The sequence below is a fragment of the Microvirga sp. P5_D2 genome (assembly GCF_054049475.1).
This window is the reverse complement of sequence record NZ_JBFUMH010000002.1, coordinates 56,776-172,118: the sequence shown is the minus strand read 5'-3', so window position 1 is coordinate 172,118 and position 115,343 is coordinate 56,776. Positions and strand designations below refer to the sequence as shown.

102 protein-coding genes and 1 tRNA gene (2 of these 103 only partly in view) are annotated in these 115,343 nt (G+C 62.5%); 49 read left to right on the top strand and 54 right to left on the bottom strand.

Annotation, left to right across the window (positions count from 1 at the left end):
- From cobS to ACXJKO_RS01665, 7 genes are all read left to right on the top strand, one after another.
- Positions 1-463, top strand: the 3' end of a protein-coding gene (gene cobS, locus ACXJKO_RS01695) for a cobaltochelatase subunit CobS (protein WP_457089339.1). It extends 527 nt beyond the left edge of the window; only the last 463 of its 990 coding nucleotides appear in the window; its start codon lies beyond the left edge, outside the window; the stop codon is at positions 461-463.
- Between the two features lie 101 nt (positions 464-564).
- Positions 565-2,463, top strand: a complete 1,899-nt coding sequence (gene cobT, locus ACXJKO_RS01690) for a cobaltochelatase subunit CobT (RefSeq protein WP_457089338.1) — start codon at positions 565-567, stop codon at positions 2,461-2,463.
- Complete coding sequence (locus ACXJKO_RS01685) at positions 2,460-3,473, top strand: esterase-like activity of phytase family protein (protein WP_457089337.1); 1,014 nt, start codon at positions 2,460-2,462, stop codon at positions 3,471-3,473. The genes cobT and ACXJKO_RS01685 overlap by 4 nt, the downstream gene beginning before the upstream one ends.
- Before the next feature lie 161 nt (positions 3,474-3,634).
- Complete coding sequence (locus tag ACXJKO_RS01680) at positions 3,635-5,080, top strand: circularly permuted type 2 ATP-grasp protein (protein WP_457089336.1); 1,446 nt, start codon at positions 3,635-3,637, stop codon at positions 5,078-5,080.
- 28 nt (positions 5,081-5,108) lie between these two features.
- Positions 5,109-6,053, top strand: coding sequence for an alpha-E domain-containing protein (locus ACXJKO_RS01675; protein ID WP_457089335.1), 945 nt, complete (start codon positions 5,109-5,111; stop codon positions 6,051-6,053).
- A gap of 2 nt (positions 6,054-6,055) precedes the next feature.
- Positions 6,056-6,874 (top strand): transglutaminase family protein, encoded by an 819-nt coding sequence (locus ACXJKO_RS01670; protein ID WP_457089334.1) that lies wholly within the window; start codon positions 6,056-6,058, stop codon positions 6,872-6,874.
- A gap of 50 nt (positions 6,875-6,924) precedes the next feature.
- Positions 6,925-7,674, top strand: coding sequence for a peptidase (locus ACXJKO_RS01665; protein ID WP_457089333.1), 750 nt, complete (start codon positions 6,925-6,927; stop codon positions 7,672-7,674).
- Between the two features lie 21 nt (positions 7,675-7,695).
- On the opposite strand, the gene ACXJKO_RS01660 is transcribed toward ACXJKO_RS01665, so the two are convergent.
- Positions 7,696-8,319, bottom strand: coding sequence for a queuosine precursor transporter (locus ACXJKO_RS01660; protein ID WP_457089332.1), 624 nt, complete (start codon positions 8,317-8,319; stop codon positions 7,696-7,698).
- A 95-nt stretch (positions 8,320-8,414) separates the two neighbouring features.
- A complete protein-coding gene (gene rpmB, locus ACXJKO_RS01655) occupies positions 8,415-8,705 on the bottom strand; it encodes a 50S ribosomal protein L28 (RefSeq protein ID WP_457089331.1) in 291 nt (96 codons plus the stop codon).
- Between the two features lie 232 nt (positions 8,706-8,937).
- Between rpmB and ACXJKO_RS01650 the strand changes: the two genes are divergently transcribed.
- The 6 genes from ACXJKO_RS01650 to ACXJKO_RS01625 all read left to right on the top strand — a co-directional run bounded on the left by ACXJKO_RS01650 (position 8,938) and on the right by ACXJKO_RS01625 (position 15,881).
- Complete coding sequence (locus tag ACXJKO_RS01650; protein ID WP_457089330.1) at positions 8,938-9,801, top strand: DUF3108 domain-containing protein; 864 nt, start codon at positions 8,938-8,940, stop codon at positions 9,799-9,801.
- A 188-nt stretch (positions 9,802-9,989) separates the two neighbouring features.
- Complete coding sequence (locus ACXJKO_RS01645; RefSeq protein ID WP_457089329.1) at positions 9,990-13,115, top strand: helicase-related protein; 3,126 nt, start codon at positions 9,990-9,992, stop codon at positions 13,113-13,115.
- Positions 13,116-13,124: 9 nt separating this feature from the next.
- Positions 13,125-13,427 carry an RNA-binding S4 domain-containing protein gene (locus ACXJKO_RS01640; RefSeq protein WP_457089328.1) on the top strand — a complete coding sequence of 101 codons (303 nt, stop codon included), beginning with the start codon at positions 13,125-13,127 and terminating at the stop codon, positions 13,425-13,427.
- A gap of 52 nt (positions 13,428-13,479) precedes the next feature.
- Positions 13,480-13,818, top strand: coding sequence for a ferredoxin FdxA (fdxA, locus tag ACXJKO_RS01635; RefSeq protein WP_457089327.1), 339 nt, complete (start codon positions 13,480-13,482; stop codon positions 13,816-13,818).
- A gap of 441 nt (positions 13,819-14,259) precedes the next feature.
- Positions 14,260-14,841 carry a CarD family transcriptional regulator gene (locus ACXJKO_RS01630; protein WP_457089326.1) on the top strand — a complete coding sequence of 194 codons (582 nt, stop codon included), beginning with the start codon at positions 14,260-14,262 and terminating at the stop codon, positions 14,839-14,841.
- 167 nt (positions 14,842-15,008) lie between these two features.
- A complete protein-coding gene (locus tag ACXJKO_RS01625) occupies positions 15,009-15,881 on the top strand; it encodes an RNA polymerase factor sigma-32 (RefSeq protein WP_457089325.1) in 873 nt (290 codons plus the stop codon).
- A gap of 432 nt (positions 15,882-16,313) precedes the next feature.
- Here the strand turns inward: ACXJKO_RS01625 and ACXJKO_RS01620 are convergent, their stop codons facing one another.
- The 4 genes from ACXJKO_RS01620 to ACXJKO_RS01605 all read right to left on the bottom strand — a co-directional run bounded on the left by ACXJKO_RS01620 (position 16,314) and on the right by ACXJKO_RS01605 (position 18,928).
- On the bottom strand, positions 16,314-17,732 hold the full coding sequence (locus ACXJKO_RS01620; RefSeq protein WP_457089324.1) for a M48 family metalloprotease: 1,419 nt from the start codon (positions 17,730-17,732) through the stop codon (positions 16,314-16,316).
- A 6-nt stretch (positions 17,733-17,738) separates the two neighbouring features.
- On the bottom strand, positions 17,739-17,978 hold the full coding sequence (locus ACXJKO_RS01615) for a hypothetical protein (protein ID WP_457089323.1): 240 nt from the start codon (positions 17,976-17,978) through the stop codon (positions 17,739-17,741).
- Positions 17,948-18,568: a hypothetical protein gene (locus tag ACXJKO_RS01610; protein WP_457089322.1), complete on the bottom strand. Its 621-nt coding sequence runs from the start codon at positions 18,566-18,568 to the stop codon at positions 17,948-17,950. Before ACXJKO_RS01610 ends, ACXJKO_RS01615 begins: the two co-directional genes overlap by 31 nt.
- Positions 18,569-18,715: 147 nt before the next feature.
- The gene (locus ACXJKO_RS01605; RefSeq protein ID WP_457089321.1) at positions 18,716-18,928 is read right to left on the bottom strand and encodes a sugar phosphorylase; all 213 of its coding nucleotides are present in this window, start codon (positions 18,926-18,928) and stop codon (positions 18,716-18,718) included.
- Between the two features lie 141 nt (positions 18,929-19,069).
- Here ACXJKO_RS01605 and ACXJKO_RS01600 point away from each other — a divergent pair.
- Positions 19,070-19,146 (top strand) — tRNA-Arg (locus tag ACXJKO_RS01600).
- A 57-nt stretch (positions 19,147-19,203) separates the two neighbouring features.
- On the opposite strand, the gene ACXJKO_RS01595 is transcribed toward ACXJKO_RS01600, so the two are convergent.
- From ACXJKO_RS01595 to ACXJKO_RS01575, 5 genes are all read right to left on the bottom strand, one after another.
- Complete coding sequence (locus ACXJKO_RS01595) at positions 19,204-19,626, bottom strand: TIGR02588 family protein (RefSeq protein WP_457089320.1); 423 nt, start codon at positions 19,624-19,626, stop codon at positions 19,204-19,206.
- A gap of 8 nt (positions 19,627-19,634) precedes the next feature.
- Complete coding sequence (locus ACXJKO_RS01590; RefSeq protein WP_457089319.1) at positions 19,635-20,477, bottom strand: TIGR02587 family membrane protein; 843 nt, start codon at positions 20,475-20,477, stop codon at positions 19,635-19,637.
- 110 nt (positions 20,478-20,587) lie between these two features.
- Entirely contained in the window at positions 20,588-21,358 is a 771-nt protein-coding gene (locus tag ACXJKO_RS01585) for an ABC transporter ATP-binding protein (RefSeq protein ID WP_457089318.1), read from the bottom strand.
- A complete protein-coding gene (locus ACXJKO_RS01580; RefSeq protein WP_457089351.1) occupies positions 21,352-22,398 on the bottom strand; it encodes a FecCD family ABC transporter permease in 1,047 nt (348 codons plus the stop codon). Before ACXJKO_RS01580 ends, ACXJKO_RS01585 begins: the two co-directional genes overlap by 7 nt.
- Before the next feature lie 22 nt (positions 22,399-22,420).
- Entirely contained in the window at positions 22,421-23,560 is a 1,140-nt protein-coding gene (locus ACXJKO_RS01575) for an ABC transporter substrate-binding protein (RefSeq protein ID WP_457089317.1), read from the bottom strand.
- 207 nt (positions 23,561-23,767) lie between these two features.
- Here ACXJKO_RS01575 and ACXJKO_RS01570 point away from each other — a divergent pair, with 207 nt between their 5' ends.
- A complete protein-coding gene (locus ACXJKO_RS01570) occupies positions 23,768-24,538 on the top strand; it encodes a class I SAM-dependent methyltransferase (RefSeq protein ID WP_457089316.1) in 771 nt (256 codons plus the stop codon).
- 9 nt (positions 24,539-24,547) lie between these two features.
- Here ACXJKO_RS01570 and ACXJKO_RS01565 read toward each other — a convergent pair whose 3' ends face one another.
- Complete coding sequence (locus tag ACXJKO_RS01565) at positions 24,548-25,636, bottom strand: helix-turn-helix transcriptional regulator (RefSeq protein ID WP_457089315.1); 1,089 nt, start codon at positions 25,634-25,636, stop codon at positions 24,548-24,550.
- Positions 25,637-26,053: 417 nt separating this feature from the next.
- Here ACXJKO_RS01565 and ACXJKO_RS01560 point away from each other — a divergent pair, with 417 nt between their 5' ends.
- Positions 26,054-30,232 (top strand): cadherin domain-containing protein, encoded by a 4,179-nt coding sequence (locus ACXJKO_RS01560; protein ID WP_457089314.1) that lies wholly within the window; start codon positions 26,054-26,056, stop codon positions 30,230-30,232.
- Between the two features lie 133 nt (positions 30,233-30,365).
- On the opposite strand, the gene ACXJKO_RS01555 is transcribed toward ACXJKO_RS01560, so the two are convergent.
- The 4 genes from ACXJKO_RS01555 to bglX form a co-directional block, all read right to left on the bottom strand.
- On the bottom strand, positions 30,366-30,734 hold the full coding sequence (locus ACXJKO_RS01555) for a response regulator (RefSeq protein WP_457089313.1): 369 nt from the start codon (positions 30,732-30,734) through the stop codon (positions 30,366-30,368).
- Between the two features lie 256 nt (positions 30,735-30,990).
- The gene (locus ACXJKO_RS01550) at positions 30,991-31,488 is read right to left on the bottom strand and encodes an opioid growth factor receptor-related protein (protein ID WP_457089312.1); all 498 of its coding nucleotides are present in this window, start codon (positions 31,486-31,488) and stop codon (positions 30,991-30,993) included.
- Positions 31,489-31,594: 106 nt separating this feature from the next.
- The gene (locus tag ACXJKO_RS01545; RefSeq protein WP_457089311.1) at positions 31,595-32,437 is read right to left on the bottom strand and encodes a DUF1206 domain-containing protein; all 843 of its coding nucleotides are present in this window, start codon (positions 32,435-32,437) and stop codon (positions 31,595-31,597) included.
- A gap of 195 nt (positions 32,438-32,632) precedes the next feature.
- Positions 32,633-34,876 (bottom strand): beta-glucosidase BglX, encoded by a 2,244-nt coding sequence (gene bglX / locus ACXJKO_RS01540; protein WP_457089310.1) that lies wholly within the window; start codon positions 34,874-34,876, stop codon positions 32,633-32,635.
- 143 nt (positions 34,877-35,019) lie between these two features.
- On the opposite strand from bglX, the gene ACXJKO_RS01535 reads away from it, so the two are divergent.
- On the top strand, positions 35,020-36,501 hold the full coding sequence (locus tag ACXJKO_RS01535; RefSeq protein WP_457089309.1) for a response regulator: 1,482 nt from the start codon (positions 35,020-35,022) through the stop codon (positions 36,499-36,501).
- A 9-nt stretch (positions 36,502-36,510) separates the two neighbouring features.
- On the opposite strand, the gene ACXJKO_RS01530 is transcribed toward ACXJKO_RS01535, so the two are convergent.
- Positions 36,511-37,227 carry a gamma-glutamyl-gamma-aminobutyrate hydrolase family protein gene (locus ACXJKO_RS01530; protein WP_457089308.1) on the bottom strand — a complete coding sequence of 239 codons (717 nt, stop codon included), beginning with the start codon at positions 37,225-37,227 and terminating at the stop codon, positions 36,511-36,513.
- Entirely contained in the window at positions 37,224-38,201 is a 978-nt protein-coding gene (locus ACXJKO_RS01525) for an amidoligase family protein (RefSeq protein ID WP_457089307.1), read from the bottom strand. The genes ACXJKO_RS01530 and ACXJKO_RS01525 overlap by 4 nt, the downstream gene beginning before the upstream one ends.
- A gap of 138 nt (positions 38,202-38,339) precedes the next feature.
- Between ACXJKO_RS01525 and ACXJKO_RS01520 the strand changes: the two genes are divergently transcribed.
- Positions 38,340-39,761, top strand: coding sequence for an MATE family efflux transporter (locus tag ACXJKO_RS01520; RefSeq protein ID WP_457089306.1), 1,422 nt, complete (start codon positions 38,340-38,342; stop codon positions 39,759-39,761).
- Here the strand turns inward: ACXJKO_RS01520 and ispH are convergent.
- The 7 genes from ispH to crtI all read right to left on the bottom strand — a co-directional run bounded on the left by ispH (position 39,740) and on the right by crtI (position 48,802).
- A complete protein-coding gene (gene ispH, locus ACXJKO_RS01515) occupies positions 39,740-40,708 on the bottom strand; it encodes a 4-hydroxy-3-methylbut-2-enyl diphosphate reductase (protein WP_457089305.1) in 969 nt (322 codons plus the stop codon). The two genes, ACXJKO_RS01520 and ispH, sit on opposite strands and share 22 nt — an antisense overlap.
- Positions 40,705-41,991 carry a hydroxysqualene dehydroxylase gene (locus ACXJKO_RS01510; RefSeq protein ID WP_457089304.1) on the bottom strand — a complete coding sequence of 429 codons (1,287 nt, stop codon included), beginning with the start codon at positions 41,989-41,991 and terminating at the stop codon, positions 40,705-40,707. The genes ispH and ACXJKO_RS01510 overlap by 4 nt, the downstream gene beginning before the upstream one ends.
- Complete coding sequence (locus ACXJKO_RS01505) at positions 41,988-43,643, bottom strand: squalene/phytoene synthase family protein (protein ID WP_457089303.1); 1,656 nt, start codon at positions 43,641-43,643, stop codon at positions 41,988-41,990. Before ACXJKO_RS01505 ends, ACXJKO_RS01510 begins: the two co-directional genes overlap by 4 nt.
- Before the next feature lie 4 nt (positions 43,644-43,647).
- Positions 43,648-44,751: a glycosyltransferase gene (locus tag ACXJKO_RS01500; protein WP_457089302.1), complete on the bottom strand. Its 1,104-nt coding sequence runs from the start codon at positions 44,749-44,751 to the stop codon at positions 43,648-43,650.
- Entirely contained in the window at positions 44,748-45,488 is a 741-nt protein-coding gene (locus ACXJKO_RS01495; RefSeq protein ID WP_457089350.1) for a lysophospholipid acyltransferase family protein, read from the bottom strand. Before ACXJKO_RS01495 ends, ACXJKO_RS01500 begins: the two co-directional genes overlap by 4 nt.
- A gap of 95 nt (positions 45,489-45,583) precedes the next feature.
- Entirely contained in the window at positions 45,584-47,119 is a 1,536-nt protein-coding gene (locus ACXJKO_RS01490; protein WP_457089301.1) for a phytoene desaturase family protein, read from the bottom strand.
- Positions 47,120-47,251: 132 nt separating this feature from the next.
- Positions 47,252-48,802, bottom strand: a complete 1,551-nt coding sequence (crtI, locus tag ACXJKO_RS01485) for a phytoene desaturase family protein (RefSeq protein ID WP_457089300.1) — start codon at positions 48,800-48,802, stop codon at positions 47,252-47,254.
- Between the two features lie 301 nt (positions 48,803-49,103).
- On the opposite strand from crtI, the gene ACXJKO_RS01480 reads away from it, so the two are divergent.
- From ACXJKO_RS01480 to ACXJKO_RS01450, 7 genes are all read left to right on the top strand, one after another.
- Positions 49,104-49,517 (top strand): septal ring lytic transglycosylase RlpA family protein, encoded by a 414-nt coding sequence (locus ACXJKO_RS01480; RefSeq protein WP_457089299.1) that lies wholly within the window; start codon positions 49,104-49,106, stop codon positions 49,515-49,517.
- A 168-nt stretch (positions 49,518-49,685) separates the two neighbouring features.
- Positions 49,686-49,949 carry a hypothetical protein gene (locus tag ACXJKO_RS01475; protein ID WP_457089298.1) on the top strand — a complete coding sequence of 88 codons (264 nt, stop codon included), beginning with the start codon at positions 49,686-49,688 and terminating at the stop codon, positions 49,947-49,949.
- A gap of 75 nt (positions 49,950-50,024) precedes the next feature.
- A complete protein-coding gene (locus tag ACXJKO_RS01470; RefSeq protein WP_457089297.1) occupies positions 50,025-50,330 on the top strand; it encodes a hypothetical protein in 306 nt (101 codons plus the stop codon).
- Between the two features lie 55 nt (positions 50,331-50,385).
- On the top strand, positions 50,386-50,697 hold the full coding sequence (locus tag ACXJKO_RS01465) for a polyhydroxyalkanoic acid system family protein (protein WP_457089296.1): 312 nt from the start codon (positions 50,386-50,388) through the stop codon (positions 50,695-50,697).
- A 193-nt stretch (positions 50,698-50,890) separates the two neighbouring features.
- Entirely contained in the window at positions 50,891-52,108 is a 1,218-nt protein-coding gene (locus tag ACXJKO_RS01460) for a glycosyltransferase family protein (RefSeq protein WP_457089295.1), read from the top strand.
- A gap of 4 nt (positions 52,109-52,112) precedes the next feature.
- Positions 52,113-53,267, top strand: a complete 1,155-nt coding sequence (gene glf, locus ACXJKO_RS01455; RefSeq protein WP_457089294.1) for a UDP-galactopyranose mutase — start codon at positions 52,113-52,115, stop codon at positions 53,265-53,267.
- Positions 53,268-53,340: 73 nt separating this feature from the next.
- Positions 53,341-55,512, top strand: coding sequence for a family 1 glycosylhydrolase (locus tag ACXJKO_RS01450; protein ID WP_457089293.1), 2,172 nt, complete (start codon positions 53,341-53,343; stop codon positions 55,510-55,512).
- A 74-nt stretch (positions 55,513-55,586) separates the two neighbouring features.
- Here the strand turns inward: ACXJKO_RS01450 and ACXJKO_RS01445 are convergent, their stop codons facing one another.
- A complete protein-coding gene (locus ACXJKO_RS01445) occupies positions 55,587-58,337 on the bottom strand; it encodes a glycoside hydrolase family 2 protein (RefSeq protein WP_457089292.1) in 2,751 nt (916 codons plus the stop codon).
- 337 nt (positions 58,338-58,674) lie between these two features.
- Between ACXJKO_RS01445 and ACXJKO_RS01440 the strand changes: the two genes are divergently transcribed.
- From ACXJKO_RS01440 to ACXJKO_RS01415, 6 genes are all read left to right on the top strand, one after another.
- The gene (locus tag ACXJKO_RS01440; protein WP_457089291.1) at positions 58,675-58,965 is read left to right on the top strand and encodes a hypothetical protein; all 291 of its coding nucleotides are present in this window, start codon (positions 58,675-58,677) and stop codon (positions 58,963-58,965) included.
- 156 nt (positions 58,966-59,121) lie between these two features.
- Entirely contained in the window at positions 59,122-61,674 is a 2,553-nt protein-coding gene (locus ACXJKO_RS01435) for a DUF3772 domain-containing protein (protein ID WP_457089290.1), read from the top strand.
- Positions 61,671-62,168 (top strand): CAP domain-containing protein, encoded by a 498-nt coding sequence (locus ACXJKO_RS01430; protein ID WP_457089289.1) that lies wholly within the window; start codon positions 61,671-61,673, stop codon positions 62,166-62,168. The genes ACXJKO_RS01435 and ACXJKO_RS01430 overlap by 4 nt, the downstream gene beginning before the upstream one ends.
- 140 nt (positions 62,169-62,308) lie before the next feature.
- Positions 62,309-64,246, top strand: coding sequence for an ABC transporter ATP-binding protein/permease (locus ACXJKO_RS01425; RefSeq protein ID WP_457089288.1), 1,938 nt, complete (start codon positions 62,309-62,311; stop codon positions 64,244-64,246).
- Between the two features lie 109 nt (positions 64,247-64,355).
- Positions 64,356-66,161: a glucan ABC transporter ATP-binding protein/ permease gene (locus tag ACXJKO_RS01420; RefSeq protein WP_457089287.1), complete on the top strand. Its 1,806-nt coding sequence runs from the start codon at positions 64,356-64,358 to the stop codon at positions 66,159-66,161.
- Between the two features lie 218 nt (positions 66,162-66,379).
- A complete protein-coding gene (locus ACXJKO_RS01415; RefSeq protein WP_457089286.1) occupies positions 66,380-67,273 on the top strand; it encodes an alpha/beta fold hydrolase in 894 nt (297 codons plus the stop codon).
- Positions 67,274-67,277: 4 nt separating this feature from the next.
- On the opposite strand, the gene ACXJKO_RS01410 is transcribed toward ACXJKO_RS01415, so the two are convergent.
- From ACXJKO_RS01410 to ACXJKO_RS01400, 3 genes are read right to left on the bottom strand one after another with little or no spacing between them, the layout of a single operon-like run.
- On the bottom strand, positions 67,278-68,579 hold the full coding sequence (locus tag ACXJKO_RS01410; protein WP_457089285.1) for an HlyC/CorC family transporter: 1,302 nt from the start codon (positions 68,577-68,579) through the stop codon (positions 67,278-67,280).
- Positions 68,576-69,724 (bottom strand): 3-dehydroquinate synthase, encoded by a 1,149-nt coding sequence (aroB, locus tag ACXJKO_RS01405; protein ID WP_457089284.1) that lies wholly within the window; start codon positions 69,722-69,724, stop codon positions 68,576-68,578. The genes ACXJKO_RS01410 and aroB overlap by 4 nt, the downstream gene beginning before the upstream one ends.
- A complete protein-coding gene (locus tag ACXJKO_RS01400; protein WP_457089283.1) occupies positions 69,721-70,350 on the bottom strand; it encodes a shikimate kinase in 630 nt (209 codons plus the stop codon). The genes aroB and ACXJKO_RS01400 overlap by 4 nt, the downstream gene beginning before the upstream one ends.
- 173 nt (positions 70,351-70,523) lie before the next feature.
- On the opposite strand from ACXJKO_RS01400, the gene ACXJKO_RS01395 reads away from it, so the two are divergent.
- Both ACXJKO_RS01395 and xerD read left to right on the top strand, forming a co-directional pair.
- Positions 70,524-70,673 carry a histidine kinase gene (locus ACXJKO_RS01395; RefSeq protein WP_457089282.1) on the top strand — a complete coding sequence of 50 codons (150 nt, stop codon included), beginning with the start codon at positions 70,524-70,526 and terminating at the stop codon, positions 70,671-70,673.
- The gene (xerD, locus tag ACXJKO_RS01390) at positions 70,670-71,599 is read left to right on the top strand and encodes a site-specific tyrosine recombinase XerD (protein WP_457089281.1); all 930 of its coding nucleotides are present in this window, start codon (positions 70,670-70,672) and stop codon (positions 71,597-71,599) included. Before ACXJKO_RS01395 ends, xerD begins: the two co-directional genes overlap by 4 nt.
- A gap of 4 nt (positions 71,600-71,603) precedes the next feature.
- Here xerD and metW read toward each other — a convergent pair whose 3' ends face one another.
- Positions 71,604-72,251 (bottom strand): methionine biosynthesis protein MetW, encoded by a 648-nt coding sequence (gene metW / locus ACXJKO_RS01385; RefSeq protein ID WP_457089280.1) that lies wholly within the window; start codon positions 72,249-72,251, stop codon positions 71,604-71,606.
- On the bottom strand, positions 72,248-73,417 hold the full coding sequence (gene metX, locus ACXJKO_RS01380) for a homoserine O-acetyltransferase MetX (protein WP_457089279.1): 1,170 nt from the start codon (positions 73,415-73,417) through the stop codon (positions 72,248-72,250). Before metX ends, metW begins: the two co-directional genes overlap by 4 nt.
- A gap of 966 nt (positions 73,418-74,383) precedes the next feature.
- On the opposite strand from metX, the gene ACXJKO_RS01375 reads away from it, so the two are divergent.
- From ACXJKO_RS01375 to ACXJKO_RS01360, 4 genes are all read left to right on the top strand, one after another.
- The gene (locus ACXJKO_RS01375) at positions 74,384-75,934 is read left to right on the top strand and encodes a hypothetical protein (protein ID WP_457089278.1); all 1,551 of its coding nucleotides are present in this window, start codon (positions 74,384-74,386) and stop codon (positions 75,932-75,934) included.
- Positions 75,935-76,449: 515 nt separating this feature from the next.
- Entirely contained in the window at positions 76,450-77,289 is an 840-nt protein-coding gene (locus ACXJKO_RS01370) for a chorismate mutase (protein ID WP_457089277.1), read from the top strand.
- Between the two features lie 150 nt (positions 77,290-77,439).
- A complete protein-coding gene (gene hisC / locus ACXJKO_RS01365; protein ID WP_457089276.1) occupies positions 77,440-78,546 on the top strand; it encodes a histidinol-phosphate transaminase in 1,107 nt (368 codons plus the stop codon).
- Positions 78,539-79,486 carry a prephenate/arogenate dehydrogenase family protein gene (locus tag ACXJKO_RS01360; RefSeq protein WP_457089275.1) on the top strand — a complete coding sequence of 316 codons (948 nt, stop codon included), beginning with the start codon at positions 78,539-78,541 and terminating at the stop codon, positions 79,484-79,486. The genes hisC and ACXJKO_RS01360 overlap by 8 nt, the downstream gene beginning before the upstream one ends.
- Before the next feature lie 60 nt (positions 79,487-79,546).
- On the opposite strand, the gene ACXJKO_RS01355 is transcribed toward ACXJKO_RS01360, so the two are convergent.
- Positions 79,547-80,593: a DUF2125 domain-containing protein gene (locus ACXJKO_RS01355; protein ID WP_457089274.1), complete on the bottom strand. Its 1,047-nt coding sequence runs from the start codon at positions 80,591-80,593 to the stop codon at positions 79,547-79,549.
- Between the two features lie 74 nt (positions 80,594-80,667).
- Between ACXJKO_RS01355 and ACXJKO_RS01350 the strand changes: the two genes are divergently transcribed.
- Positions 80,668-81,216 carry a gamma-glutamylcyclotransferase gene (locus tag ACXJKO_RS01350; protein ID WP_457089273.1) on the top strand — a complete coding sequence of 183 codons (549 nt, stop codon included), beginning with the start codon at positions 80,668-80,670 and terminating at the stop codon, positions 81,214-81,216.
- Here ACXJKO_RS01350 and ACXJKO_RS01345 read toward each other — a convergent pair.
- From ACXJKO_RS01345 to ACXJKO_RS01325, 5 genes are all read right to left on the bottom strand, one after another.
- On the bottom strand, positions 81,204-81,614 hold the full coding sequence (locus tag ACXJKO_RS01345; RefSeq protein ID WP_457089272.1) for a hypothetical protein: 411 nt from the start codon (positions 81,612-81,614) through the stop codon (positions 81,204-81,206). The two genes, ACXJKO_RS01350 and ACXJKO_RS01345, sit on opposite strands and share 13 nt — an antisense overlap.
- Positions 81,615-81,710: 96 nt before the next feature.
- The gene (locus ACXJKO_RS01340; protein WP_457089271.1) at positions 81,711-82,478 is read right to left on the bottom strand and encodes a lysophospholipid acyltransferase family protein; all 768 of its coding nucleotides are present in this window, start codon (positions 82,476-82,478) and stop codon (positions 81,711-81,713) included.
- A gap of 75 nt (positions 82,479-82,553) precedes the next feature.
- Entirely contained in the window at positions 82,554-83,255 is a 702-nt protein-coding gene (locus tag ACXJKO_RS01335; RefSeq protein ID WP_457089270.1) for a YdcF family protein, read from the bottom strand.
- A 144-nt stretch (positions 83,256-83,399) separates the two neighbouring features.
- Positions 83,400-84,383, bottom strand: coding sequence for a cell division protein FtsX (locus ACXJKO_RS01330; protein WP_457089269.1), 984 nt, complete (start codon positions 84,381-84,383; stop codon positions 83,400-83,402).
- A complete protein-coding gene (locus ACXJKO_RS01325; RefSeq protein ID WP_457089349.1) occupies positions 84,380-85,003 on the bottom strand; it encodes a cell division ATP-binding protein FtsE in 624 nt (207 codons plus the stop codon). The genes ACXJKO_RS01330 and ACXJKO_RS01325 overlap by 4 nt, the downstream gene beginning before the upstream one ends.
- Before the next feature lie 578 nt (positions 85,004-85,581).
- Between ACXJKO_RS01325 and hpt the strand changes: the two genes are divergently transcribed.
- Positions 85,582-86,151 (top strand): hypoxanthine phosphoribosyltransferase, encoded by a 570-nt coding sequence (gene hpt, locus ACXJKO_RS01320; RefSeq protein WP_457089268.1) that lies wholly within the window; start codon positions 85,582-85,584, stop codon positions 86,149-86,151.
- Here the strand turns inward: hpt and ACXJKO_RS01315 are convergent, their stop codons facing one another.
- Positions 86,152-86,661, bottom strand: coding sequence for a TspO/MBR family protein (locus tag ACXJKO_RS01315; RefSeq protein ID WP_457089267.1), 510 nt, complete (start codon positions 86,659-86,661; stop codon positions 86,152-86,154).
- Positions 86,662-86,784: 123 nt separating this feature from the next.
- Here ACXJKO_RS01315 and ACXJKO_RS01310 point away from each other — a divergent pair, with 123 nt between their 5' ends.
- From ACXJKO_RS01310 to ACXJKO_RS01300, 3 genes are all read left to right on the top strand, one after another.
- Positions 86,785-87,939, top strand: coding sequence for a trans-sulfuration enzyme family protein (locus ACXJKO_RS01310; RefSeq protein ID WP_457089266.1), 1,155 nt, complete (start codon positions 86,785-86,787; stop codon positions 87,937-87,939).
- 79 nt (positions 87,940-88,018) lie between these two features.
- On the top strand, positions 88,019-89,965 hold the full coding sequence (locus ACXJKO_RS01305) for a bifunctional 2',3'-cyclic-nucleotide 2'-phosphodiesterase/3'-nucleotidase (RefSeq protein WP_457089265.1): 1,947 nt from the start codon (positions 88,019-88,021) through the stop codon (positions 89,963-89,965).
- A gap of 376 nt (positions 89,966-90,341) precedes the next feature.
- Positions 90,342-90,968: a hypothetical protein gene (locus ACXJKO_RS01300; protein WP_457089264.1), complete on the top strand. Its 627-nt coding sequence runs from the start codon at positions 90,342-90,344 to the stop codon at positions 90,966-90,968.
- A gap of 8 nt (positions 90,969-90,976) precedes the next feature.
- On the opposite strand, the gene ACXJKO_RS01295 is transcribed toward ACXJKO_RS01300, so the two are convergent.
- A complete protein-coding gene (locus ACXJKO_RS01295; RefSeq protein ID WP_457089263.1) occupies positions 90,977-91,867 on the bottom strand; it encodes a YihY/virulence factor BrkB family protein in 891 nt (296 codons plus the stop codon).
- A gap of 163 nt (positions 91,868-92,030) precedes the next feature.
- Positions 92,031-93,902 (bottom strand): calcium-binding protein, encoded by a 1,872-nt coding sequence (locus tag ACXJKO_RS01290; protein WP_457089262.1) that lies wholly within the window; start codon positions 93,900-93,902, stop codon positions 92,031-92,033.
- A gap of 310 nt (positions 93,903-94,212) precedes the next feature.
- Between ACXJKO_RS01290 and ACXJKO_RS01285 the strand changes: the two genes are divergently transcribed.
- Entirely contained in the window at positions 94,213-95,079 is an 867-nt protein-coding gene (locus ACXJKO_RS01285) for a DMT family transporter (RefSeq protein WP_457089261.1), read from the top strand.
- Positions 95,080-95,136: 57 nt separating this feature from the next.
- On the opposite strand, the gene ACXJKO_RS01280 is transcribed toward ACXJKO_RS01285, so the two are convergent.
- The 4 genes from ACXJKO_RS01280 to ACXJKO_RS01265 form a co-directional block, all read right to left on the bottom strand.
- On the bottom strand, positions 95,137-95,298 hold the full coding sequence (locus ACXJKO_RS01280; protein WP_457089260.1) for a hypothetical protein: 162 nt from the start codon (positions 95,296-95,298) through the stop codon (positions 95,137-95,139).
- A gap of 157 nt (positions 95,299-95,455) precedes the next feature.
- Positions 95,456-96,544 (bottom strand): TRAP transporter substrate-binding protein, encoded by a 1,089-nt coding sequence (locus ACXJKO_RS01275; protein ID WP_457089259.1) that lies wholly within the window; start codon positions 96,542-96,544, stop codon positions 95,456-95,458.
- A 204-nt stretch (positions 96,545-96,748) separates the two neighbouring features.
- Positions 96,749-97,273, bottom strand: coding sequence for a hypothetical protein (locus ACXJKO_RS01270; RefSeq protein ID WP_457089258.1), 525 nt, complete (start codon positions 97,271-97,273; stop codon positions 96,749-96,751).
- A 120-nt stretch (positions 97,274-97,393) separates the two neighbouring features.
- Positions 97,394-98,119: a DUF4142 domain-containing protein gene (locus ACXJKO_RS01265; protein WP_457089257.1), complete on the bottom strand. Its 726-nt coding sequence runs from the start codon at positions 98,117-98,119 to the stop codon at positions 97,394-97,396.
- Positions 98,120-98,334: 215 nt separating this feature from the next.
- Between ACXJKO_RS01265 and hpf the strand changes: the two genes are divergently transcribed.
- On the top strand, positions 98,335-98,736 hold the full coding sequence (gene hpf / locus ACXJKO_RS01260) for a ribosome hibernation-promoting factor, HPF/YfiA family (RefSeq protein WP_457089256.1): 402 nt from the start codon (positions 98,335-98,337) through the stop codon (positions 98,734-98,736).
- Positions 98,737-98,805: 69 nt separating this feature from the next.
- Here the strand turns inward: hpf and clpB are convergent, their stop codons facing one another.
- The gene (clpB, locus tag ACXJKO_RS01255; protein ID WP_457089255.1) at positions 98,806-101,427 is read right to left on the bottom strand and encodes an ATP-dependent chaperone ClpB; all 2,622 of its coding nucleotides are present in this window, start codon (positions 101,425-101,427) and stop codon (positions 98,806-98,808) included.
- A 190-nt stretch (positions 101,428-101,617) separates the two neighbouring features.
- Between clpB and ACXJKO_RS01250 the strand changes: the two genes are divergently transcribed.
- The 3 genes from ACXJKO_RS01250 to ACXJKO_RS01240 all read left to right on the top strand — a co-directional run bounded on the left by ACXJKO_RS01250 (position 101,618) and on the right by ACXJKO_RS01240 (position 103,222).
- Complete coding sequence (locus ACXJKO_RS01250; RefSeq protein ID WP_457089254.1) at positions 101,618-101,944, top strand: hypothetical protein; 327 nt, start codon at positions 101,618-101,620, stop codon at positions 101,942-101,944.
- A gap of 6 nt (positions 101,945-101,950) precedes the next feature.
- Positions 101,951-102,214, top strand: a complete 264-nt coding sequence (locus tag ACXJKO_RS01245) for a hypothetical protein (RefSeq protein ID WP_457089253.1) — start codon at positions 101,951-101,953, stop codon at positions 102,212-102,214.
- Between the two features lie 225 nt (positions 102,215-102,439).
- Complete coding sequence (locus ACXJKO_RS01240) at positions 102,440-103,222, top strand: MOSC domain-containing protein (RefSeq protein WP_457089252.1); 783 nt, start codon at positions 102,440-102,442, stop codon at positions 103,220-103,222.
- Positions 103,223-103,306: 84 nt separating this feature from the next.
- Here ACXJKO_RS01240 and ACXJKO_RS01235 read toward each other — a convergent pair whose 3' ends face one another.
- From ACXJKO_RS01235 to ACXJKO_RS01210, 6 genes are all read right to left on the bottom strand, one after another.
- Positions 103,307-104,284: a DUF4167 domain-containing protein gene (locus ACXJKO_RS01235; protein WP_457089251.1), complete on the bottom strand. Its 978-nt coding sequence runs from the start codon at positions 104,282-104,284 to the stop codon at positions 103,307-103,309.
- Positions 104,285-104,664: 380 nt separating this feature from the next.
- On the bottom strand, positions 104,665-105,513 hold the full coding sequence (gene prmC, locus ACXJKO_RS01230; RefSeq protein WP_457089250.1) for a peptide chain release factor N(5)-glutamine methyltransferase: 849 nt from the start codon (positions 105,511-105,513) through the stop codon (positions 104,665-104,667).
- Positions 105,510-105,923 (bottom strand): FosX/FosE/FosI family fosfomycin resistance hydrolase, encoded by a 414-nt coding sequence (gene fosX / locus ACXJKO_RS01225; RefSeq protein ID WP_457089249.1) that lies wholly within the window; start codon positions 105,921-105,923, stop codon positions 105,510-105,512. The genes prmC and fosX overlap by 4 nt, the downstream gene beginning before the upstream one ends.
- On the bottom strand, positions 105,920-107,008 hold the full coding sequence (gene prfA / locus ACXJKO_RS01220; protein ID WP_457089248.1) for a peptide chain release factor 1: 1,089 nt from the start codon (positions 107,006-107,008) through the stop codon (positions 105,920-105,922). The genes fosX and prfA overlap by 4 nt, the downstream gene beginning before the upstream one ends.
- Entirely contained in the window at positions 107,008-109,275 is a 2,268-nt protein-coding gene (gene ptsP / locus ACXJKO_RS01215) for a phosphoenolpyruvate--protein phosphotransferase (RefSeq protein ID WP_457089247.1), read from the bottom strand. The genes prfA and ptsP overlap by 1 nt, the downstream gene beginning before the upstream one ends.
- Positions 109,276-109,363: 88 nt before the next feature.
- Positions 109,364-110,602: an aspartate kinase gene (locus ACXJKO_RS01210; RefSeq protein ID WP_457089246.1), complete on the bottom strand. Its 1,239-nt coding sequence runs from the start codon at positions 110,600-110,602 to the stop codon at positions 109,364-109,366.
- Positions 110,603-110,735: 133 nt separating this feature from the next.
- Here ACXJKO_RS01210 and ubiG point away from each other — a divergent pair, with 133 nt between their 5' ends.
- Positions 110,736-111,479: a bifunctional 2-polyprenyl-6-hydroxyphenol methylase/3-demethylubiquinol 3-O-methyltransferase UbiG gene (gene ubiG, locus ACXJKO_RS01205; protein WP_457089245.1), complete on the top strand. Its 744-nt coding sequence runs from the start codon at positions 110,736-110,738 to the stop codon at positions 111,477-111,479.
- On the opposite strand, the gene nhaA is transcribed toward ubiG, so the two are convergent.
- Both nhaA and ACXJKO_RS01195 read right to left on the bottom strand, forming a co-directional pair.
- Positions 111,452-112,618 carry a Na+/H+ antiporter NhaA gene (nhaA, locus tag ACXJKO_RS01200; RefSeq protein WP_457089348.1) on the bottom strand — a complete coding sequence of 389 codons (1,167 nt, stop codon included), beginning with the start codon at positions 112,616-112,618 and terminating at the stop codon, positions 111,452-111,454. The two genes, ubiG and nhaA, sit on opposite strands and share 28 nt — an antisense overlap.
- Before the next feature lie 157 nt (positions 112,619-112,775).
- Positions 112,776-113,681, bottom strand: coding sequence for a LysR family transcriptional regulator (locus ACXJKO_RS01195; RefSeq protein ID WP_457089244.1), 906 nt, complete (start codon positions 113,679-113,681; stop codon positions 112,776-112,778).
- Between the two features lie 107 nt (positions 113,682-113,788).
- On the opposite strand from ACXJKO_RS01195, the gene ACXJKO_RS01190 reads away from it, so the two are divergent.
- Positions 113,789-114,979 (top strand): MFS transporter, encoded by a 1,191-nt coding sequence (locus ACXJKO_RS01190; protein WP_457089243.1) that lies wholly within the window; start codon positions 113,789-113,791, stop codon positions 114,977-114,979.
- Positions 114,980-114,984: 5 nt separating this feature from the next.
- Here ACXJKO_RS01190 and ACXJKO_RS01185 read toward each other — a convergent pair whose 3' ends face one another.
- A protein-coding gene (locus tag ACXJKO_RS01185) for a metallophosphoesterase family protein (protein WP_457089242.1) crosses the window boundary here: on the bottom strand, positions 114,985-115,343 show its 3' portion. It continues 157 nt past the right edge of the window; 359 of the gene's 516 nt are visible here — the last part of the coding sequence; its start codon lies beyond the right edge, outside the window; the stop codon is at positions 114,985-114,987.

Below are 115,343 nucleotides of genomic sequence, written 5' to 3'. Positions count from 1 at the left end.
CCCCGCCTTCCGCCTCTTCGCCACCGCCAACACGGTGGGCCTCGGCGATACGTCGGGCCTCTATCATGGCACGCAGCAGATCAACCAGGGCCAGATGGACCGCTGGTCCATCGTCACCACCCTCAACTACCTGCCGCACGACAAGGAAGTGGACATCGTCCTCTCCAAGGCGAAGCACTATCAGGAAAATTCCGAGGGCCGCGACATCGTCAACAAGATGGTGCGCGTCGCCGATCTCACTCGCTCAGCCTTCATGAACGGCGATCTTTCTACCGTCATGAGCCCGCGCACGGTGATCACCTGGGCCGAGAATGCCGAGATCTTCGGCGACACGGGCTTCGCCTTCCGCGTGACGTTCCTGAACAAGTGCGACGAGCTGGAGCGCACCCTCGTCGCCGAGTTCTACCAGCGCTCCTTCGGCAAGGAATTGCCGGAGAGCGCCGTGAACATGGTGCTCTCATAAGGCGTCGTCCCGGACGCGCTCTGCGTGATCCGGGATCGTCGGGGAGCTTTGCTGGTGTTGGCGATCCCGGCTTTCGCCGGGATGACGGATGAAGGAATGAGATGTCCATCTCGAACCGCAAGCCGGGTGAGAAGAAGGAAGCGCCGGCGGAGCCGCTGAAGCGCTCCATCGCCGGCGCTATGAAGGCCATCGCCCGTAAGCCCGATCTCGAAGTGGCCTTCGCCTCGGACCGTCCGGTACTCATGGGCCAGGACAAGGCCCGCCTGCCGGAGCCGCCCCGGCGGCTCACCGCGCAGGACGTGGCGATCCTGCGTGGCAACGCGGATTCCATGGCGTTGCGCCTCGCCTGCCATGACACGACCGTTCATCGCCGCCTCGCGCCGGAAGGGCAGGCGGCCCGCGCGGTGTACGATGCGGTCGAGCAGGCGCGCGTGGAATCCATCGGTTCGCGCCGCATGTCGGGCATTTCCTCCAACATCTCGGCCATGCTGGAAGACCGCTATCATCGCGGCGGCAAATACGAAGAGATCACCGACCGCGCCGACGCACCCCTCGAAGACGCCCTGGCGCTGATGGTGCGCGAGCGCCTGACCGGCGCGAAGCCGCCGCCATCCGCCGCCAAGATCGTCGATCTCTGGCGCGACTTCATCGAGGATCGCGTGGGCCACGATCTCGACGGCCTGCTCAAGAACATCGACAACCAACGCGATTTCGCCCGCGGCATCCGCGAGATGCTCTCCACCCTCGACATGGCCGATGATGCGGCCCTGGACCAGGAGGACGAGGAGAACGAGGACGAGAACGAATCCGACCAGCAGGAGCAGCAGGGCGAGGGCGAGTCCGAACAGGAATCGCAAGGCGACCGTGCCGAGATCGAGACCAGCGAGGATTCGAGCGACGATATGGAGGACGGCGCGACGGAAGAGGCGGACGGCCCCTCCGGCGAGTTGCCGGAAGAGGCCGAAGAGGCCGATTCCGACGAGGCCGGTGAATCCTGGCGTCCGCCGTCCCGCGCCAACGAGGCGCGCGGTCCCGACTACAAGGCCTTTACCCCAAAGTTCGACGAGGTCATCCAGGCCGAAGACCTGTGCGATGCCGACGAGCTGACGCGCCTTCGCGCCTATCTCGACAAGCAGCTCGCGCATTTGCAGGGCGTGGTGGGCCGTCTCGCCAACCGCCTGCAGCGCCGCCTGATGGCGCAGCAGAACCGCTCGTGGGAGTTCGACCTCGAAGAGGGCACGCTCGATCCCGTGCGCCTGCCGCGCATCATCATGGACCCGTTCCAGCCCTTAAGCTTCAAGCAGGAGCAGGACACCAATTTCCGCGACACGGTGGTGACGCTGCTGCTCGACAATTCGGGCTCCATGCGCGGTCGCCCGATCACGGTGGCCGCTACCTGCGCCGATATTCTCGCGCGCACGCTGGAGCGCTGCGGCGTGAAGGTCGAGATCCTCGGCTTCACCACCCGCGCGTGGAAGGGCGGACAGGCTCGCGAGATGTGGCTTCAGAACGGCAAGCCCGCCAATCCGGGCCGCCTCAATGACCTGCGGCACATCATCTACAAGTCGGCCGATGCTCCCTGGCGCCGCGCGCGCAAGAATCTCGGCCTCATGATGCGCGAGGGTCTGCTCAAGGAGAACATCGACGGCGAGGCGCTCGACTGGGCGCATAAGCGCCTGCTCGGCCGCCCCGAGCAGCGCCGCATCCTCATGGTGATCTCGGACGGTGCGCCGGTGGACGACTCGACGCTCTCGGTCAATCCCGGCAACTACCTCGAACGGCATCTGCGCTACATCATCGAGGAAATCGAGACCCGCTCGCCGGTCGAGCTCATCGCCATCGGCATCGGCCACGATGTGACGCGCTATTACCGCCGCGCGGTGACTATCGTCGATGCGGAGGAACTCGGCGGCGTGATGACCGAAAAGCTCGCGGAGCTGTTCGAGGAGAACGCGCAGCCTTCACGCGGCGCTGCGCCCCGTCGCCGAGCGCACGCGTGAGGCTTTTCAGCCGGCGAAACCTGCTTATCGGCGGTGGTGTTGCCACCGCCGCCGCACTTCTCGGCAACAAGATCGCGTTCGCGCAGCGCCCGCAGGCGTTCCGTGATGCCACGCCCATCGTAGTGCGGGCCGAGCCCATTAGCCGCCTGTCCAACACCGATCCGGACCGCAGCCGCTTCGACTCGCTGCTTTTCCGCTCAGGGTTGGATCTGAGGTCGGAAACGCCCGCCTTCGGCGGCTTTTCGGGCCTATGGCGCTCGGCAAAAGGGCAGGATCTGATCGCGCTTGCCGACAATGCGCAGTTTCTCAGAGCCCGCATCGAGACAGCGGATGGCCGCTTGTCCGGCCTCTCGGATGCCGTCATGGCGCCGCTGCTCTTCAACAATGGCAAGGCCCTGCGCCGGTCGCGCTCTTACGACACGGAGAGCCTGGCCGTATCGGGCTCCGCGATCTTCGTCGGCGTCGAGCGCAACCACGCGGTTGTTCGGTTCGGGCGCAACAAGGCGGGGGCTCCGATCGAGGGCATTCCGATCCCGGTGCCCAAGGAGATGAAGGACCTACCCTCCAATGGCGGGCTTGAGGCCATCGGCGTTGCGCCGCCACGCTCGCCTCTGTCGGGCGCACTCGTGGGGATTGCGGAGGGCGGACAGGGCTTCGTCTTTACCGGCTCGCGGCAGGGTACGTTCGAGGTTGCGCGCTCTGGCGGCTACGACGTGACCGATCTCGCCTTCATGGATACGGGCGACATGCTCCTCCTGGAGCGGCGCTTTACCCTGCTCGGCGGCTTCGGTTGCCGCCTGCGCCGCGTGGCGGGATCAACGGTCAAGGTTGGGGCGCGGCTGGAGGGCGAGGTGATCTACGAAAGCGAGCCCTCGCATCAGGTCGACAACATGGAAGGCCTGGCCGTTCACCGGGAAGGCACTGAGACCGTGATATCGCTGATCTCGGACAACAACTTCAACACCCGACTGCAACGCACTTTGCTGTTGGAATTTGCCCTTGCGGCATGAAGCGTGAGCGTGAATTGCCTCTGCCTAGAGAACGGGCAGTTGCGCCTTTTCTCATCATTACCTGCCTTTCCTCATCTCTAAGTATCCCTTGCGGTCCTTCGTTTTAGGCAACTAAGCTTCTCCTTCATGGAAGTGGCGCAAATCTTTGCACTTTTTCGTCCATGCGGGAGGCAGAAGACCTAGTGACGGCGCGAGCGATCTTCGATGAGATGAGCGGCCATGGCGGCGAAAGCCGCGAGGCCTACCGCGTGCTGCAGGAATGGCTGGCCTCGGCCCCGTCGCAGCTTCTCGAACATCGCCGTGAGGAAGCGGAGCTGTTCTTCCGCCGGGTCGGCATCACCTTCGCCGTTTACGGAGCGACGGAAGCCGAGGAACGGCTGATCCCGTTCGATATCATTCCCCGCATTCTTTCCGGCAACGAATGGAGCCGGCTGTCGCGCGGGCTTGAGCAGCGCGTGCGTGCGCTCAACATGTTCCTGAAGGATATCTATGGGCCGCGCGAGATCCTGCGCGCCGGGATCATCCCGCCGGAACTCGTCTTTCACAATCCCTATTACCGGCCGCAGATGCACGGCCTCTCGATCAGCGGCGACATCTACGTGCAGGTGGCCGGCGTCGATATCGTCCGCGTGGACGACGAGGATTTCTACGTTCTCGAGGACAATCTGCGCACGCCGTCCGGTGTCTCCTATATGCTGGAGAACCGTGAGGTCATGATGAGCCTGTTCCCGGAGCTCATGGCGATGCAGCGCATCCGCCCCATCGAGAACTACGTCAACGAGCTTCTGGGCACGCTCAAATCCGTCGCACCCGCGAGCAGCCCATGGGAGCCGACGGTGGTTCTGCTCACGCCGGGCCCGCTCAACTCCGCCTATTACGAGCACAGCTTCCTTGCCGACCGGATGGGCGTGGAATTGGTGGAAGGGCGCGATCTCTTCGTGCGCGACGAGGTCGTCTACACGCGCACAACGGAAGGCCCGAAGCGCGTGGATGTGATCTACAGCCGCATCGACGACGACTTCCTCGATCCGCTCGTGTTCCGTCCCGATTCCGCATTGGGCGTCCCGGGGCTGATCGCTGCCTATCGCGCGGGCAACGTCGCCATCGCCAACGCGCCTGGTACGGGCGTGGCGGACGACAAGGCCATGTACTCTTACGTGCCCGAGATGGTGCGCTTCTACATGGGCGAGGAGCCGATCCTCAAGAACGTGCCCACCTGGTGCTGCCGCGAGAAGGAAGCGTTGTCCTATGTGGTCGACCATCTTCACGAGCTTGTCGTGAAAGAGGTCAACGGCTCGGGCGGCTATGGCATGCTGGTCGGTCCGCACGCAACGAAAGAAGCCCGCGAACATTTCCGCGCCCGCATCCTTGCCGCGCCCGACAATTACATCGCGCAGCCGACGCTTGCCTTGTCCACGAGCCCGATCTTCACCGAGAAGGGGCTGGCGCCCCGCCACGTGGACCTGCGCCCCTTCGTGTTGAGCGGACGCGACGGCGTGACCCTGGTGCCGGGCGGCCTGACCCGCGTCGCGCTGACGGAAGGATCGCTGGTGGTGAATTCCAGCCAGGGCGGCGGGACGAAAGACACCTGGGTGCTCAGCGAATGATGGTGCGTATGAGCGTGGAGTTTCTGCCGTGTTGAGCCGTGATGCAGACAGCCTCTACTGGCTTTCCCGCTACGTGGAGCGGGCGGAGAACACCGCGCGCATTCTCGATGTCGCCTATCGCATGGCCTCGATGCCGATCTCGTATAGCGACGAGGCTACGAACGAGTGGGAATCGGCGCTGCTCACTGCCGGCGGTATCGAGCAGTTCCGCGTGCTGCATGGTGAATCGACCCCTGAGAACGTCATCGAGTTCCTGGCCTTCTCGGAAGCCAATTCATCGAGCATCCAGAGCTGCTTCAACACGGCACGGCAGAACGCGCGCTCGGTGCGCTCGGCGCTCACCTCCGAGATGTGGGAAGCCATCAACTCCGCATGGCTCGATCTTCGCCGCTACAAGGCCAAGTCGATCAAGGTGGAAGAGCTGCCGCGCTTCCTCAACCTCGTGAAGGAGGCATCCCTTCGCTACGACGGCTCGGCCATGCGCACTATGCTGCGCAACGATGCCTATTGGTTCTCGCGCCTGGGACTCTACATCGAGCGCGCCGACAACACGGCGCGGGTGCTCGACGTGAAATACCATGTGCTGCTGCCGAAGGATGCGGAGGTGGGCGGCGGCATCGATTATTATCAATGGGCGGCCATTCTCCGCTCCGTTTCGGCGCTGGTGAGCTATCAGTGGGTCTATCACCAGAACCTGCGCCCGTGGCTCGTGGCGGATCTTCTGATTCTGCGCGAGGAAATGCCGCGCTCGCTCGCCGCCTGCTACGGCGCCCTTTCCCGTCACCTCGATGACATCGCGCACCGCTATGGCACATCGGGCGCGGCGCAGCGTCAGGCCCGCTCCATTCATGCCCGTCTGGTGAACCGGAGCATCGACGATATCTTCCAGCATGGGCTGCACGAGTTCCTGCAGGAGTTCATCGCCGAGAACAACCGGCTTGGTCTCGCCATCTCGCAGCAGTACCTGGGCTGATCATGCGCATCCGCATCACACATGAGACCGTCTACACCTACGACGAGCCCGCGAAGTCGGCGATCCAGCTGCTGCGCCTGACGCCGCGCGGGCACGAGGGGCAGACAGTCCTGTCCTGGACACTCGACGTGGACCACGAAGCCAAGCTCCTGCGGCGGGAGGATTGGTACGGCAACATCGCCCACAGCCTCTTCGTGCCAGGACCCGTCAATCAGATCACCTTAAGGGTCGCGGGCGAGATCGAAACCACGGAAACCGCCGGCGTGGTCCAAGGCGGGGTCGAGCGCTTCCCCGAGATGTTCTATCTCAGGCAGACGCCCTTGAGCCGGGAAAGCACCGCCATCGGCGAGTTCGCCAAAGCGGCGACACAAGGCGCTTCCAATCCGCTCGAACAAGCTCATGCCCTGAACAATGCGATTCATGCGCATCTGCGATTCGATACGGATGCGACACATTCCGGCACCACGGCAACCGAGGCTTTCGCCGCGGGGCATGGGGTCTGCCAGGATTTTTCACATGTCTTTCTGGCGGCGGCGCGGTCCCTGAACGTCCCCGCCCGCTACGTGTCCGGCTATCTTCATAAGCCCGGAGAGGCCGTGCAAGAGGCGGGCCACGCCTGGGTGGAGGCTTTCATCCCGGATCTCGGCTGGGTCAGCTTCGATCCGACCAATGGTGTTTCCGCAACGGAACACTATGTGCGCCTAGCCATCGGCCTCGATTATCTTGATGCGGCCCCCGTGCGAGGCAGCTATTACGGTATCTCCCGTGAGGCGCTCGACGTTCGTTTGAGGATCGAGAGCGCCCGTCAGTCGCAGGCGTGAGAATGGCCGTAAAGCTGCAGCTCGATCAGAAGGCCCCAGGGGGAGCACCTATGACTTATTGTGTCGGTATCCTCGTGCAGGATGGCCTTGTGATGATCGCGGATACGCGCACCAATGCAGGCGTCGACAACATCGCGACCTTCCGCAAGCTGCATGTGTTCGAAAAGCCGGGCGAAAGGCTCATTACGCTGGCGACGGCGGGCAACCTCTCGGCCAGCCAATCCGTTCTGTCTCTTCTGGCCGACGGTGTCGAGAACCCGGAGACGGGCGAGATCGAGACGCTGATGAACGTGCCCAGCATGTTCAAGGCCGCCCAGCTCGTCGGCCGCGTCATCCGCCAAGTCTATGCCATCGACGGCGCAGAATTGGAAAAKCGCAGCATGACCTTCGACGTCACCATGCTGCTCGCCGGCCAGATCGGGCAGGGGCAGATGCGGCTGTATCAGGTCTATTCTGCTGGCAACGCCATCGAATCCACCGTGGACACGCCCTTCCTGCAGATCGGCGAGCCGAAATACGGCAAGCCGATTCTCGACCGCGCGATTTCTTATCAAACGGAATTGGTGGAGGCCCTCAAGCTCGGGCTCATCTCCATGGACTCGACCCTCAAGTCCAATCTCGGCGTGGGCCTTCCCATCGATATCGTGGTGGCCAAGCGCGATGCCCTGAAGGCCCAGGTGACCTACCGCATCCAGGAGGACGAGCCTTATTTCCGGGATCTGCGCGAGCGCTGGTCCGCCGCGCTGCGCGCAGCCCATCAGGCCATTCCCCACCCGCCTTACGCGGAAGAGGTTCTCTGATTGTGAAGGGTAGGGCCGCCGTTAGGCGGCCCGCTGGATCCTCGGACGCATGATAGCGAGGATCGCGCCATAGGGCGCAATCGCGATGGCGGCGAGCGCCAGCTTCACGAGATAATCGGCAACGGCCAAGTTCACCCACGGCAAGGCGATGCACTGGTCCGCGATGCCGGCTTGCATGAGCACGTCGCTGATCGTCAGGCCGAGGCCGGGAATCGCGCCGCAATAGAAGGCGAACGAGAAGAAGATCACTGTGTCGAGGCCCGACGAGATCACCGAGGACACGAAGGGCGGCATCCACCACGCCTTGTTGCGCAGGCGCGAGAAGATCTGGATGTCGAGAAGCTGCGCCAGCAGGAAGGCCGCACCCGAGGCGATGGCGATGCGCGGGGTCGCGAGAACGACCGAGAGCGCCACGGCGAGAACGAAGCCCACATAGACGACCCGGCGCGCGCCCTTCGGACCGAAGCGGCGGTTCGACAGATCCGTCACGAGGAACGAGAAGGGATAGGTGAAGGCGCCCCAGGTCAGGTAGTCGCCCAGTCCCAGATGCGTGAAGGGATGCTGGACCAGGATATTCGACGCGAGAACGACCAGGGTCATCGCGGTCAGGGCGATCAGGAAATCGCGGTGGTCGATCTTGGTCACGGGCGGCCCTCCTTGGAGCGGCTTGGCTATAGAAGCAACGCAAAACGGGCGGCTGTGAGGCCGCCCGCTGCGCAAAATTTCAGTCGAAACCGAGATCAGCTCGCAGCAGCGAGCTTCTTCTCGATCTCGCGCTTCACGGTGAGGGCGGTGTTCGACAGCTCGTCAGCCGAAGCCTTCGCCAGGAAGGCATCGAGGCCACCGCGATGCTCGACGGAACGCAGAGCATGGGCAGACACGCGCAGGCGCACGGAGCGCTGCAGGGCGTCAGACTGGAGCGTGACGTTGCAGAGGTTCGGCAGGAACTTCCGCTTCGTCTTGCGGTTAGAGTGGCTCACCAGGTGGCCACTCAGCACGGCCTTGCCGGTCAATTCGCAACGGCGCGACATGGGTTCAATCCTATCGTCATTAGGGTCGCGGCCTCGATTTCGCGGGTTTGCCTCAACGCAGATCCCACGCGGCCGGACACCAGAAGTCCTTGGAAGGTGCAGGGCTATAGGCTGAAAACCCCCACCCCGTCAAGAATAGTGCGATGTCGCATCTCGTTTTTTTGCGACATCATGGTCATCATTTATTCCGATTCACCTGCGATGCAACAGAATAGACTATCGGGATAGCCCTATGCGCCTCATCGCCTCCGCCTTCGTGACCATGATCCTTGCCGGAATCGGCACGCAGGCTCACGCCCAGAAGCTCAAGGTCAACTACGACCTTTCCCTGGCAGGCCTGCCGATCGGGAAAGTCGACCTGTCCTCTACCTTCATCGGTCCGAAATATGAGGTTGAGGGCAATGTGAAGATGACGGGCCTCGTGCGGGCCTTCACCGGCGGCAAGGGCTTCGGCAATGCCTCGGGCACGATTTCCGGCGCCCAGCTCCAGCCGCAGGGCTTCTCGGTGACGTCGAAATCCTCCGGCGAGCAGCGGACTGTGCGCATGGGGCTCGTCTCCGGCAACGTGGCGGAGGTGGAGATCAACCCGCCCGTCGAGCCCAAATCCGACCGGGTCCCCGTCAAGGATGCCGACAAGAAGGGGGTCATTGATCCCATAAGCGCGCTCATCATGCCGGCGGTCGCGGCGAAGAGCCTCACCGACGAGGCCAATTGCAACCGCACGCTCCCGGTCTTCGATGGGGCGACCCGCCAGAACGTGATCCTCTCCTATGCGGAGACGAAGAATATCGAGGTGCCGGGCTATTCCGGCCCCGTTCTCGTCTGCAACGCCCGCTGGGTGCCGATCTCCGGCCACAGAAGCGAGCGGCCTTCCACCAAGTTCATGCAGGAGAACAAAGACATGAACGTGTGGCTGGCGCCGGTGGAAGGGCAGCGGGTGCTGTTCCCTATCAAGGTCGCCGTACGCACCATGATCGGCATGGGCGAGCTCGAGGCCGCCAGCTGGTCGGTGGAAGGTGAAGCCAAGGTCACGCCGACCTCGACCAAGCCTCGCGCCAGGGCGACCCAGCCCATCAAAGCGGATGCTGCTCAGTAAGCCCTGAAAATCGCTTGCAAACCTCTGCCAAAACGCGTGCGAGCGGGTAGCGGAACGCAGCTGCGGCCCCATATAAGGGGTTAAGCCTGCCGGATGAGCGGCCAGGCTCGTTTGCAAGAAGACTGCCTGCACATGGTGCTGGACTTCTTGCCCCTCTCACTCGGGATAAGATCCTCATTACCCGTTTCATGGCCCGCCGTTCCCTTCCTCCGCAAGTGCGCGCGCGCGGCGTGACAGCCGTGCTCGGGCCGACGAATACCGGCAAGACCCATCTCGCCATCGAGCGCATGCTCGGCCATGAAAGCGGGATGATCGGCCTGCCGCTGCGCCTGCTCGCCCGCGAGGTCTATAACCGGGTCGTGGAGAAGGCGGGCCATCACAACGTGGCTCTCATCACAGGTGAGGAAAAGATCAAGCCGGACCGGCCGCGCTACTGGATCTCCACCGTCGAGGCCATGCCCCGGGACGTCGATGTGGCTTTCGTCGCCATCGACGAGGTGCAGTTAGCCGCCGACCTCGATCGCGGCCATGTGTTCACCGACCGGCTCCTGAATCAGCGCGGGCGTGAGGAGACGCTCCTCATTGGCTCCATGACCATGCGCCCGCTGATCGAGGCGCTGATCCCCGGCGTCCATGTGGTCACGCGCCCGCGCCTGTCGCAGCTCACATTCTCCGGCGAGAAAAAGGTTTCCCGCCTTCCCCGCCGCTCGGCCATCGTCGCCTTCTCGGCGGAGGAGGTCTACAGCATCGCGGAGCTGATCCGGCGCCAGAGCGGTGGTGCTGCGGTAGTCCTCGGCGCGCTTTCGCCCCGCACCCGCAACGCGCAGGTCGAGCTCTACCAGAATGGGGACGTGGATTACCTGATCGCCACCGACGCCATCGGCATGGGCCTCAACCTCGATGTCGATCACGTGGCCTTCGCCTCCGACAAGAAGTTCGACGGCTTTCGCTTCCGCAAGCTCTACAACGCCGAACTCGCCCAGATCGCGGGGCGAGCGGGCCGCTACATGCGCGACGGCACCTTCGGCTCCACGGGCCGCTGCCCGCCTTTCGATGCGGAAACGGTGGAAGCGCTCGAGAATCACACCTTCGATCCGGTGCGCATTCTGCAATGGCGCAACCCGGATTTGGATTTTTCTTCGCTCAGTCGCCTGCGCGATTCACTGGGCCACCAGCCCCGCGAGCATGGCCTCGTGCGCGCGCCCATGGGCGAGGACTTGGCAGCCCTCGAACTGCTTGCCCGGGACGACGATATCCAGGCCTTCGCGCGCACGCCCTATGCGGTGGAGCGGCTCTGGCAGATCTGCCAAGTGCCTGATTACAGGAAGGTTTCACCCCAGACCCATTCGGATCTGATCGGCCAGCTCTACCGCTTTCTCATGAAGGATGGAGCCGTTCCGGCGGATTGGTTCTCGCGCCATCTTCTGGCCATGGACCGTACGGATGGGGACATCGACACCCTCTCCAATCGCATCGCCCAGGTGCGAACCTGGTCCTTCGTTGCTAACCGTCCCGACTGGTTGAAGGACCCGGAGCATTGGCAGGGTGTTGCGCGTCAGGTAGAGGACAAGCTATCGGATGCGCTTCATGAACGTCTGGCCCAACGGTTCATCGACCGAAGGACAAGCGTTCTCATGCGGCGCTTGAGAGAGAACACGATGCTCGAAGCGGAAATTACGACCACCGGCGACGTTACCGTCGAGGGACAGCATATCGGCCACCTGCACGGATTCCACTTCGTGCCCGACCCCCAGGCCGATACGACGGAAGCCAAGACCCTGCGCAACGCTGCCAGCAAGGCGCTGGCCGGCGAGATCGAGGCGCGGGCGGACCGGTTTGCCGAGACCCCTGACACCACGCTGGTGCTATCCAACGACGGCACCATCCGCTGGATGGGCGACCCGGTGGCCAAGCTGGAGACCGGCGACAAGCTGTTCGAGCCGCGCGTGCGCATTCTCTCGGACGAGCATCTGACCGGCCCGGCCCGCGACAAGGTCGAGAACCGCCTGCGCGCCTGGCTCAAGGCTTATGTGGTGCGCCTGCTTGGCTCCGTCATGGAACTGGAGACCAACGCGGAGCTCGCGGGCCTTGCCCGTGGCATCGCCTTCCAGATCGGCGAGTCCCTCGGCGTTTTGGAGCGCGCGAAGGTTCTCAACGACGTCCGCAGCCTCGACCAGGACGCCCGCGCGGCGCTCCGCAAGGCGGGCGTGCGCTTCGGCGCCTACCATCTTTATTTGCCGGCCCTGCTGAAGCCCGCTCCGCGCGTTCTCGCGACGCAGCTTTGGGCGCTGCAGAACGGCGGCCTCGACCAGAAGGGCATCGATGAGATCGCCCATCTCGCCCAATCCGGCCGCACCTCGATCCCGGTCGATACGGAGATCGCAGCGGGCCTCTACCGCGCCGCCGGCTTCCGCGTCTGCGGCGGACGGGCTGTGCGTGTGGATATTCTGGAGCGATTGGCCGACTTGATCCGTCCCGCCATCTCCTATCGCCCGGGCATTACGCCCGGTGAGCCGCCGGCAGGTGCCGCCGATGGCGAGAGCTTCGTGCCGACCGTTGCCATGACGTCTCTCGTCGGCTGCGCCGGCGAGGATTTCGCCACCATCCTGAAGTCCCTCGGCTATGTCGCGGAGCGCCGCGCAGGCCCCGCGATCACCGTTCCGCTGGCGGCCGCGCCGCAGGCTGTGGAAGTTGAGGCGGCTCCCGCGGAGGCTTCCACGGAGGCAGCGACTGAGACCCAGGCTGTCGCCGAGGAAACCGGCGCTGTCGCGGTTGAGGCTCCCGATGCTTCCGTGTCGGTCGAGACGGTCGCGGAGAGCGCCGCTGAGGCCGTGGCATCCCCAGAGGGTCAAATGCTGGCCCCGGCGGAAGGTGCAGCGGAAGCAGCTCCCGAGGCTGCAGGCGAGGCATCCGCAGAACCCGAACTGATCGAGGTCTGGCGTCAGCATCGCCGTCATCACGAGGGCGGTCACGCCCGCCAAGGCCGTGAGGCCCGTGGCGGACGCCATGAACGCGGTGGCGAACGCTCCGAGCGCGGTGAGCGCCCCGAGCGTGGCGATCGGCGTCCCCGCCATGGCGACGGCCAGGCTGAGCGCCCCCGCCGCGATGGGCAGGGGCAAGGGGAGGGCGGGCGTCCGCAGAACCGGCCGCCGCGTGGTCCCCGTCAGGACGATCGCCGTGGTCCGCGTCCCGACAAGCGCGCCGATCACCGTCGCGATGGCGGACAGGAGCGGCGCGAGAAGCAGCCGGRCCCGAATTCGCCCTTCGCCAAGCTGATGGCCCTCAAGGCCCAGCTGGAAGACAGCAAGAAGTGAGCCTTCGCGATGCGTGAGGACCGGCAGCGACTTGATAAGTGGCTCTGGTTCGCACGCTTCGCCAAAACCCGGACGCTCGCCGCCAAGCTCGTCGTAAGCGGCTTCGTGCGTGTCAACGGCCAGCGCACCGACAATGCCGCAAAGGCGGTCGCCATCGGTGACGTGGTCACTCTCGCCCTCGCCCGCACGACCTTAGTGGTAAGGGTCGAAGACCTTGGGCTACGCCGAGGCCCTGCGCCGGAAGCAAGGCAGCTCTACATCGATCTCAATGCAAGCGATGGAGTGCTTGTCAGCGAAGGCGACAAGAGCTAGAGCGGCAGCATCTCAAGCTTTTACTCTGGAACAGACCCTCGAAGGACCGTTCATGACCTACGTCGTCACTGAAAATTGCATCAAGTGCAAATACATGGACTGCGTGGAAGTATGCCCGGTGGACTGTTTCTACGAGGGCGAGAACATGCTCGTCATCCACCCGGACGAGTGCATCGATTGCGGCGTCTGCGAGCCTGAATGCCCGGCCGAGGCCATCAAGCCGGATGCGGAGCCCGGGCTCGAGCAATGGCTGAAGCTCAATGCCGACATGGCCAAGAGCTGGCCCAACCTCACGCAGAAGAAGGACCCGCCGGCCGACGCCAAGGAATTCGACGGCGTGGCAGGTAAGTTCGAGGCCCATTTCTCTGCGAATCCCGGCGAGGGCGATTAAAGCGCCCCGCAAGTACCCTTTGGGGTGACCCAAAGACCTCCGTCGCTAGAGAATCAGGGCGCGTTTTCCGCCTGATGTACCCAATCCGGAGCTCGGCCATAAACCGAGCTTCTTTACGCTATGCTTTGAAATATTTTTGCTTTTTCGGCTGGTCTGTGATAGGGTCCACAGATGCCGTCGCTTGCGCTCAAGCCGTGCACCGTCTCGCAAGGTCGTCGGTTCACACACTGAAGCAATGATGCACAAACTCTGACCTAAGGGAGTTTCCACTACCTTCAGGTCGGGGCGAGAGCATTTGTAGTTGCTGCTTACATCAGGGAGTCGAGCGAACCTGTCAAGGTCCGTAAACACTCATCTCATTCTCGTTCCCCTGGGGCCCTGCCCAGTGGAACCATTGCTCCCCCGCCTGAGCGGGGGACCATGCAAGGAGGCCTCTCTCGCATGACAACCGCTAAGAAGTCCACCCAGCGCCTGGGTTACAAGTCCGGCGAAGCCATTGTTTATCCCGCTCACGGCGTCGGCCGCATCACGGCCATCGAGGAGCAGGAAATCGCCGGCTTCAAGCTGGAGCTCTACGTGGTCTCCTTCGACAAGGACAAGATGGTTCTTCGTGTCCCGACCGCGAAAGCTGCCAGCGTCGGCATGCGCAAGCTTGCCGAACCGGCTCTGGTTCAAAAGGCCTTGGACGTTCTGACGGGGCGTGCCCGCGTGAAGCGCACCATGTGGTCGCGCCGGGCMCAGGAATAYGAAGCGAAGATCAATTCGGGCGATCTGATCGCCGTGACGGAAGTCGTACGCGACCTCTACCGCTCCGAGGCTCAGCCCGAGCAGTCGTACAGCGAGCGCCAGCTTTACGAATCCGCCCTCGACCGCGTCGTGCGCGAGATTTCGGCCGTCAACAAGATCACGGATACGGAAGCCTTGAAGCTCATCGAGCAGAGCCTCGCCAAGTCCCCGCGCCGTGCCAAGGGCGCCGAGGCGGACGAAGCCGATGGCGAGGACGTGCAGGAAGAAGCGGCGTAAGCCCTCTTCCATATTGCATTGCACTCAAAAAGCCCGGCTCGATGCCGGGCTTTTTCTTGACCAAACACCTTGTTTTCAGGGGTTTGGAATCTATTTTGCAAAACTTGGCTGTTTGGCGTGAACTTTTTCCCGCCTTACCCGTTGTGTCTGTGCCAAGGGAGGACACAATGGGAGAAATCTCAGGCGTTCGTCGTCGTTTCGTTCGCGCCGCCATGAATGCCCCTTTTCTCGAAAGAGAAGAGGAGCATCTGCTTGCCGTGCGCTGGAAGGAACAGCGCGACGAAGTTGCTCTTCACCAATTGACCGCAGCGCATATGCGCCTCGTCATCGCGCTTGCTGCCCGCTTCCGCCATTACGGTCTTCCGATGGCTGATCTGGTTCAGGAAGGGCATGTGGGCCTCCTCGAGGCCGCCGCCCGCTTCGAGCCTGAGCGCGAAGTTCGCTTCTCAACTTATGCGACTTGGTGGATCCGTGCCTCCGTACAGGATTACATCCTTCGTAACTGGTCAATCGTCCGTGGTGGAACAAGTTCCGCACAGAAGGCTCTTTTCTTCAACCTGCGCCGGTTGCGGGCTCGCCTGACTCGTGGTGGCGAGGAGCGCATCTCCTCGGAAGTTCACGCGAAGATCGCTGAGGCCATCGGCGTCTCCAAGGCCGACGTGGCCCTGATGGACGCGCGCCTCTCGGCACCCGATACGTCTCTCAATGCGCCTGTTCTCGATGCCGACTCCTCCAATTCGGCGGAGCGTGTGGAGTTCCTCGTGGACAACAGCCCGCTTCCGGACGAGAGCGTCACCGAAGTGATCGATACCGAGCGCCGCGTGCGCTGGCTCAGGCAGGCTCTCGAAGTGCTCAACGAACGCGAGCTGCGCATCCTGCGGGCCCGCCGTCTCGATGACGAACAGGTGACCCTCGAGTTCCTCGGCGACCGCCTTGGCATCTCGAAGGAACGCGTGCGCCAGATCGAGAACCGCGCCCTGGAAAAACTGAAGCGCGCCCTGATCGAGCGATACCCCCAGGCCTCCGGCGCATTCGTCTAACACGCTCAACACGCAACGCATTACACATCAGGCGAGCCAGGAATGGCTCGCCTGATTGCGTTTGAGATATGGTTCAGTGGCCGAAGCAATATCCTTATCGTGAGAAGCTCACTGGAAAAGGATAGGGCGCGTGTTTCCCACGCCTTGAGGGGTGGAGGTGGTGCGACCGGGTGAATGATTGAACCAATCAATCGCAGTGTCATCACCGGCCTCGTGCCGGTGATCCCGATATGAGGAGCGCAGCGCTTTTCTACTCGTCACGCCCGGGACAAGCCCGGCCATGACGAGGTAGGGCTATCGTGCTTACTGGATACAGCGCAGCACTCTGACTTTGCGACCCCACTCAATCCCTCTCCGCAAAGGCGAGGAAAGACGCGCCATGGCCTTTGAAGGTCAGACGCTCAGAGTTAAATTACGAAAACCCGACCGCCGCTATTCGACAACGATCTTGTAGCGCTCGCCGGCCTTGATCTGCGAATTGCGCTCAAGGCCGTTGAGCAGCAGGAAGCGCTCCAACGACCGATCCACGGGCATGCGCGCGGCCAGAGTCTGAGGTGTGTCGCCTCGCTGGGCGGTAGCGATCTGCAGCTTCAGGGGTCGGATGCGCCGCGCCTCGTCGGCCTGCACCTGCCGCACGCTGTTCAAGGTGCGGTTGAACATGTTCTCCAGGTCACTGCCGCCGGTGCGCGCCGCCATGATGAGGCGGTACGTGGTGTTGCCGATGCGGATGGCGGAGAGGCGGAACGTCCATTCCTTGCCGTTGGACAGGGCCATGACCACAGGCAGGTCGTTGATCGTCGCGGTCACGAGGCTGCCAGGCTCGATCGTGTCCGTCCATGTAGAGCGGAGCACGTCTTCGAGGCTCTGGCCGTTGGGCGTATCGGCGGCATCGAACAGCAGGCGCCGCTCACCGTCGTTCGACGCGCCGAGAACCGCCTGGGAGGTGTTCTCCAGAGTGAAGCCTTCAGGGGCCTCGAAGGCGACCCCGAGACGCGCATGGATAAAGCGGCGGCCCTTGACCACCCCATCGCCCGGATCGTCGCCATAGGCGAGGCTGTCGAGCGCTGCCAGATAATCGGCCCGTCCCGTCTCGCCCATGCCAGGCGGGCCGGCGCGGCGCGCTGCCTGCAAGGCGCGAGAAATGCGCTCGGTCGTGCTGGGATGCGAGGTCACTCGCTCGCCGCTGGTATTGGAACTGGCCGCCGAGCGGCCAAGCGCGGTGAGGAAGCGAGGAGCGCCGTAAGGATCGAAACCAGCGCGCGCGAGCACGGCGACGCCGGTCTTGTCCGCTTCGAGCTCCTGGGACCGGGAGAAGCTTGCCAGCGTCGAGCGGGCTTGGTCCTGCACCACGGCTGCTTCCTGGGAATCGTTGAGCACGTTTTCCGCGACCCGTTCGATCAGGTCGGAGCGCGCCTGCAATTCATTGCGCTGCGAAGCGTGGCGCAGCGTGACGTGGGCGATTTCATGCGACAGCACGGCCGCGACCTCGGACGTGTCGTTGGCGAGCGCCAGCAAACCGCGGGTCACGTAGAGACGGCCATTCGGCAGGGCGAAGGCATTGACCACGGGCGAATTGAGAATGGTGACCTGATAGGCCTCGTCCGGCCTGTCGGTCGCCATGACCAGGCGGTTCACCGCATCCGACAGAAGCTTCTGGAGCTGGGGCGCCCGACCTTCGCCGCCGAAGGCCGCGACGAGGCGCACATGGTCCCTATCCCGGTCCGGGCCGAGTACCCGGGGCGTATTGGCGGGCAGGGAGGTGCCGCCAAAGCTCGAGCAGGCCGAAACGAGGGCCGAGATCATAAGGATGCCGGCGATCCGGATCTTACCTGTCTGACGTGTGTCGCTCATGCGTGCTCATCGGGGCAAGCGATTGCCTTCAAGACGCTCAATCATCTCCGGCATTTCAATGGTCAAAGCCGTACCTTGCCAAGTCTGCAAAATGCCTCGGGCCCGGATCCTCCGGCCCTTCAGCGAAGCAGCGTCAAGGCCGCGTTCCGCCATCAGGGTCCAGACTTTCCGAGGGATGACGATCGTGAAGTCTTCTGCCCAGTGCCCCCCGAAGTTCAAATAGGTTGTCTGCTTGCGCTCGCCCACGCTCCGCACCCGTCCTTCGACGATGACGAAGCTGCCGACACGCTCCCGCAAAAGCTCGTTTTGCTCGGCAGGAATGGGGTTATAGCGGGCATCGGCCCAAACACCAAGGCGCTGTTCACGGGCCGTTCCTCAAAAGCCAGTAATTCCGGCTGGCAGAAGACCCGCTCAGGCCCCGGATCGACGATGGCAAGTCCGGCCTCGACGAGGATGTGGCTTAAATCGCTGCCGGTTTCAGCGCTGGAAAGCCTGATCCTGACAGGCAGGCGGCCCCATCTGTCCTTTTCGCCAAGGCTCTCGACGATAACGGATTTTTCCCTTTGGACTCGCAGAAGCTCCACGGCCTGCCGGCGGTGCAAATCTGTCTCCGGTAGCCGGAGGCCGGACAGCTTGGCCGGTTGTCCATCGGATAAAGCAAAATCCCCCTCGGCGCCGATGGTGGTGAGCTTGTTCTCAACGAGAGTGCCGCCGCAACGGCGTGCGTCCTGCCCCGTCCTTTTCGGATCGGCATTCCCCTGCGCCGCTACAGGCGAAAAGCCAATGGCTGAAGCAAGGCCAAGGGCGGCGATAATCCATAAGAACGGTCCCGTCATCGACCAGGATCATACAGTGCCCTTGACGAAGGGCCAGCATCGTCCTGTTACTTCATTGCGATGATTCAGTGCTTTTCTTGATCCGGCTTTCCTGTCGGGCTGCGCGGTCCTGCGGGTCGATCATTACAGGTAAATGGCTGAAGGCGATCACCAGCGGATCACGACGACCATCTGCTTGCCGTTGCCGAGCTCGACGGCTTCCGTGCCCTCCGCCTTCCGGTTCTGCTCCTTGGCGTCCGGAATGATTTCGACTTCGGCCACATGCGCCGCAAAGGCTTCGTCCACCTCGGCCACGCAGAGCAGCGTGTCGGGCGGAAGATTCTCCACTTGGGTCAGGAACTCGCGCAGGGTCTGAGCCATGGCATGCCTCCGGTTCCTCCTTCAAACCGATCCGGGGAGGGTGAGTTCCGTGGTCCCTCAGATGAAACAGGCCGACGAGACCCAGCCCGTAACCCCTCTGGAATGCTCCCCTCGACCGTGCTACATCCCCTTTCCTCACGCGGTCCCGTAGCTCAGCAGGACAGAGCAGCGGTTTCCTAAACCGAAGGTCGGAAGTTCGAGTCTTCCCGGGATCGCCAGTTTACCTTTCCGCGATCTGTGCCGTTCTCTGGTTTCATGCTCAGAGTGAACGGCTTTCAGGGTTTGGCGAATCCCGATGCGCGCAAAGCCAGATTTCCTGTTCGGGGATCCTGCGTGAAGAACAATCCGCCTTCGCGCGCAGAGTGTCCAGGAATGTAGTCGAGGATCACGCTGCTGGTTTCAGGTCCCTGATTGCCGGTCGATACGACACCGTCGATCCGCACTTGGGCCGCCGCTGCGCCGCCTGCATTCCGTGCTTGGAAGATCACGCGGTAGCCGCCTGGAACAGAGCTCACATCGGAGGCTTCGACGGTAATCGCGGGCGGAGATCTCGGATCGTCGAGCGCCTGCCATCCAATGAAGCCGAGCATGCAGACAACCAGCAGCAGGCCGATCCCCGAAGCGATCCATTCGAGCAAGGGCGTATGCTGGGCGATCTCTGACGAACGCTCATCCTTATGCGTGCTGTCGCTTTTCATTGCCGCTTTCATATCACAAGCCTTGCCGTTGCAGCGCCCAAGGAGGCTGGAAAGCCGAGCACGACGGCCATGTTCGCAATTTCGGCCGGTGCGACACCTTCCGTTCGGCCGAAGGTCCAGAGCACGTACAGGCTGACCAGAAGGGCGATGCCGTAGCCTGCCAGGGTGAAGTGAAGGAAGGTCGAGACGAAGGTGCCGTTTTCAGGCCGGCTTTCCTGGCCCGAGAAGCCGACGGCATAAACGAAGACGTGGAGGAGAACTATGGAAATGCCGCCGAGGGCGAGTGTATGCCAGGGCGACATCTGGAAGGCGATCAGGATCATTTCTTCCGTCGGCGCCACGTTGAACGCCAGGAAAAGCGCGCCCGCCAACATCAGGAACAGTTCCCCGCTATAGCCTGCCTGCCGCTTGCGCTCGTCTTCCGCCTCGATGTCCTGCTCGGCCCCCAACTGCTTGCTTCCCAGCATGGCGCCGATGCTGGCGGGAACGCTTTGCAAGGCAATCTTTCCGACGATCTCGTTCCAAGTCATGTCGAAGGTGATCGCGGCGAGGATAAACAGCATGAGCGCGGATGTGAGAACGCCGACCCCGAAAGCGGCGAAGGCATCCAGCACATCCTCTTTCCAGCTGAACGTCTTCTCGAAGCCCGCGAAATAGGACATCCCGATCAGAATCGCAAAGTTGCAGGCCACGAACAGCAGCAGCCGGCCCCGGCCCATGGAGAAGCCGAGCGACCACATCTCCATGGTCATGAGGAGCGGGATGGCGAAAAGCACCGCGCCGCCGAAGGCGCGCCCGAGGCCTATGGCATAGTCCTTGTTCGTCTCCGGAAGGCTGGTCTCACGCGCCATTACTCAACCCGCAGCCGTTGCTCTCTCCAAGCGTGGCTATGAGAGAAGAACCCGCGGGTTCCGGTCGGGTTCCAGATCTGGCGCCCGCCGGTATGCCGTCCGGTATTGGCTCAGGCGTGATGGACGATGGGGCCGTCGATGATGACCTGGCTGCACAACCGGGAGCATCGCTCGATCCTGCCTTCGACCTTGTAGATGTCCCGCAGCAATTCCGGCGTGATCACCGCCTCGGACGGGCCGCATTTCACCATGGTTCCCGCATCGATCACCATGACCCGGTCTGCGACCCGCAGAACCTGGTTGAGATCGTGGATGGCGATCACCACACACATCTGTCGCTTGCGCGCGAGAGTCTGGATCAGCGCCAGCACTTCGACCTGTCGGTTCAGATCGAGCGCGCTCGTTGGCTCGTCCAAAAGCAGGATCTCCGGGTTCCGCACCAGAGTTTGAGCCAGCGAAACCAGTTGCCGTTGCCCGCCGCTGAGTTCCGACAAACCCTTGAACGCGATGCTTTCGATTCGCAGGGCGCCGAGGATCTCGTCCACGGCTTCGAGATCCGCATCGCTGACGCGCGGATCCGTGCCCTGCTTGCGCRCGAGAAGAACCGATTCATAAACCGTAAGCACGGTGTTCACGGAAGTGTCCTGCGGCATGTAGCAGATGGCCGAGGATGCGGATTTGTTGAGGCCGCTTGCGACGATTTTTCCAGGGCCGCTCAAAAGTCCCGCGATGCGCCGGAAGAGGCTCGACTTGCCGGCGGCATTCGGGCCGATCACCGCCGTGACCTCACCGCCCTTGAGCGTGGGGGTGGTGATGCCGGAAAGTACCTCCCGCTTGCCGTAGCGGACTCCGACTTCGTCGAGTTGAAGCGTGGCTACCATGCCCGTCTCCGATTGGTCATGATCAGGCTGAAGAGAAATGGCACGCCCACCAATGCGGTGATGATGCCGATGGGAATGATGCTGCCCGGAATGAGCGACTTGCTGATCACGGATGTCAGCGACAGCATCGCGGCGCCCGAGAGAGCGGAGGCCGGCAGGAAGAAGCGCTGATCCTCGCCGATCAGCATGCGTGCGATATGCGGGCCGACGAGGCCGACGAAACCGATCGTGCCGACGAAGGCCACGGGCACCGCTGCGAGCACGCTGACGATCAGCATCGTCTCGAGCCTGAGCCAGCGAACGTTCACGCCGAAACTCGCAGCCTTGTCTTCGCCGAGGCGAAGCGCTGTCAGCGCCCACGCGCGGCGAAAGAACAGCGGCAAAGCCACGACGACGATGACGGTCGTGATCGCGAGCTTGGGCCATGTGGCGCGGGTGAGGCTGCCCATGGTCCAGAACACGACCGCCGCGAGCGCCTGCTCGGAGGCGAGAAACTGCACGAGCGCCAAGAGCGCGTTGAAGGTGAAAACGAGCGTGATGCCGAGCAGAACGATGGTCTCGACCGTGACGCCGCGCTTCTGGCTCATCAGGTGAATGAAGAGAGCCGCCACCATGGCCATGACCAGGGCGTTGATCGAGACCACGTACTCGATGGCGAAAGGCAGAATGCCGATGCCGAACACGAGCGCAATCGAAGCGCCGAAGCTGGCGGCCGCCGAGATGCCGAGCGTGAACGGACTCGCGAGCGGATTGTTCAGGATGGTCTGCATCTGCGCGCCCGCTGCCGACAAAGCCGCGCCGACAACCACCGCCATCAAGGCGACTGGCATACGGATATCCCAGATCACTACGGAGACCTGGTTGGAAATATCCGGCGACCCCATCAGCGCGAGCACGACCTCCCGCATGGTGTAGCGGGCTGGCCCCAGGCCGAGATCGGCGACGATGGAGAGAATCAGGATGATGCCGAGCGCGAGAAGAACGAGCTTCTTGCGCTGCACGAGGGCGCGGTATGCACCGCGCCCCGTATGGGCGGCCATGGATGCCGTTTGGGCCAAAAGACTATTCCTTGTCGCTCAGCGAAACCCAGTAGCCCGGCTTGTAAGCGACCGGCAGGAAGCGCTCATAGAGCGTCTTCATCGTCTGCTCGGGATCGAGATCCTTGAACAGATCAGGATGCTGCCACTTGGCGATCTGTTGAATGGCGACGAACTGGTAGGGGCTGTTGTAGAACTGATGCCAGATGGCGTGGACCTGATTGTTCTGCACCGCCTTGATGCCGGTGAAGGCGGGGCGCTTCATCAGGGCGGAGAGCTTGCGCCGGGCCTCGGCCTTGTTGGCGCCGGAGCCCACGCCCACCCATGCGCCGCCGGGCACGAACAATTCCCAGTTCGAACCGGTGGCGATCACATGATCGGGATTGGAGGCGATGATCTGCTCCGGGTTCACGACGCCGAAGGTGCCGGGAATGATCTTGGCGGCCATGTTGATGCCGCCGGCGATCTCGACCATCTTGCCGAAGTTCTCGTTGCCGAAGGACATGCAGCAATCGTCCGTGTAGCCGGCTGCGCGCTCCACCATCACCAGGGGCTTGGGCGGGTTGGCCTTGGCAAGACGCTCTGTCACGCGCTCGATCTGCTCCTTGCGGAACGCGATGAACTCGTCCGCACGGGCTTCCYTGCCAAACAGCTTGCCGATCAACTTCATGCTCGGCTCGGTGTTCTCGAAAGGCTTCTCGCGGAAATCCACGAACACGACCGGGATGCCGACCTTGCCGAGCTTCTCGATGAGCTTCGCATCGTCCGTCGCGGTCTTGGCTTCCAGGTTCATGATCATCACGTCGGGCGCGAGCGCAATCGCCTGCTCGATCTCGAACGTGCCTTCCTTCGTGCCGCCGAATTTCGGGAGCTTCGCGATGTTCGGGTACTTGGCGAGGTAGTCCTTGTAGCCGTCGAGATCCGCCTTCTCGAAATCGTCGCGCCAGCCGACGACGCGCTTAAAGGGGTTGTCGCTGTCAAGCGCCGCAACGAAATAGATCTGGCGTCCTTCGCCCAGGATCACCTTGTCGACCGGCGTCTTCACCTCGACCTGACGACCGGTAATGTCGGTGACGGTGATCTTCGAGTCGGCCGCCTTGGCGGGCATTGGCAGAAGAGAGATCAATGCCAGGGCCGCGCAGAGCGCTAATTTGGGCAGTTGCATGGGAAGCCTCGTACCTGAAGGGAATGGCCTCCTCCTATGCTTATGCGCAAAGTATCTCAAGAAGTATAATTTGGAAATGTTTCAAAGTATGTCGTTTGTTTGCTTAGTTTGGAATCATTAAATTCTTTGTTTAGAATGTTTATAATTTGACGATACTGAAATTGCCCGATAAGTGACCATTGATTGCCAATCATATGAGCCTGTCTGATGACGTCGAACTACACGCTTCGTGATGAAATCCGTGACTATTGGTCAGCCCGCGCTGCGACTTTCGATGAGCAGGCAGGGCACGAGATTTTCTCGGAGGCGGAGCGGCAGGCATGGCGTCAGCTCTTCCTGCGCCATCTCGGGGCGGGGGAGGGGCGGGCGGCGCTCGATCTCGCCAGCGGCACAGGGGTGATCTCCCATCTTCTCGACGGGATGGGTTTTGGTGTGACGGGGCTCGATTGGTCGGAACAGATGCTCGCCCGTGCTCGCGCAAAAGCGGAATCGCGCGGAACGCAGATCCGGTTCGTCATGGGTGATGCCGAGCGCACGCTGGAACAGCGTGAGAGCTACGACGTGATCGTGACACGCCATCTCGTCTGGACGCTCGTCGACCCGAAAGCGGCCTTCAAGGAGTGGCACTCGCTGTTGAAGCCCGGCGGGAAGGTGCTCATCGTCGATGGCGACTTTGTCTCGGATACGATCGTCAAGCGCGTGATCCGCGTTTTCGAGCGCCTCATCGGGAGACAGGTTTCCGCAAACCCGAATGCGATGCGCGAGGCTCATGAGCGGATTCTGCGGCAGGTCTATTTCTCCAAGGGAGCGCGCTCCTCCGAAGTCGTCACTATGCTCCGAGAGGCCGGCTTTAAGGACATCTTCGTGGACTATGACCTGAAGCGCATCCACCGAGAGCAGGCGAAGCATATGCCGTTACTCAAGAGCCTGGAGCGCACGACCCAACACCGCTATGCCATTGCGGCGACGAAGCGGTGAGCGAAAATTCTAGACCGTCTCGCTGTAGCGGGTCAGCAGGCTGACGAGCTGTGCCTGCTGGTTGGTGTCCGTTTTCGCGAACATCGATTTCAGGTGAAAGCGGATCGCTTCCTTGCTGACATCGAGTTCTGCAGCAACCTCTTCCGTATTCAGGCCGGCAAGCAAGTGTGACGCAACGCGGTGTTCTGTCGGCGTGAACCGGAACGCATCCTTCAGAACCCGTTGCGATATCGTGCGCTTCTCTTCCGGGTCTTTGATGAGCAGGATCGCGCGGGCGCCCTGGAAGACATCGGAAGCCTGGAGAACGATGGGGTACGATGTCAGGGTGAAGGGGCGCTTGTCCGGTCGATGAACGACGAGAGGCGCTACAGGCTTGCCGATGCCGCTGAAGAGCGGTTGAACACTCGCCGTCACGAAATCCTGGAGACTTTTGTTCGCCGCCTTGTCACTCAGATGCAGGCGCGACATCACCAGCTGAAGGGATGTTTCCAGATAGCCTTCGGCCTTCTTGTTAACGCGGATCACACGTCCCAACCAGTCGATGAGAAACGCGCCGGTGCCCAGCTGCTCCAGATTTGCAATAACGCCGTTCGCGGCGGCCAGGCGATTGAATGACGCGAGTTCGCAGGCCTTGCGAAGCTGCGGCAGCTGGCTGCGGATCTGGGCCAGGTCGTTTTCGGCGAAAGCTCCGTTCTCACGACGCCGACCGATCAAGAGGCTCATGACGATGCCATCGATCTCACAGAGAAGCCCAGCGGCAAATCCTCCGAATCCAGACTTGTGAAGGAAGTCTGCAAAGAACGGCAGGCGCTGGATCTCTTCAGGCTGGAACAGATCGGACTCGGTGACGATGTCCCGCCCCTTGCGAAGAGCCCGGATGGCACGCTCGGCCCCCACATCCGCCTTGTACCAGCCTTCCAGAACATATCGGGCCGCGAGATCCTCTGCGCCACGGGACGCGACCAGCCCAGAACAGACGTTGGAGAAACGCCCTATGCTGACAGAATCTGTATTCCAGATCTCCCGCGCTGTGCTGACAGCCTTACCCCAGAGCTCTGGGATGACGGCTGCTTCGTAGAATGATTCTTTGATCGGCACTGGGAGAGATAACCTTGCAGACAGAAGCGCGTGGGAGCGCGAAGGGAGTAATATTTAAGAGGATTACTCTTGGGAATGCCGCCTTTTGGCGCAATATGAAACGTGATTACGTTTGAATATTTATTTAATGATTACTCCCCGTATGGGTAGCAGTTCTCGATAAAACTGCTCGCGCCAAGCATAAGATCCTGGGTTTATCGTGATCATCAGTAGAGGGATAGGATTTTTTCTTTCAGCCTACCCATTTAGGGGGCGGGCCTACCTCGAAGGTATGGTTTCTTTCCGCCGGAAAACCACATTTTCGCCCATCGCCGCGTGGTTGGCAGCGGCCGGGTATCCAAGAAACAGCACAAGCCGTGCGTCGGCACGTGTCGAGAATTAGACAAATAGACCTTATGCAGGTCCGGGGGCTTCAAGATGTCAGATTTATCCATCACTTTCAGAGTTGATTCTTGGTATTACGGCGAGGATAAGATCCCGGCCGGCACGACATCGGTTACAATCGAGGGCCAGACCTATCGTCTCGTGGGTAAGGACGCGTCCGACGGTTTCACCACGATTCAGGCTGCGGTTGAGGCTTCGGTGGATGCGGCAGGTGACGGCGACATCATCATGGTCGCACCTGGCATCTACGAGGAGCAGGTCGCGATCAGCGGCGTCACCGGCCTGACGATCCAGGCGGCTGGCGAAGGGGTGACGATCAAGGCTCCCGCCGACCTGACCCAAACAGACGCCGCCTATTGGGACTATGACATCACGGCCGTCATAGCGGTCAGCAACTCCACTGACGTGACGATCTCGGGCGTGACAGTGGACGGCGCCGACAGGGCTAGTGACAAGCCGGCCGGCACTGAGTTCGCCGGTGTGCTCTTCAGCAACTCCTCAGGCTCGCTCGAAAAATCGACCGTTACGGGAATTCGTCCGGAGACCTTGGGTGTCGATGTTTCCAGGGCCGTCGCAGTCGTTAACGACACAGACCACAAGGACAATCTTTTCACGGCCACGGGCAACACCTTCACGAATTTCGAGAAGTCGGCCATCGTCGTCCGCCAGGCAAAGGTGGACATCACCGACAACACGATCACCGGCGAGCACAACGGTGTTATTGCCCAGAATGGCCTTGACCTCGGCGAAAATGTTACCGGAACGGTGTCCGGGAACACGATTACCGGAATTGGTTTCCATCCTGCGTCAGAAAACCCGGACTACTCCTCCGGCATTCTCGCCTGGGGCGCTGGTACCGCGCTTGATATCCACTCCAACACGATCACAGGCGTCGACGTCAATGACAACTTCGGCGGTATCCTGATCCAGATCGAGGGTCCGAGCGCCGGAAGCTCGGTTTACGGCAACATCATCAGCACAGCGCAGCTCGGCGTCTACGAGTATGCGAGTGCAAATGTTGGCTCTGTCGATACAGACGGGCCGACGAACGATGCACCGAACCAGGTGACGGGCGTCACGAACGGCTATGTTCTGTATACCGATCCGGCCACCGAAATAGGGTTGGATCGCACGGGCACGAATGGCAATGACATCATGACGGGCGGGGCCGGCGCTGATCATATCGAGGCTGGAGCCGGCGCTGATCATATCGAGGCTGGAGCCGGCGTTGACACGGTGGCTTATGGTGAAGGCGCGGAGATTGCCTTTGTCGACGGCGTGTGGACGGTGAAGGTCGGCGATGTGGTCGACACCCTTAAGGGCGTCGAGCGCGTCACGATCGGCGACAAGACCTTTGTTCTGGTCTCCGAGGCGGCTGACGGCGGATACTGCGACCTGAACGCCGCCATCGCGGGCGCTGCGGACGGCGACACGATCCTGGTTGCAGCCGGCACGTACCAAGAGACGGTTGTGGTCAACAAGGACGTGACCATCCTCGGCGCCAATGCCGGTGTCGGCGGATATGATCGCTTGAACCCTTCCGCAGGCGAGGAGACCGTCATTGCAGGCGGCATCCAGATTGTGGCCGAAGGCGTCACGCTCGACGGTCTGAATATTCGTCCCGGCCTGTTCGTCGGCGAACAAGCGGGCGTGTTCGTCCAGGCTGCCAACGTGACCATCACCAACAGCTTCCTGGCGGGCGAGTACGATGCCGGCTCGCGCGGCATCGTGACCGATGCCTCGGCCACGGGTCTCACCGTCTCCGGTAACGTGTTCTCCGGCTGGGCCACGGGCGCCTACTTCAATTCCGGCACAACCGGCTCGGTGACAGGTAACGTTTTCGCGACCAACTACGTTGGCATCTCGATGGACGACCCCGCGGGACTGTCTGTCACCGGTAACGTCCTGTTTGGGAATGAGTTCGAGAACATCGGCGTGGGAGTCACCACCGACTCGGCAAACATCGGCCAGGTCATCGGCGCAAACACGATCCTGTCGACTGCTCCTGGCGGCGATGTCAGCATCTACGGCTTGGGAACTGGACACAATGTCCAGGGCACGGTGTACGCGGACACCTTCTACGGAAGCAATGAAGCGGATACCTTCGCGGGCGGTGCCGGCAACGATGTCATCAACGGCGGCGACGGCGACGACACCGCTTCGTTCAGCGGCAATCGTTCCGACTATACAGTTGCGTACGACGCCGAAACCGAGACCGTTACGATCACCGATCTTCGCGAAAACGGAACCGGTACCGATACCGTGTCGGGCGTCGAAACCTTCAGCTTCGCCAACGGCAGCGTGAGCGTTGAGAAACTCAACGTGAACGAGGCTCCGACGGAGGTGACCCTGAATAACCAGGTGATCACGACGGCGGAGAACGGCGCGGCCTTCAAGGTAGCGGACATCACCATCACCGACGACCTTCTCGGCAGCGAGACGCTGTCCCTGGTCGGCGCTGACGCTGCTGCCTTCGAGCTCCGCGGCTCCGCGCTGTGGTTCTTGGGCGGTGCCAACTTCGAGGCCAAGGCTTCCTACTCGATCGCCGTGAAGGCGACCGACGCTGAGGCTGGCTCTGCTACCTCCGACCCGATCACCGTCTCGGTCACGGACGTGAACGAGGCACCGACCGCCATCAGCCTGAACAAGGAGCTTGCTTCGCTCACGACGGCTGAGAACGGCGATGCCATGAAGGTGACCGACATCACCGTCACGGACGATGCTCTCGGCAACAACACGCTGTCGCTGGTCGGTGACGACGCGGACATGTTCGAGATCCGTGGCAATGCGCTGTGGTTCAAGGGCGGAGCCAACTTCGAAGCCACGTCGTCTTACTCGGTTGCCGTGAAGGTCACGGAAGAGGACGGTGGTTCCATCACGTCCGACGCGATCACCGTCACTGTGACGGACGAGAACGACAATGATCCGGAAGTGAACGTCACGGTGTACGATCTCGACGAGAACGCCACCAACGTCGTCGTCGCGGATCTGACCTCGCTCGATCCGGACACAATCGGCCTGAATCCGGCGCAGTTCTCCATCTCCGGTGAACTCGCTGGCGTGTTCGAGATCAACGAGGACAACCAGCTCGTCTACGTGGGCGACCCGCTCGACTTCGAAGCGATCGACGAGAAGGAGGGTGAGATCCAGGTGTCGGCCTTCGACGGCGTCAACACGACGACGACGACGGTCAAGATCCGGATCCGGGACGTGAACGAGGCTCCGACGGCAGTCGCCCTGTCTGCCAAGACGGTGGCCGAGAACGCAGCCAGCGCGGTGATCGGCACCCTGTCCACCACGGACCAGGATGCTGATGAAACCTTCGCCTATACGGTGAGCGACAGCCGCTTCGAGGTGGTCGATGGCCAGCTCAAGCTCAAGGCAGGCGTCAGCCTGAACTACGAGACTGAGTCGAAGGTCGACCTGACGGTGACATCGAAGGATGCGGGTGGCCTGAGCCATCAGCAGGAATTCACGGTCGACGTCATGAATGTGAACGAGGCTCCGTCGAAGGTCGCTCTCAGCGGCGGATCGGTGCTCGAAAACTYCGCCAACGGCACCACCGTTGGAACGCTTTCGGCTCTCGATCCGGATGCAGGCGACACGTTCACCTACTCCCTCGTCAACAATGCGGATGGTCGGTTCACCATCAGCGGCGACCAGATCCTCGTGTCCGACGCGCTCAGGCTCGATTATGAGCAGGCCACGAGTCATCAGGTCATCGTGCGGGCAACCGATCGAAGCGGTGCCAGCCACGATGAGGTCCTGACGATATCGCTGGCCGATGTCCTGGTGGAGAACGTCCTGGGTACTGCTTCCATCGACCGGATCGTTGGCAGCCAGGGCAACGATGTCATCATCGGTGGCGCGGGCCGTGACACGATGACGGGCGGCGCAGGCAAGGACGTGTTCATCTTCAACGACAAGGACACGGGCAGCAACAGAAAGTCGGCCGATTACATCACCGACTTCTCCGGCAGGGCGGGCGATAAGATCGACTTGAGGGCGATGGATGCCAATACGACCAAGAAGGGCAACCAGAACTTCAGCTTCATCGGCACCGATGCTTTCACCAATGCTGGTCAGGTGMGCTACGAGAAGGCGGGCAACTACACGTACGTCTATCTCAACACCGACAATGACAAAGCCGCCGAAGGCGTGATCAAGCTCAAGGGCGTACTCGACCTGCAGAAGAGCTGGTTCGTTCTTTAAGGCCACAAACCAGACCCTCGCCGTGACTTTGTCATGGCGAGGGGGTTGACTAAAAACTTAAGGCCCCTGCCGCGCTCGCGGCAGGGGCCTTTTTCATGGGCCGATCATCATGGTTTCAGTGATCGCGCAGAGATCAGGGCGAGTTGGTCAAGGTCTCTCCCAGCGCATCACTCAGGGCTTGGGCCGAGAATGGCTTTGGAAGCGTCGGGCTTCCCTCGAAGCGTTGGGGCAGCGGGCGGAAATCATCTCCCACTGAGAAGAAGAACGGAATGCCCCGAAAGCGCAGCACGTCCGCAACCGGATAGATGACAGAACCGTCGACATTGATGACGAGAATGGCAACATCGATGTCCGATTGCAGGGCTAGCGTCAAAGCATGATCCAGCCTGGCAGCCGGGCCGACGAGATGGCATCCCAATTCACGAACCATGTCTTCGATGCTCGCGGAGAGCAGAGGTTCGTCTTCGATGACGAGAATACGGCACACTTTATCGCTATCCATGGATGCCTCCCGGCAATAATCCCGCTTAAATAATTCTATCTTGGCCAACCGGCAAAAACAGGCGGCGTGAACCCCATTACGAGCCCTGCCGCCTCGCGCGAGATTACGTCGAGATCATATGCAAGAGCAATCGATGCGGGAGCGTTACAAAGTTCGCCGTGCCTGAGAATGGATGGGTCTTTCGCGTTAAGCGTATATGGGAGCGGATACTAGAGCACTCCGATCGCTTCCGGTGGAAACACAATTCCCATCCGCTTCAGTCTTCCGCCGCATGCTTCCAATATTGAAGGCTGCGGCTGTTGACCGGTGATCCCGCAGCAATCTGCAACTTGAGAACAGTCTCGTGGAACTCACGCGCGGCTTCGTGGGACACGAGAAGCCGCAGGCTTTGGATGATGCGGGTAATGCGCAGATGATTGTGGTCGTAAGCCGTCAGCCAATCATCCGTATCGCGGTAGAACTGCACCATCCTTTCCGTTGCGCGGCGCAGGGTGGACAGGGCACGGGCATCGGACGAGATCGCCTCGATTTCGGATGCGGTGAGGACCGGGGCGCTCGGCTGGGCAGCGCTGCGGGTCGGGAGGGGAAATATCCACTGGATGTAGTCGTGTATCTCCTCGATCTGACGGTTCGAATAGGCGAGGATATCTTGAACGTGCCGACCGCGACTGTCCTGACCCGTTTCCGCGAGATAAGCATGCAGAGGACCTGCGGGCGACGGAGCCTCTCTGCCTGTGCGATCTGATGTATCCATATCGGCCTCGTCAGCAGAAAGTCGACTGCGCTTGCTTGTCCCGGCGCTGAACCTGTTCGGGCCTCGTGATCAATCCTCCCAAGAGGGCGATGACCGATATTGCCGTTCAGAAGCGTCCCATCTGCACCACCGCGGCCTTTGCATCATCGATGCCCGGAGCATCGATATGTCGATAGCGAGCCTGCACGAGACCGAAGACGCCGAATGCGAACAAGCCGATGGCCGTAAGCGCCAGCAGCACCCAGCCGTAAGGCTGCTGTTGCAGGGCTTGCAGCGCTCCACCAAGGCCATGCACCTCGGATGAGGAACTGTGGATCGCAGCGAGGATGAGAAAGCCGCCGATCAGAACGAAAACCACGCCGCGAGCCGCAAACCCCATGCGTCCCAGAGAAATGATCCATTGCCGTTTATCGGAGGGCAGGCTGAGCCGCTCCGCCACGTTGCCCTTCCATGCCTTCCATGCGAAGCCGAGCCCGGTGCCTGCAATGGCAAGGCCCACGAGACCTACAAGCCATCGTCCGAAAGGCTGGCTCATGAGCCAAGCCGTCCACCCTTGCGCGGCCTGATCCTCACCGCCGCCCGATCCCTGGCCGAGCGCCAGACCGATTGCCGAGATGGCAAGGCCCGCATAGATGGCGCCGCTGATGAGATGGGCGCCTCTGACCGCCCAGCCTTTCATGTCCGAACCGCGGTGGTCGGCATCGGTCAGCGCCTCCAGGAAGCGCCAGGCGCAGAAGCCGAACAGGCCAATGGCGATCAGAACCAGCCAGAACTTGCCGAAAGGCTGCGCGAGAAGCGTTTGAAGAGCACTTCGGCTGCCGCCTGTCTGCCCACCCGAGCCGATGGCTGCGAGAAGCGCAAGCGCTCCGACAAGACCGTAGACCACACCGCGCGCACCATAGCCGAGACGAGCCAGGGTTTCGATGGGATTACGGGTAACGCTGGGCATGGACGAGGGCTCCGCTTTGTTACGGGTGAACCGTCAAGCGGGGCGGATGTTCCTCGAAATCAAATGGAGCGGCAGAGGCTTATGCGAGTCTGCGAGGTAGAAACGTCGAGGCCAATACCGGGATGAAAGAGCGGATCACCCCTTTGCTCATAAGAACTGCGCCGACCGAAGCTTCGTTCGGCGCACTTTATGCGTTTATTGCATGATGCCGGTTGCGCTGGATGCGCGACGCTCGTTGGGCGGAATGCGGATCGTGTTCATGATCTCGGCCTCGCCAGCCTGTTCGGCAAGCGAGTTGCCGCCGACGAAGACCTGGACGGCGCCGGCTTCGACCGTGTAGCTGCCGTCCTCCGCGTGAAAGCCGAGGGACTCCACCGGCACTTTCAACGTGACCTTCCGCGTCTCGCCCGCGTTCAGACTGATCTTCTCGAAGGCCTTCAACTCGCGCAAGGGGCGGCTGCGGCTTGCAATCGGATCGCGGGTGTAAAGCTGCACCACTTCCTGGCCGGCGCGCGCGCCCTTGTTGGCGACAGTGACGGAGACTTCGAGCATCTGCCCGGCATCGAGTTGCTTGGAAAGAACAGCCGCATCCGAATAGGCGAACTGCGTGTAGCTGAGGCCCCAGCCGAACGGATAGAGCGGGGTGATCGCCTCGTCGATATAGTTCAGGGTGAAGCGGTTATTCGGAATCGTCGGGCGGCTGCTCGGCAGGCGGTTGTAGTAGAACGGCAGCTGGCCCGTGGCGCGCGGCCATGTGACCGGCAGCTTGCCGCTCGGGCTGACATCGCCGAACAGCACGTCGGCCAGCGCGTTGCCGCCCTCGGTGCCGGGATACCAGGCCATGAGGATCGAGGGGATGCGATCCGCGATCGTGCCCAGCACCTGCGGGCGTCCGCCCATGATCACGAGAGCAATCGGCTTGCCGGTATCGGCGAGCGCCTGCAGCACTTCATTCTGCTTGCCGCTGAGTTCGAGATGCGCGCGCGATGCCGCCTCTCCCGAAAATTCCTGCGCTTCGCCGAAAACGGCGATGACGATGTCTGCCTGCTTCGCGGCCTCGATGGCGGCGGGCAGCTGCTCCGTCGAACGGCAGAACAGGTCGCACGCCGGCGCATGCCGCACATCGATTCCGGCGGTCTGCGCGCGTTGGCGAATGCCCTGCAAGAAGGAGACGCCATCGGACGTATGACCACGGGCCGCGTGCGGGCCCATCTGGTCATGCGGCGCGTCGGCGAGCGGGCCGATCACCGCAATCGAGCGCGTGTCGGGCTTCACGGGAAGCACGTCGCCTCTGTTCTGCAACAGCACGAGGGTTTCGCGGGCGACCTCGCGCGCAACCTTGCGCGATTCCGGCGACGGGAAGACCGCATCCGTGCGCGAAGGATCGATGGCGGGCTGGTCAAAAAGGCCGAGACGGAATTTCGTGCGTAAGATACGGCGAACCGCTTCATCGACCACGCTTTCCGGCACCCGGCCCGCGCGCACTTCGTTCGGCAGGTGGTTGATGTAGAGCTGACCCATCATGTCCATGTCGACGCCGGCGAGGATCGCCTTGCGGGCCGCCTCAGCACCGTCGGCGGCAACGCCGTGATTGATCAGCTCACCGATGCCGACCCAATCGGATGTGACGAAGCCGTCGAAGCCCCACTGCTTGCGCAAAACATCCGTCAGCAGCCACGCATTCGCCGTGGAGGGTTCTCCGTTCAACGCGTTGAAGGCCGCCATGAAGCTTGCGGTTCCGGCCTCCACCGCTGCGCGGAACGGCGGCAGGTAGGTGTCGTACATCTCGGTACGCGGAATGTAGGTGGTGTCGTAGTCGCGGCCGCCCTGCGGCGCGCCATAGCCCGCGAAGTGCTTGGCGGCTGCGGCGAGGCCTCCCTTGCGGAAGCCCTCGACACGGGCGGCGGTGAGCACGGAGCCGAGATAGGGATCCTCGCCGAAGCCCTCGACGATGCGGCCCCAGCGGCTGTCTCGGGAGAGATCGGCCATAGGGGCGAAGGTCCAGTTCACGCCCACATAAGCCGCCTCCTTGGCAGACCATTCGGAGGCGAGAAGCGAAACGCGCGGGCTGAAGGCAGCGGCCTGACCTAACGGAAGGGGAAACTGGGTACGGAAGCCGTGCAGCACGTCCAAGCCGAAGAGCAGCGGGATCTTGAGGCGCGATTGGCGCACGAGCTCCTGCGCCCGGGCGACGTCCGGTGCGCTATTGAAGTTCAGAACGGCTCCCGTCTTCCCTTCCGAGATGTCATCCCAGCGCAAAGGCGGGCCGTGGGAGACAAGATTCAGCTGTCCGACTTTTTCTTCCAGGGTCATCTGCGAGAGCAGGCCGTTCACCCGGCGCTCGATGGATTGCTGTGCGCCTGCGCACGTGACGGACAGGGCGGACATACCCAGAAAGAGGGCGGTGCGCCCTAGGCCCATGACATAAGAAAGCCGCACATTCGTCTCCTTATCACGCACGAAAACTTTATAACGAGAGTTCTCTCGCTTGCCATTCATTCATGCTACACAAGATAGAGCGTTCGAAGTGGCGTCTTGCGGGCAATAGGTCAATTCATTTGTTGGAAAAGCACGAGCATACGGTGCCCACGATTTTGAGGCTGTCCTTTCTGGTACTGTCCTTCGCACTCATCTTCTCCGGCCTTGCGCTGGCGGCTGCCGCCTATACGCGCAATCCCGAGATGATGGCGGGCGCCGTTGCATTCTTCCTCCTTGTCGCAGCCGGCGCGCCTCTCCTGGTCGGGCGGCATGTAAGGGTTCACCTTCAGGATCGGAAGCAGGCGGACGAGGATTTCTCTGTCTTCGAGGAAGTGACGGAACGTCAGGTCGAAGAGCCCGCCGCTTTCCCCGTGGCCGAGGAGTCGCCGCCCGCCGAGGAAGAGGAAGATCTGCGCCGCCTCCAGAAGGCTCAGGCTGTGGATCGCCTGCGGGACGGGATCACCCACGATCTCAACAACAAGCTCATGGTGATCAGCGCCAACATCGATGCCGTTGCCCGGCAGATGAAGGACCAGCCTTCCGTGCAGCGCAAGCTCCTGTCCGCGCTCGTGGCTTCCGATCAGGCCGCCAAGCTCATCGCTAAGTCGGCGGCCTTCTCGCGCCAGAGCGAGCCTAAGGTTCAATACCTCGATATCTCGGAGCGTGTGAATTCCGTCGCAGCCCTCATGGGCCGTTCGCTGTTGCGCGACACGGTGGAACTGCGCCTGTCCCTGGAAGACGATCTCTGGCCCGTCGAGGCGGATCCCGACGATATCGAGACGGCCATCGTGACCTTGAGCGCCCATGTGCGCGACGCTTTGACCCAAGGCGGCACGATCTCTCTGGAAGCGCAGAATGTCGAAGTGACGCGGGGCACCCTGCCGAATCTCGCCATCGAGGGCGAGTTCGTGCAACTGACGATTCGCAGCACGGCCTCCGATGCCTCGCATGATTCCGCTGATGATGTGGAGCCGATCTTCACGCTGCAGGACATCGACGTAACCTCCTGGCTTCGCCTGAACCGCAGCCTCCACTTCCTGCAGGGGATCGGCGGCGCTTCGAAGATTTATCGCAGCGGCATGGAAATGGGCATCACCCTCTACCTGCCGCGTGCCCACACCACGACATTGCTTCCGTTCGGAACGCAGGGCGAGGATGAAACTCCCAGCGAGGATGTGCGTGAGAACGCAGAGATCCTCATCGTGGACGACGAGATCGAAGTCGCGCTGGCTCTCCAATCCACGCTCGAAGAGTTCGGCTATGTGACCAGCATCGCCACCGATGCGGCGCAGGCGATGAAGAACCTGAGTGCGCGCAAGCCCGGCCTCGTGCTGACCGATATCGCCATGCCGGGCACGATGAACGGCGTCATGCTGGCCCGCGAGGTGCGGCAGATCTATGCGGATCTTCCCGTCCTGCTGATCACCGGCAATCCCGTGGCGGCTGACGAAGTCAGAGAATTCCCGCTGCTGCAAAAGCCCATCATCAGCCGCGATCTGCACGCCGCGATCCAGCGTCATCTGGTGCCGCCGGACAACAACAAGGTCATCCCGCTCTTCCCCCGCGCATCGAAGCGCGTGAGCTGATCGCTGCTCTTAGATCCGAAGCTCTCGCGACGCGAGCGCGGCCGCCGTCAGCGGCAACTCCGCTTCGCGCGCGGCCAGCGCCAGGGCTGCGAAAAGGCGCTGGTGCGGGCGCTTCCAGACTAAGAGTTCCGGGTGCCATTGCACGCCGAGAAGGAACGGCACTTGCCGGTTCTCGATGGCTTGCACGATACCACTTTCATCGCGCGCAGCGATTGTCAGCCCATCCCCGAGCCTGTCGACGGATTGATGGTGGAGGGCGTTCACCAAGCATGGATTGCAGCGCAGGATTCCATCGAGCTTAGAGCCGTGCTCGATAGTGATCTGCTTGCGCGGCAGGACCGTGCGCATTTTCGGCGCCTGCACATAGACCTCGTAGATATCGGTATGCAGCGTGCCGCCGAGAGCGACATTGATCATCTGCGAGCCGCGGCAGATGCCGAGGATCGGCAGCTTCGCTGGCAGGGCCGCTTTCAGAAGCCCAAGCTCCATCTTGTCGCGTTCGGGATCGATGCGCACGTCCGGAAGAACGTGGCCGCCATAGATCTCCGCGCCGATATCGTCGCCGCCGCCGATCACGAGGCCCTGCAACGGATCCTCGGGCAGAGCCTCTCCCGGCACGAGGCGCACGGCACGTGCGCCGACGCGGGCCAGAGCGAGACGATGCATGAGATAGCTGCGCCAGCCGCCTTTCCGGGACGTGGTGACGCCGATCACGGGACGAGTCATGACCGCACCACCTGTTCCACCACATTTGCCCAGCTTTTGTCCTCACCCTTGAAAGCAAGATAGGCAATGCCCGCCGCGTCGAGTTTCTCGCGATCGGCCGCCAAGCGTTCGACACAGACCCACCGGTTCCAGTCCGGCGCGATGCTCCAGCCGGGGTCGCTCACGCGCGCGTCGGGCAGACGATAGTGGAAGGTCGGGCGGCCATTGATCTTCTCGTTCGGCAGCACCTGCCGCACGCGCGGCGCATCGAAGTGATGAAGCAGAGGCAGACAATCGAGGTCGCGGTTACGGGTAGGGTTGGCTTCCAGATAGTCGTCAGTGAATCGAGCGATGTCCGGCCAGTAATCAGGGGCTACGATTTTGCGCACGTAATCCGTGGGGAACGGGTCCGCAAAGCCCAAAAGGTCGCGGGTGCGGTCGGGCGAGACCTCTCGTCGAAGCCAAGGATTGAGCAGCACGAAGCTCTTCATGAAGGCGGTCAGCGTCTCGGCATCCTGGCGCGGAATCTCCGGATTGAAATGAAGGCCAAAGGCATAGAATGGCGCATCCTGGGTGCCCTTTGCGCCGATCCGTCGAAGAATATCGAGGATACTATCGAGTTCCTGCAACCGGTCGATGGGCGTGGGCGCGGTCACGAGTTCACACGGGACGAGATAGCGCGCCGCAAAGCCGAACAGGGCCGCGATCTTCGGCAGCACGCCACGCGACCCGCCGGCTCCCTTTCCGGGGTGGAGAATGCGGCTGTCCAGTTCGACGCTCAGGTCGCCGATGGCCGATTCCTTCAGAACGAAGGCGTGCGGGTCCACCTCGATCAGCCGGCCGCCGAGAGCCTCCTGCAAGGCCTGGATCGTCTGTTCGGCGGAAGGGCCCACGAACTCGATCTCGACGCCGACCGTGCGCAACGCGCCGTGCTCGTTGTGCAGGAAAGGGGGCAGCGCAAAGTCGATCGAGGTGGAGAGCGCGGGATGCGCCATGAGAGGCTCCAAGCAGGGCACGGTAATGTGATCCGGGTGAACGGGTATGGTGTGGCTGGGTTCCTTTTGGGGCTTTTCTCCCATTTTTGGAGGTCCGAGGTGGCTTTTCGAGCCTCATTTGGGTAAAAGCGCGCGGTTATGAGCGCAAAAACCGTAAATTTCGAACGCACCGCCTGGATGTCGGAGCTGCGCGCCACCCTCGCGTTGGGCTGGCCCCTGGTCCTCACCAATGTGGCTCAGAACGCCTTGATGACCTCGGACGTCATCCTGATGGGATGGCTCGGGTCCGGGGCGCTGGCGGCCGGCGCGCTCGGCACGAATCTCTATTTCGCCTTCCTGATCTTCGGCATCGGCCTCGTGAGTGCGACCTCGCCGCTGACCGCCGAGGAGCTGGGGCGCAAGCGTCATTCCGTGCGCGAAGTGCGCCGCACGGTGCGCCAGGGCTTCTGGGCCGCGATCACGGTCGCCATCCCGATCTGGATCATTTCCTGGAACGGTGAATTTCTGTTGCTGAAAATGGGCCAGGAACCGGCGCTCGCCAAGGATGCCGGCGATTATATGCGCGCCCTGCAATGGAGCCTGCTGCCGTTCCTGCTCTATCTCGTGCTGCGCTCGTTCCTTGCGGCGCTGGAGCGGCCCGGCTGGCCGCTGCTGATCAGCCTTTTGGCGGTGCCGGTGAACCTGGGCGCGGCCTATTGCTTCATGTTCGGCGAGTTCGGGATGCCGGAACTCGGCCTGATCGGCGCGGGCGTCGGCACGGTGATTTCAAGCGCCTTTATGTTCCTGGCGCTGGCCCTGGTTATCAGTCTCGACCGGAGGCTGCGGCGCTACTTCCTCTTCGGGCGGTTCTGGCGCGCTGACTGGCCGCGCTACAAGACCCTTTGGAAGATCGGCGTTCCCATCGGCCTGACGCTCGCCTTCGAGGTAACGATTTTCAACGCCGCCGCTTTGCTCATGGGCCGGATCGGGTCGAACGAGCTTGCAGCCCATGCCATCGCCCTGCAGATCGCCTCGTTCTGCTTCATGGTGCCCTTCGGCCTCAGCCAGGCGGCGACGGTGCGCGTCGGTCTGGCCTATGGCGCGCAGGATGCGCCGGGGGTCACCCGCGCGGGCTGGACGGCCTTTGCTCTGGGCGTAAGCTTCATGGTCGTCACGGCGTCTCTCATGCTGTTCACGCCGCATCTGCTGCTGAGCGCGTTCCTCGATCTCGCCGATCCCAAGAACCTGCCGGTGATCGGGTTCGCGGTGTCCTTCCTGGTCATGGCCGCCATCTTCCAGCTGGCCGATGCGGCGCAGGCCGTGGGCGCCGGCATGCTGCGCGGCTTGCAGGATACCCGCGTACCCATGCTCTATGCGGCCTTCGGCTATTGGGGCATCGGCCTGCCGCTCGGCGTGATCCTCGCCTTCGGCACCAGCCTGCGCGGCATCGGCATCTGGATCGGCCTCGCCACGGGGCTTGGCGTCGTTGCATCCCTGATGCTGTGGCGCTGGCTGCGGCGTGACAGGCTCGGCCTGGTCACCGCAACGCCGCGCGATGTTCAGGAAGCATTCGCCAGCTGAGAGATCAGCCGTGAAAGATCGACGGGGGCAAATTGCGTGCCCTCGTGGGTCACACGCACTTCTTCCACCGTGATGCGGCGCCATTGCGTGAGGCAGGCAAGCGCCTCCTGCACCAACTCTTCCGGCGCGGAGGCACCGGCCGTGAGGCCGATCACGGCCGCACCGTCGATGAAGGACAGTGTCAGGTCCTTTGGTTCCTGCATGAGAAGGGCAGGGCGGCCTTCGCTCTCCGCTACTTCGCAGAGGCGGTTGGTGTTGGACGAGTTGCGCGCCCCGCACACGATGACCCGCTCCGCCCGTTGCGCGATGACGCGCACGGCCATCTGGCGATTCTGCGTGGCGTAGCAGATCGTCTTGGTGTCGGGCCCCTGGATGGCGGGAAAACGCGTTTTAAGAGCCGCGATGATCTCCCGCGTATCGTCGACCGACAGAGTCGTCTGCGTGACATAGGCGATGCGCTCGGGATCGTTGACAGCAATCGCCAGCGCTTCCTCCACGCTCTCGATCACATGGACAGTTCCGTCAATCTGRCCGGTGGTGCCTTCGATCTCCACATGGCCGCGATGGCCGATGACGATCACCTCGCGTCCGGCCTTCGCATGGCGCTGTCCTTCGATGTGCACACGGCGTACGAGAGGGCAGGTGGCATCGAGAACGGCAAGCCCGCGCTCGGCCACCTCGCGTTCCACGGCGCACGACACGCCGTGCGCACTGAAGATCGCCACAGCACCATCGGGAATGTCGGAGATGTCCTCCACGAAAACGGCACCCTGTTGCTTCAGCTCTTCGACCACGCGGCCGTTATGGACGATCTCATGGCGCACATAGACGGGCCTGTCTGTCTCGCGCAGGGAATCCTTGACGGCGCGGATCGCCCGTTCCACGCCGGCGCAGAATCCGCGCGGAGCCGCGAGCAGAACGGTGAGCGGCGGGCGGTCCTGAATCATGCCGCATCCTCCCGTTTGTGCGTGTTCGCGCGCGATGCGGGCAGGAGCGCGCCACGCGCATAGCGCAAGGCAGCCACCGCTTCCTCTCCGGATACGACAGCGCTCTCGATGGTGGCGGGCAGGGAGCCGATCCAATCTCCCGCAAGCGCAAGATTGGCGAGCGGACGCAACGGCGGCAGAGGCAGCGGGCTTGCTGCCTGCTTGATCGTGGCGCGTTTCTCCTTCACGACCCGCGCCTCCGGCTGTCGGTCGCTTGCGACGTCGAGCCCAAGGCTTCGCAGCGTGGGCGCGATCTCGCGCCAGATTGTCTGCGCAAGATTATCGGCACTCGCATCGATCACGTCATGGGCGGCGGAGACGGTGACACTCACATGATCGGGTCTCACCAGAATCCACTGCGCCAGTGCGCCGGTGAAGCCCATGAACCGCGGGTGGGCGAGACCAGGGATGCGGTAATGCACATTGAGGATCGGCTCGAAGCCCTGCGGCACCGGCAAGGCGGGCAGGAGCCTTTGGATTTCATACGGAGGCAGCGCCAGGATCAGCCTGTCTTCGGGCCCCAATGCCACCGTGCGATCCGTGAGCACAAGGCCTATGGCGCGCTGCCCATTTGTCAGAAGCGTTTTGAGGCGCTGCCCTGCGAGAACCGGAACGCCGCGCGCCTGCAAGGTTTCGATGGCAGGCTGGATCAGATCCTCGCCCAACCCATTGCGCGCCACCAGCAGGCGGCAGGCTCGGGGCCAGAGCATCTGCCGCAGGGCGAGAGCGAGCCTGGAGGCCGATGCTTCGCTTGCAGGGGTGTTGAGCACAGCAACCGTCAGCGGGCCAATCAGGCTCTCCATGATCGGCCTGTTGCCGATGATCGCCGCCACAGGGCAATGCTGCGGCGGGAAGGCGAGGCGCGCGATACGCGAAAGATCGCTGAGCTTCAGGCCATGCGGACGCCGCGAGGGCAGAAGCCATGACCAGGGCGAAAGGCCGATGGCCCGGGTGGTTCCGGTTTTGAGGTCGTGAAGCGGAAGACCCTTTGGTTCGGGCTCGATCCACCGGTCTCTTGCGCCCACATTCTTGAGCAGGCTCAGGGCACGGCGGTTGGCGCTGAACAGTACATGGGTGCCGTTGTCGTGCACGAAGCCATCGGCGGGATGAATCGTGCGGCAGCGTCCACCCGCTTGGGGTGCGGCCTCATAGAGAACCGCTTCGCCGCCTTCCGCAGTCACTGCCAGGGCAGCGCTGAGGCCGGCGATGCCGGCGCCGACGATATGGGTGCGTCTGAGCGTCATGCGGGCCTCATGGCGCGAGTGATCAGGTGGAGACGGTCGGCGGTGGTGAGCTGGAGTTTGCCCTGGCGCGAGCCCCAGCCCCGCGCCTCGAGCCGGTCGAGAACGCGGCGGTAATTCTCCATCATCAGGATTGCGGGCTTGAGCGCCTTGCGGTCGAGTTGCATCAACGCATCGTCGGCCTCCGCGAGCCCGGCCCGTGCTTCCGCGGCAAGCCCTTCGCAGATGCGCGCAAAGCGTGGGTCGGCGACGAGAGCGGCGGCGGGGGTATCCTGAAGACCGAACTGGCCGAGCCGCGACAAGGGTACATAGACCCGCTCGCGCGCTGCATCTTCATCCACGTCGCGCAGAATGTTCACGAGCTGGAGTGTGCGGCCGAGAGCGAGCGCGAAGCCGCGCGCCTTCGGTGCTCCGAAGATATGCACGGAGAGCGTGCCTACTGACCCCGCCACACGGCGGCAATAGAGGCTGAGGTCGCTGTCGCGCGCCAGCCTCACGCGCTCGGCGCTGTCCGTCTCCATGCCGTCGAGGAGCGCGTGGCATTCATCGAGCGGCAGCTTGAACAGGCTCGTGGCGCGGGCAAGCTCGCGGCCGATAGGCGTTTCAGGCGCCCGGTGCAGGCGGTCGATCTCACGCCGCCATTCACGCAGGAAGCGAAGCTTTTCGGGTGCAGGCGCAGCGCCATCCGCGATGTCGTCGACCACGCGGCAGAAGGCATAAACCGCATGAATGGCGCGCCGTCGCTCCCGGCTCAGGGATTGCATGCCGAGGCGGAAGGACGAGCCGGAACGGCGCACGGTAGCCACCGTCACGCGCTCATCCTCGGCAAAGGGTTTGCGCAGCATGCCGGAGAAACCGCACAGGAAGGCTTTAGCCGCATCGGCCTTGCTCACCTCGACACGATGGAGCACGGGATCGCCGTGGCGTAGGAGCCTGCTGAGACGCTCGGCCAGTGCAATGGTCGCGATGCTCTGCGCGCGCAGGCGCTTGTTCTGGAGATGCAGGGGCAGGGCGCGGGCCCGGTCGATGAGATTATCGGTGCGGTCGAGCATGGCGTCGAGAACGGCGCGGCGGGCGTTTGTGTTCGCGGGGTCGAAGAACGCCTTCTCGCCGCCCGCTCTCATCGTCCACTGGATAGGAATGTAGATGCGTCCGAGATCCTCGAGGTCGAGGCGACAATCCTGGAGGTGATTGAGGATCTGAAGCGCCGTGCACAAAGCATCCGCAGGAGCCTGCGCCGAGGCGCATTCGCTATGAATCTGCAGGAGAAATCGCCCGACTGGGTTGGCGGAGAAGCGGCAGTAATCGGTAAGATCCGTCCAATCGTTGTAGCGGCTCTTGATTGCGTCTTGCCGAAAGGCGCGCAGCATCTCGCGGGCCTGCGCGATGCCGGCCTTGTGTTGCTTGTCGGCCGCATGAAGGCGCGCTGCTTGAGGCACGGAGGGATCACCCGTCACAAGGGCCTGCTCCAGCGCATCGAGCCGCATCAGCTTTTCGGCAGCGCCGAGTTCGGCGGCGTCCGCGATGTCGTCCGCCATTCGCACGAAGCCATAGTAAGCCAGAACGGCCTCACGATGAGGCCGCGACAGGACGAGGGATGCGACGGGGAAGTTCTCGTCTCTAGGCTGCTTCGTTGCTGCTGCCGGCTCATTCATCGCGTCATCCCACCGGATAGAGCCTGCCCTTCCATCCCGCGCGCCTTGTTCCGCCGATCCGCAGGAGAACGCTCCATTGGATGGCGAGGCTTGTCAGGATGGTAAAGGGGTGCAGGGGAATGGACAGCAGGTTCTCGCGCCCGGCTACCGTCACCAGGGTGCGGGCAAAAACGGACAGCAGAGCGGCAAGCGCGATGGGCCATGTGGGCGCAAAAGGCAGGAGAGCAAAGGGCAGCACATGCCCTCCGAGCAGCAGCACGCTCCAGACAGGAAGCGCGACGGGCTTGGCCATGCCCTCATGCGCGTTCTTGGCGAAACCGTTCCAGGCCTCGCCGAAACGCGTATACATGCGGCATGTGGCAAGGCGCTCGCCCGGCATGAGATCCGTCATGAAGCCCTTTTGCCGAAAGAGCCTCGCCAGCTGGATTCCGTCATGAATGAGAGAGCGGATCGCGGCATGACCACCGCTTGAGCGATAGGCTTCTCTCTCGACCAGCATCAGCTGCCCGCAGGCAGCCCCGAGGCCGGGATTGGGCGATGCGCGCATGGCGTTGATCGGCAGGTAGCCAAGCAGCAGCAGGTTGATGGCGGGAACGGTGAGAAGCTCGCCGAGCGACCTCATGATCTGGCGCGGGACCGCGCTCACCAGCCCAACGCTTCTGGCTTGCACATGAGCCGCCATGAGACAGGCTGCCTGCGGTGCCAGCCTGACATCCGCGTCCACGAATAGAAAATGCGTGCCACGCGCGTGCTGAGCGAGGTGATGACAGGCATGGACCTTGCCGGTCCAGCCATCCGCCAGGAGAGGGGCATCGAGAAGGCGCACGCGCGAGTCGCGGGCCGCGTAAGTTTTCACGATCTCCGCCGTGCCATCCGTCGATCCGTCATCCATCACCAGCACCTCGATCTCAGTGCCGGTGCTCGCGAGCGCGGCATCGAGGGCGAGGCCTATATTGTGGGCCTCATTGCGCGCCGGGATCAGAATGGAGACGAGCGTGCGGTCCTGCGGCGTGAAGCGGTACGTCCGATGCAGGATGAAAAGATTAGTGAGGGACAAGAATGCGGGAAGCGCTGCGAGCGCGAGCAGGATGAAGCCGAGAACCGTCATGAATGCCGGCCCTCATGCGATGGATCGAAGGCACGGCCCCGCAGGACCGATGTCATCCGGCGCCATCCGTCGTAGAGTCCGCCGACACCGGCACGGCCTTCGAGAACCGGACGGAAGCGCGCCGGATCGCGAGCCTGCACGTCGGTGCTCAGGTGATCGAGCGTGGCCGTGAGTTCGCGCTCCAAGTGTTCCAGACGCTGCGTGCGCGATAAGCTGATCAGGTCTTGCCCTCGTATCGGTGCACCGAAGGCGATGAAGGCTTCCGCACCGCGCTCCTGCCAGAACCCGTATTCGATAGCGAGCGGAATGATGGTGTAGTCGGGAGCAATCTCGGCGAGGCGCGCAATGCCGGCTTTAAGCCCGATGGGGCGCTCACGCACGTCGGAGAAACGCCCCTGCGCCGTGACCCACAGGGCATGTGTCGGAGAGGCGAGGATCTCGGCGCTCGCGGCCATGAAATCGGCGGCGCCACGAGAGGTTTCGAGATCGACGCCGAAAGCACCGATGCGGTCGAAGATGCCATATTGCTTGAGCATTGCAGCATCGATGGGTGCGTAGCTCTCATAAGCCGGGAAGAATCGGTCGGCGGCCAGGATGTAGACGGCCGCGTCCCACCACGAAGGATGGTTGGAATACACGATCACGGGGCCGCTTCGCGGAACATCCGGCATGCCCCAGGCTGCAACCCTGAGCGCGTTCATATGGCGCGTGAAATAGCGGCGGAAAATCGAGACCATGAAGCGATGGATTGTGGCGGAGCGGCGCGTGACGGGAGAAGGCCCAGCCTGTCGGTGGAGCCTTCGCCTGCCTGCTTTGCTGCTCGTGCCCTGATTCAAGATGCGTTCCGTATGCTCTCGGATTTGAGGTCCGCGTCGAGGGCGTCGGCGGCGATCCATCCCGACATCATGACCATCGGCATGCCGGGACCCGGATGGGCCGCACCGCCTGCCAGATAAAGCCCGCGCACCTGCCGGCTGCGGTTGCCCGGCTTGAAGGCGCCCATGAATTTGCCGTGGCTCGCCAGACCATAGATCGCACCGTTGAGCACCTTGTAGCGATCATGGATATCCTGCGGCGTGAGGTGACGCTCGACGACAATGCGCTCTTCGATATCCTCCATACCCGCCGTGCGTTTGAGCTTGTCGATGATGACTTGGCGATAGGCCGGAAACATCTGCGACCAGTCGTGGTGCGGGCGCAAATACGGCGTGTGCACGAGAACGTAGAGCGCTTCGCCACCTTCCGGCGCCACGCTGGGGTCGGTGGCGGCGGGCGCCGCGAGATAACAGGTGGGATCGGGAGCAGGCTCGCCTTTGCGATAGATAAAATCGAACTCCTCCTCCGGATCGCGCGAGAACACGAAATCGTGATGGAGGATGTGGTCGTAACGCTTGTTAAGGCCGAGATAGAGCACCACACCGGAACAGGCAGGCTCGAAATCCTTGCGCGCATAATGCTCGCCTACCTCGCCGCCTACCAGCTCGCGATAGGTGCGGATGGAGTCCATGTTCGAGATAACGCTGTCGTAAGGCACGGTCTCGCCATTCGCCAGAACGATCCCCGCCACCGCGCCGTTCTCGATCCTCAGGGAAGACACATCCGATTCAGGCTTGAACTCAGCGCCCAGTTCGGAGGCAAGCTTGACCAGGGCTTCGGCCACGGCGCGCGTTCCACCCATCGGATACCACACGCCATCAGCCGCCTGCATATGCGCGATGGCGCAGAGCACGGCGGGGGAGCCGTAAGGCGACGAGCCGACATATTGCGTGAAGTGATCGAGCATCTGCGCCAAGCGCTCATCCTTCACCTTGGAGCGGATGGTGCCGGCGACGGATGAACCCATGCGCAGGGACAAAACATCCCGCAGGGTCGCGGGGTTCATGTTGGCGCGGATGTTGATGGTGTCGAACAGATCCTCGACGGGTTTCCAGAAGAAGAAGCGGTTGGAGATGTCGTGAAGGTGCGCGGAGATCTCCTGGAAGCGGCGGTAGCCGTCGCCTGAGCCCTTGCCGGGAGAGAAGCGGTCCATGGCATCGGCCATGGCATCGACATTCTCCTGCAGGTCGATGCGCGTTCCATCGTCGAAGAAGCAGCGCCATTGCGGATCGAGACGGACAAGATCGAGGTAATCGGACAGGTTCCGTCCGGCTTCCGCGAAGATGCGTTCCAGCACGCGCGGCACGGTGAGGATCGTCGGCCCCATGTCGAAGCGAAAGCCGTCTTCATGCAGCACGGCCGCCTTGCCGCCGAGCCAGGGGTTCTTGTCGTAAAGCGTGACCTTATGCCCGCGGGCGGCGGCGACGCAGGCCGCGGCCAAACCACCCAATCCGCCGCCGATGACGGCTACCGAATGCTCACGAGCGCTCACGAAGTTCCTCCTGGAAGCCGGACGAGTTAGGGCAGTGAGCCTGAACGCGCGGTCGTTCTTATCCCGGCGGGGCGCATGATCTGTCGTTTTGGTTCTAGGAGGCGGAAGGGACAGTTCAAGACGATCCCCCTTTCATAGCGCCCCCTCACCGACCTGTGCGACATCCGGCTCCTGCTCAGGCAGGCCTTTGCGGCGTCGCGCAAGGTCCTCCAACAGCAGGCGCGCCGTGATCCGCGCGCCCTCGTAGATAACGGGCAATCCGCTGCCGGGATGCGTGCCGCCGCCGACGAGGTAGACGTTGCGCCCGAAGCGATTGTGCGGGCGGAAATAGAGCATCTGCGTGAGATTGTGCGCGAGGTTGAAAGTGGCGCCCTCGAACACGGAGAATTCATCCTGCCAGCCGCGCGGCGTGACCACGCGCTCGAAACGAATCCGCTCTTCGATGTCGTGCAGGCCTAGAAGCTTCAGCCGCTCCAGCGCCAGTTTGCGGTAGCGCGGAGCCTCGCGCTGCCAGTCGATRCCGCATCGCAGGTTCGGCACGGGCACAAGCACGTAGAGGCTCGTATGTCCCTTCGGCGCAAGGGACGGATCGGTCGCGCCGGCGTGCTGAATGTAAACGGACGGCTCTTCGGAGAGAATGCCTTCAGTGATCTCGCGAATGTTGCGCTGATAGTCGCGTGCCAGCAGGATCGTGTGATGCGCCAGATCGCCGACAATGCCCTCGATGCCGAGATATAGCATGAAAGTCGAGCAGGATATTTTCGCGCGATCGAGCTTTTTATTCTTCCAGCGCGGCCGCATCTCCTCCGGCACGAGATGGCGCATGGCGTGGCCGAAATCGCCGTTCACCACCACGGCGCCCGCGGCATGCCGTTCGCTTCCTGCTTCAAGGCCAACGGCTTCTCCGTTCTCGTAGAGAATGCGGTCGACAGGTGTATCGAGGCGGATCTCCACGCCCATCTTGCGCGCGACATTCGCCATGGCGTCCGACACCGCGCCGCAGCCGCCGATGGGATGATAGACGCCGTGCTCGTATTCGAGGAACGAGAGAATCGTGAACAGGCTCGGGCACTGGAACGGCGACATGCCGAGATATTTCGTCTGGAACGAGAAGGCGAGGCGCACGCGCGGATCGGCGAAATAGCGCTTGAGATCCGCATCCACATTCGAGAACGGCCGCAGCTTTGGAAGCGCCGCCAGCATCGCGGGAGACACGAGATCGGCGGGGCTCGAGAAGTCCTGTTCCAACACCGGGCGAAAGGCTTCGAGTTTGCCGCGATTATCGTCGAGGAAGCGCCGCACGTTGCGCGCATCGGTGGGTGCGAGACGGGCGATCTCCTGTTCGAGGCGAGGCAGGTCGCCCGTGGCGCGGATCTCGCCGCCGCCTTCGAAGACGAGATGGTATTGCGGATCGAGACGCTTGAGTTCGACATGATCCTCCAGCCGCTCGCCGCAGGATTCGAAGATGTCTTTCAAGACGCGCGGATACAGGAAGAAGGTGGGGCCGATATCGAATTTGTATCCGCCCGGCGCATGAATGGTGCGCGTGCGGCCGCCCATTGCGGATTCGCGCTCGAAAATGGTGACGGGAATGCCTTCGCGGGCCAGCAGCATCGCAGCGGCAAGACCGCCCGGGCCGGCACCGACAATCGCGACCCGCGACGATGGGGAGGCATTCGACATGAACCGGCAACCCTCACGCATTGCCGGCACATCCGTTCCGGCCAGGAGAAGCCAAGTAGGACATCGCTCCTCGACGGCCAGAGGCGAGGCCCCGAAAAGCCTTTAATTCTGAAGAATTCCTTTACGAAAAAGGCAACCCTATCCAGGCTATTATATAAGTAACTAAGTTTCGATCAGGCTATATCTATAACAATCCACAGGCCCAAAAGGATGATTTTGCCAACAAAAAATCTCAGCGCCTTATTCTTGCCTTTTTAAAGATCAGCTTCACTTGCAACTATAACGCAAGGGGAGACTGTCCTTGAAAAACATACTCACCCGCGTGTGCGCAATGACGCCTCTTCTGTTCATTGCTGCATGCAATACTACTGCATCCAACGATCCCAACACGACGGGATCGATCTCACAAGCCAGTCTGGGTAAGGAATTCCAGCGCGGCACGGCATCATGGTATGGGCCTGGATTCCACGGCCGCAAGACCGCCAGCGGCGAGCGCTTCGACTCCAGCGACATGACGGCGGCGCACCGTTCGTTGCCCTTCGGCACCCGCCTGCGGGTCGTCAACGAGACCAATGGCCGTTCGGTGGTCGTTCGCGTGAACGACCGCGGCCCCTTCGCCCACCAGCGTATCATCGACCTAGCCAAGGGCCCTGCCCAGACCTTGGGGTTGACCTCCACAGGCACGGGCTATGTGTCCCTGCATCGGCTGGATTGAGCTTTGGAGCGCCAATTAGGCGCTTCTTAATTCCTTGCGGCGATTCTTGACCCCGATTCGGGACCAAGGGTTGCTTACATGGAATCGACATCGTCTTTGCCGACGAACGTTATCCGCTTTCCGGGCGCGCGCTCGTCGGCCAGTCCGCGCCGTGATCAGAAGAGCCTCATGGACGCTGTCTATGCTGCAGGCTCCTTACCGATTGCGGCGGACGACCGCGCCAGCAAGGACATGGCGACGCGGCTCACGATCTTCGGCTTCGTCGTGATCGATGAGATGCGGCCCGATGGGACACGCCGCCGTCTTCGGCCGTCTGAGGCCTTCCAGGCTTCGACGAATCATTCATGGCGCGTGTCCAAGCCATCGAGCCGCGACTGGGTCGAAGATCTTCCGGAATCCGATCAGGATCTCTTCGCTGCCTTGATGGCCTAAAGAACTTGCTCTCGCCTTTTGCGCGGCCTGAACTATCTCATTTTCTTCCGATGGGTGATCTTCAGGGCCGAGGCGATGCATCTTGTGCAAATCCTTCTTCCGTTGACGGACAATGCCGGACGGCGCTTCGATGGCGCCGAATATGGACGCGTACGCACGGAGCTCTCCGAGCGCTTCGGCGGAATCACGAGTTTCACCCGCGCGCCGGCTCATGGCATGTGGAAGGAAGGCGGCCACACGTCGCATGACGATATCGTCGTGTTCGAAGTGATGTCGCGAGAGATCGACCACACGTGGTGGGAAAACTACCGCGCGGAGCTGGAGCGACGCTTCCGGCAGGAAACGCTCGTGGTTCGCGCAATCAAAGTGGAAATGCTCTAGCAACGGAACCTGATCGGCACTGCCTCGCTTGTCGTGTGAGAAGCGGAGCCCCGATATGTCCAAACCCCTCGTTGTTTCCATTCCCCACAACCTTGGCAAGGCTGAAGCCGTGCGCAGGCTTCAGGGCGGTCTCAGCGGGCTGAAATCCCAGTTCGGCGACAAGGTTGCCTCGATCAACGAAACATGGGCAGGCGACCGAATGGATTTTCGCGTCGGCGCGATGGGGCAGAACGTCAGCGGCCACCTCGATGTCATGGAAGATCAGGTGCGCGTGGAATTGCAGCTTCCATGGGTTCTTGCGATGATCGCCGAAAAGGCGAAGTCGTTCATCCAAAAGCAGGGAACGTTGCTGTTGGAGAAGAAGTGATAGCCGTTCTCACCATGAATAGTTGTTCACGAACATGAATGCAGATGGAACCAAATTGCACCTTCTGCGTTGATTAGACGATTGCGACCGCGACCCTTCGCTGGTGCGCTTCATAAACGTCATCACATTATTCGCCCCGGACCGTGATTTTCCGTCCGATCGTGACAACACATCTCTGTTTGAGGATCGCGCTATGCATGAGCGTTTGACAACGCAGCCGCATGTCCTTCGTTCGTCTCTCAAGGCCAATGCCGAAAAGCCTCTCCTCGTTTGTTTTTCTCACCTCCGATGGGATTTCGTCTGGCAACGCCCGCAGCATCTGCTCAGTCGCGCGGCCAAGCATTACGATGTGCTGATTATCGAAGAACCGATCTTCAAGGCTGATATCCAGCCTCATATGGACGTGAGTAACCGCCCGCAGGGTGTCACGATTGCCGTTCCCATGCTGCCGGAAGGCATGGCGCATGAAGATGTCATTGCCGAGCAGCATGATTTGATCGAAGGCCTGATCGGTCGCGAATCCACGCGCTCTCGTGTGTTCTGGTACTACACGCCGATGGCGATGGCGTTCACCAGCGATTTCGAATGCGATCTTTGCGTCTATGACAATATGGATGAGCTTTCGCTCTTCCGTGGAGCCTCGCAGCAGCTGCTCGATCTCGAGAATGCGCTGTTCTCGCGCTGCGATCTTGTCTTCACCGGCGGCATGAGCCTTTATGAAGCCAAGAAGAGCCGCCACCGCAGCGTTCACGGTTTCCCGTCCTCCATCGACTTCAACCACTTCTCGCAGGCCCGCTCATCCCAGCAGGATCCCGAAGACCAAGCGCACATTCCGCATCCGCGTCTCGGCTTCTTCGGAGTCGTCGACGAGCGCATGGATATCGATCTGCTGGCGCAGGCGGCCGATCTGCGCCCCGATTGGCAGTTCGTGATGATCGGACCAGTCGTGAAGATCGATCCGGCGACCTTGCCGCAACGGGCCAACATCCATTGGCTGGGCGGAAAGTCCTACAACGATCTGCCCCGGTACCTATCGAGCTGGAACGTGGGCTTCATGAATTTCGCGCTCAACGAAGCCACGAAGTTCATCAGCCCTACCAAGACGCCGGAATTCCTCGCAGCCGGTGTTCCCGTTGTCTCCACAGCCATTACTGATGTGGTGAAGCCTTATGGCGAAAAGGGCCTCGTGGAAATCGCGCGGAATGCCGAGGAAGTCGTCGCCAAGGTCGAGATGATCCTCGCGCGTCCGAAGGAAGCGTGGCTTGCCAAGGTCGATCGGCATTTGGCGCAAGGCTCCTGGGATAAAACCTGGGCCGCCATGCATAACCTCATGCAGGATGTCTCCGGAGAGGTGACTACGGATCGTACCGCTCCCTCCCTTCCCATTTATGCCACCACGCCTGCGGAGTGATCGAATGTATGATTGGCTGATTGTCGGCGCTGGCTTTGCGGGCAGCGTGCTTGCCGAACGTCTTGCAACCGAGCGGAACGAGCGAGTTCTGCTTATCGACCGGCGGAGCCATATCGGCGGAAATGCCTATGACCGCTACGACGATAACGGGCTTCTGATCCATCAATACGGTCCGCATATCTTCCACACCAATTCGAAACAGATCTTCGACCATCTCTCGCGCTTCACCGAGTGGCGCCCGTACGAACATCGTGTGCTGGCGGAAGTGGACGGCATGCAGGTGCCGATCCCGATCAATCTCGATACGGTCAACAAGCTCTACGGACTCAACCTGACCTCCGAGCAGTTGAAGGATTGGTTCGCCGAGCGGGCCGAGACGGTCGAGGAGATCAAGACGTCGGAAGACGTGGTGATCTCCGTCGTCGGACGCGAACTCTACGAAAAGTTCTTCCGAGGCTATACCCGCAAGCAGTGGGGCCTAGATCCTTCCGAACTCGATAAATCCGTGACATCCCGCGTGCCGACCCGCACGAACCAGGATGACCGCTACTTCACGGATGAATTCCAGTTCATGCCGAAGCACGGCTATACACGTATGTTCGAGAAGATGGTTAGCCATCCCAACATTCATGTGATGACGCAGACCGAATATGAGGACGTGAAGAACATCGTCCCGCACCGCCGCGTCATCTATAGCGGACCCATCGACGAATACTTCAATTTCCAGTTCGGCAGGCTGCCTTACCGGTCGCTGCGTTTCGAGCATGTGACCCTCGACAAGCCCTGGCATCAATCGGTGGGCGTCGTGAACTACCCGCAGACGGAAGGCTACACCCGCGTCACGGAGTACAAGCACCTGACCGGTCAGGAACATGCCAAGACGGCGCTGACCTATGAATATCCGTCGGCTGAAGGCGATCCTTATTACCCGATCCCGAAGGCGGAAAATCAGGAGCTGTTCAAGAAGTACGAGCGGCTGGCGTTGGCGACACCGGATGTGTGGTTCGTCGGACGCCTTGCAACCTACCGCTACTACAACATGGACCAGATCGTCGGTCAGGCCCTCGCCACGTTCCGGCGTATCAACGAGTCGCTCCCAGTCGATGCGGACACTTCGACCGTCAAGGTCATGCCCTCATCGTCCGCCGCGATATCATGATGGAATTATTGTCGAACAATCCGTGCTGCCCATCGTTTTGATATCTCGGAACAGGAAAGCCCGGAGCGAATTGATGAGAAGACCTTTGGAGCTTTGGGGCGGTATCGAATGCACCGTCGCGCGGGTTGGTGACGAGTACCGCGACCAAAGCGCGGAAACCGGGTACAGCGAGCGTATTGAGGATCTCGATCGGATTGCTGAACTTGGAATTCGCACCTTACGCCATCCGGTGCTCTGGGAGACCATCTCTCCCGAGCATCCGGATCAGGCGAACTTCTCTTGGCATGATGAACGTCTTGCCCGGCTTCAGGAACTTGGAATTCGAGCGATTGCGGGATTATGCCACCACGGCAGTGGTCCACGCTATACCCATATGCTCGATCCCGCTTGGCCTGAACTCCTTGCCCGCCATGCGGCGAAAGTTGCCGAGCGCTATCCCCACCTTGATCTTTACACCCCTGTCAACGAGCCCCTAACGACAGCGCGCTTCTCCGGTCTTTACGGCCACTGGTATCCGCATGGCACCAGTTATGAGACATTTCTGAAGACCCTCGTGAGCGAGTGCAAGGCGACTGTTCTCGCGATGCGCGCTATCCGTAAGGTCCGTCCGGATGCTCAGCTCGTGCAGACGGATGACATGGGCAAAACCTTCTCCACGCCTGCCTTGGCCTATCAGGCCGAGCATGAGAACCAGCGGCGCTTTCTGGGCTTCGATCTCCTTTGCGGCATGGTCGACCACGATCATTCCTGGTGGTCGATCCTCCTTGCCAACGGTGTGAGCCAATCCGATCTCGAGTTCCTCCTTCAGGGCGACGCTGCTCCCGACATCATCGGGATCAATCATTACCTGACGAGCGAACGCTATCTGGATGAGCGTCTCGCCCGTTATCCCGAGCATCATTGGGGCGGGAACGGACGCCATCGCTATGCCGATGCCGAGGCGGTTCGTATGCCATTATCGGCCGATGATCTTGGCCCTGTTGCTCGCCTTCGTGAGGTATGGGAGCGCTATAAGCGCCCGATCGCCGTTACCGAGGCTCATCACGGAAGCTCACGCGACGACCAGTTGCGTTGGCTGATGGAGGTGTGGGATGGCGCCAATACGCTCCGCGACGAAGGCGCAGATATTCGTGCCGTAACCGTCTGGTCGCTCTTCGGCGCTGTAGACTGGAACAGCCTTCTCACCCGCCGCAGCGGGTTTTATGAGCCAGGTCCCTTCGATGTGCGGGCGCCGGAGCCACGGCGCACGGCTCTTGCCCATGCATCCGAAGCGCTCGCAAAAACCGGCCGCTTCGATCATCCGGTGCTCGACAGGGCAGGGTGGTGGAAGCGGGATATCCGCTTCTATAAGCCGCCTGCGAAGATGTCGAAAAATTGCTGGCTTTCCGATGAGCCACGTCAGCTCCTTATCACGGGTGCGGCCGGGACCTTGGGGCGTGCCTATTCCCGTATCTGCGACTTGCGCGGCCTCAACCATGTTCTGCTCTCGCGGCAGGATATGGATGTTGCTAACACTGCAAGCGTCAAGACTGCTCTGGAATGCCATAAACCCTGGGCCGTCATCAACACGGCGGGCTATGTGCGGGTGGCGGAGGCCGAGAACGATGCGCAGACCTGCTTTCGCGAAAACGCCATTGGTGCCGAGCTGCTCGCAAAAGCTTGCGCCGATCTCGGCATTCCTCTCATAACTTTCTCGTCCGATCTCGTCTTCGACGGCAAGCTCGGCAGACCTTACGTGGAGAGCGACGCGGTCAATCCGACCACCGTCTATGGAGCTAGCAAGGCCGAAGCGGAGCGCCGCGTGATGGCGGCCTACGACAAAGCGCTGATCCTTCGGACGAGCGCCTTCTTTGGGCCTTGGGATCGTTACAACTTTATCTGGTCGGTCTTAAACACGCTGAGCAAAGGCGATGGCGTCAAGGCAAGCCTTGATGTCGTTTCGCCAACCTACGTGCCGGACCTTGTGCACGCCTCACTCGATCTTCTGATCGATGGGGGCACGGGCATCTGGCATATGGCCAATGGCGGCGGGATGTCATGGCGTGATCTAGCTGCTGAGGTGGCCACGCGTGCGGGGTTCGATCCCGAGAACGTCACGAATGCCGGCGATCTCCCGGTTCTCAGTACGAGGCTCTCCACTGAGCGCGGCATTCTGATGCCAACGCTTGAAAGCGCCCTCGATCGTTACTTCCATGATTGCGAGCAGGAGTGGTCGGCAGACGCTATGAAGGTGGCGGCGGAATAGCAGTCTCAGAGTTCAATAAAAAGCGGCGCGAGGGATCGCGCCGCTTTATCTTTGGAAGAGATTGTTTCTTCCTTTTACGCAGCCGCCTCCGCAGCCCGCACGGCCTCTTCAAGACGTGCAGTGCGAGATTCGACGGCAAGCTCCACGAGTGCATCTGTCAGCATGGTGGCCGTGGGGTCGGCCAGCGGCGCATCACGCATGAGACGCAAGGTCGAGGCGACCATCCGGCCGCGACCGTAGGAACGCTCGACTCCGAGCGCCACCGGCTTGTGAATCCAGCCGACGACAAGTCCTGCGAAAACGCGGGCCTGGAAGTCGAGCAGGTTGCAGCCCGCGATGATAAATTCCGGCAGAACCCGATCCATGGTCTCGTCGAGAAGCGGGCCTGACGGGAAGCGGGCGAAGTGGCCCGAGCGCCGCAGCCAACCGAACGAGGATGCCCAATCGCCGGACCAGAGCGTGCCGTTGCGGCTCTGCACGCGCACGGCCTGCCAGTGCGGGAAGAACGGGTAGAGCGTCATGTCCTCTTCCGGCAGCAGCAGCAGCTTGGCGCCGGCGCGCACATGGTCGGCAATCGCCTTGTTGTGCGTGCGGGAGACGATGAGGGTCGATTCCTCGAAGGCGCGGGCGAGGGTGTAGCCGAGCGCCCCGAAGTGCTCGCGAATGTCCTCGTCCGGCGACCATACCAGTTCGCCGGTGTGCACGGGCTTCACGCGCTTGGGATGAATGGCGATGTCGTGATGGTTATGAGAGATCAGGCGGCCGTCGGACGCACGCAGATCGAGGCTGATGCGCCGTAGGGATGGCTCGTCCAGTTCGGGCAGCTGCAGTTCCACCTGACCGAGATCGAGCACATCCGGCGCCTCGAGATGCGGCAGCGAAATCTGCTGCATCTCGTTGCCGATGCTGACCTCGAGCCGGCAATCCTCGATCACGGGACCGGCGCCATGGGACAAAGCCAGTCCCAGGCTGGCCGTCTCGCCGGACCAGTAGGAGGCCCGCTCCCATTTCGGAACGATCACCGTATCCGCGTTCACGATCGGGAACAGTTCATGGAACACGCGCGGATTGCGGCGCATGTCGAGAAGGCCGTTCGACTCCCAGTGACAATCATGCAGCTCGGTGATCACGTAGCCGGCGAGGTTGGGCTTCCGGCGCATCGCCTCGATTTCATACTTGAGAGCGCGGAACTGCTGCCACTGAGCCGCGGTCACGAAGCGGCGCAGATCGCCGAACACGCGGTCCATGCTCCAATCCGAGAAGCGGTTCTCGACGCCATGGGCATACATGACGCCTTCGCCCCAATCGTGCCCGGTTTCGAACCACCACGGCTCCTCGCCATTGGCGTCGCGCAGATCCTTAGGATAGGGCAGGCCCCAATTGCCGAATTCCGAGCACATGAGCGGCTCGCGTCCGGTGATCACCGCGTCGCCATGCGGCGAGTAGAGCCAGGACGCGCGGTTCGAGAGTTCGTCCACGAACTGGTCCCACTGCGCACGATGGTCGGGATAGGCGGCGTAGAAGTGATAATCCGCGATGTCGGATTCCACGTGGAAGCTTGGAGCAAGCGGAGAGTTGTCGACGACGAGGCGGGTCGGATCATAGGCCTTGAGCCACGCGAAGGTGCGCTTGAGCCAATCGCGGTGATCCGCGTCGTTGACGAGATCGACGCCCCAGTTTTCGTTGATGATCGTCCAGATGATGATGGACGGATGATTGCCGTCGCGATCGACGATGCCCTTGAGCAGTTTCTCCTTGCGCCCGCGCGAGCGATCGGTGGCCATGCCGCCATTGGGCAGTTCCGTCCAGATGAGCACGCCCATCCGGTCGGCCACCTCGTAATAGCGCGGATCGGCCGCCTTGATGTGGCAGCGCAGGCAGTTGAGGCCGAGTTCCTTGGTCTTGCGGAACTGATCTTCCAGAAACTCTATTGAGGGCACGGTGCAGATCGTGTCCGGGTAGTAATCTTGATCGAGGGCGGAGCGAAGATAGAGCGGCTCGCCATTGAGGTAGAACTTGCCGTTACGCGCCTCGATAGTGCGGAAGCCGAAATTTTCCGCGATCTCGTCTTTCACCTCGCCGTTGCGCATGAAGGTCAGGCGCACGCGGTAGAGGTTCGGATGATCCGGCGACCAGGCTTTGACGTCGGCGACCTTGAACTCGAACGGCATGCTGGTGACGCCGATCTGCGTCTCATGCATCTCGTCAAGCACGACCTCGCCCGAAGGGTCGGTCACTACGATGCGGATCTGGGTGGCGTCGGCGAGGGGACGCGCGAAGAACACACCGGACGTCACCTGTCCCGTCGCGAGACTGGGGACGAGGCGTACGCGGGTCATGTGGTCGGGAATGCGACGCTCGAAATACACCGACTGCCAGATGCCGGAAAGCGGGCCGTACCAGCTTTGTTTGCCGAAGGGGATTTCAGCAAAGGGGGAATCCGGGAACTCGGCAGGGTTATCGGTCGGGGAATCGACCCGGACCTTGATCTCGTTGGGGCCGGGCTTCAGGTGCGCGGTCACATCGAAGGAGAAGGGCAGAAATCCGCCCTCGTTGTTTCCCACGACCTCGTCATTGATGAAGACCTTGGTGTTGTGAAAGGCTGCGCCGAACCGGATCCAGACGCTGTCGTGCAGCCACGCTTCGTCGATCTCGATCGTCCTGCGATAGATGCCAATCCCCGCCCGCATGCGCAGGTCGGAGAATTGGGCCTGCCAGGGACTTGGCACCGTAATCTGGCGAACTTCGGCAGGGCCGGACAGGCGGTCGTCGGCCACATGCAAAAATTCCCAAGTCCCATCCAGATTGATGCGATTGTCCTGCATGACGTCTCCTTGAATCAGAGATTACCCAAGGGCACCCAAAGCGGCGAAAAAATGGCTGCGGGCGGAAGGGATGAGTCAGAGCCCGTTGCGGAATGCTGGGTGATTCCGAACTTTGTCCGATCCATCGGCCCCTCGTCCCCTGACACTGATTAGTGGCCCGTTTCGAACAACGGCGAAATGCAGCATTTGATCCCATGTATCGAAAGCCTCTCTCCGAGGTGCCTGCCCTCGTGATTGGCCCAGGCTTGGCAGGAACCGCCTCTTCCATCGGGCGTTGCCCTGATAATGCCGAGCCTCCCGCTCGCCCCGATAAACCAAGATTTCAAAGAGGCTTGAGATGGTTCAACAAGTTCCTGACGACCGCGCCCGCCAAGCGCCTCCCGGCCGCCCGGTTCTGGGCGTCCTGATCGGCTCGCTGCTGCTGGTTGCGGTTGCGATCACCGGCTATCTAATCTGGGTCGGTTCGACCTCGCCCGATGATCCGGGCACCAATACCGCCCGCGAGGCGACCACGGGTTCCACGACCGGTTCTACCAACGCCAATCCCGGCAACCGCACGAAGCCGGAGAACCCGGCCTATCCGGCGCCGGGCGCCCAGCCCTCCGCGAATCCCACGCCGAACCGGTAACCGGCCATAAATCCATGAGCCTGGAAGGGTATTTCCGCCCTTCCAGGCTTTTTTGTTGCACTCCGTCGGCCTGAAGGCGAGTTTTCGCCGTATTGATTCGCGAAGAACCGGCCCGCAAGGGAATGCGATAAGGCAGACTGAATGAAGAGTATCGGAATGAAGCGGCTCCTGGGAGCCGTGATCCTCGTTTGCGGCCTTGGATCTGCAGGCACTGGGTTGGTGAGTATCGGTTGGGCGCAGCAGGCACAGCCCGCCCCGGCGCCGCAAACACAGGCGCAGCCCCAGCCCGCAGCATCCAAGCCTCAGGCCGGGACGCCTGCCGCTCCCCCCGCCGCGACCGTATCCGCCGAGACGAAAGCCGCCCGCGCCAAGCTCGATGGCTACAAGGCCGATCTCGACCAGAAGGAACTGGCTTTGCAGGGGCGCACCCTGTCGGATGTCGATCTCCAGAACCTTCGCCTCCAGATCGAGCCGGTAATCGCCGATATCCGTACCGTCATCGACGAGCAGACGCCGCGTCTCGAAGCTAGTCGCCAGCGCTTGTCGCAACTTGGTCCCAAGCCTGCCAGCGGCCAGCCTGAGGAAAGCCCCGATGTGGCCCGCGACCGGGCCGAGCGCGAAGCGGCGGTTGCGGAACTCGATGAAACTCAGCGCCTCGGACGTGCACTGCTGGTCCAGGCCGAGCAGCTCAGCGCCCAGATCGGCGACCTGCGCCGGGCGGGCTTCACCCGCGCCCTGTTCGAGCAGAGCGATGGAATTTTCAGCCCCAGTCTCTGGATGAATGTCGTTCAGGCGATCCCGCGCGAGCTGCGGGCACAGCGCATCGTGTTCTCCGACGCTCTCGATCAGGCGGGGCGCAGCATGAGCCTCGGCGTCCTGCTGATGCTGGGCTTGGCGGTAGGAATCGCCATTGCGCTTTATGTCGGCCGGCGCTCGCTCGCACCGCGCCTCGTGCGGCGCGATCCGGCGATTACGGACCCCTTGCGTCGCAATAAGCTTCTCGCGGCGGTCGGTGTTCTGGTTCTCAGCGCGGGCCCGGCCATCGCCGGCAGCTGGATCGTATGGGTGGCCTTCGATTCCGCCGATATTGTCCCGCCCCGCCTGGAGCAGGTGATAGCGGCGATCTTGCGCGGATTAGCCTTCATCGCCTTCGTGCGCGCGCTCATCGATGCCATTCTCGCACCCGACCACACGTCGTGGCGCCTCATCGCGATCCGCGATGTTTCCGCCACGCGGATCATGAGCTTTGCCGTCACGCTGGCAACCATCAATGTCATCGGCAAGGTCATCGAATCGTTCAATACGGCCATCGCTGCCGCGCTCCCCATCACGGTGATCACCCGTGCGGTTTTCGCACTGGCGGCGGCAATTATCTTCGGGGAATTGCTGCGCCGGTTCGCGGCCCGCGCGAACCAGGACGAGGCCTGCCTCGGCCCCTATGTGGCACAGGAAGTCGATATCGGCGGTCCCGTTCGCAGCCTCGGCTGGTTCATCGTGGCCGTGATCGTCGGCAGTGTCCTTGGCGGCTATACGGCCCTGGCGTCCTTCGTCGTCGAACAGGCGGTCGGAATCTCGATCATCATCGCACTGCTGATCCTGGGCATCGCGCTTGCCGATGAATTCATCGGCGGGTCCCTGCGCACGCAGAGCCGCTTGTCCACGACATTGCAGGCCAATACGGGAATCCGTCGCCGCTCCCTGGAGCAGATCGGCGTTTTGGCGAGCGGCGTCGTACGCCTCGCGCTGATCATTATCGCCCTTCTCCTGATCCTGCTGCCCTGGGGCATCGATTCGACCGATGTCACCGGCTCGCTTCGGGCGCTGTTCTTCGGCTTCAGCGTGGGCGATCTGAACATCTCCCTGTCGTCGGTGCTGATCGCGGCCGCGCTGTTCACCGCGGGCTTCACCATCACACGCATCATCCAGCGGTGGCTCGACAATACCTTCCTGCCGGCGACCGATCTCGATGCAGGCCTGCGCAACTCGATCCGCACGGCGGCGGGATATGTGGGCATCATCACGGCGGGCGTCATCGCCTTCACCTATCTCGGCCTGAGCCTGGAGCGGATCACCATCGTGGCCGGTGCTCTCTCTGTGGGTATCGGTTTCGGTCTGCAGTCCATCGTCAACAACTTCATCTCCGGTCTCATCCTGCTGTGGGAGCGTCCCATCCGCGTGGGTGATCTCGTCGTTGTCGGCGATGGCGAAGGCTATGTGCGCCGGATCAATGTGCGCTCGACCGAGATTCAGACCTTCGACCGCTCGACCCTGATCGTGCCGAACTCCAACCTGATCTCAGGCATCGTGCGCAACCGCGTCCGCAACGACCGCGTCGGGCGGGTGATCGTTTCGATCCCTGTCCCCCGCGCGACCGATCCGGACCTGATGGCGGAGCTCATGAAGCGCTCGGCCCTGGCGCATCGCGAGATCATGAGCGAGCCCAACCCGCGCGTGATCTTCAAGAAGGTCACCGAGAACACCATCGACTTCGATCTCGTCTGCTTCGTGGATGACATCGATGCGGCGGGCCGGGTGTCGAGCGATCTCTATTTCGAGATCTTCCGCGAGATGCGAAAGGCCGGCATCGGCGTTCCTCCGGGAACGGCTCCCGAGCCGGAGGAGGTCGAGGAGCCAAAGGACGATGCGTCCAAAAAGGATGGGGAAGAGGATGAAACCTTAACCCTTCTCAAGGATAAGTCGCCGGCATGATCCGTCTTGCCATCTTCGGCCTTTGTGCCCTTGCCCTCGCCGCCTGCCAGACCGAGCAGCGCCAGACCCGTTCGCAGACGCCGAGCTTCTATGCCTCCATGGCCCGTTCCGGTGCAGTGGTGGATGCGGCCATGGCGCGGGATATGATCGGCGCCTATCGCCGCAACAACGGCCTTGGCCCGCTCACGATCGACCCGGACCTGCAAGCCCTGGCGGAAGCCGAGGCGCAGGCCATGGCGTCCGCCGACCGGCCAAGCTCCGCCGATGCGGTGAAAGCGCGCCTGTCCTCCGCGGGCTTCACCGCCCCCGCCGCCAATCTCTCGGCCGGCTACCACACCCTGGCTGAGGCCTTCTCCGGCTGGCGCGAGAGCCCGCAGCACAACCGTGTTCTGCTCGACCGGTCAGCCACGCGGATCGGCATCGCCACGGCCTATACGCCGAATTCCAAGTACAAGGTGTATTGGGCCCTCGTCGTCGCAGCCGACCAGCGCTGATGCGAGGCATAAGCGCCCCGCCGGGCGTGAGAGGGAACCGAACCCGAAGCGTAGCGCTTTAGCTCAGAGCGTCAGGATCGGCGCTGGAGAAATACGCGTCGGGTACAATGCCGGATTTCGATCCTAAACTGGGCAAACAAATGCCCCCGCCGCCGGCGACGGGCACAGACCATGATGTTGGTCCGGGGCAGGACAACACCCTGGCGAAGGAAGCGGATATCGCCGCCGCTCATCAGGCGGCCGAGCATCACGGTCCTGAGATCCACCCCGAGCCTGCGCCAAGCATTGGCCGGGAGCTTTTCCTGCTGTTTCGGGACATGTTCCGGAACCGCAAGGGCTGGCCCATGATCCGGCTGGGCATTGCCATCGTCGTCATTCTCATCGGCAACATGGTCGGCCAGATCCGGCTCAACCAATGGAACGGCGCCTTCTTCGACGCGGTGGAGAACCGCGATACCTCCGCCTTCTTCCATCAGCTTCTGGTCTTTCTGGTCATCGTTGCCGTCCTGCTCGGTCTCGTCGTGGCGCAGACCTGGCTGCAGGAACGGCTCAAGATCCGCCTGAGGGAGCGCCTTACGCATGTACTGCTCGATATCTGGCTCAAGCCCAACCGCGCCTATCAGCTCGGCTTCATGGGCGAGTCCAGCGGGCAGCCGGATCAGCGCTTGCAGGAGGATTGCCGTCTCTTTTCGGAGCTGTCGACCGAGCTTGGCGTAGGCATGCTCCAGGCTTTTCTCCTGCTCGTCAGCTTCATGGGGGTGTTGTGGACACTGTCGGGCACGACGACGTTCATGTTCAACGGCGACGAGGTTTCCATCCCCGGATACATGGTCTGGGTTGCGCTCGGCTATGCGGGCATCGGCTCCGGGCTCACTTGGCTCGTCGGCCGTCCGATGATCCGTCTCAACACGCTGCGTTATGCGCGCGAGGCCGATCTGCGCTTCGCCCTGGTGCGTGTGAACGAGAGCGCCGAGAGCGTCTCGCTCTACAAGGGCGAGACCGATGAGCGGCGCAGCCTCGACGGCTTCGTCGAGGAGGTTCTCAAGGCCACGCGCCGCCTGTCCGGCGGGCTGGCGCGCCTGACCTGGATCACCTCGGGCTACGGCTGGTTGGCAATCGTGGTGCCGATCCTCGCCGCGGCGCCGGGCTATTTCAGCGGTCGTCTCTCGTTCGGCGATATGATGATGGTGGTAGGCGCCTTTAATCAGGTGCAAGCCGCTCTGCGCTATTTCGTCGACAATTTCCCCAAGATCGCGGATTGGCGTTCGGCTGTCTTGCGTGTGGCGACATTCCGGCAGGCTGCCATCGACTTGGAAGAGGTCACAGCAGAGAACGGGCGGATCGACATTCAACCGCATCCGAAGGGATGGCTCAGCTTCGAGAGGCTGTCTATTGCGCTTAGCGACGGCAGCATCCTGATCGAGGATGCGACGGCGGAGATCGAGCCCGGCGAGCGGGTGCTGATCATGGGCGAGTCAGGTGCTGGCAAGAGCACGCTCTTCCGGGCAATCTCAACCCTCTGGCCCTGGGGTTCGGGACGCATCCGCATTCCTCCCCAGGAGCAGATGATGTTTCTGCCGCAGCGCCCTTATCTGCCCTTGGGTACGCTCAGGGCGGCGCTCAGCTATCCCGCCGCGCCCAATACGTTCGACGATGCGGATATCCGCTCGGCGCTTGAGCGCTGTGGCCTGGGCGAGTTCGTGGACATGCTCGACAAGTATGAGCGTTGGGACAAGACCATGTCGCTGGGCCAGCAGCAGCGCGTGGCCTTCGCCCGCGTGATCCTGCACAAGCCGCGCTGGGTGTTCATGGATGAGGCGACATCCGCTCTCGATGAGGAGAACCAGAATTCCATGCTGGCCCTGTTCGACGATAAGTTGAAGGGCGCGAGCGTCATGTCCATCGGCCACCGGCCGGGTCTTGAGGAATTCCATACCCGCACGCTTCATATCCGCAAGACCGAGGAGGGCGCGATCCTTCTGGCAAAGCCGCGTGCGCCCCAGACGCATCGCTCCCACCGCCGGTGGATCGGCCGCCTGCGCAAGTCGTTCAAGAAGCCTGTTCACACGGATGCATGAGGCGGCGCATGAGCATGGATCTTGGCTTCGTGTTCAAATGGGTTTACGCAACTCCCTATCGGGAGCGGAGTTCATCTGACGAACTTCGCCAAGTTCGCAGGTCATTCACATGTGGCTGATCAGGCTTTATGTGCGCGTTCTGGGCCAGCTGGGGTCCGATCTTCGCATCGGCGCAATCCTTTCCCTGGCCAATGTGGCGTTGGCGATCTCGGCCTTCGCCGAGCCCATCCTGTTCGGTCGCATCATCGACGTGCTCACCCGCGGCCAGATTCCCGGCAATGCTCCGGTCACTTTCTCGACCCTGACGCCGCTGCTCCTGGCCTGGGTGGCCTTCGGGCTGTTCTCCATCGGTGCGGGCGCATTGGTTGCGCTTCATGCGGATCGACTGGCCCATCGTCGCCGCCTCGCCGTGGTGGCGAACTATTTCGAACACGTGCTTGAACTGCCGCTCGCCTTCCACACATCGACTCATTCCGGCCGCGTGCTGAAAGTCATGCTCGAAGGATCGAGCGGCATGTCGTGGCTCTGGCTCGGCTTCTTCCGCGAGCATCTGTCCGCCCTCATCGCCCTCGTGGTGCTTCTGCCGCTCACCGTATTCCTCAACTGGCGCCTGGGCCTGCTGCTCGTGGCGCTCGTCGCCGTCTTCACGGTACTCACGGCCATCGTGCTGCGAAAAACCGAGACCCTGCAGGGATCGGTCGAGCGCTATCATTCAAGCCTCGCGGAGCACGCTTCCGACGCACTCGGCAATGTGCCGGTGATCCAGTCCTTCACACGGATCGAGGCCGAGAGCCGGTCTCTGCGCACGATCATCCAGCAATTGCTGCAGGCGCAGAACCCGGTCCTGTCATGGTGGGCGCTCGCCTCCGTCGCCTCCCGCGCATCCGCGACGATCACGGTGACGGCCATCTTCGTGCTCGGCACCTGGCTTCATCTCAGCGGTCTCGCCACCATCGGCGAGATCGTCATGTTCATGAGCATGGCGACCATGCTGATCGGGCGGCTGGAGCAGGCAGTGAGCTTCATCAACCAACTCTTCATGCAAGCGCCGAAGCTAGCCGAGTTCTTCGAGATCCTCGACACGGCGCCCGCCGTTCATGACCGTCCCAATGCCAAGAACGTCGAACGCTTCACCGGCGAAGTCGTGTTCGACAATGTGAGCTTCTCCTATGACGGCAAACGCGCCGCCGTGCAGGATGTATCCTTCGGCGTTCGTCCGGGTGAGAACGTGGCGCTCGTCGGCTCCACAGGGTCGGGAAAGTCCACGACCCTGGGCCTTTTGCACCGTGCTTTTGATCCGCAATCGGGCTGCATCCGCATCGATGGCGACGACATTCGCGACCTAGCCCTTGCCTCGCTTCGCCGCAACATCGGCGTCGTGTTTCAGGAGCCGATGCTGTTTGCCCGCACCATCCGCGAGAACCTGCAGGTCGGGCGCCCCGATGCGACGGACGCGGAGATGATCGAGGCCTTGGAGCGTGCGCAGGCCATCGAGTTCATTACCCGTCAATCAGAAGGCCTCGATACGGTCATCGGCGAGCGCGGGCGCTCCCTGTCCGGCGGCGAACGTCAGCGTCTATCCATCGCACGCGCGCTTCTCAAGAATCCGCCGATCCTGATCCTCGACGAGGCGACCAGTGCTCTCGATGCCTCGACGGAACAGAAGCTTCAGAAGGCGCTCGATGAGGTCATGCGCGGCCGCACGACTTTCGTCATCGCGCACCGGCTTGCAACCATCCGCAACGCGGATCGCATACTCGTGTTCGACCAGGGACGTGTCATCGAATCCGGTGCCTTCGACGAACTCGTCGCCAAGGGCGGACGCTTTGCCGAACTGGCGCGTGCGCAGTTCATGGCGTCCGAGGAGCCTGCGCCCCGCAAGGTCGTGCGGGAGATCAGCACCGCGCAGGCGTGAGGTCGCTTCACTCGATAATGGCATTAGTAAAAATGGAAGAATGTTTCGACATACTTCTGCATCTTACGAAGTTATTCGAGAACATCGACAGCTTTGAATGAAGATTATTTTTCTTTTTTGAAATGATGCGACGTTCTCAAGAATTGTCGTTCTACTCGATTTAAAATTGTTTGCAGCGTTTCGGTGGAATGCATAGAGTTCCGCCGAAGCGAGACTCCATGACGTCCATCGTCCCCGAAAAGACTCTGCAAGATTGGCCGGAGGAATCTTCCTCAGCGGCGCACGACATCAATGGTGTCACGCTTCATGATGTGCAGTCAGGGCCCGCCCATGCGCCGCTTGTTATTCTGCTGCATGGCTTCGGGGATTTCTGGTGGGGCTGGCGGCGGCAGATCGGCGCGCTGACTTCGGCGGGCTTTCGCGTGGTGGCTCCGGATCAGCGCGGCTACAATCTCAGCGAGAAACCTGTCGGCCTCAAGGCCTATGATCTCGATACGCTCGCAACGGATATCATCGGCTTGGCCGACACCTATGGCCGTAAGAAGTTCACGCTCATCGGCCACGATTTCGGCGGCCTCGTGGGGTGGTGGATCGCGTCGCGTTATCCCGATCGGATCGAGCGCTTCGTGGCGATCAATTCCTTCCATCCGCAAATCTTGGTGTCCTATTGGCGCAAAAGCCCTACGCAGCTGCTGCGCAGCAGCTATATGGGTCTCTACCAGATTCCCTGGCTGCCCGAGGCGCTGTTTCGGATGAAGGATTTCGCCGTGATGCGGCAGCTGTTCATCCGCAGTTGCAGACCCGGCACGTTCTCAAAGGCCGATCTGGACCGGTATCAGAAAACCTGGAGCATGCCCGGTGCGCTCAGCGGCATGATCAACTGGTACCGCGCCCTGCGGCGCAAGCCCGAGATCAAGAATCTGCGCATCAAGGTGCCGACGCTCGTGATCTGGGGCAAGAAGGACTTCTATCTCGAGCGAGGTCTGGCCGAGGACAGCCTCGCCTTGTGTGACGACGGGCAAGTCGTCTGGGTCGAGAACGGAACGCACTTCGTGCATCTCGAAGAACCGGCCATCGTCAACAAGGCGATCCTGGATTTCATCAGAGTCTAGAAGCTTATTCTTCCTTAGCCCGCATCTGCCCGAGCGGCGTGATCCTGAGCGCGGTGATGCGGTTGCGGGATTTGCGCAGCACCTGGAAGCGGCAATTGTAGAAGGTGAAGATCTGGCCCGTATCGGGGATCGCTTGTGCTTCATGAATGACGAGGCCTGCGATAGTCGTGGCCTCCTCGTCGGGCAGCCTCCAGTCCATGGCGCGGTTGAGGTCGCGCACCGGCACGGACCCATCCACGTTCACCGATCCGTTCGGCTGGGGCCGCACGCCCTGCACGGAGAGATCGTGCTCGTCCTTGATATCGCCGACGATCTCTTCGAGAATGTCTTCGAGCGTCACGAGACCCATCACCTCGCCGTACTCGTCGACGACAAGCGCGAAGTGCGTCTTCTTGGCGAGGAAGGCTTTGAGCTGGTCGCGAAGCGAGGTCGTGTCAGGCACGAACCAGCTTTCCAGCGCAATCGCTTCCACCTTCAGCTTGCTCGCATCGCCGCCGACCGCATCGAGCGCGCGCAGCAGATCCTTAGCGTGGAGAACCCCGACGATGTTCTCCTGGCTCTCGCGCCACAGGGGCATGCGGGTATAGGGCGAGGCGAGCACCTCGCGCACGATCTCCTCGGAGGAGAGATCCGCATTGATGGTGCGCATCTTGGTGCGGTGAACCATGACCTCGGAGACCGTGAGGTCCTCGAGATCGAGCAATCCGCCCAGCATGTCGCGCTGCACCTTCGCGACGCCGCCTTCCTTGTGCAGGAGATCGACCTGTCCGCGGATTTCCTCGGAGGCCGAGAGGATCGGCGTGTTCGCGCCGATGTGAATACCGAAGGGCCGCAGCATGAGCCGCACTAAGGTCTCGATGGCAATCGCGAGCGGGCCGATCAGCGCCACCACCCATGACATGGGGCGGGCGAGAAAGAGCGAGACGGTATCCGGCGAAGAGATGGCGATGGTCTTGGGCAGAACCTCCGCAAACACGATCACCAGAACCGACATGATGGCGGTGGCATACAATGCGCCGCCATCGCCGAAAATCGCCACCAGCACGCTCGTGGCGAAGGCGGAGACACCGATATTGACGATGTTGTTGCCGATCAGAACTGTACCGATGAAGCGCTCGCGGATCTCGAGCATGCGGTTCACCAGTTTCGCACGGTGGCTGCCGCTTTTCTCCAGCATCAGCATGCGGGCGCGGGATGCGCCGGTGAAGGCCGTTTCGCCCGCCGAGAAAAAGGACGAGAGAAGAAGACAGAAGACGACAACCAGACCTGCGATCCAGAGATCGCCAATAGAGGATTCGTCAATCATGGCCGTGACGTATCGATTTCATCCTGCAGGAAAGCGCGAACCTTGCCGGCCTCGATGCCGGGCGCGATGAAGCTCTGCCCGATCGCTCGCACTAGGATGAAGGTGAGCGCGCCGCCCTTCACCTTCTTGTCCTGCGCCATGGCATCGAGCAGTTCGTCCACCGTGCCGAAGCCGCCCGGAACATGGGCAAGCCGCGTGGGAAGACCGACTTCGGTGAGATGCGCCTCCACCCGCTCGGCCTCCGCCTGCGGGCAGAGCCCCAGGGCGGCCGAGAAGCGGAAGGCGAGGCAAAGGCCGATGGCCACGCCTTCGCCGTGCACGAGGCGCGTGGAATCGTAACGGGTGATGCGCTCCAGCGCATGGCCGAAGGTGTGACCGAGATTGAGGAGCGCGCGATCGCCGTTCTCGTGCTCATCGCGCACCACCACGGCAGCCTTGGCGCGGCAGCTCTGGGCCACGGCCTCGTCACGCTCGGGGCCACCTGAAAAGATGCCCTGCCAGTTCGTCTCACACCAGGCGAAGAACCGTGCATCGTCGATGAGGCCGTATTTCACCACCTCCGCATAGCCCGCGCGCATCTCTCGCAAGGGCAGCGTGTCGAGAAGGGCCGTGTCGGCCAGCACGAGGCTTGGCTGGTGGAACGCGCCGACGAGGTTCTTGCCGTGGCGCGAATTGATGCCGGTCTTGCCGCCGACGGACGAATCCACCTGCGAGAGCAGGGTGGTCGGCACCTGCACGAAGCGCACGCCCCGGCGAACCACCGCGGCCGCGAAGCCCGCAAGATCGCCCATCACGCCGCCGCCGAGCGCCACCACCAGATCTCCGCGCTCGATTTTGGCTTCGAGCACCGCATCGCAGACCTGTTCCAGGCTCGCATAGGACTTGGTCGCCTCTCCCGCCGGTAATGTCACCACGGAGGCTCGCAGGCCATTCGCCTGCAGCGATGCCGCAAGGGTCTGCGCATAGAGCGGCCCCACATTGGCATCCGTCACGATGGCGGCGGCACGGGCGTTCAGGCTTGCGATCCGTGCGCCGGCAGTCTCGATGAGACCGCGGCCGACCAGGATGTCATAGGCCCGGTCGCCCAGCGGCACCGGCACGGTGATCGGGGAGGAGGTCTCTCCCCGGGATGGCGCAACGCTCATTCGGCGGTCCCCTGTACTTCCCTCTCGAACCAGCCGTTCAGGGCATTTACGATGTCGGCCACGACCCGGTCGTGCGGGGCCTCGTGCGAGTCGATGGTCAGGTTGGCCAGCGCATAGACCGGATGGCGGATTTCCATCAGACGGCGCATGGTGCCCTCGGGGTCGGGATTGCGCAGGAGGGGCCGCGTGTCCCGTTTACGCACCCGGCGCATGAGAATGTCGAGATCTGCCTTCAGCCAGATGGAGACGCCGTGTTCGGCGACATTCTGCCGGGTTTCCTCGTTCATGAAGGCGCCGCCGCCGGTGGCCAGCACCATCGGGCCTTCCTGGAGGAGCCGCGCGATCACGCGGCGTTCGCCGTCCCGGAAATGCTCCTCGCCATGGATCGCGAAAATGTCATGGATCGTCATGCCCGCTGCGGCCTCGATCTCGTGATCGGCATCGCGGAACGGCAGTTTGAGCGATTGCGCGAGCCTGCGGCCCACGGTGCTTTTTCCTGCGCCCATAAGCCCGACGAGCACGATGGAGCGCGCGCCGAGCTTGCGGCTGATGGGGTGTCCGCGCCGGCTTCCAGTGTCATGCTCGCCAGCTTCATCGAGCGTATTGAAGCGGCTGATATTGTTCATGCATCAGTCCTAGCACGGGGCCGAGGCCCTGTCACAAGGCTATTGTTCCGCTCCCCCAGCGAACTTTCCCCTGGGGCAGAGACTTTCCCCTCGGTGAGGATTTCCCCTGGGGAAGGACTTGCCTTTGTGGCTTTTGCATGGTTCTAGCGTTATGACGCTTCAAGAGGCTTCCTTTGCCAACCTTATTCCGGTTCATCCTCGTCGTTGCCATTCTGGCTGGCCTTGGCTTCGCCGCGATGTTTGCGCTCGCAACCTTCGTGCATCCCGATCCCCGTGAAATCACCGTGCCGGTTCCCAGCAATCGCACGCCTTCGTCTTCATGAGCGGCGCGCGCCACGCCAGCCTTTTCCTCGACATGCTCGCCGCCGAGCGCGGCGCCTCCAAAAACACGCTAGACGCCTACCGGCGCGACCTCGATGATTATCTCGAATATCTAAAAGAGGCCGGTACGCAGCCCGACAGCGCCGCTGCCACCACGATCCGAGGCTTCATGGCAAGCCTGGAGGAGCGGGGCCTGAAGGCCTCCTCCGCCGCCAGACGGCTCTCGGCTGTGCGCCAGTTTCACAAATTTTTGTATGTGGAAGGCTATGCCCCCGCCGACCCGACCGCGGCTGTCTCTGCCCCCAAGCGCGGCCGGGTCTTGCCGAAGGTTCTTACCATCGATCAGGTCGACCGGCTTCTCCAGGTCGCCCATGAGAGCATCACCCGTCCAGAGGCCACGCCCGGAGAACGCCTGCGCGCCGCCCGCATGGCCTGCCTGCTGGAACTCCTCTATGCGACGGGCCTGCGTGTTTCCGAGCTCGTCTCGCTGCCCCGCAGCGCGGCCAAGACCCGGGATCGTTTTCTGGTGGTCCGCGGCAAGGGGGGCAAGGAGCGCCTCGTGCCCCTGACGGATGCGGCGCGGGATGCGGCGCGGGCCTACCTCGCCTTGCTGGAGGAGGGGGGTAAGGTGGCCGGCCCCTGGCTCTTCCCGGCCGATAGCGAGAGCGGCTATCTCACCCGTCAGGCTTTTGCCCGTGAGCTGAAAACTGTCGCCGCTGGAGCAGGTCTACGGGCCGACAAGATCAGCCCCCACGTCCTGCGCCATGCTTTCGCGAGCCATCTCTTGCAGAACGGCGCCGACCTGCGCGTGGTGCAGGAGCTTCTGGGCCATTCCGACATCTCGACGACGCAGATCTATACCCACGTATTGGACGAGCGCCTGAAGAGCATGGTGCGTGATCTCCACCCGATGTCGTCGGGGGAATAACCCCTCACCGCCGCTTGAGCAGAAACACGCCCTGGTCGCCGAGCAGGTTCCAGACCCACCAGGGCAGGCTCACCTGCATGGGTTTTCCGCCCGCGTTGAGGGCGACGGCCTTTTCCATCTGCGCGCCGACTTCGCGGCACAGTTCCACGAAATCGCGGATGGTGCAGAAATGGATGTTGGGCGTGTCGTACCAGGAATAGGGCAGGTTGTCGGTCACCGGCATCCGCCCTTTGAGCGCGAGATCGACGCGCACGCGCCAATGGCCGAAATTGGGGAAGGAAACGATGGCCCGGCGGCCGATGCGCAGGAGATGTTCCAGCACGACTCTGGGCTGGCGCGTCGCCTGGATCGTCTGCGAGAGGATCACGTAATCGAAGGCATCGTCCGGGTAATCGGCAAGGTCCGTATCCGCATCTCCCTGGATCACAGGCAGGCCTTTCGCGAGACAGGCATTCACGCCCTCGCGGGAAATCTCGATGCCGCGCCCATCGACGCCCTTGCGGTCGCGCAGCAGGGTGAGCAGATCGCCGTCGCCGCAGCCCACATCGAGCACACGGGAGCCGGTCTCGACCATCTCCGTGACGAGCAGGAAATCAAGGCGGTGGCCGGTCTCGAGATCGGTGGCGGGAAGCAGCGAGAGAGCGGATGTCATGCGATGCCTCTTACGCGCGCGGCCGCATCGATGAAGCCGCGCGCCGCCGCGAACATCTCCGGCTCTTCGAGCAGGAAGGCGTCGTGCCCCTTGTCGCTTTCCACCTCCACGAAGCCCACCGATGCAGCCGCCGCGTTGAGCGCGTGGACGATGGCGCGAGAATCCGATGTCGGGAACAGCCAGTCGGAGGTGAACGAGATCACGCAGAAGCGGGTTGTCGAGCCCTTGAACGCCTTGGCGAGCGAACCGCCATGCTCGGCTGCCAGATCGAAATAATCCATCGCGCGGGTGACATAGAGATAGGAATTGGCGTCGAACCGTTCGACGAAGGAAATGCCCTGGTAGCGCAGATAGCTCTCGATCTGGAAATCCGCGTCGAAGGAAAAAGTCGGCGCCATGCGGTCCTGAAAATTGCGGCCGAACTTCCGGTGCAAGGCCATCTCCGACAGATAGGTGATGTGCGCGCCCATGCGGGCGACCGCGAGACCTTTCGAGGGGCGCGTGCCTTCCATGAGATAGCGGCCCCCACGCCAGTCGGGATCCGCCATCACGGCCTGACGGCCGACCTCGTGAAATGCAATGTTCTGAGCCGAGTGGCGCGCGGCGGCGGCGATGGGAAGCGCCGAGAAGACCCGCTCCGGATACGAGGCCGCCCATTGCAGCACCTGCATGCCGCCCATGGAACCGCCGACGACGCAGAACAGGCTCTCGATGCCGAGCCGGTCGATGAGCGCCGCCTGCGCGTTCACCATGTCGCGGATCGTCACCACGGGAAAGTTCAGGGCATAGGGCTGGCCCGTGCCCGGATCGGTGGAGGCGGGGCCCGTGGTGCCCATGCAGCCGCCGGTCACGTTGGCGCAGATCACGAAGAAGCGGTCCGTATCCACCGGCCTGCCGGGGCCGACCATGGTCAGCCACCAGCCCGGCTTGCCCGTCACCGGGTTGTCATTCGCCACATGCTGGTCGCCGGTCAGTGCATGGCAGATCAGCACCGCGTTCGATTTGTCGGCATTGAGCGTGCCGTAGGTCTGGTATGCAATCTGCCAGGGCGCGAGCGCAACGCCGGAATCCATCATGAGCGGCTCGCCCGCGCCGAAATGCATGACCAGGCTCGACGGATCGTCGGCCTGGTTTCGTGCTTCGGTTGTCAGCGGGGAGGAGGTCATGGCTCTCGCGGATGCGTTCGATTTTCCGAACAAGCGGTAATTCGGAGTGCTTCGCAGGTCAATGAACAAGAGGTCTCATTGCTAGGAGAGCGGTCACGAGCGTCCCTTCTCATCGTACGGGATGACGTTGCTCATGGTCATGGCCGGGGTTGTCCCTGCTCCCCATTTCTTCGGTCGCAACCCACTAACCCTCATCCTGAGGAGCCCATGCAATGGGCGTCTCGAAGGATCGTCCAGTGTCCTCTGGAACCTCCTTCGAGACAACGCTACGCGCTTTCTCAGGATGAGGGCGATGGCGTGGAAAATGAGGTTGGGTTCAAAGAGCAAGCGGGAATGCCCTCGCAGCCTTTTGGCGTGCGAGATTTGATGGTCGAGGGCGCGCGAAGGACGGTCCGGCTCGCTGTGTGGGGTGAGTGAAGAACCTGACGGCCCTTCGCGCACGGCTTTTTTAGGCGGACCGGCGCGGCTGGCTCATGCACTTCCCGAGGCGGACACCGTCTTGGATCACGGGCGGCCTCGGACCAGCACTGAACCCGGCCTCTCGCCGGGGTCTCCCGTCGCACGAGGCTGCGTTGCCTCCGGCACGGGACCGTGCCTGGTCCCACAACCACGACGCCTCGCGAGCACGCCCCTCGGTGGATCGGGCTGGCCTGACACATAGCCAAGCTTAGGACGATTTTTAAGAACAAAGAGTTAACATAACGTTGCGGCTCTTGCACGCTCCCACATCCTCACCGGCCTTGTGGAATATCCTGATCTTCCCCAAGCAAGACCCGCCTAGAAAGGAGAATGATGGAAGCAAAAGCGAGACGCTGAAACAGCATCTGGGCTAGGCGCGCTATCCAGGTCGCGCAGGCTGTTAGCCCGATTGAATTTATCTTTAAATCATTTATCATTATAACATTGCAGAGATTATTGACTGCTCTCCAAGTGATGGAGGCGACATGGCAGGCCGAGGAGATAATCATGAGCCCGACTTCCGTGACCGATAGCACCAAGCTCTCCGGGCTGCATTTCGACTATTTTGTCGCGCCGCCCGTCGCGGGAGGTGTTCAAACTCCAGTTCTGCTGGACAAGGATGGCGATGCGCAGATCACGCTGGCCGCCGGCGCATCGGTCAGGGCGCTCAACCTCTTTATCGACGTTGACGCGGATGCATCTTTTGGAATTCGGCTGAAGGCGAACGAAGTCGCGATCTCGACTCCCACCCTGAGCACGGGAAGCGAGATCTGGATCGATGAAAAGAAAATCGGGACGGTGAGCGACTACGATGGCAAGTTCTTAGGGTTCAATTTCATCACGGCGACGACGCCCGCTGAAATCGCGGATTTGAAAGCGGCCGTCGAAAAACTCATCAAGGCGCTTACCTATACCAATCTTTCGACAGCTCAATCATCGCCGGGGTTCTTTGTCGGACTGACCATCCTCGACGACAAAGGGAATAGTGACAGCGCATCTATATTCAACGCAGATCGGTTCCTCGGCGATGCCGACGATAACACCATCGAGATCGATAACAGGCATATCAGCCGGGGTGATGAAATCGATGGCGGCGAAGGCGTCGATACGCTGCAGATAAAGTCCAGCGGCGATCCGGACTTTGCTGATGCGGATTTTACGTGGCTCAGCAAGTTCGACGGCATCGAGGTCATTCTGGGGTCGAGCCACAACGATACGATCCACATGTTCTCGAGCCAGATTAGGAAGCTGACAAGGATCGACGGCGGCGGTCAATCAGGGGATCGACTACATATCGGTGGCGATGCCATCGATCTTCGAGGAATCACTATAGCCGGTTTCAATAAGATTACGTACGGCGGCGACGGGACGACCATTGCTGTCGACAGCGTGGCGGTGGCAAAGATGCTCGACGGGGAGCCTGCCGACGGCGAAACGCTGACGATTGCCGGCGGTGCCCTGACGGATGCCGAGCGTCTGGATCTGCATAAGAAGGGCATCGACTACATCGTCCATAACGGTCGCAAGACGACGATTGCCGATGTCGACGGCTCCAAACCGACGGCACCCACAACTCCGACAACGCCTGACACCGACAAGCCGCTGCTGTTGAACGGCACCCGAGGGCGTGATGCGCTCAAAGGAGCGGGCGGCAACGACACTTTGAACGGCGGCTACGGCAACGATGTGCTCACAGGCGGAGCGGGCGCGGACCACTTCGTATTCAACTCCGCGCTCGGCAAAGGCACGACGAAGGCCAATCAGAACAAGAAGGTGAACTTCGACACGATCACCGACTTCAAGCCGGGCGAGGATAAGATCCTGCTCGACAACGCCATCTTCAAGAAGCTCGGTAAGGGCTCGCCGTCTGCGCCGGGTGCCTTGAAGAAGAACTTCTTCAAGAAGAACAAGGCCACGGACAAGGACGATTTCCTGACCTATAAGAGCGGTGTCGTGTACTACGATGCGGATGGCAACGGCACGAAGTACAAGCCGGTCGAGATCATCAAGATCGCCAACAAGGCTGCGCTCTCAGCCTCCGACTTCCTCATCATCTGACCGATTTTGCGCCGCGTGTTTCTCTCCCCTGATCTCTGATGTTTCCGAGATCAGTTTTGGCTTGCGCAAGTCGGGAACACTCGACTTGCGATGGGGAGGGATTGAGGGAGCGGAAAGTCAGAGTGCTGCGCTTCATCTAGCTATCCCAAAGGCCGCTACCAGCTTCACCTCTCCCCGGTGGGGAGAGGTCGAGCGCAGCGAGGGTGAGAGGGTTCGACCTTTCCGGAGATGCTTGTAACCCCTCACCCGCCGCGCTGACGCGCGGCGACCTCTCCCTCAAGGAGAGGTGAAACAGTGCCAGCCTCTCAACCTCGTCTCACCCCGTCGGACCACCCCCACCCTAACCCTCCCCGCAAAGGGGGAGGAACACACGCGCCACCTGCTCGATGAAACCGCCTCTCGACCGCAACGGGCCATGGACAGGCGCCAGCCTCAGCCGTGCTGCGTCAGGGCTGGGGGATGACAAGCGCCTTCAAACGGGTCAAAGAAACCCTGCCGTTTGAAGGATCGCCGCCATGTCCACCGAGAAGCCCGTTCCCTCCCTTGCCGAGCTGCGCCAGGATATCGACCGGATCGATGAGGCGATGCATCGGCTGCTCATGGAGCGCGGCACCATCATCGACCGGCTGATCGCCTCCAAGAAGGCCTCCGACGCGGGCATCAGCTCGGCCTTCCGGCCCGGGCGCGAGGCCTCGATGATGCGCTCGCTCGCCGAGCGGCACGAGGGGCTTCTGCCGCTCGATACGGTGGAGAGTATCTGGCGGGTGATCATCGGCACCTTCACCTATGTGCAGTCCAGCTATGCGGTCCACGCGGATATCTCGGCGGGGGATGCGCCCATGCGCGACTCCGCCCGGTTCCATTTCGGCTTCACGGTGCCCTACATCACTCATCCGAGCGCGGCGGCCGTGATCGAGGCGGTGGCGGGCTCGAAGGGCGATCTCGGCATCTTCCGTCTCGACCAGGGCGCCACCAGCGGCGCCTGGTGGCGCACTCTGGCTGAAAAGCACCGCCCGAAGATCATCGCGCGGCTGCCCTTCATCGAGCGGCCCGACCACCCGGCGGGAACCCCGGTCTTCGTGATCTCCAAGCCCCTTACCGATGCGGCCGTGCGGGACGTGGTGCTCTATGCGGCCCAGTTCGAGCGCTGGCACAGGGGCGCGAACGAGGCTCTGGCCCGCTTGGGCGGCGAGGTGGTGGCGAGCGCCGCCGACAGTATGGGCTTGTCCGAGATGATCGCCGTTCCGGGCTCCATCGAGCCCTTGCGGCTTCACCGGGAGCTCACCGAGGCTGGCGCCAGCCTCGTCCAGCTGGTCGAGATCGGCAGCCATGCCGAACGTTTCCACGTGAAATAAAGATCAAGCTGCGCTAGAGCATCAGACACAAAAGCGGGAACCGGTTTTGTGCGGAAAGATGCTCAGAACCAAAAACTTGAAGGATCGGCCGTGAATATGAATTCACGGCCGATCCTTCAGACCCCATCCCAAGTTTATTGTTGCAGGAATTTGTCCATGTCCGCTCGTCCCGAACCCCGTCCCGGCGTGATGCAGATCGAGGCCTATGTGCCCGGCAAGAGCGCAGCCGCAGGGGTCGCGAAGATCCATAAGCTCTCCTCGAACGAGACGCCGCTCGGCCCCTCGTCGAAGGCGATCGAGGCCGTGCGTTCCTTTGATCATCTCGAGCTTTATCCGGACGGGTCCGCCACGAAACTGCGCGAGGCGATTGCCGCCAAATACGGGCTCGATCCCAAGCGCATCGTCTGCGGCGCGGGCTCGGACGAGCTGTTGTCGCTGATCACGAATGCCTATGTAGGGCCGGGCGACGAGGGCATCTTCACGGAGCACGGCTTCCTCGTCTACCGCATCGCGCTGCTGGCCGCCGGCGGCGTGCCGGTGGTGGCGCCCGAGAAGGATTACCGCACCGATGTGGATGCGATCCTGGCGCGGGTGACGGAGAAGACGAAGATCGTTTTCCTCGCCAATCCGAACAACCCCACCGGCAGCTACATTCCATTCGACGAGGTGAAGCGCCTGCATGCGGGCTTGCCGTCGCATGTGGTGCTGGTGCTCGATGCGGCCTATGCGGAATACGTGCGCCGCAACGATTATGAATCGGGCCTCGAGCTTGTCGCTACGACCGAGAACGTGGTGATGACGCGCACCTTCTCGAAGATCTACGGCCTTGCGAATCTGCGCATCGGCTGGATGGTCGGGCCCGCGCACATCATCGATGCGGTCAACCGCATTCGCGGCCCGTTCAACATGAACGGCCCGGCGCTCGCGGCCGGGATCGCCGCGATCCAGGACGATGCGCATGTGGCGAAGGCCGTCGAGCACAATGAAAAGTGGTTGGCTTGGCTGACAAAGGAAATCGAAGCGCTCGGCTTAGAAGTGACGCCGAGCGTCGGCAACTTCCTGATGATTCATTTCCCGAAGGATGCTGGCAGGACCTCGAAGGATGCGGATGCGTTCCTGTCGAGCCGCGGTCTCATCCTGCGCCGTATCGATGCCTATGGCCTGCCACAGGCGCTGCGCCTGACGGTGGGCAGCGAGGAGGCGAACCGTCTCGTCGTCGATGCCCTGCGCGATTTTTTGAGTGGTCACCATGCCTGAGCGTCTCGGTCCTCCTCATGAGAAGCCGCTCTTCGAGCGCATCGCCCTTGTCGGTCTCGGGCTGATCGGATCGTCAATCGCGCGCGCCGCGCGGCATCTCAATCTTGCCCACACCATCGTCGCCATCGATGCCAGCGAGGTGGTGACACAGCGCGTGCTTGAATTGGGGATCGCCGACGAGGCGACCACCGATGTCGCCGCCAGCGTGAAGGATGCGGATCTCGTTATCCTGTGCGTGCCCGTCGGCGTTGTCGGCGCGGTGGCGCAGGCGATGAAGCCGGGCTTGAAAGCGGGCTGCATCATATCCGACGTGGGTTCGGTCAAGGCATCCGTCGTCGCGCAGGTGCAGCCGCATCTGCCGGCGGGCGTGCATTTCGTGCCGGCGCATCCGGTGGCGGGCACGGAGCATTCGGGGCCCGATGCAGGCTTTTCCACGCTCTTCCATAACCGCTGGTGCATTCTCACGCCGCCGGAGGGCACCGATCCCGCAGCGGTCGAGCGCGTGCAGGAATTCTGGTCCGCCATGGGCTCGAATGTGGAAGTGATGACGCCGCAGCATCACGATCTGGTGCTCGCCATCACGAGCCACGTTCCGCATCTGATCGCCTACAACATCGTGGGCACGGCGGCGGATCTGGAGACGGTTACGCAAGGCGAAGTGATCAAGTTCTCCGCTGGCGGCTTCCGCGATTTTACCCGCATCGCCGCGTCCGATCCCACCATGTGGCGCGATATCTTCCTGCACAACAAGGAAGCGGTGCTCGAAATGCTGGGCCGCCTCAACGAGGATATCGCGCTGCTCGCGCGCGCCATCCGCTGGGGCGAGGGCGACAAGCTGCACGACCTCTTCACCCGCACCCGCGCGATCCGCCGCGGCATCATCTCGTCGGGTCAGGAAACGCCCGAGCCCGATTTCGGACGGCGGCGCGAAGACAAGTGAGTCTCTGAAGCTTTTTACTCACGTCATGGCCGGGCTCGTCCCGGCCATGACGGATTGTTTTCAATACAGCGGCTGCAGCTTCACATTCGGCACCACGAAAGGCCCCAGCGCCAGCAGGCCGTTCTCCATCCGCAGCGGAGGCAGAGGCGATAGTTTCGGCTGCCCGTTGTTGCCGCCCGCACTTGGAGCCTGTCCGAGCAATGCGCCGAGCAGGGCGCCCGTGTTTCGGCTGCCCGTGATGCTGCTGAGGAGACCGTCGAGGCCCGCCGCCGATGCACTCAGCTGGCCCGTGGGCCGGTGCTCAGGGTCGAGGCTCAGCTTGCCCTTGGCTTCCATGCGGCGCGTGCCCTTGGCGGCGGAGAGCATGAGGATGTCGAGCGTGCCGCCGGCGGCACGCCAGCGCTCCAACTCTGCGGCGATGGGGCGGCCCCGGAAGCCGTCGGCTTGCGTCACCGTGACGTCGGCGTTGAGGTCCGTGAGTTCAGTGCCACCGATCAGGGCATCGATGAAGGGGATGGTCGCCTGCTTGATCGCGAACGCCGCGTCATAGGCTTTCTCTTGTACCCTGTTGGGATTGGGGCGCAGATGCATCTCCAGCCTTTCGCCGGATGTGGCGATCGCCTGTGGCGTCAGTCCGGTGACCGTCAGCTTCGGGTTCGTCGCGGCGAGTGAGAGGCGCTGAAAGCTGTTTGGCGTCGCATGGATGCTGGCCTGGAGGAGATCCCAGGTGCCCTGAATCGTCGCCCTGCCATCGGTGACGTTCAAGGGGCCGCCGATCTCCGCGATCACCAGGCGGGGCTGGTAGACCTGCGCGATGGCCTCCACGCGCCCGAACGAGGCGTTCACGGCGCCCTGCTTCAGGGTGAGCATGGGGCAAACCAGCTCGATGCGGAAAGGGTAGCCTGCGATGGTGCGATCAGCGCAGGTCCATTGCCGGCCTTGGGCAACTTCCGCCGCCAGCCAGGCGTCCAGCGTATCGCCGGCGCGGTTGCGGATGAAGAACCACGCGATGCTCCAGGCCACCGCCACCAGCAGCAGCAATACGAATGGGGTATAGAGCCAGAAGCGGCTGTGGCGCCGGACTTCCGTGGAGGCGGGTTCGACCATGCAGGATCTCCTGTTGTGCTGCTGCTTCGTTACTGGTAGCGCCGGAAGCAGGCAAGGTTCGGGCGCAAGGCACCATGCAAGGTACATTGACGGACGGCTCAGACGATCTTTGGGTTTTTGGCTACGGCTCTCTCATGTGGCGGCCGGGATTTCCCTTCACCGAGCGTCGCCATGCTCATCTCTACGGCTATCGCCGCGCGCTTTGCGTGCTCTCCCATGTGCATCGCGGAACGCCGGAAAACCCCGGCCTTGTGCTCGGCCTCGACCGGGGCGGGCGCTGTCACGGGGTCGCGTTCCGAGTGGCTAGAGAAGAAGCCGAGGCAACGGTACATTACCTGCGCGAGCGCGAGCAGGTGACGAGCGTTTATCTAGAGCGGCACCTGCCGGTTCGGCTCGATGACGGACGCGCCGTGACCGCGCTCGGCTACATCGCGGACCGCAAACATCAGCAATATGCGGGCAGCCTGTCCTTCGAAGAGGTCTTGCGGCTCGTGAGCCAGGGGCAGGGCATTTCGGGTGCCAATCCCGATTATGTCCGCTCGACCCATGAGCATCTGGTGAGCATGGGCGTCGTCGATCCGCTGATGCAGCGGATCGTGGCAGCGCTCGATCAGGAATCCTGAGGGGCGGCGAGATCCGCGATCTCGCGTAGATCCGCTAGAATCGCGCGGCGGCGGGAATCCGTATCGGCGAGCCTGTGGACGTGGAGTTCCGAGGCGCCGCGCTTTTCGACCTCAGTGAGCCAGCGGGTGCGGGTATCGGTGCTGGGCTCCGGACCCGCCATCACCACGTCGATCACATGGGCGGTTTTCGATTCGTCTCGGCTCACGGCGAGCACCACGGCGTCGGTGACTTCCAGAAGTTCCTTCAGGTCGAGCGGATGGATGCCGACGATGTAGCGGCGGCCCGAGACCCCACGCCATGAACTCAGCGTCGGCGAGGAGCGCAGGCCTGCCGTCGCTCTCAAGGGTTCCTCGCGCACGCCAGCCCTCCGCATTCGCTCGTTGCGGAGATCCCGCATGGCCGTATTCCAGGATATGGTGCGTTTGTTCGCCATATGTTCTTATATGTAGGAACTGCGAGGCGATGCGTCAAGACGGTCAAAAGCCTTGAAGATTCAGGCTTTGCTGATGGAAGCCGTCGATTTGGAGGTAGAGGCGAAGCCAAGCTCCGCGCGCCCCTCGGCGAGCAGCCGGTTCGAGGCTTCCTCGATGCCCTCCTGCATCCGCTTGAAGAATTCTTCCCGAGGCATCCCCGATGGAATCGGGTCCAGGATCTCGACGCGAATCGTGCCGGGGCGGCGGATGAACTGACGGCGTGGCCAATAGAGGCCCGAGTTCAGGGCCACGGGAATGCAAGGAAAGCCAAGGTTCTGGTAGAGATGGGCCACGCCGTATTTATAGGCCGGGGCAGCTCCGGGTGGGCGGCGGGTGCCTTCGGGAAAGATGATGATCTGGCGTCCGTGGCGGGCCTCGTCCTTGGCTTGCGCCGTCATCTTCACCAGGGCCTGTGAGCCTGCCTTGCGGTTCACCGGCACGCAGCGGGCTTTACGCAGATACCAGCCGAAGAACGGAATCCACATCAGCTCCCGCTTCAGGATGAAGGTGGGATCGTCGAAGATCGTCAGCAGCGCGAAGGTCTCCCACAGGGATTGATGCTTGGCGGCGACGAGCGCGCCGCCTACCGGGATCTTCTCCAGTCCGCGAATCTCGACCTTGGTTCCAGCCACAACCCGCAGGAGCCACAGGGACGTGTGAGCCCACGCCTTCACCCAGCTCAGGAACACCCGGCGCGGCAGGAGAACACCCGGAATCAGCAGGATCAGCCACACGACGAGGTTGACGTAGAAAGCGATGTTGAAGAGCAGGGAGCGGATGGTCAGCATGGCTTCTTGAAAACGAAAAGCGGAGCCTCAGGGCTCCGCGGGCGTGGGCAACATAGAGGTTTTTCGATTCAGTCTCTAGCGCCAGTTCGGCTCGGCGGCGGCCTGCTGGCTCGGGGCGCCGCCGCTGATGATCACGGCCACCGAGGAGCGCTCCGGGTCGTCCTCGAAGCGGGTGCGCAGCCAGACGGCCAGAAACTTCACGTATTCGGAGGCCAGCACCCGGGCCGTCGAGGGATTGTGCCACCAATCGTGCGGATCGATGGTCGCGGCGACCGGATAGGGGATCTTCTGCAGGTTCGGAAGGGCGTGGTCGAGTTCCACGAGGGTGCGCGGCATGTGGTAGTTCGAGGTCACCACGATGATGGCGTTGAAATCGTTCTTCTCGGCCCAGCGCCGGGTCTCGATGGCGTTGCCGATGGTGTTGCGGGCACGGTAGTCCAGGTCCACGCAGCAATCGAACAGGCGGCGCTGGCCGGGATTGAGGCGGGAGATCTGGTCACGGCTGGTCTTCTCGTTGACGCCGGAGATCAGGAGCCTTTTGGCATAGCCCTGCGCCAGAAGGTCGATGGCATCGCCGATGCGCTGCGCGCCGCCGGTCATGGCCACGATACCGTCCGCGCGGGTTTCAGGCCGCTGCTCGAACCGGTCGATGCTGTAGACGAAGCCGAAGAACCCCAGGAACCCAAGGGTCAGGAAAGCCGCGCAGCTCCAGAAGCCGAAGCGGAAAAGCCGCCGCGCCCATGAGCGCCGCGTCGGATGGGCATGTACGCCACGCATCGTCCAGCCCCAGCCCAAAGCTTCAGTGGCGTCGATTGAGTGCGGCGTCGCCCAAGTCTGCGTTCGCGAGGTCATCTTGGACGAGGATAGTGCAGAATGCGGCAATGAAGAGGCAACCCTTTCAGGAACCGGTAACCATCAACATCAACCATTTCCGTTAAGAAAACGTCTCACTGTCAAGCGCGAGACCACGCCCGTGATCACCGCCACGAGCAGGGCGATGAGGACGACGACAAGATAGCCGGTCCAGCCGATGCTGAAGGCGCCGAACAGGGCCTCCAGCTGGTCGCCCGTGGGGCTCGCGCGCCAGGAGCGGGCGATGAGGCCGAGCACGATGGTCAGGGCCAGGGCCGCGCCCGCGCCGATGGCGCTGCCGCGAAGGCCCAGTTTGAAGAAGCGGCGCTGGAATTCCCTGGCAATGAAATCGTCGTCCGCGCCCACGAAATGGAGAATATCCACCACCTCCCGGTTCCCGGCCATGGCGCCCCGTGTCGCGAAGATCACCGCAAGCCCTGCCGCGACGAGAACTAGGGTCACGAGGAACACGCCGGTTCCGATGATGGTGTTGGCCATGGTGGAAAGCCGCGAGACCCAGAGGGCATGGTCGTCCAGGCTCGCGCCGGGGACGTTCTGTTGCAGGCTCTGCCTCAGGGCGCTGAAATCGGGCTTCGCGTCCTCCTGGATCTTGATGACAATCAGGCGCGGCACCGGCAGGTCGTTGAAATCGAGGCCGGTTCCGAGCCAGGGCTCCAGCAAGCGCTCGGACTCCTCCTTCGAGAAAGCCTGGGCCTCCTCCACGCCGGGCGCCTGGCGCGCCAGCGCAATGGCGCGGTTGACGTCGTCCTCGATGGAGCGCTGCGGATTGGGGCGGATCTGGATCGTGACCTCGCGGGCGATTTCGGAGCGCCATTGCGCGGAACTCGTCGCGACCATCTCGGCCCCGCCGGCGCAGAGGGCAGCCAAGAAGGTGAGAATGCCGATCACAGCGGCAAGCGCCTGCCCGCCCGCCGAATCCACGGGCACGAGGGGGGCGTTGCGGCTCAACGAGGCGGGGAGGGAGCGCTTGTCGCTTCCTTGCGCCTTTTGCGGCGAAGCCTTCCTCAGCCGGGGGGAGGGAGCCGCGCTCATTCGTCGATATGCAGCCTGCCGTCGCCGAGCACGAGGCGGCGGACGTTGAGCTGTTCCATGAGGCTGAAATCGTGGGTGGCGATCACCACCGAGGTTCCGAGCCGGTTGAGTTCGATGAACAGGCGTAAAAGGCGCCTTGCGAGAGAGGGGTCCACGTTGCCGGTGGGCTCGTCGGCGAGCAGCAGGTCGGGACGGACGATGAGCGCTCGGGCGATGGCGGCGCGTTGCTTCTCGCCGCCCGAGAGCACGGGAGGAAGCATGTGCATGCGGTCGCCCAAGCCCACCCAGCGTAAGAGCTCCACCACCTCGGCGCGGTAGCTCGATTCGTCCTTGCCCTGCACGCGAAGGGGAAGGGCGACGTTCTCATAAGTTGTCAGATGGTCGAGCAGGCGGAAGTCCTGAAACACCACGCCCATGCGGCGGCGAAGGCCGGTCAGCTCCATCTTGGAAATCCGCGAGACATCCTCGCCGAAGAGCGAGATCAAACCGCGCGTCGGCTTCACGGACAGCAGGATAAGGCGCAACAGCGTGGTCTTGCCCGCACCGGACGGGCCGGTGAGGAACTGGAAGGAATTGGGCTCGATGGAAAAGGTCAGGTCGCGCAGGACCTCGGGCCCCATGCCATAGCGCACGCCCACATTCTCGAAATGCACGGACGCAGCCGCACCTTCCTCATATTCCTCGTCGTAGAACGCTCTCACCCGCGCCAGAACCCCTCCTGAAGACATCAAGGACCATGGCGTCAGGACGCCATGGAGCGATTCGTCCCCTTATCGCCCCGCTATGGTTAGCAAGCCATAAACTTGCGGGAGGAAGACGGAAAGCGAACCGCTCGCGGGACATTGCCGCACCGGCTGGGATAGCGACCGCCATTACCGGCGTTGTGCAGATGATCCGGCTTCCAATATCCACCACCCTCATCCTGAGGGACTGCCTCAGCAGGCGTCTCAAGGAGGCTCCAGTGGTCTCTGGAGATGCCCTCGTCCCCGGATCAAGTCCGGGGCAGGCTCTTCGAGACACCGCCTTCGGCGGCCCTCGGATGAGGGCTGTGATGGAAAGGGAGTAAGGCGTCGATACCTCACCCTCATCTCCGGCAAACTTTTTTGCGAAATTCGTGAAAAGTTTGACTTCCCGCGCGCGCCATGGTCGTGAAGAGGGGAAACCTAAAAGCCTTTTGCATTTTTCTGGATTGACGACGATGACCGCTTCCCCCCGCATCCGGGTCCTGTTCGACGAGAACGCCATTGCCACGCGCAACGAGGCGCTGGCGAAGGAGATCGCGAGCGGCAAGCCGGAGAACCTGCTCGTCGTCGCGGTGCTCAAGGGCAGCTTCATGTTCGCGGCCGATCTCATCCGCGCCCTGCACCGGACGGGCTTGGAGCCGCAGGTCGAGTTCGTGCATCTGTCGAGCTACCTGGACGGCACGGTCTCCAGCGGCAACGTCACCATCCTGCGGGACGTGGAGAGCGATGTGCGCGGCCGCGATGTGCTGCTTGTGGACGACATCCTCGAATCCGGCCGCACGGTCACCTTCGCCAAGGACCTTTTAATGGCCCGCGGCGCGAAGAGCGTGCGGACGGCGGTTCTGTTGGAAAAGCCCGGCAAGCGCGCCGTGCAGATTACGCCCGATTACGTGGGCTTCACCTGCCCGGACGTGTTCGTCGTCGGCTACGGCATGGACGTCGCCCATTCCTACCGCCAGCTGCCCTTCGTCGGTGTGGTCGATCACCTCGACAACAGCCCAGACCTGTTCGACGAGGCGAAATAATCAGCCGTTGAGCCGCCAGATCGTCCCGTTGAGGACGCTCGCGTAAGTGACCCAGGCGAGATAGGGCACGAGAAGCAGGGCCGCCGCGCGGTCGAGCTTCCAGAATGTCGCGATGGTGGCGAGGATCGCCACGATCAGGGCCGCGATCACCACGAGGCCCGCGACCGGGCTCTGCGCGCCGAAGAAGGCGAAGGACCATAATCCATTCAAGGTCAGCTGCACGAAGAACGCCGCAATGGCCGCAACGCGGCCGGGCAGGCCCTTCGGCAGCGAGAGAATCCGCCAGAGTGCATAGGCCATCATGGCGTAGAGCGTTGTCCAGGCGACGGGAAACGCCCAGTTCGGCGGCGTGAAGGCGGGCTTCTGCAGGCTCGCATACCAAGTCGGGATATTCGGCTGGGTGACGAGGCTCGCCGACACCGCGACCACGAGGATGGGCAGCACCGCGATCAGGAAGCGCGGGATGGGCGGAATTGCATGGCTGCCCGGCGCGGTTTGATGTGTCTGCATCGCAAAATTCCTTTATGAGGTGCGCATCTTTCCACGCAAAACCGGTTCCCACTTTTGCGTCCGATGCTCTAAGAGCTACGCATCTTGTCTGTGACGCAACCGGTCACGCTTTCGGAGGTTCCCATGTCGTCGTCACGCTCCCCTTGGTCGAAGCGCAGCCTGACCGCTCAGGCCATGGGCCATGTGGACCCGATCACCAAGGCGGTGGTGCCGCCGATCCATGTGGCGACCACCTATATCCGCGACGAGGACAATGCCTATTCCTCCGGCTTCGTCTATGGCCGCCCGGACAACGCTACCGTGCGCGAGGCCGAAGAGGTTCTGGCCATGCTGGAGGAGGCGGAGGCCGGCGCACTGCTGTTTTCTTCGGGCATGGCTGCAGCCACCGCAGTGTTCCAGGCGCTCAACCCCGGCGATCACATCGTCGCCTCCAAGGTCATGTATTGGGCCCTGCGCAGCTGGCTGATGACGGAAGCCGTGCGCTGGGGCCTTGCCGTCGATTTCGTGGAGACGGACGATCTCGACGCGCTGCGCAAGGCCGTCGTGCCGGGCCGCACCAAGCTCGTCTGGATCGAGACGCCCTCCAACCCGCTCTGGACCGTCACCGACATTGCCGGTGCCACCGAGATCGCCCATGCGGCTGGGGCACGGCTGGCGGTCGATTCCACCACGGCCTCGCCGGTCCATACCCGTCCGCTGAGCCTCGGTGCCGATATCGTCATGCATGCGGCGACCAAGGTGCTCAACGGCCATTCCGATGTGGTGGCGGGCGCGCTTGCCGGTGCCAAGGCCGATGACTTCTGGACGCGGGTCTCCTCCATCCGCAAGATGCAGGGCGCGATCCTCGGCCCCTTCGAGGCCTATCTGCTGATGCGCGGCATGCGCACGCTCCATGTGCGCACGGCGCAGCAGGCAAAAAGCGCGCTCGACCTCGCCCAGCGCCTCTCCGCGCATCCGAAAGTGGCGCGGGTGCTCTATCCCGGCCTGCCGCAGCATCCCGGCCACGATATCGCCAGCCGGCAGATGGAGGGCGGCTTCGGCTACATGCTCTCGATCCAGGTGAGCGAGGGCGAGGCGGCCGCTATCCGCACGGCGGCGCGCGTGCGCCTGTGGAAAAGAGCGACATCGCTTGGCGGCGTCGAGAGCCTCATCGAGCACCGCGCCTCCATCGAAGGCCCCGGAACCCCTTGCCCGCCGGACCTTCTGCGCCTGTCCACCGGCATCGAGGATGTCGAGGACCTCTACCGCGACCTCGATGAGGCGCTGCGGTCATCGTGAGCCGGCTATCTTGATCCTGTCATAAAAGATGTGCTCTCCTCTGATTAAGGGAACATCGTTCCATTCAGAGGAAGCCGTCATGACATCGTCGATTACCCGCCGTCGCGTCCTGCAGACCGGCGTTGCCGCCGCCGCACTCACGGGAATGCCCCGGTTCGCCTGGGCTCAGAGCGGCCCGGTGGTGAAGCTTCGCATCCTGGAGACCACCGACCTGCACGTGAATGTCTTCCCGTACGATTATTATCGCGACGCCGCCGACGACACGGTGGGCCTGGCCCGCACCGCGACCCTGGTGAAGGGCGCCCGGGCAGAGGCCAAGAACAGCCTGCTCTTCGACAACGGCGACCTGATCCAGGGCTCGCCGCTCGGCGATTTCGTGGCCTACCGTCAGGGCATGAAGAAGGGCGACGTGCACCCCATGGTCGCCGCCATGAACGAGCTGAACTATGATTGCGGCACGCTCGGCAATCACGAGTTCAACTACGGCCTCGAATTCCTGCAGAACGCGCTCGGTGCCGCGAAATTCCCGCTGGTCTGCGCGAACGTCATCAAGGCGAATGGCGAGACCCTGCAGAAGCCGTGGCTCATCCTCGACCGCGAGTTCGTCGATGAGACCGGCGCGAAGCAGAAGATCAAGGTCGGCGTGATCGGTTTCGTGCCGCCGCAGATCGTGCAGTGGGACAAGTCGCATCTCGACGGCAAGGCCACCACCATCGACATCGTCGATGCGGCGAACAAGCATGTGCCTGAGCTGAAAAAAGCCGGCGCCGACATCGTGGTCGCGCTCTGCCATTCGGGCATCGCGGGCGGCGAGCGCAAAGGCGGCGAGGAGAACGCAGCCCTGCATCTCGCCAAGGTCGACGGCATCGACGTCATCCTCACCGGCCACCAGCACTTCGTGTTCCCAGGCGGCAAGGAATTCAACAACATCCCCGGCGTCGATGCGAAGGCTGGCACGCTTCACGGCAAGCCCGCTGTCATGGCCGGTTTCTGGGGCAGCCATCTCGGCCTCATCGACCTGGAACTGACCAAGGACGGCAATGCCTGGAAGGTCGCGAATTTCCGCACCGAGGCGCGCCCAATCTACGACCGTGTCGACCGTAAAGTGGTGGCCAAGGTGGATTCCGATGCCGCCGTGTTGGCCGCCGCACAGGCCGGTCACGATGCGACGCTGAAATATGTGCGCGAGCCTGTGGGCACCACGGCGGTGCCGATCCATTCCTATTACTCGCTCGTGGCGGACGATGCTTCCGTGAAGCTCGTAGCCGAGGCGCAGTCTTGGTATGTGGCCGACCAGCTCAAGGCCTCTGCCTTCAAGGATCTGCCGATTCTCTCGGCGGCTGCTCCCTTCAAGGCCGGTGGACGCGGCGGCCCGAACTACTTCACCGAGATCAAGCCCGGYCCGCTCGCCATCAAGGACATGGCGGATATCTACATCTATCCGAACACGATCCGCGTGGTGAAAATCACCGGCGCTCAGGTGCGCGAATGGCTCGAGCGCTCAGCCGGCATCTACAACCAGATCGACGTGGCCAAGGGCGGCGAGCAGGAGCTCATCAACCAGAAATTCCCGGCCTATAATTTCGATGTCATCGCGGGTGTGCAGTATAAGATCGATCCGACGCAAGCCTCGCGTTACGACGATAACGGCAAGGTGGTGAATGCCGATGCGCACCGCATCAAGGACCTGACCTATAACGGCAAGCCCGTGACGGATGACCAGCAGTTCATCGTCGTGACCAACAACTACCGCGCGGGCGGCGGTGGCAACTTCCCTGGAGCCGACGGCACGACCATCGTGTTCGAGGCGCCCGACCTCACCCGCGATGCGATCATGCGCTACATCGTCGAGAAGAAGGAAGTCGCCCCGAGGGCCGACGGCTCCTGGGCGCTGGCCGTGCCCGCCGGCGTGACCATGACCTTCACGACGGGGCCGAACGCCGCCGCCTATCAGCCCGCCGGGATCAAGGTGGAAAAGATGGGCGACGCGCCGGAAGGCTTCGTAAAGTACAAGATCGCCGGCTAGTTTGTCAGGCCTACGAGATGGAAACGGCCGGGCATTGCCCGGCCGCTTTCGTTTCCAGCAGCGTCAAGATGTCGTGTTGTCGGTTGATACAATGTTCTACAAAAGCTGCACGATATTCAGGCTTTTTGATTCTCTGCCTGTGAATTCGTGGGCATGAATGTTCATAAATTCAGCATCGGCAATGAGTTATTTCAAGTTAATTTCATATTAATGAGTTCGGGTTCGAATAGTTCTGTATCTGATTATTATATAAGATTTTATTCTGGTTTGAGCGATGKATCGATTTTATTCAGGCATCGGAGCAATTTTGCTTAGTTGCCTATCAAGTATTGCATTCGCGGATGCTGCGGAAGACCACGAGATCTGGAGTGATCGTGTGACATCTTCTTGGCTCGATGAGCATATTGCGGTCAGGCGCATGGGCTCCAGACCAGATAACCGCTATACCCTTTCGCGCACTCAAATATGGACGAGCGGCCTCGCCAAGTCGGAAAAGACCGCTTTCAATCCCGACACGTTCGACAGGAGCCTCGGCGCCAAGCTTCAGCCGTTCAACGATCTCAATCTGCGCCTCGGGACGGAACTGGTGCGCGGCGGAGGTGACGACGGCAGCCTGACCTCGCGAGCGAACTGGGAGGCGTTCTGGACGCGTCAATCCGATGCCTTCGGCGGCATGAATCTCGGCCTCTCGACCGGCGGCTCCATGGCGACGCTCAACACCGGCTATTCGCAGACGGTGAGCGGCACGCTGGGCATTCCCTTGGATCTCTCGCTCGAGAAATGGGAGACGCAGGTCAGGCTGTCGCCGAACATGAATGTGGATACGGCCAGCGGCAATGTCGGCTCCGGCCTCATGTCCGAGATCATGGGTCAGACCGTGCTCAGCTCCCAGGCCGATCCGTTCCGGTCGGTGCTCAACGTCAAGGTAGGCTACGGCGTCGCGCAGGATACGCGGCCCGCCGCATCGGCCATGCTGGAGATCAGGATCTCGCCCAATCTTTAACCTGCGCGTCAGGGCAGGGTGATCACGTCGTTGATGCTCTGGGGTGTCGGCTCCAACCCAAGGCGCCGGCGCTTGGCGGCCATGATGGTGCCGTTGAGCTCGCCCCCGAACAGGAAGATCGCGCCGAGCGTGTAGAGGAAGATCAGCGCCACCATGGCGGTGGCGAGCCCTCCATAGGTGGAGGCATAGGCGCCGGGATAATATTCGAGATACCAGCTGAAGCCGAAGCCGCCGAGCAGCCACAGGAACAGCGTCATGCCCACACCCGGCATCACCGAGAGGAATGTGCGACGCCCCGAGGGGATGAGCTTGTGGGCGCACATGAGGCCCGCCACGATCACGAGCGTGGCGACGCCGATGCGCAGGAAGCCGATCAGGCTGTCCAGGGGCTGCAGGGCCGGCACCCAGTGCAGGATTCCGCGCCAGATGAAGGGGCCGAGCACCACGAGCAGGGATATAGCCATCAGCACGAAGGCGCCGCCGATGACGAAGGCGATGGATTCGAGCCGTGTCAGCCACCAAGCCCGCGTCTCGCGCACATTATAGGCGCGGTTGAGGCCGACCCGCAGGCTCTCCACGCCGCTCGACGCGAAATAGAGGGTGAGCACCACGCCGAGCGTCAGCACATCGCTGCGCCGGCCGGTGAGGATGTTATGAATCTCTCCCGCAATCGGCCCCGCGATCTCCTGCGGCCAAGCCTCCAGGAGCAGGTCCGCCACCTCGTCGGCGAGCGAGCCGGTGCCTAACACGCTGGCGAGCGCCGTCACCAGGATGAGGAAGGGAAAGAGCGAGGTGAGAACCGACAGAGCGATATGACTCGCGATCGCCCACGCGTCGTGCAGCACGAAGCGGTTGCTGGTGATGGTGAAGAGTTCGAAATAGAGGCGAAGGCGGTTCAAGCGTCAGGGCTCCAGCCTGCTGGAGATGGTGCGGCAGGGCAAGGCAGGCAAGCAAGGCATTAAACAGGCAAGTGAAAAGGTAACGTCAAGCCCGCCGATCCGTTTCCCCAACGAAAAAGGGCCTCCCGCAGGAGGCCCTTATGATACTTACGTTCGGGACCGATCAGATGACCCAGAKGTCGGCAGCCGTCAGATTGACGGCCTTGTCGAACTTGATGATCTCGACAGCCTTCTTGGACCCCGAGCCATCTACATCGTAGGACAGGGCCTTCTTGTTCTTGCTGAGGATCAGATAGTCGTTCTTGTCACTGGCCTTGCCGACCTTGAAGAAGTCGGCCTTCAGCTTGCCGGTCTTCGCGCCAAGCTTCTTGAAGATGGCGTTGTCGAGCAGGAGCTTGTCCTGCTTGACCGTAAAGTCTTGGATGCGGTCGAGGTTGACTTTCGGGTTCGTCTTCCAGGTGCCGATGGCGCTGTCGAAGACGAAGGAGTCCTTGCCGGCGCCGCCGAACAGCACGTCGTTGCCCTTGCCGCCATTGATGCGGTTGGCACCCGTATTGCCGCGGAGCACGTTGGCGGCCTCGTTGCCGACGACCTCGATGTTGTTCGAGCCGATGAGCTCGACATTGCCGATGAACTGCGAGCTCTTGTAGTCGATGGTGGTGAAAATGGTGTTGGTGCCAACGGTGTCGATAATCACGTCGCCGATGTTGTCGACGTAATACACGTCATCGCCAGCGCCACCCTGCATCGTGTCCGCGCCGACGCCACCATCGATGACGTTGTTGCCGCTGTTGCCTGTGATCACGTTGTTCAGCGAGTTGCCGTTGAGAGCAATCGAGCCGGAACCGGTGGCCGTGAGGGCCTCGACATTGGCCGAGAGCGCGTAGCTGACGCTGGTGTTTACCAAGTCGTACCCGCCGGCAGCACTATCCTCAGTCACCACGTCGCCGGCATTGTCGACGATGTAGGTATCGTTGCCGCCTTTGCCAATCATGGTGTCGGCTTTGAGTTCGCCGTTGATGACGTTGTTGCCGTCATTACCGATGATCGTATTGGCGTATTCGTTGCCCGACAGGTTGATGCTGCCGGCATCGGCCGTTGCACGCAGCTCCTCAACTTCCTGATAGGCGAGGTCGTAGGAAACGCTGGTGATGGCGGTGTCATAGCCATTGCCGTCGCGCTCACGGATCTCATCGGCCGCATTGTCGACAATGTAGGTATCATTGTCTTCCAGGCCCTGCATGATGTCCGCACCAGCGCCACCGTTGAGGGTGTCGTTGCCGACATTACCATTGAGGCTGTCCCTACCGGCACCGCCATCGATGGAATTGTGGCCGTAGTTGCCGGAGAGCGTATCATCGAAGCGCGAGCCGATCAGGTTCTCGAAGCCGATATTCGTGTCGCCTTCGGCTTCCCCATTATGGCCCTGTCCGGTGTAGGGTGTCCCCGCTTCTCCGGTCGCACTACCCATCTCGATAGAAACGAATGTATCGGCATTGGCATAGGAGAGGGTATCGCTGCCCGCACCGCCCGCCATGATGTCATTGCCAGCGCCCCCAATGATGGTGTCGTTGCCGTCCTGGCCATCGATCTGGTCGCTACCCGCGCCGCCTTGGAGCAACTCGCCGACGTCGTCCGATCCCTTGATCGTGTCATTGAAGGCCGAGCCGATAATCCCTTCGATGCTTACATAGGTGTCATCGATAATAGCAGGAGCGAAGGCGGGGAGAGTGGCTGAAAGATCAACGGAGACGCCACCAGTCACGGTCTCATAGGAGACCGTATCAAAGCCTTCTCCCCCATCGAAGAAGTTGCTTCCACCTCCGCCGATCAGGGTATCGTTTCCGCCTTCTCCATAAAGATCGTTGTTTGTTGCGTCTCCGGTGATGACGTTGTTGAGGCCGTTGCCGCGAACTCCGCTGTTGTCCGGCGTGCGAGCCGGGGGAGTTGTATCGGGCAGGGCAAACGGAATGGCAAAATTCAGCTCTGTTGCGTCGAGCGTGAAAGTATTTGTGATCGGGTCGTGTGTAGCCATAACGTTTAGCCCTTCATGCAGTGCTTTAGACGCACCTAGCTGACAATGTTTGAGCCTAGGCGCTGGGGGCGTTCGTCTATCCTCAGCGCCAAGCCGATTCGTATCGTATGTATTTCATACAATATTACGTAACGTTTAATAGCCCCGAACTGGGCTGTTGAGGCAACAAAATGTCACAACCAGCACCGGCTTGTGCGGCGGCGCACACCGGCCTGGTTCATACGAAAAGCTTGAGGCCGGCACATCGACAAGCGGCCTCTCTGGAGCCTAAGAAGGCAGCCCTTGTCCGATCTCGACGGCCTCCAGTCCCATGTCCTCCCACCTCCTCGCCCGCGTGGCTCCTCCGCTCTTCGTGCTCATCTGGGCGACCGGTTTCATCGTCGCGCGGTTCGTGGCGCCTTATGCGGAGCCGCTCACGTTTCTTCTGGTTCGCTACCTCCTGGCCATCCTGGTCCTGGGCGTCATCGTGGTTGCGGTGAGGGCGCCCTGGCCCAGGACCGGGCGGGACTGGGGCAATGCACTCATTGCCGGAATCCTGCTCCATGGGCTGTATCTCGGGGCTGTGTTCTGGTCGGTGAAGCATGGGCTGCCGGCGGGGATTTCGGCGCTTGTGGCCGGCCTTCAGCCGCTTGCCACGGCAGTGCTGGCCGGGCCGCTGCTGAAGGAGAGGGTGTCTTCTAAAAGATGGCTGGGCATCGGCATCGGGTTCGTTGGCGCTGCTCTGGTGGTTGCGCCGAAACTCGGCGACGGGGGCGTGCCGGCGCTGCCGCTGGGAATCTGCCTGCTCGGGATGGTCTCGATCACGATCGGCACCATCTGGCAGAAGCGGACCGGGAGCAAACTGGACCTGCGCGTGAACGCCACCATCCAATATATGGGAGCGGCAGCTGTCACTCTGCCGCTGGTTCTGCTGCTGGAAGAGGGGCAGATCGCATTCACATGGCCGCTCATCGGCGCCATGGCATGGGCCGTGCTCGGCCTCTCCATCGGCGCCATCGGCCTGCTGCTTTTCCTGATCCGCCAGGGTGCGGTGGTGGGCGTGGCGACCCTGCTTTATCTGGTGCCGCCGGTCACGGCCTTGATGGCCTTCGCGCTGTTCGGAGAGAGCCTCAGCCTGGTCCAGATGCTCGGCATGGCTTGCGCGGCGCTCGGCGTAGCTCTTGCGAGCCGTAGCTGAGGCAAAAGAAAAAGCCCCGAGAATGTCCCGGGGCTTCATGGCTGTCAGGCCTGAAAATTACTTCGTGATCTTCACGGAAACCGGATCGCTGGCCGGAAAGCTTTCTTCCACGCCCTCATCGAGCTTCTTGTCGAGTTCGGCCTTGGTATTCTCGGGCAGCTTCTCGTCCTTCTTGCCTTGTTTGATCGTTTTTTCCTGATGCTTGGTCTTTTCGTCCATGTTGAATCTCCATGATCTCCGAGATCTGGGGCTTCGGGATCTGCGTGGAGACAACGCGCAGCGGCAAGCTTCGGTTCGCCGCCAAACATTGCGGCATGACAACGAAAAGGGCCGCTTCCACTTTCATGGAAGCGGCCCTTTTATCATCTCGCTTCGATCAGCGCTGGCCCTGCTGCTGGTTGACGAAGTAGTCGAAGGGTAGCTCGGCGATGCGGAACCAAGTGAGTTCCTTCTCGCGGAAGGCGCTCCAGGAATCATAGACCTTCTTGAACTTGGCGTTGGAGGCTGCAAGCTCGCCATAGAGCTTGTAAGCTTCCTTGTAGCTCTGTTCCATGATGTCGCGCGGGAAGGGACGCAACTGTACGCCCTGTCCTGCGAGGCGTCGGATCGCATCGGCGTTCTGCGCATCGTATTTTGCCACGCACATGGCGTTGGCCTCGGCGCAGGCTGCTTCGAGGATGGCCTTGTAGTTGGGCGGCAGCTCGTTCCACTTGTTCATGTTCACGTAGAGCGAGGGCTGCGCGCCGCCTTCCCAGAAGCCCGGATAATAGTAGTACTGGGCCACCTTCACGAAGCCGAGCTTCTCGTCGTCATGCGGGCCGGAGAATTCCACCGCGTCGAGGGTGCCGCGCTCCAGCGCCGGGTAGATGTCACCTGCCGCAAGCACCTGAGGCACCACGCCGAGCTTGGCCATGATCTGGCCGCCCATGCCGGCAATGCGCATCTTGAGGCCCTGGAGGTCCGCGATCGACTTGATCTCCTTGCGGAACCAGCCGCCCATCTGCGCGCCCGTCTGGCCGGCCGGGATCGGGTAGATGCTGTAGTCCTTCATGAACTCGCGCATGAGTTCGAGGCCGCCGCCATAATACATCCAGGCATTGTGCTGGCGAACGTTCATGCCCCACGGCACGGACGTATCGAACATGAAGGTCGGGTCCTTGCCGATGAAGAAGCTCGACAGAGTGTAGGAGCATTCAACCGTGCCGTTCTGCGTCGCATCGAGGCTCTGCAAGGCGCCCACTATTTCGCCTGCGGCGAAGACCTGGAGCTGGAACTTGTTGTCGGTGGCAGCGGCCACGCGCTTGGAGATCATCTCGCCCGCGCCGAAGAGGGTATCGAGGCTCTTCGGGTAAGCCGAGGTCATGCGCCAGCGGATTTCGGGATTGGCCTGGGCGATGGCGGGCGAAGCGACAACACCGGCCGCGGCGGCAAGGCCGGCGCCTTTGAGAACTTTTCTTCTATCCATGGGAATTTCCTCGACGTCTTTATGGTTCGGCTGAAAGATCCATAAAGCGCGAGGCGGGTGCTTGTCACTCCACCTTCCGTTGGGGAGGGGGGTGAAACGGCACCCCAGCGCGAAGGCCGGGGTGCCGTGATTGTTGAAGTTCAGCACTCTTTGAAAATTGCGCTTAGCGAGGGGATTCCGATCTCGCCCCTCGTCAGCGTGGGCCTAGCGCTTCGGCTTCTCGTCGTCGGGCTGGTTCGCTGCCCCTTGGCCGCGCACCAGCTTTCCTTTCGGCACGTCTACTGCGGTGCCGGGTGCGGGCACCCGCTTGCGGGATGCTGCGCCGCCGCTCATGCCGGTCGGAGCTGCTGTTCCATCGGTCTGCGCCGCGCGGGCCGCCGGGCTTTTCTGCGCGGTGGTGGCGGTGCTTTCCGCGATCTCCTCATTGGACATGCGGAAGCCGGCCTCGTCGTCTTCCTCCTCAGACACTTCATTGAAGGAATGGATGCCGGCTTTAGAGCCGCTGGTAATCCGGCCGTCATCGACATGGTCGATATCGAGATCGGGATCGAGCTTCTTGGAGGCGCCCATCAGGCCCGTGGCCTTGGCCGCCGCGCGCTTGGCGTTGCCGATCTCGTTGCGCTGGGTCGGACCCGCGACGAAATCATCGCCGGTTTCTTCCTGAGTGAGATCGTTCAGGACTTCATCGACATCCGGCTCAGGCGTGCTTCCGCGCTTGTCTCGCGCCATCGGATACTCCTCTTGCTTGGCTTAAGCAGGCCGGTAAGCCTGCGGATTGGAGGGGCAACGTGTTGTCGGGAGAGGGGGTTCCGGCTCTGGAGGACTGAAAGGACGGAGCCGGAAAAACCCTTAGCGGCCAAGCTCTTTCTGAATGCTCTGGAGCGTCGCGATATGCTCCTTGATCTGGCCGCGCGCGAGCTTGGCGATGTTCGTCATCTCGCGATTGCCCGAGCTCTTGATATAGCTCTCCTGAATTTTCAGAAGCTCCTCGTGGCCCTTGATCTGCAGGGTCACGTAATCCTTGTCGAAGCCCGCCCCCGCTTGCGCCTTCGACAGGCGTTCCATGGCAGCCGATTCCGATTGCGGCAGTTCCGGCGCGGTGGAGGCGGCGGCCTGCGCGCCTGCTGTCGTCGATGCGGTCGCAGCAGGGTCGGCGAAGGAATGTAGGACATCGGCGATGTTATTCTGCTCGCCGATTTCGAACTCGGAGAATTGCTTCACGCGCGGGTTCTGCGCCTTGCTATGCGCAAAATTCGATTGCTGCAGCGACACCGTACCCATGGCGAGCGTCTGCTGGATGTACTGGCGGTCGGCCTGGGATTGCTGCTGGCCCTGCGCGGCGGGAGCGCTGCTAGCTTGGCCCTGGCGCATGGGCGCCTGCGTATCTTGCGGTGTGCCGCCCTGTTGCGTGCGCTGCTGGCGCTCCTGCGCATTCTGGCCGAGAGCCGGGTTGGCTTGAGTCTCGGCGGGCTGCGTCGTGGTGGGGGAGGAAATTCCTGGGCTCGATTGCTGAGCGACGGCGGGTAGACTGAGGGCGAGCCCGAGACCCGCGATGACGAGGTGGCGTGAGGGCATGGATGTCTCCTGCGAACGGCGTGTCGGGGCGAACGCTTGCGCAAGGCTTTTGTTCGCAACGATTCGGGCTCGAGGAGAGGGCCTTCGATGTGGGTGAGCGGGAGCGCAGAGCCTAAACCTCTTCCAACTTCACAGGGGCAAGTTTTGTTTCCACGGCCTGCAACCTTCTTGCAGGAAGGTCGTTAGCCCTCGAACCTTCACCAACGGAGGAGCGAATGAGTCTCGAAGGCGCCGAAAACATCCTGGTGCAAAGCTCAAATGTCGATTTGGGCGATATGTTTCCCGAGTATGCGAAAACCAACATCCGTCAGGTGGCGGCTAAGTACTTCGGCCATCTCATCATGGCCTCGGTGCATGCCACCCGTGACGGCATCACTTACCGATGCACGGTCAACATCCAGATGGGCGCGTTGAAGGTGATGAGCGGCGAGGCCAAGAACAAGGACCTCTACGCCGCGTTCCGCGCTGCATTGCAAAAGTCCGCAAAGCAGCTTCGCCGTTCGAAGCGCGAGCTGCGCGAGGACAAGGCGGCGCGGACCGACAAGGACATGCTCCTGCGTGAGGGTACGCAAACGCGTATTCGTGACGAAGAGGATTTTCAGGCGGCCGCTGAGTAGGAGCGGCGCATCAGTCACCTCTTAAAAAAGAATGGCCGGGTTTCCCCGGCCATTTTCGTTTTCATCGAATTAGTTTAGTCGCACACCTTCCGGCGGGCGCTTCTCGGCGGAGACATTGGTGTTGCCGATGGTCAGGCCCAGGGGGCCTGCATGCACCGGCACAGTTTCGCCGTCCTTGATCTCGCCGGAGAGGATGGCCTCGGCCAGCGGGTCCTGCACGTTCTTCTGGATCACGCGCTTCAGCGGGCGCGCGCCGTAAGCCGGCTCGTAGCCTTTTTCGGCCAGCCATTCGCGAGCAGCATCATCAAGCTCCAGGGTAATCTTGCGATCGAGGAGGAGCTTCTCCAGGCGTGCCAGCTGGATGTCGACGATAGCGCCCATCTCCGAGCGCTTCAGCCGGTGGAACAGGATGATCTCGTCCACGCGGTTGAGGAACTCGGGCCGGAAATGCGCGCGCACCACGCCCATGACTTCATCGCGCACCACATCGCTATCCTGTCCCTCGGGCTGGTTCACCAGATATTCCGAGCCTAAGTTCGAGGTCATGATGATAAGCGTGTTGCGGAAGTCCACGGTGCGGCCTTGGCCGTCCGTGAGACGTCCGTCGTCGAGCACCTGCAGAAGGACGTTGAACACGTCCGGATGCGCCTTCTCGAYCTCGTCGAACAGCACCACCTGATAAGGCCTGCGGCGAACGGCTTCCGTCAGAGCGCCGCCCTCCTCATAGCCCACATAGCCGGGAGGCGCGCCGATGAGACGGGCGACCGAGTGCTTCTCCATGTATTCCGACATGTCGATGCGCACGAGCGCCGACTCGTCGTCGAACAGGAAGGCGGCGAGAGCCTTGGTGAGCTCCGTCTTGCCGACGCCCGTGGGGCCGAGGAACATGAACGAGCCGATGGGCCGGTTCGGATCCTGCAAGCCCGCGCGGGCACGGCGCACCGCGGTGGACACGGCCTCGACGGCCTCGCGCTGACCGACCACGCGTTTGCCGAGATCCTGCTCCATGTGCAGCAGTTTCTCGCGCTCGCCTTCGAGCATCTTGTCGACGGGCACGCCGGTCCAGCGGGAGACGACACCCGCCACGTGGTCGGGCGTCACCGCCTCTTCCATCAGGCCGCCGCCATCCGCCTTCGCTTCGACTTCGGACAGCTGCTTCTCAAGCCCCGGAATGACGCCGTAGGACAACTCGCCCGCCTTCGCCCAATCGCCGGAGCGCTGCGCAGAGGCCAGTTGATTGCGGGCCTCTTCGAGCTTCTTCTTGAGGTCGGCAGCCGTGCCGAGCTTGTCCTTCTCGGCCTTCCAGCGCTGCGTGATGGCGGAGGACTTCTCCTCCAGATCCGCGAGCTCCTTCGTCAGACGCTCGAGGCGATCCTTGGACGCGGAATCCGTTTCCTTCTTCAACGCCTCCTGCTCGATCTTCAGCCGCACGATCTCGCGGTCGATATTGTCGAGCTCCTCGGGCTTGGAATCGACCTGCATGCGCAGGCGCGAGGATGCCTCGTCCACGAGGTCGATGGCCTTGTCCGGCAGGAACCGGTCGGTGATGTAGCGGTTCGAGAGCGTCGCGGCGGCAACGAGCGCCGAGTCGGTGATGCGCACGCCGTGATGCTGCTCGTACTTCTCCTTCAGGCCGCGCAGGATCGACACCGTGTCCTCCACGGTGGGCTCGCTCACGAAGACCGGCTGGAAACGACGGGCAAGCGCCGCATCCTTCTCCACATGCTTGCGGTACTCGTCGAGCGTGGTCGCGCCGACGCAGTGCAGCTCGCCGCGCGCGAGCGCGGGCTTCAAGAGGTTCGAGGCATCCATCGCGCCATCGGCCTTGCCTGCGCCGACGAGCGTGTGCATCTCGTCGATGAAGAGAATGATGCCGCCCTCGGCCGAGGTCACTTCGCTCAGCACGGCTTTCAGGCGCTCCTCGAACTCGCCGCGATATTTCGYGCCCGCGATCAGCGCACCCATGTCGAGGGCGAGCAGCTGCTTGTCCTTGAGCGACTCAGGCACGTCGCCGTTGACGATGCGGAGCGCCAAGCCTTCCACGATGGCGGTCTTGCCGACGCCCGGCTCGCCGATGAGCACCGGGTTGTTCTTGGTGCGGCGCGACAGAACCTGGATCGTGCGGCGGATTTCCTCGTCGCGGCCAATGACCGGGTCGAGCTTGCCGTCACGCGCCGCTTCCGTGAGATCGCGCGCGTATTTCTTCAGCGCGTCATAGGCGTTCTCCGCCGTCGCATTGTCGGCGGTGCGGCCCTTGCGCAGGGAATTAATGGCGTTGTTGAGCCCTTGAGCGGTCACGCCGGCCTGGGCCAGAATCTTGCCGGCCTCCGTGTCCTTCTCGACGGCGAGAGCCAGTAGCATACGCTCGACGGTGACATAAGAGTCGCCCGCCTTCTCGGCTGCCTTCTCGGCGGTGTCGAAGAAGCGCATCAGCTCACGCGTGGCCTGCGGCTGCGCGGCGGAGCCGGAAACCTTCGGCTGCTTGGCGAGCCATTGCTCGACGGCCGCATGGGCATCGCGCGAGCGTCCGCCCGCACGGTCGATGAGGCCCGCACAGAGGCCTTCAGGATCGTCGAGCAGGACCTTCAGTACATGGCCGGGGGAAAGCTGCGGATGGCCTTCCCGCATGGCGAGATTCTGCGCAGCCTGCACGAAACCCCGGGCACGCTCGGTGTATTTTTCAAAGTTCATTTGTATCATCCCTCCTCAGATCCACCCGCCCTCCACGAGGCGCAAGCAGACCCAGCGATGTCGGACCTTCATCACGAAGCATCCGCTGCGCTTAAGGTGGGTGCCTTGATCCCGAACAACAAGAGGGGAACCCGGTTGCGGGGCTCGCATTGACCCAGCACGTGTTCTCATCCGGTTTGAGGAGATTCCCATGGCGCGCGATCCGCGTTCCGACGCCGAAAAGGCCCGCGCCGATCTGGCGCGCAATGCAGAGCTTGGCTTGGCCGTGCCGGAAAGTCCGGCAGAACAGCAGCCCTCGGTGACGCCGGAGACCTTCGGCAGCACCACAGAAAACGAACGGGCGCGCGAGGGGCTCGATGAGACCCCTGAGCGCACCAAAAACAGCCAGGATATCGGTGATTCGACGGGGACCATGAAGACCTCCCGCGACATCCCTGAGAACCGGCAAAACGTTCAGACCCCGCCCACCCATCGTAGCGACCGGAGCGACGGCGTTCTCTCCCGCGCAAAGGAGTAAATCACCATGGCATTATCCGATCTTGTTTCCCGCCTCAGCCCCAAGAAACGCAAGGCCGAGAAGGCCCGCCAGGAATTAGTGGCCAACGCCGAAAAAGCCCTGCGCATGAAGCAGGAGGCCGGACCCGCGGCCCACATCCCCGAGCATCAAACCGCTCATGAAGGCATGCATGCCGATACGCACAAGGTCGAAGTCGACCGCGCCAGAGAGGCTGGCTTTACGCCCCAGATGAAGCGCTCCAAGGTGGCGCGCTCGGGGGATGCTTCGTAGGTTTGTCACTGTTGGCGATAAGAGAGGCCCTGCCCCTGGCAGGGCCTTTTCCTTTTTGGCGGACCCTCACTGTCATCCCCGGCGAGCCGCAGGCGAGGGAAGGGGTTCCATAGCGCCGCGCTTGTGGGTGGATTCCCTTCCCCTCCGCTGCGCTTCGGCCGGGAATAATACTGTAATTTCCAGCCATGCCTTGCCCCTCGCCCCGACGCCCTCTATCGATCCCCCATGACCGTTCGCATCGCTTCCCTCCAGCGCTATCCCGTCAAAGGCCTTTCGCCCGAGCCGCTGAATTCAGCGGATCTCGCCAAGGGCGGGTATTTTCCGGGGGATCGGCTGTTTGCCATCGAGAACGGACCGGCGGGGTTCGATCCGGAAAACCCGGCGCACCAGCCCAAGATCAAGTTTCTCATGCTCATGCGCAACGAGAGCTTGGCGCGCCTGAGAACCCGCTATTACGACAAGATCACCACGCTCTTCATCGAGGAGGGCGGGCGCGAGGTAGCGCGAGGCGATCTCTCCACCGTTCAAGGGCGGCTCGCCATCGAGGCCTTCTTCCGGCGCTTCATGCCCAAGGAGCTGCGCGGCCCGCCGAAAGTGCTGGGCGCGCCCAATGGCTTCCGCTTCACTGATTCTCGGCGGGGCTTCGTTTCACTCATCAATCTCGCGAGCGTGCGGGAGCTGGAGAATGTGGTGGGGGCGCCGGTCGACCCCCTGCGCTTCAGGGGCAATGTTCACATCGAGGGGCTGGCACCCTGGGCGGAGTTCGACCTCGTGGGGCAGGTGCTTGCCACGTCTTCCGGCGTACGGCTGAAGGTGACGAAGCGTATCGAGCGCTGCGCGGCGACCAATGTCGATCCCGACAGCGGCATCCGCGACCTGCAGATTCCGAAAAGCCTCATGCAGGCCTACGGCCATTTCGATTGCGGCATCTACGCCGAAGTTTTGGAAGGCGGCACTATGGCCATCGGCGACAGCCTAGAGGCCGAGCAGTCGAGCTTGGCATTGTAAGCCGCCCGGGATGCCTCAGCTATTTTCGGCAACAAAAAAGGGAGAGCCAGGCTCTCCCTTTTCCATTTCTAAACCTGGCCTGCCTTACTCGGCGGCTGGGGTTTCCACATCCGGCGTGAAACCGGCTTCCTCGCCTGCGGCCTCGATCATCTCGCGGCGGGTGCGGCGGCGGCGGCGCGGAGGAGCCTCGGCGCTTTCGGCATTGCCGAAATCCTGCACGACGGGAGCCGGAGCCTCGTCGTTGACGGGAGTTGCGGCACGCACCGGGTTCGTGAGGAACGCGGGCAGGGTGCCTTGCTCGGGGGCATCGGCCTCCTCGCGGCGGCGTTCACGCTGGAAGCGCTCGCTACGCGCCGGACGCTCGCTACGCTCCGGTCGATCTCCACGGTCCTGACGCTCGGGACGTTCCTGACGCTCAGGGCGTTCCTGGCGCTCGGGACGATCTCCGCGCTCAGGGCGATCCCCACGCTCGAAACGGGCCGGACGCTCGCCCTCGAAGGGCTGCTGGTCGTCGCGCTGGAAGTCCTGACGCGGGGCGCGGTCACGCTGGAAGCGCTCACGGCGCTCCGGACGGTCCTGGCGCTCACCGCGATCCTGGCGCTCAGGACGGTCTTGGCGCTCTCCACGATCCTGACGATCCCCGCGGTCGAAGCGGGAAGGACGCTCGCCATCGCCGCGATTCTCGAAGGGTTGCGGCTGCGAAGAGGGGTCCATGTCGTCGCCATTGCCACCCATGCGCTCGAAGTTCGGGCGGTCGTTCTGGCCGAAGCCTTCCTCGTCGCCCTCGTCGTCGAAGCGCTGCTGGTAGCCGTACTGCTCGCGCAGTTGCTCCTGGGCGGCGGCGATGATGCGGTAATAGTGCTCGGCGTGCTGGAAATAGTTTTCCGCAGCCACCGGGTCGCCGCTGGCCTGCGCATCGCGGGCGAGCTGGCTGTATTTCTCGGCGATATGCTGAGCCGTGCCGCGGATTTTGACGTCCGGGCCGTTCGACTCATAGCTCTTGGTCAAGGGATTAGGACCCTTGTTGCCACCGTTGTTGCGGTTGTTGTTACGACCGCGCATACGCCTGTTTTGTCCTGGTCTCATTTTTTTGCTCTGTGAGCCTCGCTGGTTCTAAAAGCCCACGCGATATGCAAGCCAATAATTCACCGAACGGGCTTAACGCCCACCGTTCGCGTGGCAAACCGTCTGTCGTACGGTCAAGGCGTCTAGCGCCTCGCTTTCCTTCAGTATCGGGTTCAGGTTATCGCGCCCGGCTGTTCAAAGGCCCCTGCCTGCGCGATGGATATCGGTTGGTCTTTCGGTATGCTCTCAAGGAGCGACCGCTTTTTCTCGACCGATGACGATGTCTTAGGGTCGAATCTAGCGGGTTCCTCCCGGTCCAACAAGCAGTATTTCAGCTTTTACCCCATCCTGAGACAAGAAAGACCCAGTTTTTGCGATCACAAGCGCTTCATGGCGACACACCGGGGGTGTCCTGAGAGATCGTGCGCCACTCGTAAAGTTTCAAGGCCATTGGCGCCTGCCAAGCTTCGAAGAGCCTCTTCTTGGTCATAGCCGATCTCGACCGCAAGAAGCCCGCCGGGGGCAAGCAGCCGCTCGGCTTCCCCAAGCAGGATCCGGTAGGGGGCCAGACCGTCCCGGCCCCCATCGAGCGCCAGGAGGGGATCGTGCCTGCGGACCTCTTCATCGAGCGTCGAGATGACCGGGGAGGCGATATAGGGTGGGTTGGACACGATGAGGTCGAAGGAGCCGGACAGCGCATCCGCCCAGCGGGAGGCCGCGAAGCAGCTTCGCTCGCCTACCCCGTTGACCCAGGCATTTTCGCGAGCGGTCCGCAGAGCGCTTTCGGACAGGTCGATCCCAAGCCCTGTGGCCTGTGGCAGCTCATGGAGCAGGGACACCAGAATGCAGCCCGAGCCGGTGCCGAAATCGACGATTCGCATAGCTGCCTGACGATTCGGGAGAAGCTCCAGAACCGTCGCCACCACGGTCTCGGTATCGGGCCGCGGCACGAGGGTTTCCGGCGACAGGCGGAAGGGCAGACCCCAGAACTCCCGCTCCCCGACGATTCGCGCCACCGGCTCATGAGCCAACCGGCGGCGGGTGAAATCGGCGAGGATTTGTTCGTGCTGCGGGGTCAGGGACGCGTCCGGATGGATCACGAGATCGGTCGCGGAGATCCCGAGAGCCGTCAGGAGCAGCAACCGCGCATCGAGCGCCGCCGTCTCAAAGCCGGCTTGGGCGAGAATCTGGCGCAATTCCTTCAAAGCCTGGGCGCGGGTTTTCACGCCACCCGACCCTGCCGATACCGTTCCAACCGCTCGTCCAGCGTGCCGGTATGCAGCTCGAAGAGGTGATTGTCCTCATCGTAGAAATAGAGCGAATGGCCTTCGCCCTCGACGCGGGGGCGGGATTCGCGGAATTCCAGGCCGAGCTTTTCGATGCGCGCGCGGTATTCATCCATATCCGCTGCAGCAATCTTGAAGGCGATGTGGTTGTAGCTGCGCGAGGGCAGGCTCTCGCCTTCCATCACGGCAATCCATTGCCCGCCGACGATGAAGAATTTTTCGCGGGAGAGCGAGAAAGTATCGTCGCCCGACGAATAGACTTCTTTGCCGCCGAGGGTCTGTTCGATGATCGCGCTCATGCGCTCCAGATCGCGGGTGATGAGCGTGATGTGGCTCAGCCCTTCGATCATGCGGCCCTGTCCTGGTCCGCCAGCTGGGCTGCCTGATGCTCGGTGATCAGCGCGTCGATCAGCTCGTCGAGGGCATTGCCCGCAATCACTTCCTCGAGCTTGTAGAGCGTCAGGTTGATCCGGTGATCTGTCACGCGGCCTTGCGGGAAGTTGTAGGTGCGGATGCGCTCGGAGCGGTCGCCGGAGCCGACCTGCGACTTGCGGTCGGCGGCGCGCGCTGCGTCCTTGGCGGTGCGCTCGGCGTCGTAGAGGCGCGAGCGCAGCAGGGCCATGGCGCGGGCGCGGTTCTTATGCTGCGAACGCTCGTCTTGCACGAACACCACCGTGCCAGTGGGAATATGCGTGATGCGGATCGCGGATTCGGTCTTGTTCACGTGCTGGCCGCCGGCACCCTGCGCGCGCATGGTATCGATCTTCAGGTCGGCATCGTTGACGACGATGTCCACGTCCTCGGCTTCCGGCAGCACGGCGACGGTTGCGGCGGAGGTGTGGATGCGGCCTTGCGTTTCCGTGTCGGGCACGCGCTGCACCCGGTGCGCGCCGCTCTCGAATTTCAGGCGAGCGAACACGCCGCGCCCTTTGACCTCGGCCACCACTTCCTTGTAGCCGCCCGCCGTGCCTTCGCTCTCGGAGACGATTTCGACCTTCCAGCCTTTCAGGTCCGCGTAGCGGGTGTACATGCGCAGAAGATCGCCCGCGAAGAGGGCGGCCTCGTCGCCACCGGTGCCAGCGCGGATTTCGAGGATGGCGCTCTTCTCGTCCGCCACGTCCTTGGGCAGCAGCATGACGCGCAGGTCCTGCGCGGCCTTTTCCAGATCCTCGCGCGCCTGGGGCAGCTCGTCCTCGGCGAGCGAGCGCATCTCGGCATCCATCGCGGAATCGTCGACCATGGCCTGGAGGCCGTTCAGGTTGTCCTCCATGGCGCGATAGGCGCGGATGGCGCCGACGACGCCGTCGAGCTCCGCCAGCTCACGGGAGAGGGACACGAAGGTCTCAGGGTCAGGCCCAGCATTGAGCGTCGCCATGATGATGTCATGACGGGCCAGAATGGCGTTCAGGCGGTCGGAGGGAGGCGCAATCGACATCAGACCGGGATACCACGGGTTTCCGCGAACTGGATCAGCTTCTGGCGCAGCGTATCGCCGCTGCCGGAGCTTTCCAGCTCTTCATGAAGGAAGGTTTTGAGTTCAGCGGCATCGAGTGCCAGCAGCATCGCCTTCACCGGACCGATGGAGGCCGGCGACATGGAAAGCGAGCGGAAGCCGAGGCCCAGCAGGGCCATGGCCTCAAGGGGCCGCCCACCGATCTCGCCGCACAGGGTCGCCGGGCAGCCATAGGCCTGCGCCTGCTCGGCGACCATGCTCAGCGCCCGCAGCATCGGCGCGCTCAGCGGGTCGAAGCGGTCCGACACGCGCCGGTTCTCCCGGTCGATGGCGAAGAGGAACTGCATCAGGTCGTTCGAGCCGATGGAGATGAAATCCGCCCGCGAGCAGATCTCCTTCAGCTGGAACAGGAGGGAGGGTACCTCCAGCATCACCCCGAGCTTCAGGTCGGAGGGCAGGGGATGGCCGTGGTTGGAGAGATAGGTCTTCTCCTTCTCCACGATCAGCTTGGCGCGCTCGAACTCGTCGCAGGTCGCGACCATCGGGAACATGATCTTGAGCGGGCGTCCGGCGGCGGCCTTCAACAGGGCGCGGACCTGCGCACGCAGGAGGCCCGGACGGTCGAGCCCGATGCGGATCGCGCGCCAGCCGAGAGCCGGGTTCTCTTCTTCCACCGCCTGCATGTAGGGCAGGATCTTGTCGCCGCCGATGTCGAGGGTGCGGAAGGTGACGGGGCGCTCGCCCGCTGCGGCGAAGACCGCGCCGTAGAGCGCCTGCTGGTCGGAGGCGGAGGGCATGCGCTCGGCCACCATGAATTGCAGCTCCGTGCGGAACAGGCCGATGCCCTCGGCGCCCGTCTCGTCCAGATGCGGCAGGTCGATGACGAGGCCCGCATTGAGATGCAGGGTGATCGCCGCGCCGTCCTTCGTGACGGAGGGCACGTTGCGCAGCTTGAGATACTGCTCCTGACGCCGGGCGCGCAGACGCGCCTTTTCCGCATAAGCCGCTTCCACATCGGGCTTGGGCCGGATCTGAACCTCGCCCGCCGCACCGTCGACGATGATCGCATCGCCCGGCTCGGCGAGGGAGGTGGCGTTCGAGACCTCGCCCACGGCGGGAATGCCCAGCGCGCGGGCGACGATGGCGATGTGGCTGGTCGGACCGCCTTCCTCCAGCACGAGGCCGCGCAGTCGCGAGCGGTCGTAGTCGAGGAGCGCCGCAGGCCCCATGGAGCGCGCCACGATGATGGCGTTCTCCGGCAGGGAGCCGCGCTCGGCCACCATGTTACGCCCGATGAGGCGGAAGAGCAGGCGGTTGGCGAGATCGTCGAGATCGTGCAGGCGCTCGCGCAGATAAGGATCGGTCTGGCGCAGCATGCGGGCGCGGTTGTCGGACTGCACGCGCTCTACCGCCGCTTCCGCGGTGAGGCCGGAGGTCACCGCCTCGCGCATGCGCCGCAGCCAGCCCTGGTCGTGGGCAAACATGCGGAAGGTTTCCAGAACCTCGCGATGCTCGCCGTGATGGGCCACGTCGCCCCGCTCGATCAGCTCGTCGATAGAAACGCGCACCTCACCGATGGCCTTATCAAGGCGCGCGAGTTCCGACTCGACGTTCTCAGCGATGAGGTTCTTGATGACGACACGCGGCTCATGAAGTACCACATGGCCCAAGCCCACGCCATCGGCGAGGGACGTGCCCTTCTGGTAGACCGCGCGGCGGAGCGCAATGCCGGTGTCCACCGGGGCCAGCGCCTGAAGTTCGCCGGAGGCGATCATCTCGGCGACCACCATGGCGGTGGTCTGAAGGGCCTCGATTTCCTCTTCCGCATAGACCCGGTAGGTCCGGTTCTGGACGACGAGGACTCCCATGGTGTTGCCGGCGCGAAGCAGCGGCACGCCGAGGAAGGCGTGGTAGATCTCTTCGCCGGTCTCGGGCTTGTAGGAGAACGCCGGGTGGCTCTGCGCGTCCGAGAGGGACAGGGGCTCGGCGGTCGAGGCGATGAGGCCGACGAGGCCTTCGCCCGAGCGCATGACGGTCAGGTGGACCGCTTCCCGGTTGAGACCCTCGGTCGCGAACAGCTCGAGAACGCCGTCGCCGCGCATCACATAGACGGAGCACACCTCCGCCACCATGTTGGCGGCGATCTGCGTGACGATCTTGTCGAGGCGGTCCTGCGCCCCGACCGGCTCCGCCATGATCTCGCGGAGTCGGCGCAGCAGAAGGCGCGGACCGCCGGGAGCGCTAGGCATGAGCTTTACAGTTCCCGTCCTACGGTGCCGGGCAGGCAAACCGGCGGTTGTTCATTCGAGTGTCGCAGGCTGACGGACCAGCCGTCAATCAGGCTTTATCGAGGCCGTATAGCGAGTGGAGGGTACGAACCGCAAGTTCCGTATAGGCGGAGTCGATCAGAACCGAGAATTTAATCTCAGAAGTTGTGATCGCGCGGATGTTGATGCCCTTGTCCGCCAAGGCTTTGAAGGCCTTGGCCGCCACGCCCGCATGGCTGCGCATGCCCACCCCGATGGCCGAGACCTTCACCACGTCCGTGGCGCCCTGGAGATCCCTGAACTCGATCTCGTTCTTGTGGGCGTTCAGCACGGCGCAGGCCCGCTCGTATTCGGCGGAGGGGACCGTGAAGGTCAGATCCGTGGTGGTGGTATCGTCCGACACGACCTGGATGATCATGTCCACGTTGATGTTGGCGTCCGCCAGGGGGACGAATATCGAGGCGGCGATGCCGGGCTTGTCGGCCACATTCCGCAACGTAATCTGGGCTTCGTCGCGCGAATAGGCGATGCCCGTGACAACCTGCTGTTCCATGATGYCTTCCTCGTCGCAGATGAGGGTGCCGAGCTTGGGCTCGGAGGGATCGTCGAAGCTGGAGCGCACATAGGTCGGAACCCGGTGCATCATGGCAAGCTCGACCGAGCGCACCTGAAGCACCTTGGCCCCGAGCGAAGCCATCTCCAGCATTTCCTCGTAGGAAACCTTATCCAGGCGCTGTGCCCTCGGCACGATGCGCGGATCGGTGGTGTAGACGCCGTCCACATCCGTATAGATGTCGCAGCGCTCGGCCTGGATGGCGGCGGCGAGCGCAACCGCGCTCGTATCCGAGCCGCCACGGCCCAATGTCGTGATGCGCCGGGTCTCCTGGTGGACGCCCTGGAAGCCGGACACGACGGCCACTTCCTTGTTCTTCTCGAAGCTCTCAATGATGTTCGAGCCGTCGATATCGGCGATTCGGGCCGATCCGTGGGCGTCGGAGGTCATGATCGGGATCTGCCAGCCCTGCCAGGAGCGGGCATTGACGCCGATTTCCTGCAAAGCCACGGCCAGGAGGCCGGAGGTCACCTGTTCGCCCGAGGCCACGACCACGTCGTATTCCTTGGTGTCGTAGAGGGCGGAAGCATCCTTCACCCAGCCGACAAGCTCGTTGGTCTTGCCCGACATGGCGGAAACGACCACGGCCACGTCGAAGCCCGCCTCGACCTCGCGTTTGACGTGCTGCGCCACGTTGCGGATGCGCTCTACGGTGGCGACGGATGTACCGCCGAACTTCATGACAAGACGGGGCATGCGAAGAAGGCCGTTCAAGGTCAGGGAAAAAAATTTGCCCTTCGCAGGGCGAAAAGGCGCGTATACATGACGGCAGGGGAACCTGCTGTCAACGCGGGCGCGCCATTTCTTGCCTTTAGGGAACCAAGTTTTCATGACCGACGGCGCAGCCACCACCATCGACCCGGCCGAGGTCGCCCGCTTCGAGCAGATCGCCGGGACCTGGTGGGATCCGAACGGGCCCATGAAGGTCCTGCACAGGTTCAATCCGGTGCGCCTCGCCTATATTCGCGACGAGGCCTGCCGGCGCTTTGGCCGTGATCCGCGCTCCGCCCGTTCCCTCGAAGGCCTGACGATCCTCGACGTGGGCTGCGGCGGCGGCGTGCTCTCGGAACCGCTGGCGCGGCTTGGCGCCAAGGTCACGGGGCTCGACCCCGCGCCTACCAACATCTCGGTTGCAACGCTCCATGCGGAGCGGGCAGGGGTGGATGTGGATTATCGCAACGAGACCGTGGAGGCCGTAGTCGCCCGCGGAGAAACCTTCGACATGGTGCTCGCTATGGAGGTGGTGGAGCACGTAGCCGACGTGCAGGCCTTCGTGAATGCCTGTGCCCAGGCGGTGAAGCCCGGCGGCTGCCTTGCCATGGCGACCCTCAACCGGACCCTGCGCTCGTTCGCGAGCGCTATCGTCGGGGCCGAATACATCCTCGGTTGGCTGCCCAAGGGCACCCACGAATGGGACAAGTTCGTCACGCCCGACGAATTGTCGGGGGCGATCGGCAAGACCGGGTTCTCCGTCCACGACCTGACGGGCGTGGCCTATAATCCGCTGCGCGACAGCTGGTCCCTCTCGCAGGACCTTTCCGTCAACTACATGCTCCTCGCTTCGCGCATCTGAGGTTGCTCGCGGGGCGCGACCGAGAGCAGCACGTAGCCCGCAAGGGCCGAGATCACCGAGCCCATGAGTACGCCGATCTTCGTCGCATCACCCAGTTCCGGCTGCGTCGGGAAGGCGAGCGCGCCGATGAACAGGCTCATGGTGAAGCCGATGCCGCAGAGCAGGGCGACGCCGTAGCATTGCAGCCGCGTCGCGCCCGCCGGCACGTCGGCGAGACGGAAATGAAGCGCCGCCCAGGTAAAGGCATAAACGCCGACCTGCTTGCCGATGAAGAGACCGAGCGCGATGCCCAGCGGCAGCGGGCTGAGCAGCGTCTCGAAGGACAGCCCTGAGAGCGACACGCCCGCATTGGCGAGACCGAAGATCGGAATGATCGCATAGGCCACGGGAGCATGAAGCGCATGCTCCAGGCGATGCAGCGGCGAATCCTCCGCGCGGGTCTTCTTCGGATTGGGCTGGAGCGGAATCGTCAGCGCCAGGGCCACGCCCGCGAGCGTCGCGTGGATGCCCGATTTCAGAACGAAGAACCACAGCACCGCGCCGACGAGCAGATAAGGTAAGAGCCTCGTGACGTTGAGGCGATTGAAGATCATGAGCACGATGAGACACAAAGCGGCCGCGCCCAGCATCGTGAGCGAGAGATTGCTTGTGTAGAACAGCGCGATGATGATGATCGCGCCGAGATCGTCGATAATGGCGAGCGCGGTGAGGAAGATCTTGAGCGAGGCCGGCACGCGCGAGCCGAGAACCGCCAGCACGCCGAGCGCGAACGCAATATCCGTAGCGGTCGGAATCGCCCAGCCCGGCCTGAGACCGGGCTCATTCCATGTGACGGCGAGATAGACGAGCGCCGGCACGACCATGCCGCCGAGCGCCGCGATGCCGGGCAGGATGCGGCGCGGCCAGGTGGAGAGCTGCCCGTCCAGCATCTCGCGCTTGATCTCGAGACCGACGAGCAGAAAGAACAAAGCCATCAATGCATCATTGATCCAGTGCAGCACGCTCAGGCCGACGATGTAACTTTTCAGGATGCCGAAATAAGCACCGGACAACGGTGAGTTCGCGAGAACGAGCGCGATCACCGTCACGCCCATCAGGATGATACCGGCAGAGGCCTCGCTGTCGAGGAAACGACGCATCAACGATGTGTGTCCGCTTGGTCTCATGTCGCTCTTGTGCCGGTCCATCCAGATCTCCCTCGGGTCAAACCCGTCATAACGCACATCGTACGATGGCAGAGGATAAAGCCGCCTTTTCCCATCACAAAAACAAGAGCGTGCCGCTCGATGGAAGGACTCAGGCGAGGCGCACCCTCTCCACGAGAAAATCCAGAAAGGCGCGCACCCGCACGGGCAGATGCCCGCCGCCCACATAGACGGCGTGAATGCTTTCCGTATCGCCGGGATTATAGCGCTCCAACACGGAAACGAGACGGCCGGCCTTCACATCCGGGCCGATATGGACCTGCGACAGGCGGCTGATGCCCAGTCCCGTGAGCACGAGAAGCCGCATGGACTCGCCGTCACTTACCTGCGCATTGCCGGTGGGCACGACGGCGGTGACGTTCCCATCCGCATCCCGGAAAGGCCAGCCGTTGCTTTGGCGGGCGAAGCTGAAGCCGAGAAGGTTGTGCCGGGCGAGGTCCGATAGGCTTCGAGGAATGCCATGCTTTTCCAGATAGGCGGGCGCCGCCACCAGCATCATCCGGCTCTCTCCGAGCTTGCGGGCGACGAGCTGCGATTCCTTCAAAGGCCCGACGCGGATCGCAACGTCGGCGCGCTCTTCCAGCAGATCGACCACCTTGTCCGTCAGGGTGACGTCGATGGTGATCTCAGGATGGCGCTCGAGAAACTCCGGGAGCAGCGGGATGAGGTGGTGCGTCCCGAACGGCACGCTCGTGTTCACCCGCAGGCGCCCACGCGGAGCAGCACCGGCAGCGGCACTTCGCTCGGCCTCGTCGAGATCGGCCAGGATGCGCTGGGCCTGATCGTAGAAGGAGGAGCCTTCCGGGGTGAGCTGCAGCTTGCGGGTCGAGCGGTTGATGAGGCGCGCGCCGAGCCGCGCCTCCAGCCGCGCGATAAGCTTGCTCACGGCCGAGGGCGTCATGCGCAAAGCCCGCGCGGCCGCCGAAAACCCGCCGAGATCGACGGCCCTGACGAAGACTTCCATCTCTCCGGACCGATTGACGTCTATCCGTGCCATTGTGACTTCAATTCATAAATGCTGTTCCGTCCGAGAGGCTAGTTCATAAGCGCCGAAGCGTCCATCTTCCGCCCACCCTACGGCCCTGCTGCTTCCAAGGATATCCTATGCCTCTAGCCCTCTATGCCCTGACAGCTGGCGCCTTCGGCATCGGCGTCACGGAATTCGTCATCATGGGTCTGTTGCTCCAGGTGAGCGCCGATCTCGGCGTCACCATCTCGGCGGCGGGCCTGCTCATTTCCGGCTATGCCCTCGGCGTCGTGGTTAGCGCGCCGGTTCTCACCACGCTCACGGGGCGCTGGTCGCGCAAGACTGTCCTGCTTGCGCTGATGATCGTGTTCACGCTCGGCAACCTCGCCTGCGCCATCGCGCCCGACTACGCGACCCTGATGGGAGCCCGTGTGCTTACCGCATTCGCACACGGCACTTTCTTCGGCGTCGGCTCGGTCGTGGCGACCAACCTTGTACCCGCCGACAAGAAAGCCTCGGCGATCGCCATCATGTTCACCGGCCTGACGGTCGCCAACATCCTGGGTGTTCCGTTCGGCACATGGCTCGGCCAAGCCTATGGCTGGCGCGCGACCTTCTGGGCCGTGRCCCTCGTGGGCGTCGCGGCGCTCGCCGTCATCGCGCTCTTCGTGCCGAAGGACAGGCCGGATGCTGCCGAGAACAGCAGCATCAAGGACGAGCTGAAGGTGCTCGGTCGCCGCCCGGTCTTACTTGGGCTTCTCACGACGGTTCTCGGCTATGCGGGCGTGTTCGCCGTCTTCACCTATATCGCGCCGATCCTCACGCAGGTGACAGGCTTCTCCGAATCCGCCGTGTCACCGATCCTACTGGTGTTCGGCGGCGGGTTGGTACTCGGTAATCTGGTCGGCGGCAAGCTCGCCGACCGTCGCCTCATCGCAACACTGCTCGGATCGCTTGCGCTGCTCGCCGTGGTTCTTCTCGCGATGACGCTCGGCCTCCATAACAAGATCGCGGCCATAGCCTTCGTTGGCCTCCTGGGCGCTTCCGCGTTCGCCACCGTTCCTCCGTTGCAGATGTGGGTGCTCGAGAAAGCCGATGGTGCCGGTCAGAGCCTGGCGTCGAGCCTCAACATCGCCGCGTTCAATCTCGGCAACGCGCTCGGCGCGTGGCTCGGCGGTTTCGTGATCGATCATGGTTTAGGCTTGGGCGCGGTGACCTGGGTTGCAGCCCTCCTGCCGGCTTCCGGCCTGCTTCTGGCGCTGTGGAGCCTCAGACTCGACCGGGCGGATGCGCCGCTCGTGCTCAGTGCTGAAAAGGCCTGCGCCTGACCATCTCAAACACTGGCCTTCCGGCGTGCCCGGGAGGCCAATATCGTCTCAAGGGTCACGGGACGATAATCGAAAGCATCCACGCCCACATCGTATTGCCGCGTCTGCGGTTTCAGCTTGGCGTGGGAGTGGCCGTGCAGATCGATCCAGCCGCGCCCCATATTCTTCCAGGTGCGAAAGGCGTAATGGCACATCACGAGCGCGTGCCCGTCGAGCATGAGCTCGGCATAGGCCTGCACACTCTCCCAACCCCTCGCCGCAAGGGTCGCATCGCCGTCGTTGTTGCCGGTGATCAGGTGCTTGCGGCCGTTGAGAACGTTAAGAAGCTCATCGATGCGCTCCGGCCGCACATGCAAGGCGAAGT

What these genes read in the sequence shown, in the direction of transcription:
- cobT (WP_457089338.1), top strand. Translation starts at nt 565, where the DNA reads ATGTCCATCTCGAACCGCAAGCCGGGTGAGAAGAAGGAAGCGCCGGCG.
- ACXJKO_RS01680 (WP_457089336.1), top strand. Translation starts at nt 3,635, where the DNA reads ATGCGGGAGGCAGAAGACCTAGTGACGGCGCGAGCGATCTTCGATGAG.
- ACXJKO_RS01670 (WP_457089334.1), top strand. Translation starts at nt 6,056, where the DNA reads ATGCGCATCCGCATCACACATGAGACCGTCTACACCTACGACGAGCCC.
- rpmB (WP_457089331.1), bottom strand. Translation starts at nt 8,705, where the DNA reads ATGTCGCGCCGTTGCGAATTGACCGGCAAGGCCGTGCTGAGTGGCCAC.
- ACXJKO_RS01650 (WP_457089330.1), top strand. Translation starts at nt 8,938, where the DNA reads ATGCGCCTCATCGCCTCCGCCTTCGTGACCATGATCCTTGCCGGAATC.
- ACXJKO_RS01640 (WP_457089328.1), top strand. Translation starts at nt 13,125, where the DNA reads ATGCGTGAGGACCGGCAGCGACTTGATAAGTGGCTCTGGTTCGCACGC.
- fdxA (WP_457089327.1), top strand. Translation starts at nt 13,480, where the DNA reads ATGACCTACGTCGTCACTGAAAATTGCATCAAGTGCAAATACATGGAC.
- ACXJKO_RS01625 (WP_457089325.1), top strand. Translation starts at nt 15,009, where the DNA reads ATGGGAGAAATCTCAGGCGTTCGTCGTCGTTTCGTTCGCGCCGCCATG.
- ACXJKO_RS01620 (WP_457089324.1), bottom strand. Translation starts at nt 17,732, where the DNA reads ATGAGCGACACACGTCAGACAGGTAAGATCCGGATCGCCGGCATCCTT.
- ACXJKO_RS01610 (WP_457089322.1), bottom strand. Translation starts at nt 18,568, where the DNA reads ATGACGGGACCGTTCTTATGGATTATCGCCGCCCTTGGCCTTGCTTCA.
- ACXJKO_RS01605 (WP_457089321.1), bottom strand. Translation starts at nt 18,928, where the DNA reads ATGGCTCAGACCCTGCGCGAGTTCCTGACCCAAGTGGAGAATCTTCCG.
- ACXJKO_RS01595 (WP_457089320.1), bottom strand. Translation starts at nt 19,626, where the DNA reads ATGAAAAGCGACAGCACGCATAAGGATGAGCGTTCGTCAGAGATCGCC.
- ACXJKO_RS01590 (WP_457089319.1), bottom strand. Translation starts at nt 20,477, where the DNA reads ATGGCGCGTGAGACCAGCCTTCCGGAGACGAACAAGGACTATGCCATA.
- ACXJKO_RS01580 (WP_457089351.1), bottom strand. Translation starts at nt 22,398, where the DNA reads ATGGCCGCCCATACGGGGCGCGGTGCATACCGCGCCCTCGTGCAGCGC.
- ACXJKO_RS01570 (WP_457089316.1), top strand. Translation starts at nt 23,768, where the DNA reads ATGACGTCGAACTACACGCTTCGTGATGAAATCCGTGACTATTGGTCA.
- ACXJKO_RS01555 (WP_457089313.1), bottom strand. Translation starts at nt 30,734, where the DNA reads ATGGATAGCGATAAAGTGTGCCGTATTCTCGTCATCGAAGACGAACCT.
- ACXJKO_RS01550 (WP_457089312.1), bottom strand. Translation starts at nt 31,488, where the DNA reads ATGGATACATCAGATCGCACAGGCAGAGAGGCTCCGTCGCCCGCAGGT.
- ACXJKO_RS01545 (WP_457089311.1), bottom strand. Translation starts at nt 32,437, where the DNA reads ATGCCCAGCGTTACCCGTAATCCCATCGAAACCCTGGCTCGTCTCGGC.
- ACXJKO_RS01530 (WP_457089308.1), bottom strand. Translation starts at nt 37,227, where the DNA reads ATGACTCGTCCCGTGATCGGCGTCACCACGTCCCGGAAAGGCGGCTGG.
- ACXJKO_RS01525 (WP_457089307.1), bottom strand. Translation starts at nt 38,201, where the DNA reads ATGGCGCATCCCGCGCTCTCCACCTCGATCGACTTTGCGCTGCCCCCT.
- ACXJKO_RS01520 (WP_457089306.1), top strand. Translation starts at nt 38,340, where the DNA reads ATGAGCGCAAAAACCGTAAATTTCGAACGCACCGCCTGGATGTCGGAG.
- ACXJKO_RS01510 (WP_457089304.1), bottom strand. Translation starts at nt 41,991, where the DNA reads ATGACGCTCAGACGCACCCATATCGTCGGCGCCGGCATCGCCGGCCTC.
- ACXJKO_RS01505 (WP_457089303.1), bottom strand. Translation starts at nt 43,643, where the DNA reads ATGAATGAGCCGGCAGCAGCAACGAAGCAGCCTAGAGACGAGAACTTC.
- ACXJKO_RS01500 (WP_457089302.1), bottom strand. Translation starts at nt 44,751, where the DNA reads ATGACGGTTCTCGGCTTCATCCTGCTCGCGCTCGCAGCGCTTCCCGCA.
- ACXJKO_RS01495 (WP_457089350.1), bottom strand. Translation starts at nt 45,488, where the DNA reads ATGGTCTCGATTTTCCGCCGCTATTTCACGCGCCATATGAACGCGCTC.
- ACXJKO_RS01475 (WP_457089298.1), top strand. Translation starts at nt 49,686, where the DNA reads ATGGACGCTGTCTATGCTGCAGGCTCCTTACCGATTGCGGCGGACGAC.
- ACXJKO_RS01470 (WP_457089297.1), top strand. Translation starts at nt 50,025, where the DNA reads ATGCATCTTGTGCAAATCCTTCTTCCGTTGACGGACAATGCCGGACGG.
- ACXJKO_RS01465 (WP_457089296.1), top strand. Translation starts at nt 50,386, where the DNA reads ATGTCCAAACCCCTCGTTGTTTCCATTCCCCACAACCTTGGCAAGGCT.
- ACXJKO_RS01460 (WP_457089295.1), top strand. Translation starts at nt 50,891, where the DNA reads ATGCATGAGCGTTTGACAACGCAGCCGCATGTCCTTCGTTCGTCTCTC.
- glf (WP_457089294.1), top strand. Translation starts at nt 52,113, where the DNA reads ATGTATGATTGGCTGATTGTCGGCGCTGGCTTTGCGGGCAGCGTGCTT.
- ACXJKO_RS01450 (WP_457089293.1), top strand. Translation starts at nt 53,341, where the DNA reads ATGAGAAGACCTTTGGAGCTTTGGGGCGGTATCGAATGCACCGTCGCG.
- ACXJKO_RS01445 (WP_457089292.1), bottom strand. Translation starts at nt 58,337, where the DNA reads ATGCAGGACAATCGCATCAATCTGGATGGGACTTGGGAATTTTTGCAT.
- ACXJKO_RS01440 (WP_457089291.1), top strand. Translation starts at nt 58,675, where the DNA reads ATGGTTCAACAAGTTCCTGACGACCGCGCCCGCCAAGCGCCTCCCGGC.
- ACXJKO_RS01435 (WP_457089290.1), top strand. Translation starts at nt 59,122, where the DNA reads ATGAAGCGGCTCCTGGGAGCCGTGATCCTCGTTTGCGGCCTTGGATCT.
- ACXJKO_RS01430 (WP_457089289.1), top strand. Translation starts at nt 61,671, where the DNA reads ATGATCCGTCTTGCCATCTTCGGCCTTTGTGCCCTTGCCCTCGCCGCC.
- ACXJKO_RS01425 (WP_457089288.1), top strand. Translation starts at nt 62,309, where the DNA reads ATGCCCCCGCCGCCGGCGACGGGCACAGACCATGATGTTGGTCCGGGG.
- ACXJKO_RS01420 (WP_457089287.1), top strand. Translation starts at nt 64,356, where the DNA reads ATGTGGCTGATCAGGCTTTATGTGCGCGTTCTGGGCCAGCTGGGGTCC.
- ACXJKO_RS01415 (WP_457089286.1), top strand. Translation starts at nt 66,380, where the DNA reads ATGACGTCCATCGTCCCCGAAAAGACTCTGCAAGATTGGCCGGAGGAA.
- ACXJKO_RS01410 (WP_457089285.1), bottom strand. Translation starts at nt 68,579, where the DNA reads ATGATTGACGAATCCTCTATTGGCGATCTCTGGATCGCAGGTCTGGTT.
- aroB (WP_457089284.1), bottom strand. Translation starts at nt 69,724, where the DNA reads ATGAGCGTTGCGCCATCCCGGGGAGAGACCTCCTCCCCGATCACCGTG.
- ACXJKO_RS01400 (WP_457089283.1), bottom strand. Translation starts at nt 70,350, where the DNA reads ATGAACAATATCAGCCGCTTCAATACGCTCGATGAAGCTGGCGAGCAT.
- xerD (WP_457089281.1), top strand. Translation starts at nt 70,670, where the DNA reads ATGAGCGGCGCGCGCCACGCCAGCCTTTTCCTCGACATGCTCGCCGCC.
- metW (WP_457089280.1), bottom strand. Translation starts at nt 72,251, where the DNA reads ATGACATCCGCTCTCTCGCTGCTTCCCGCCACCGATCTCGAGACCGGC.
- metX (WP_457089279.1), bottom strand. Translation starts at nt 73,417, where the DNA reads ATGACCTCCTCCCCGCTGACAACCGAAGCACGAAACCAGGCCGACGAT.
- ACXJKO_RS01375 (WP_457089278.1), top strand. Translation starts at nt 74,384, where the DNA reads ATGAGCCCGACTTCCGTGACCGATAGCACCAAGCTCTCCGGGCTGCAT.
- ACXJKO_RS01370 (WP_457089277.1), top strand. Translation starts at nt 76,450, where the DNA reads ATGTCCACCGAGAAGCCCGTTCCCTCCCTTGCCGAGCTGCGCCAGGAT.
- ACXJKO_RS01360 (WP_457089275.1), top strand. Translation starts at nt 78,539, where the DNA reads ATGCCTGAGCGTCTCGGTCCTCCTCATGAGAAGCCGCTCTTCGAGCGC.
- ACXJKO_RS01355 (WP_457089274.1), bottom strand. Translation starts at nt 80,593, where the DNA reads ATGGTCGAACCCGCCTCCACGGAAGTCCGGCGCCACAGCCGCTTCTGG.
- ACXJKO_RS01350 (WP_457089273.1), top strand. Translation starts at nt 80,668, where the DNA reads ATGCAAGGTACATTGACGGACGGCTCAGACGATCTTTGGGTTTTTGGC.
- ACXJKO_RS01345 (WP_457089272.1), bottom strand. Translation starts at nt 81,614, where the DNA reads ATGCGGGATCTCCGCAACGAGCGAATGCGGAGGGCTGGCGTGCGCGAG.
- ACXJKO_RS01340 (WP_457089271.1), bottom strand. Translation starts at nt 82,478, where the DNA reads ATGCTGACCATCCGCTCCCTGCTCTTCAACATCGCTTTCTACGTCAAC.
- ACXJKO_RS01335 (WP_457089270.1), bottom strand. Translation starts at nt 83,255, where the DNA reads ATGCGTGGCGTACATGCCCATCCGACGCGGCGCTCATGGGCGCGGCGG.
- ACXJKO_RS01330 (WP_457089269.1), bottom strand. Translation starts at nt 84,383, where the DNA reads ATGAGCGCGGCTCCCTCCCCCCGGCTGAGGAAGGCTTCGCCGCAAAAG.
- ACXJKO_RS01325 (WP_457089349.1), bottom strand. Translation starts at nt 85,003, where the DNA reads ATGGGGCCCGAGGTCCTGCGCGACCTGACCTTTTCCATCGAGCCCAAT.
- hpt (WP_457089268.1), top strand. Translation starts at nt 85,582, where the DNA reads ATGACCGCTTCCCCCCGCATCCGGGTCCTGTTCGACGAGAACGCCATT.
- ACXJKO_RS01315 (WP_457089267.1), bottom strand. Translation starts at nt 86,661, where the DNA reads ATGCAGACACATCAAACCGCGCCGGGCAGCCATGCAATTCCGCCCATC.
- ACXJKO_RS01310 (WP_457089266.1), top strand. Translation starts at nt 86,785, where the DNA reads ATGTCGTCGTCACGCTCCCCTTGGTCGAAGCGCAGCCTGACCGCTCAG.
- ACXJKO_RS01285 (WP_457089261.1), top strand. Translation starts at nt 94,213, where the DNA reads ATGTCCTCCCACCTCCTCGCCCGCGTGGCTCCTCCGCTCTTCGTGCTC.
- ACXJKO_RS01280 (WP_457089260.1), bottom strand. Translation starts at nt 95,298, where the DNA reads ATGGACGAAAAGACCAAGCATCAGGAAAAAACGATCAAACAAGGCAAG.
- ACXJKO_RS01275 (WP_457089259.1), bottom strand. Translation starts at nt 96,544, where the DNA reads ATGGATAGAAGAAAAGTTCTCAAAGGCGCCGGCCTTGCCGCCGCGGCC.
- ACXJKO_RS01270 (WP_457089258.1), bottom strand. Translation starts at nt 97,273, where the DNA reads ATGGCGCGAGACAAGCGCGGAAGCACGCCTGAGCCGGATGTCGATGAA.
- ACXJKO_RS01265 (WP_457089257.1), bottom strand. Translation starts at nt 98,119, where the DNA reads ATGCCCTCACGCCACCTCGTCATCGCGGGTCTCGGGCTCGCCCTCAGT.
- hpf (WP_457089256.1), top strand. Translation starts at nt 98,335, where the DNA reads ATGAGTCTCGAAGGCGCCGAAAACATCCTGGTGCAAAGCTCAAATGTC.
- ACXJKO_RS01250 (WP_457089254.1), top strand. Translation starts at nt 101,618, where the DNA reads ATGGCGCGCGATCCGCGTTCCGACGCCGAAAAGGCCCGCGCCGATCTG.
- ACXJKO_RS01245 (WP_457089253.1), top strand. Translation starts at nt 101,951, where the DNA reads ATGGCATTATCCGATCTTGTTTCCCGCCTCAGCCCCAAGAAACGCAAG.
- ACXJKO_RS01240 (WP_457089252.1), top strand. Translation starts at nt 102,440, where the DNA reads ATGACCGTTCGCATCGCTTCCCTCCAGCGCTATCCCGTCAAAGGCCTT.
- ACXJKO_RS01235 (WP_457089251.1), bottom strand. Translation starts at nt 104,284, where the DNA reads ATGCGCGGTCGTAACAACAACCGCAACAACGGTGGCAACAAGGGTCCT.
- fosX (WP_457089249.1), bottom strand. Translation starts at nt 105,923, where the DNA reads ATGATCGAAGGGCTGAGCCACATCACGCTCATCACCCGCGATCTGGAG.
- prfA (WP_457089248.1), bottom strand. Translation starts at nt 107,008, where the DNA reads ATGTCGATTGCGCCTCCCTCCGACCGCCTGAACGCCATTCTGGCCCGT.
- ptsP (WP_457089247.1), bottom strand. Translation starts at nt 109,275, where the DNA reads ATGCCTAGCGCTCCCGGCGGTCCGCGCCTTCTGCTGCGCCGACTCCGC.
- ubiG (WP_457089245.1), top strand. Translation starts at nt 110,736, where the DNA reads ATGACCGACGGCGCAGCCACCACCATCGACCCGGCCGAGGTCGCCCGC.
- nhaA (WP_457089348.1), bottom strand. Translation starts at nt 112,618, where the DNA reads ATGCGTCGTTTCCTCGACAGCGAGGCCTCTGCCGGTATCATCCTGATG.
- ACXJKO_RS01195 (WP_457089244.1), bottom strand. Translation starts at nt 113,681, where the DNA reads ATGGCACGGATAGACGTCAATCGGTCCGGAGAGATGGAAGTCTTCGTC.